Below are 114,288 nucleotides of genomic sequence, written 5' to 3'. Positions count from 1 at the left end.
CAGCCATTGCCAGATCGCTGCCCGCTTGTTGAAGACGTGCAACCAGATCGCGCGGGAAAAAAGGCGTGTCTGCCGCCACAGTTACGATATGGCTGGCGCCCTGTCCGGCTGCCCAGTCCATCCCGGCGAGCACACCGGCAAGTGGTCCCGCATACCCCGTCACACTGTCCGCCTGCACCGGCAGGCCCAAGCCTTCAAAACGGTCGGGATCACCGTTGGCATTCAAAATCACCGTGTTGAGCTGGCGCTGCAACCGCACACGCACACGGCCAAGCAGAGACACGCCATTCAGCGTGATCAATCCCTTGTCGCCGCCGCCCATGCGGGTCGCCTGACCGCCGGCCAATATAACCCCGACCGGCTCATTCATGGTCAGACCTCCGTTTGCCTTTGTCGTCTGTCACATGATCAGGATCGGCATCCCAGATCATCCGGTCCGCCCCGCTGAGGCACATGAAACGTTTACCGCGCATCCGCCCGATCAGCGTCAAGCCAACCTGCTGTGCAATTTCCACACCCCAAGCAGTAAAGCCGGACCGGGACACCAGAACAGGGATTCCCATCAACGCGCATTTGATAACCATTTCCGATGTCAGTCGCCCTGTCGTGTACATGATCTTGTCGCCGCCATCGACCTGTTCGGACAGCATCCAACCGGCGATCTTGTCCACAGCATTATGCCGCCCCACGTCTTCCATATATACCAGCGGGCGGTCTTTCTGACACAAAACCGTCCCGTGAATCGCCCCTGCCGCAAGATACAGGCTCGGCGTCTGGTTAATCTTACGCGCCAATGTGTAAAGCCAGCTTGTCCGCAGTTCCGCCTTTGGCAGTTCTACCTGATCAAGCCCTTCCATCATGTCACCGAAAACGGTGCCAACCGCGCAACCGCTGGTGCGGGTCTTCTTTTTCAGTTTCTCTTCGTAGATCGTGCTTCCATCGGTGCGCACAACCACGGTTTCCAGTTCATCGTCGTAGTCAACGCCAAGCACAGTCTCCCCCGCTGCAAGCATCCCCTGATTGCGCAGAAATCCGAGCGCGAGATAAGCCGGATGGTCACCAATGGTCATTGCCGTAACAATTTCCTGTCCGTTCAGGAAAATCGTCAGCGGGCGTTCTTCTACCACTGGTATCTCCTGCATCGCCCCCCTATGGTCACGGCCAGAGACCACGCGCGTCAACCCATCACCCGTATTGTTGGGCGGGATCACATAATTTGAACTGTTTTCAATCATCTAGCATTTGCCACTTGGAAGAAACTCACATACTCGTTGCACAGTAACATCATGACTTCAGAACAAACCATATCCAAATCCGCCTTCTGGGAAGGCTATCGCGACTGCGCCCCGTTTATTTTGGTTGCAGCGCCCTTCGGGCTTATGTTCGGAGTGGCCGCAACCGAACTTGGCCTGTCCCTGATCCAGACAATGACGATGACCGTTCTGGTGATCGCAGGGGCTGCGCAGTTTACCGCTTTGATCCTGATAGAAGAACACGCGCCGACCCTGATCATTCTGGCCACCGCACTGGCGGTGAACCTGCGTATGGCGATGTATTCTGCCGCTCTTGTCCCCTATCTGGGCAAGGCAAGGGGAAGGACGAAACTATTGCTGGCCTATTTCAACGTGGACCAGACCTTCGGCGTGGCCAGCGTCCGGCTTCCTCTTGAAACGCAATGGACTGTTGCGCAACGCTCTGCCTATTTCATCGGTGGTGGCCTTGCGATTACACCCTTCTGGATTTTATCCACTTATCTGGGCGCTGCTTTCGGGGCAGCGATTCCGCCGGAATTTTCGCTCGATTTTGCGATGCCGATCTGTTTCATCGCCATTATCGCCCCTGCCTTGCGCACCCTGCCCCATGTGCTGGCGGCTGTGACATCGGTGGTTGCGGCACTGGCCCTTAGCTGGATACCCTTTTCCCTTGGTCTATTGATCGCCGCGGCCATCGCGATGGTAGTGGGCGCGCAAGCCGAACTCTGGCTGGAGCGGCGCAAGTCATGACCCTTGATCAAACACAAATCTGGATCGTGATCGCGGGTATGGCCTTTGGCACCTTCTTTATCCGCTGGTCGTTTCTCGGACTGCTCGGGGACCGCGAACTGCCCCAGTGGGCACTACGCCACCTGCGCTATACCGCCGTTGCCATCCTGCCCGGACTGATCGCACCGCTGATCCTGTGGCCCTCCGGCACCGGAGGAGAACCTGACCCTGCACGGTTGCTGGCGGCTTTGATGGCCTTTGCCATGGGCATGTGGCGCAAATCCGCGCTCTGGGCAATCTTCAGCGGATTGATCACCCTTTACGCGGTGCAGTACCTGCTGGGCTAAAGCGGTAAGGCCGTGGTTTTGAACACGGTACGCAGGGCAAAACTGGACTGCAACTGCGCCACACCGGGAAGCCGCGCCAGATGCTGGCGGTGTATACGTGCATAGTCATCCGTGTCCGCTGCAACCACCTTCAGCAGATAATCTGCCGTACCCGCCATCAAATGACACTCCAGCACATCGGGCACGCGCGCGACCTCGCGCTCGAACGCGGCAAGTGTCTCGTCCGACTGGCCTTGCAGGGAAATTTCTACAAAGACCGTCGTCCGCCGTCCGACAGCCCGTGGATCAAGCATGGCAACATAGTTGCGGATCACGCCTTCGGATTCCAGCCGCTGCACCCGCCTGTGGCAGGCAGAGGCCGAAAGGTTAATCTTGTCTGCCAGCTCGGAATTGGACATCCGGCCGCTCTTTTGCAGGGCCGTCAGGATTCGACGGTCTATTTCGTCAAGTTTCACAGAGTTCGAAGCTTTCTTGATTTTAGGGACGCTAGGCGGAATATTATTCGAAAAATTGCAATTTGAACACAACAGATTGAATCGCATGTGTTGCAAGAAATGCTTAACAATTGGGCAAATCAGCACCGCACAGAGGAGGATCACCATGCTTATCGGTTGCCCCAAAGAAATCAAAAACCAGGAATATCGTGTGGGGGTCACACCCTCTGCCGCCCTCGAAGCTATTTCGCACGGCCATTCTGTTATCGTCGAAACCAACGCCGGACTCGGCGCCGGTTTTCCGGACGAAGCCTATATCGAAGTCGGCGCGGAAATCGTGGGTACCGCCGCAGAAATCTTCTCCCGCGCAGAAATGGTCGTGAAAGTCAAAGAACCCCAGCCGGTTGAGCGCAAACAATTACGCGAAGGCCAGATTCTCTATACCTACCTGCACCTCGCTCCCGACCCAGCGCAAACGAAAGATCTGCTCGACAGTGGAGTGACCGCTATCGCTTATGAAACCGTGACCGACAATCGGGGCGGATTGCCCCTTCTGGCCCCTATGTCAGAAGTCGCAGGTCGTCTGGCGCCACAGACAGGGTCTTGGGCGTTGCAAAAAGCCAATGGCGGCAGCGGCGTTCTGCTGGGCGGCGTGCCCGGTGTGCGCCCCGCGAATGTTGCGATTATAGGGGGCGGCGTTGTGGGCACGGCTGCGGCCCGCGTAGCCGTGGGAATGGGCGCGAATGTCACTGTGCTTGACCGTTCGGTTCCACGTCTGTCCTATCTGGATGACGTATTCATGGGCCGCCTGACAACACAATATTCCGACCAGGGCGCTATGGCTGAACTGCTGCCGCGCATGGATATGGTGATCGGCGCGGTGCTTATTCCCGGCGCCGCCGCACCAAAACTGATCAGCCGCGAACAGCTTGGCCTGATGAAACCGGGTTCGGTTCTGGTGGATGTGGCGATTGATCAGGGCGGGTGCTTTGAAACCTCTAAGGCGACCACCCACGACGAGCCGATTTATGAAGTGGACGGGATCGTGCATTACTGCGTGGCCAACATGCCCGGTGCTGTAGCACGGACTTCGACCATTGCGCTTGGAAACGCCACTGTGCCCCATATGCTGGCACTGGCTGACAAGGGCTGGCGTCAAGCCTGCGAGGACGACGAGAACCTGATGAACGGGCTGAACACCCATGCAGGCAAACTGACCTATTATGCCGTTGGCAAGGCTTTGGGGATTGATGTGATCTCTCCGAAAGTGGCCATAAAATCATAAACCTGCCCAATAAAAAACCCGCCACACCGGCGGGTTTTTCCGTTTTACGGTCTGGCTAAGGTTACTTGGCCGCCAGAGAATCGCGGATTTCCAGCAAGACCTCCAGTTCGGACGGTCCCGCAGGTGCGGCTTCTTCCGCTGGCATCTCGTCCTTCTTCGCGGCAGCTTCCTTCACTTTATTCACAGTGCGCACAAGCTGAAACACGACGAAGGCGATGATCAGGAAATTGATTACGGCCATCATAAAGGAACCGTAAGCAAAGACGGCCGCTCCGGCCTCGCGCGCTTCGGCGAGACTTTCATATGTGCCGTCACCACTCAGAACGATAAACTGGTTGGTAAAGTCGACACCGCCGGTGAACAACCCGATAAAAGGGTTGATCAAATCGTCCACCATGGACTTTACGATAGCGGTGAAAGCCGCCCCGATAATAATCCCGACAGCCATATCCATGACATTGCCGCGGGCAATAAAGTTTCTGAATTCTTTTAACATACCGTCCCCGTTTGTTTTTTTCGGTGATACCCCAACGCAGGGACACTATCTTCCAAAACCATAAGAAAAGACAAGTATTTCTATCAACAAAAAGCCCGAACACTGGTCCGGGCCTTTCAGAGTACTTTGAAGATGTCGCCGGTTAACCCCGCAGGACACCGCCGGTAGCCTTGCTGACTTTCTCGATAATCTTGGCAGAAACCGCCTCAATATCCTTGTCGGTCAGAGTCGCGTCCTTTGGTTGCAGGCGCACTGTAATCGCAACGGATTTTTTGCCTTCTCCCATTTGTGCCTCTGCCTTTGCACCGCTGAACAAATCGAACACGGAAGCATCGGAAATCAACGCCTTATCCGCACCTTTGGCAGCATTCAGCAGCGTCAGAACCTCTACTTTCTCATCCACAACGAAAGCAAAGTCCCGATCAACGGCCTGCAAATCCGAGAAGCTCAGCGCTGTGCGGGTGGTTCCCTTCTTTTTCGGAAACGGCGGTTTGGCGATATGAACGGCGAAAGCTACCGCCGGACCTTTTACACCCATCGCGTTCAGCACTTTGGGGTGAATTTCTCCGAAACCCGCCAGCACATTTTTCGGGCCAAGTGACAGTTTTCCAGAACGGCCCGGATGCCACCAGTTGTTCGCGCCCCGCAGCACCATCAACTTGTCAGGCGCACTGATAGCAGACAGCACAGCTTCGGCATCGGCCTTGGCATCATATGTATCTACGGCACGGCGGGCACCGAAAGGATCACGCGGGCCGGTGTGCCCAACGAGCAAACCTGTCGCCAGCACTTCCTGCTCTTCCGGCTCACCGCCGTGGAACACAGGTCCGACTTCAAACAAAGCCATATCTGCGATGCCGCGGGCCTGATTACGGGCCGCCGCCGCCAGCAGGCCGGGCAGCAAAGAGGGGCGCATATGGCTGAGATCCGCGCTGATCGGGTTGCCCAGCATCACCGCGTCAGATCCGCCGCCAAACAGCTCGGCACTGGCCTTGTCGATGAAGGAATAGGTCACGCATTCATTATAGCCAAGCGCTGCAACAGTGCGACGCGCCAGTGCTTCGCGCTTTTGCATCGGTGTCAGGATCGGTTTTTGCACCCCGACGGCACGCCGCATCGGTTTCGGCTCCAGTTTGGTCAGAGACGCAATCCGTGCCACTTCCTCCACCAGATCCGCAGAGCCGAGCACATCGGGACGCCATGTTGGCGGCGTCACCTGATCGCCGTTAACCTCAAAGCCGAGCGCCTGCAATGTGGACACCTGGGTTTCAGCAGGAATTTCCATCCCGACCAGAGACTGCACGCGATCCGTGTCGAGCTTGTACTGGCGGGACACATCAGGCACCGCACCTGCAACGATAACGTCAGAGGCTTCCCCGCCGCAGTGGTCGAGGATCATTTTAACCGCATGATCCAGCCCGTCTGGTGTGAAGGCAGGATCAACACCCCGCTCGAACCGGTAACGCGCATCGGAATTGATCTTCAGCTTGCGACCGGCGATGGCGATTTCCGTCGGTGTCCAATAGGCGCTTTCCACAAAGACATTGACCGTATCCTCGGTGCAGCCAGTCTCCGCGCCCCCCATGATACCGGCGATGCTTTCCGGCCCGTTATCATCGGAGATCACCATCATTCCGGCGCTCAGGCTGTATTCCTTGTCATCAAGGGCGGTGATCTTCTCACCGCCAGAAGCGCGGTGCACCCGCAGGTTGCCTGCAACCTTATCCGCATCAAACACGTGCAGCGGCCGGTTATGGTCCATGGTGAAAAAGTTGGTCACATCCACCAGCATGGAAATCGGGCGCAGCCCCACAGCTTTCAGAAGGGATTGCAGCCATGCCGGAGACGGGCCGTTTTTGACACCTTTGATCAGGCGGCCATAAAACACCGGACAGCCCGACAGTGTGTCATCGTCAATGGACACAGACACAGGGCTGGCAAAGCTGCCGTTGATTTCCGGTGTCGGAACCGGCTTGAGCGTGCCGAGCCCCCGCGCCGCCAGATCCCGCGCAATGCCCCGCACACCCAGCGCATCGGGACGGTTAGGAGTAATCGCAATTTCAATTACCGGATCGATTTTTTCCGGCTGGTTCTCCGCCAGCCAGTCAACGAATTTAGAACCGACAGCGGGCTCCCCTGACAGTTCAATGATCCCGTCATGCTCCTCGGACAGCTCCAGCTCCCGCTCGGAGGCCATCATCCCGAAGCTTTCCACGCCACGAATCTTGCCAACGCCAATGGTGGTATCGATCCCCGGCACATACATGCCCGGCTTACACAGAACCACGCGGATACCCGCCCGCGCATTTGGCGCACCACAGATGATCTGTTGCACACCATCGTCGGTTTCCACCTGACAGACCCGCAGCTTGTCCGCGTCCGGATGCTTCTCCGCCTCTTTCACGTAAGCGACGGTAAAATCCTTCAGCTTGTCCAGCGGGTTTACGACATCTTCCACTTCCAATCCCAAATCGGTCAGCGCGTAAAGGATGTCATCCAAAGATGCATCTGTGTCCAAGTGATGCTTTAGCCAAGACAGTGTGAATTTCATCGGTTCGTGTCCATTAACTCGTGTACCGCGTCCGAATATCCCAAAGCCCCTCAAAATAAAAGGCCGAACGTCGTAGGCGACCGCGCAGTGTCGCAATTATGAAACCAAATGGTATTGCAATTTATGAAACCTTTTGGTACTACATTAGAAATAACTCAGGACAGGCACGTGCAAACCCATCAAACCATTAACCCTCAATCCACTTTCCGCGCTTTGGCAGATCCCACAAGACGGGAGATCCTTCTGCTGCTTCGGAGTAAAGACCTGTCTATCGCAGAGGTCGCTGGGAATTTTGATATGACCCGCGCAGCCGTCAAAAAACACCTTCGGGTTCTCCAAGAGGGGAACCTTATTTCAGTCACCCCGCAAGGGCGCGAACGCATCAATCACCTTGAACCGGCTGCATTGAAGGCCGTTTCTGACTGGGTCTCCTTCTTCGATGAACTTTGGGATGCCCGCCTCACCGCGCTTTCAAGCGCAATTGACAAAGAATGGAATTCTAAATGACAACCTTGGAAAAAACAGTGTTCTTCGCCGCGCCCCCTGCTGTGGTCTGGACCTATCTGACAGACGCAAAAAAACTTGGAACATGGTATCATCCGGCAGCCAGTGACCTTGAAGCGGGCAGCGACTACCAACTTTTGACAACAGCAGATGACGGCAGCAAGACACCCCTGATAACCGGCCGCGTGCTAGAAATGGATGCGCCAAACCGCCTTGTGACCACTTTTGTGATCGGCCCGTTCGAGGGGCGTGAAACAACCCTGACTTGGACTCTGAGCGAAACCGCAGGTGGAACAAGGTTGCATTTGGAGCACGCAGGCATCAAGGCAGCCGCGGGCGATGCCGCGTTACCGTTGTTTCAAGCGCTTGATAAAGGATGGGACGAGCATTTCGCCAAGATGCGTGAAATGGCAATCGCCGAGAGTTAGAGACCAATCAAACCAAATGAAGGCCGCGTATCCGGTGGGATACGCGGCCTTCATTATGTCTTAGCGGTTCACGCCAGCATGAATGCTCGGCTGGTCAAGGCAGGAAAACCCGTAGTGGCGCAGCCAGCGCAGATCACTGTCAAAGAAGGCACGCAAGTCCGGAATGCCGTATTTCAGCATCGCCAGACGGTCGATCCCCATGCCAAAGGCAAAGCCCTGCCATTGATCGGGGTCCACCCCCGCAGAGCGCAGCACATGGGGGTGCACCATGCCGGAACCGAGCACTTCCATCCAGCCGTCACCTTCGCCAATGCGCAACTGACCGTCCACCCAGGAACACTGGATGTCCACCTCGGCAGAAGGCTCTGTGAAGGGGAAATGGGACGCACGGAAGCGGGTCTTGATCCCGTCAAGATCAAAGAAAGCGGCAAAGAATTCTTCCAGAACCCATTTCAGGTTCGCCATAGAGATGTCCTTGTCGATCGCCAGACCTTCGATCTGGTGGAACATCGGCGTATGGGTCTGGTCATAGTCCGCACGGTACACACGGCCCGGCGCGATGATGCGACAGGGCACACCGTGCTTCTCCATGTGGCGAATCTGCACAGGGCTGGTGTGCGTACGCAACACATGGGGCGGACGTTCGTCGCTTTCATCGCGGTGCATATAGAACGTATCATGCTCCTGACGGGCAGGATGCTCCGGCGCGATGTTCAGCGCATCAAAGTTATACCAGTCGCTTTCGATCTGCGGCCCTTCGGCCACGGAGAACCCGAGATCGGCAAAAATCGCGGTTATTTCTTCGGTGACTTGGGAAACAGGGTGAATTGTGCCTTCGCGGCGCGGACGGCCCGACAGGGACACATCAATCCATTCAGCTTGCAACCGCTCGTTCAGGGCTGCATCTTCCAGCGCTTCTTTCTTGGCCGCCAGCGCGGAGTTGATTTCATTCTTCAGCGCGTTCAGTGCCGGACCGGCCACCTGCCGCTCTTCCGGAGTCATCTTGCCCAACTCGCGCATTTTCAGGGACACTTCGCCCTTTTTGCCTACAGCAGCCAGACGCAGTTCTTCCAGCGCGGAATCATCCGCAGCCTCTGCTATCCCGCCAAGATATTTCGCCTTAACAGCGTCCAAACCGTCCATCGACTGTATCCTTCAAACATTCGCCGCATGGCTACCATATCGCCGGTTTTTTGCAACCCGACAGGCACCATCCATTTTCTTCAAATATCCCCGCCGGAGGCCCCGAAACAGCCAGCCCTTCAGGGCTGGCGGCAAGAAAAAAGCCCCACACCAGAGGTGCAGGGCTTTTGAATTCTCAAAACCGAATGGCAGCTTAGGCCATTGCACCTTTGGCTTGATCAACAATCGCGTTAAACGCTTCAGGTTCGTGAACGGCCAGATCAGCCAGAACCTTACGGTCAACTTCGATGCCTGCCAGGGACAGACCGTTGATAAACTTCGAGTATGTCAAAGCTTCGTCATGGGCACGAACGGCAGCGTTGATGCGCTGGATCCACAATGCGCGGAAATTCCGTTTCCGGTTTTTCCGGTCGCGGGTCGCGTATTGGTTCGCCTTGTCGACAGCCTGTGTCGCGGTGCGGAACGCTGTGGAACGACGGCCGTAATAGCCTTTTGCCGCTTTGATAACTTTACGATGACGGGCGTGGGACGCTGCGCCCCCTTTTACACGTGACATGGTTCAGATCTCCTTAGCGCGCGTATGGCATGTATGATTTCACGATATTCTCGTCCGCCTTGCACAATGTGGTTGTCCCACGTGCGTTACGGATGAATTTACGCGAACGTTTGATCATGCCGTGGCGTTTGCCAGCCTGAGCAGCCAGAACGCGGCCAGAGGCCGTCACTTTGAAGCGCTTCTTGGCGCTTGATTTGGTCTTCATCTTGGGCATTTCCGTCTCCAGTCTAGAAGTTGGTCGGACACGCGACTCGGCAGCCCTCCGGCCGGACGCGCAGTAGAAGCTGGCTTTTAGGCGCGGCTGCCCCCTATTGCAAGGGCAAAGATCACCGGAATATGCAGGTTTTGCCTATTTCCACTCTGCAATCAGCCGGTACACCGCTGCGGGCAGGTCCGAAGGGTTCATCTCCCACCCCGAAAGCAGCCAGCCCCAGACCAGCAGCCCCACCCCCATCAGAAAGGCAATAATGCCAAACAGGGGTGAACGCCGCTCTACCATCGCATTGGTTATCCCAACAAGGCTGAGAATAACCAGAACCGCACCACCGACGAGTTGGTAATCATAAGGCATTTGGAACGGCTCCGCGTCGTTAGTTAGTCATCTTCGCTACCGAAGATAAGCTTCTCCTGCACCGGCGCAACCCGCAGAATATTGGTAGAGCCAGGCTGGTTGAACGGCACGCCCGCTGTCACCACGATCCTGTCGGTGTCTTTGGCAAAATTATAGTTCCGCGCCGCCCGTGCCGCACTGACCACCGCCATTTTGAAGCGCCCGACTTCGCTCGTTTCAACGCAATGCAATCCCCAGACAAGCGTCAGCTTCCGTGCGGTATTCACCAGCGGGGTAAGGGCAAGGATCGGAACTTGCGGACGTTCGCGCGCAGCCAGCATAGCTGTCGTACCGGAATGGGTGAAGCAACAGATCGCTTTAATATCGGTGGTCTCGGCCACCTCCCGCGCCGCTACGGTAATCGCCTCGGCAACGGAATTCCGCGACGCAGTGCGCGACGCTTCCAGAATCTGGCGGAAGGTCGGATCGACCTCTACTTCCTCGGCCACACTGCTCATGGTGCGGACAGCTTCCACCGGATAGGCGCCGGCAGCGGATTCTGCGGACAACATCACCGCGTCGGCCCCTTCATAGATCGCCGCCGCCACATCCGAGACTTCGGCCCGTGTCGGCAGAGGCGCCTCGATCATGCTTTCCATCATCTGTGTCGCCACAATCACCGGCTTGCCCGCCGTGCGGCAGCGGCGCACCAGACGTTTCTGGATCGGTGGCACCTGACTGACCGGAAGTTCAACCCCGAGATCACCGCGCGCGACCATGATTCCGTCGCTGACTTCTAGAATGGCATCAAAGGACTTTACTGCGGCAGGCTTTTCAATTTTGGAAATCAAAGAAGCCCTTCCGGCAGCCAGTTCCCGCGCCTCCAGAACATCTTCGGGGCGCTGCACAAAGGACAGCGCCAGCCAGTCCACACCTAACTCGCACACGAACTCCAGATCGGCACGGTCTTTTTCCGACAGCGCAGCCAGTGGCAGCACCACATCGGGCACGTTCACCCCTTTGCGGTTGGAAATCTGCCCGCCCACAACCACCTTACAGGTGGCGTGATCCGCGCCGCATTCAGTAACTTCCAGACGGATCTTGCCGTCATTCACCAACAGGGTGGAGCCAACCTCAAGCGCTTCGAAAATCTCTGTATGAGGCAGGCAGACGCGATTTGCATCCCCCGGCGTTTCATCCAGATCAAACCGGAAGGAAGCCCCCTCTTCCAGCATCTCGCCGTCATCGTTTGCAAAGACACCGCAACGCAGCTTCGGACCCTGCAAATCGGCCAGAATGCCGATGGGGCGGCCAAGGTCACGCTCGATATCGCGGATGGTCTGGTGTTTCTCGCGGATTTCCTCATGGGAGCCGTGGCTCATGTTCAGGCGGAATACGTCTGCTCCGGCCTCGAACAATGCCCGGATCATGTCATAAGTCTCTGATGCAGGGCCCAGAGTGGCCACGATTTTTACGCTTCTCATCCGTCGCATTGGTGTATCCTTTTTCTTTGCGCATCTTCTATAGCAGGTTGTCACAGGATGTCTGCCCAAAACCTCATGGCAAATCGAACCCTGTGCTCTGGTTCTTTCTCCCGCTTGCGCGTATTTCTGGCCGTATCTCGGTAACAGGCATCTGTATATGAAATATTTCCCTTTTGTAACAAGCGGCGAAAACCGCCCGGCCAATATAATCATCCTGTGCGATCACGCAGCAAATACAGTTCCCACGGAAATAGCCGGAGGAGATCTCGGGCTGCCCGCCGAAGACATGAACCGCCACATTGCCTATGATATAGGCGCAGCCGGCGTGTCCGAACATCTGGGGCGGATGCTGGATGCACCGGTAATCTGCTCCAATTTCTCCCGTCTGGTGATAGACCCGAACCGCGGCGCGGATGATCCGACCCTATTGATGCGGCTTTATGACGGCACACTGATCCCGGCAAACCGCTATGCGGATGCAGAGGAACTGGAAAAGCGTATGGCCCTATGCCACCGCCCCTATCACTCCGAAGTTGCCCGTCTGGTCCGCCAGAAGGACCGTCCGGTGCTGATCTCGGTCCACAGTTTCACGCCACAACTGCGCGGGCGCCCGCCCCGCCCGTGGGAAATTGGCGTGCTCTCCAACGATGACCGCCGCCTGTCCGAGCATCTGCTGGCAGAACTCGCCCGAGACACCAGCGTCACCACCGGTGACAATGTTCCCTATACCGGCTATCTGACGGGGGATACGATGGACCAGCACGCCTTACAAAACGGCCTGTTCCACACTCTGCTGGAACTGCGGCAGGATCTCATCGCCACGCCGGAAGGGCAGGAAAAATGGGCAAGCTACCTTGTTCCCCACCTGCAAGCCGCCATATCCCGACTGTAACAACCAAAGGACTTGTGAAATGGACGCCCAAACCAAGATCGAACTTGAAGCCGCCGCTTTCCGCCGCCTGCAACAGCACCTGATGCAGGACCGTACCGACGTGCAAAACATCGACATGATGAATCTTGCCGGTTTCTGCCGCAACTGCCTGTCCCGCTGGTATCAGGAAGCTGCAAACGAAAAGGGCATCGAGATGGACAAGGCCCAAGCCCGCGAAACCTTTTACGGCATGCCCTTTGAAGACTGGAAAGACAAGTACCAGACAGAAGCCAGCGATCAGCAGAAAGCTGCTTTCAAAGACAGCCACGGCTGAAACGGAAACGAGCGCCTGACATTCAGGCGCTCGTCCGGTCGGGGCTTCAATGTTCCCCAAATACTCAGGAGCCGGCGGTGGTGATCAGATCGCCCGCTTGCGGCTCTCGTCCACATAGATTTCCCGCAGCCGTTTGGATACAGAACCCGGCTTGCCATCCCCGATCACAGCACCGTCCACCTTGACAACCGGCATCACAAAAGTAGAGGCCGAGGAGATAAACGCCTCATCCGCATCGCGGGCCTCGTCCGGTGTAAAGTTGCGCTCTTCGATTTCCATCTGCGCTTCGGCGGCATATTTCAGAAGCGACGCGCGGGTGATCCCGTGCAGGATGTCATTGGACAGCCCCCGTGTGATGATCTTGTTGCCTTTGACGATATAGGCATTATTCGAAGATCCTTCGGTCACGAAACCGTCTTCCACCAGCCACGCATCATCAGCACCAGCCGCTTTCGCCATCATCTTGCACATGGACGGATACAACAGTTGCACCGTCTTGATATCGCGGCGGCCCCAGCGGATGTCATCGGCAAAGATCACCGAAATCCCGTTTTCCGCAGCAGGCGTATCGAGCAGCGGTTTGGACTGTGTGAACAGAACCAGCGTCGGCTTTGCGTCTTTGGGGAAAACGAAATCCCGATCCGCCGCACCGCGGGTGATTTGCAGGTAGACGCCGCCCTGTTCCACATTATTCCGCTTTACCAGTTCGCGGTGAATGTCCAGCAGGTCGTCAAAACCTTCCGGCTTGTCCATGTCCAGCTCTGACAAAGACCGCTCCAGCCGCTTCAGGTGGCCTTCAAATTCCAGAAGCTTGCCATCCAGAACGGACGTAACTTCATACACACCGTCGGCCATCAGAAAGCCACGGTCAAATACCGAGACTTTAGCCTCTTCTTCCGGCAGATATTCCCCGTTCAGGTAAACAATACGGCTCATGGTCTTTCTATCCCCATAGTGCGGCTGAAGGTGGATAGACCCCAGCCTCGTCAAATTTCAAAGGTTCCTCGCGGTCTTGCGCCAGAAGCAGGGGACCGTCAAGATCAGTTACCGCCGCGCCCTGCGCTACGATTGTCGCTGGCGCCATCGCAAGGGACGATCCGACCATACAGCCCACCATCACCTTATAGCCCGCCGCAAGGGATGCTTCGCGCAGGCGCAATGCTTCAGTCAGACCACCGGTTTTATCCAGCTTGATATTCGCCATGTCATATTTCCCAGCCAGATGGGACAGGGACGCGCTGTCATGACAGCTTTCATCCGCACAAACAGGCAGGACACGTTGCAGTTCCAGCAAAGCATCGTCTTCACCGGCGGGCAGCGGTTGTTCCACCATTTCCACACCAAGACGCACCAGAACAGGGGCAAGCGTCTTATAAAGGTCGGGCGTCCAGCCTTCGTTTGCATCCACAATAATACGGGCGTCCTTGGCACCGCGACGCACCGCTTCGATGCGGGCCACGTCTTCCTCGCCGCCGCCCAGTTTGGTTTTCAGCAACGGGCGGAACGCATTCTCTGCCGCCTGCTTCTCCATTTCTGCAGGGCTGGCAAGCGACAGGGTATAGGCGGTGATTTCCGGTTTCGGCGCGGGCAGTCCGGCCAGTTCCCAGACCCGTTTTCCGGCGGTCTTGGCCTCCAGATCCCAAAGCGCACAGTCTACTGCGTTCCGCGCAGCACCGGCTGGTAGCATGTCAAGCAGGCCTTCGCGGTCGATTTCACCGGACAGGCTGTTGATCTGGTCGGTCACAGACTCCAGCGTTTCGCCGTAGCGGGCATAGGGCACACATTCGCCCCAGCCTGTCACCCCGTCCTGCGTCACCCGCACTGTCAGCACTTTGGCCTCGGTCCGGGAGCCCCGCGCGATGGTAAACACCTGCGCGAGTTTGAAGACATCGGGGGTAACTGTAATTTGCACGGAGTCGTCCTTTCGTACCGGTTCCGAACATTGCCCGGAACCGTTTCGGATAGTGTTGCAACAGGCCCGGCACAAATGGACGGACCGTCAGAATTCGGCTTTAAACTGCGTCCAGCGCATCCACCAGACGACCGGCACCATGGCGGAAAGGATCAACCGTTGGCAAGCCCATCTCGGCTTCGACCTGTTGCAGGTAGGCATTGGCTTCGTCTTCGGACATATGCTGCGTGTTGACCGAAATGCCGACAACCTTACAGGCAGGATTGGCCACTTGCGCCAGCGGCAGGGCTGTGTCGCGCAGGGTTGACAGGCTCGGCTGTTGATATTCCGGCAGACCGCGCATGTGGGTGCGGGTCGGTTCGTGGCACAGAATCAGCGCATCAGGCTGGCCGCCATGCACCAGCGCCATGGTCACACCGGAATAGGACACATGGAACAGCGAACCCTGTCCTTCAATCAGATCCCAGTGATCGTCATCGTTGTCAGGGGTCAGATATTCCACCGAACCGGCCATGAAATCGGCAATTACAGCGTCCAGTGGTACACCGCTGCCTGTGATCAGGATGCCAGTCTGGCCGGTCGCACGGAAGGTGGCTTTCATGCCACGCTCCAGCATTTCCCGCTCCATCGCGATGCCTGTGTACATTTTGCCAACCGAACAGTCTGTCCCGACAGCCAGAACCCGCTTACCGCTGCGCTTCTTGCCGTTTGCGATCGGGTATTGCACAGACGGAATCCGCACATCGTGCAGGGTCCGGCCATTGGCCTTGGCCGCGGCTACCAGATCAGGTTCGTCCCGCAGCAGATTGTGCAGACCGCTGGCAATATCCATGCCTTTGTTCAGCGCCTCTACCAGTACTTCCTTCCATGCGGCAGAGATCACCCCGCCACGGTTCGCCACGCCGATCACCAGCGTTTTACAACCGGCGGCGACAGCCTCGTCAATGGTCATGTCCGGCATGCCCATGTCGGCTTTGCAGCCTTCCATACGATACTGGCCGAGCGACGCATCGGGACGCCAGTCCTTGATACCTTGTGCAACCTTCGCAGCAAGACCATCGGGCGCATCGCCCAGGAACAACAAATACGGCGTCTCAATCATAGCGGTTTCCTTCGAATCTATAGGGCAGTGTTTAACCGGAACTTAACCGAGGGCTGGAGGAATTACTTTGACCATTGCACCACCGACGTCGCGTCTTTTGGGATATTATTCGATTTATTTTGACTAGAGCCGAAGAATATTCGAAGTGTTCGCATTCACGCGCGGCATTGTCATGGTAGAAACAACAAAACAGAGCAATCCGGAGCGGCGTGGGGTTTCACCCGTCTCCGCGGGGCAACCAGACACGAAAAGCCGCGCCTTTTTCCGAATTTTCAACCAGTTCCAGTTTGCCGCCGTGCCCTGCCACCAGTTCTTCAGAGATGGCAAGACCCAAGCCAGTACCACCCTTGCGCACATTACCCTCAAACGGCTTGAAGATATTGTCGAGCGCCTTTTCCGGAAGGCCCGGACCAGTATCGCGCACGTGGATTTCCCAGCCGTCCGGCTGCTCCCGTCCTTCAATCTCAATCCGCCCGCCAGAGGCCGTTTCCATCGCCTGACGGGCATTGCGTACAAGGTTGCTGACCACGCGGTAGATCTGTTCTTCGTCCGCGATCACCTCCATCCCGAGAGCAGGCAGGGCGACGATCTCAACTGTCCCGTTCCCGATCGCCAGTGTCTCGGCTTCGACCACGTCTTCCAGCAGATGATCCATCGCAAAGGGACGCCGGTTCGGCGCAACTTCCTGCGCCTTGCCATAGGTCAGCGTGCTTTCACAGAGGTTCACCGCGCGGGAAAGACTGTTCAGCAGCTTCGGCGCGATCTTCTGAACTCCGGGATCCTGGCTGTTCTCCATCCGGTCAGCCAGAAGCTGTGTCGTCGTCAGGATATTCCGCAGGTCATGGCTGATTTTGGAAACCGCGCCGCCCAGCGCGGCGAGCCTTTCTTTCTGGCGCAGCGACTGGCTGAGCTGGATTTCCATCCCCTGCAGCGCTGTTTCCGCTTCAAAAAGTTCGGCTACGGTCGCTTTGGGTTGGATAATGCGGCGGCTGTCTTCGGGCGCATCCCCATAATTCTTGATCTGTCGCACCAGACGCTCCATCGGACGCACCATAAAGCGGCGCACTGCAAGAAACAAAAGCCCGGCAGTCACAATTGAAATCACCGCTGAAAGCAGCAATATCCGGCGTCCGTAATCCCATAGCGCGGCCCGCAACGGGGCTTCATCCATCGCTGCTTCGATCAAAAGGCCAGCGCCTTTCACTGGCGCCCCCATCACGCGGATGACACGCTCTTCCGGCTCCAGCATGGTGGCAAAAGCATCGCGGATCAGGGTCAGTGCAGTGGCGTCCCGCAGATCATAGGTCTCGTCCACCATCGCCGTCATGGGCGAACTAAGGATCAGTTCGCGCATCTGGTTACGGCGTAGAACAATGTTTAATACGCCAGCATTTTCCAGCAATTCCGCTTCCAGTTCCGGCTCCACCATATCATTGGCCGTTGCCAGCAAGGACAATGATGCGATCTGGGAGCGTTCAAGACGCTCTTGCAAGTAGTCCACACGAAATCGCGCAACAGAGGGTACAAAGATCAGCACTTCGGCCAGCATGACGAATATAATCGTCAGCAGAAGAAATCGTCCGGAGAGTGATCTTAGGAACATCCTGACCCCTGAACATGTATCTGGAAAACAGACCCGCCGTATAAGATACGCACGTCGCCTTTTACCAGATCAAAAACGCTGTACAAAGCGGACAAAGCGTTTCACCCAGATATTGTCAAAGAGTCGCGGGGTGAAATAGGCACCAGCCGCCCTTTTGTTCACTTCTCCCAGTGTCGGATAGGGGGAAACCATCGCGGCCACGGCCCCCATCTTCAGCTTGTTTGCAATGGCAAGCGCCCATATCTGGATCAGCTCACCGGCTTGCGCACCGGCAATAGAAGCGCCGACGGGGCGCCCCTTTACAACCATAACCTTCACCAGCCCGCGTGTTTTCAGCTCGGCCCTTGCACGATCGTTCTCGGCGAAATCGAACCGGACCACCTCAAGCTTGTCACCATGTTCCTTGCGCGCCTGTGCCTCTGTCAGGCCGACCTGTGCCAGCTCCGGATCGGTATAGGTAGCCCAGGGGATGTGGCCGGTTTTGGCTTTGGATGGCAGACCGAACAGCGCCGAGCGGATGATTACACCGGCGTGGTAATTGGCAACATGGGTAAACTGCAGCCCTCCTGCGACATCGCCGATCGCATAAATGCGTTTGTTCGTTGTCTTCAGACTTTCATCTACCTTTACCCCACCCTTGGCAGGCTCCACACCCGCCGCTTCCAGATTAAGCCGGTCCACGTTGGGTTTCCGCCCTACTGCCATCAAAAGATGCGAACCTGTAAACTGTTTCCCATCGCCGGTTTGGACGGTAATTGTCCCATCTGCACTGCTGATCTTCTCGGCTTGGGCACCTTCGATCACCTCAACCCCTTCAGCGCGAATATTCTCCAGTACAATCGCGGCCATCTCCGGGTCATCCTTGCCCAGCGCCTTGTCGCCCTCGATCACAGTCACCGCACAGCCAAGCCGCCGGTGCGCCTGCGCCAGTTCCATTCCGATCGGGCCACCGCCGATAATGATCAGATGCTCTGGTTTATCCCGTAGATCAAAAATGGTTTCATTGGAGAAATAAGGCACATCCTCCAATCCCGGAATCGGTGGAACCAACGGCGACGAACCGGTCGCAATGACAAAGCGGCGCGCTTTGATGAGCGTATCACCAGCCCGCAGCTCTGTCTCTGAAACAAAACTCCCGTACTCTTTGATAACAGTCACGCCCAATCGCTCGAACCGCTCCACACTGTCATGTGGTTCTATCCCTGCGATCACACGGTGTACGTGATCCTTGGCCGCAGCAAAATCGACCTTTGCTTCGGCCACACCCACACCAAACGGGGCACCGGTGTTAAAAGCATGCGCATGTTTGCCAGCGGCAATCAGCGCTTTGGAGGGTACGCAGCCATAATTCAGACAGTCACCGCCCATCTTGTGCCCTTCAACCAGCACAACATCCGCGCCCATTTGCACAGCACCTGCCGCCACGGACAATCCGCCGGAACCACCGCCAATGACGCATAGATCGACTTCTATTCGTGTCTCTTTTGTTCCAACGGGTGCCATCACGCTACATCCTTCTTCTTAACAAATCGTTTCAGCACAATCGGCAAGGCCGCCAGTGCGCAAAGCCCCAGAATCGGCCCGAGAATATGCGGCTCAAAGACAATCCCCAGATCAGGCGAGTCGCCCCTTGCGAATACAGCACCTAGGCCGGAACCGACGGAAGTATAGACAACGGATCCCGGCATGATCCCGAAAAACGTTGTTACAATAAAGTTTCGCAGTCCCACCCCAAGAAACGCCGGCGCAAGATTCGCAAGAAAGAACGGGATGACCGGCACCAGCCTCATCAACAGCAGATAACTGACTTCGTTCTCACGTAATCCTGCTTCCATGCGGTTGATCAGCCCGGGGCGATCCTGCAACCGCGCATGCAGCGCATCACCCAGCCCTGTTTTAGCTGCCAGAAAAATTGCCGTCGCCCCGAGTGTGGCACCGATCACACAAAACAATGCACCCGGGAATATACCAAAAAGAAACCCGCCCGTCAGCGTCATCACTGCCGCCCCCGGGAGGGAGAAAGCCACCACGGCCACGTAAACCGCAATAAAACCGAGCGCCGCGAGCAGATAGTTCGCATCGCGCCACGCCAGCAAAGTCTCGCGGTGGTCCCGCAACGCATCAAAACTGAGCACATCGCGCAGGGTAAAGAACCCCACCAGTGCCACCAGCGCGATTCCGACAAGTGGCCAAATCCGCCCTGTGGTAACAGTTCTTTCACTCATTTCCTGTAAACTTTCCGACTTGAGACACACGGGCAGATTTGCCCTTTGCATCCTATCTGCTGTACTGCGTCGTCCAAAGATACCCCGCTCACAGGTCGTTGATCACTCGTTAACAAATGTTTCAGTTTTCTGGACCTTCGCGTGGCAATGCTGTAAATTGTTACCTGTGGCACACGTCGACGAAAGCACGCCGGACAAGCGCTACCGAATACTGCGAAGAAAATAATGCAGATTTTTTCTGCTCTTGCGAATTGACTTACCAATCCCCACGCCCTAGAAGCCAACTCTCGAATAGACTGGCCCTCGAATCTCTATGGATTTGGGCTACCCGATCAGGAGAACCGAAATGAAACGCACATACCAGCCGAGCAATCTCGTTCGCAAACGGCGCCACGGCTTCCGCTCGCGCATGGCCACAAAAGCAGGCCGCAAAATCCTGAACCGTCGTCGGGCACAGGGCCGCAAAGACCTGTCCGCATAAGACAGCCGGTTCTTAAGTTTTGACACCGCCGGAGGCGCCACAGGGCAACCGCAAGGATGCCGGTGAAACGCTACCGGCGGTTTCCGTTTGCGCGGATTCCCGATCTGTGTCGGTGATGAAGACGCGCAAACAGTATCTGGCCTGCAATAACAAGCGGCGACAGGGCACTCCTGCCTTCCTGTTGCAAGCGCGCAATCGCAACGATGGCGACTCCACGATTAATGTCGGGTTCACCTGCTCCAAAAAAGTGGGCAACGCCGTCGCGCGCAACCGTGCCAAACGCCGCCTGAGAGAGGTCGCGCGTCTGATTCTACCCGAACACGGACTTGCCGGATGGGACTATGTGCTGATCGGGCGCAAGGACGTCACCGCCACGCGGGAATTCAGCAAGCTGCTGGCGGACCTCAAATACGCCCTGAACAAGGTTGCTCCCTGAGCCGCTCTTTTTGGTTGAAATATCCAATCCGGCGACCGCCACATGCCACAGCATCTCTGGCGGGATGGTCCGCCGCGTGCTACGCCTCCCCCATGACACCCTTTGCCCGAATACTGTCCCTGCCAGTGCACGCCTACCGCAAGACGTTTTCCTCTTACGTCGGGTTCAGCTGCCGCTACCAGCCGACCTGTTCTGCCTATGCACTGGAAGCACTGGAAAAACACGGTGGCCTCAAAGGCAGCTGGCTTGCATTGCGACGCATCGGGCGGTGTCATCCGCTGGGCGGCTCCGGCATCGACAATGTGCCGGATTGAACGTTTCCCGCACGACCCGCTAAAAAGTCTTTTGCAATAACGTCAGGCTTTGCTATGCCACGAGTAAGGGCGATGGCGTCGTCCCACACGCGACAGCGTGCTTCTCAAACCTGTTCTGAACGCCGGAACAAGTTGCAGGAGCAAAATAGCGGCTCCTGTCAAAGGAGACTCAGATGAACCAGCACACCACCCCGACCCGTCCGGAATTTTTCACCTTCGCCAATGGCGAAAAGGCCCCGTTGCCCTTCGCGCAATCCGAATACGATGCCCGCCTTGCAGGGCTACGCCGTATCATGGCTGAAATGGAACTAGATGCGGTTATCCTTACGTCAATGCACGGAATAGCCTATTACTCCGGCTTCCTTTATTGCGCATTCGGCCGGCCCTACGCCTGTGTTGTGACGCAAAACTCTGCCACAACCGTTTCTGCCAATATCGACGGCGGGCAGCCCGCCCGCCGTTCGGCCTGTGACAACCTTGTCTATACAGACTGGAAACGGGACAATTACTGGCGCGCGGTGAAATCTTGTGCGCAGGGTGCAAAACGTATCGGCATTGAAGGCGATCACCTGACTCTGGCGCAGACAGACAAGCTGCGGTCCTTCTTCGAGGTAGATCACATGGCGGATATCGCGCCCGCATCCATGGCACAGCGGATGATCAAATCGCCCGCCGAAATTGCCCTGATTCGCGAAGGCGCTCGCGTTGCAGACCATGGCGGCTTTGCGATCCGCGATGCCATCAAGCTCGGTGCGTCCGAAATTGAAATCGCGATGGCAGGCCGGGACGCTATGGAACTGGAAATCGCGCGGTCCTTTCCGGATTCCGAAATCCGCGACACATGGGTGTGGTTCCAGTCCGGTCTGAACACGGACGGCGCCCATAACCCTGTGACCACGCGGCAGTTACAAAAAGGCGATATCCTGTCCCTGAACACCTTTCCGATGATCAGCGCCTATTACACCGCGCTGGAACGCACCCTGTTCATCGGAGAGCCGGATGACGCATCCCTGAAACTGTGGCAGGCCAATGTGGACGCCCATGAACTGGGCCTGTCCCTGATCAAGCCCGGTGCGACCTGTTCAGGCATCTGCGCCGAGATCAACGAACTCTTTGCGTCGCGCGATTTATTGCAATACCGCTCTTTCGGGTATGGCCATTCCTTTGGCGTGCTGTCCCATTATTATGGGCGCGAAGCCGGACTGGAACTTCGCGAGGATATCGACACCGTGCTGACTGAAGGCATGGTTGTGTCGATGGAACCGATGCTGACCATTCCCGAAGGCACTCCGGGGGCCGGTGGCTACCGTGAACACGATATTCTTGTGGTCGGGGCGGATGGCTCGGAAAACATTACGAAATTCCCTTACGGACCAGAGCACAACATCATCGCTGCCTAAACGCGTTTCCCACCCCTGACAGCGGCCTAGTCTTTCAGCTTGGGCCGCTGTTTTATTTTTGCTGCGATCATTTCAAAGATCATGAATAGCATTATAAGTGCCGGCAGGATCGACACTCCGGAAAACCCTTTGGCATCCGGTCCGAAATCCTTCTGGATTTCCTTCACCAGCGTGCCGAGCCCTTGGGGCGCCTTTCGCAGTTCCTTGAACCGGCGCGCCGAGGTATCAACAAGTATCTTGAGGTTCTTTTCAGGATCTTTCCCCGCCAGTTTCGCGGCCTTCTCCAGATTGACCGCCAGCTTCAGAAGCTGGCCCATCACGCCGTCCATCCAGTCCACATAGGCCTGACTCTGCGGGTTCAGCTTGCCATAAACCGCAGAGCCCTGAAGTTGCGTCAGGGCGGAGTATTTCCCCATAAAGGCCGTAACTTTCTTTCGGGCCGACAGGATCTTTGCCTTGTCGAGTTTTTCCAGCTTAACGTCAAAAGCCGCTGGCGACACTTCTTTCGCCAGATTCCGAAGCGCCTTGTCAGCCTCCATCACTGCTTTGCGCACTTTCATATCAACTGCTGAAACATCACCCATGATCCGGTCTCCTGTTCTGGAACCAGCATATGGTCAATTCCCGCTCAGCGCGGTGATTTTTGACACGGTTTTAGAAAAGACGGAGAAGCGGGCTCGGACAAATGCCCGAACCCCCAAGCGAAAACCGGATCCGACAGGATGCCCCCTACAACGTTGACACCCCGATTACCGGATACTGGTGGCGCGGCCTGATCAAAGACCTGTGGCCGCAGACCCTTCGCATTCAACTTCCCAGGCACCCCACCCACAGGAGCACCTGCAAACAATACGCGGTACAGGGCAAAATGGTTCACCGCTTGTTTTTATTTTTTTCTAAGGGTATCTCCGCGACATGCTAGATACACCCACAGACATCCATCCTTTGTTTTATGGCGCTCCGTCCACGACGGAGTATAAAAAGCTGCGCAAGCGGATCATTCGCCAAACCCGCGAAGCGGTTGAGGATTTCGGGATGGTGGAACGGGGCGCAAAATGGCTGGTCTGTCTGTCCGGTGGCAAGGACAGTTATACCTTGCTGGCCGCGCTGACAGAACTGAAATGGCGCGGGATGCTGCCTGTAGAAATCCTCGCCTGTAATCTGGATCAGGGCCAGCCGAATTTTCCGGCCACCGTCCTGCCGGAATTTCTGGAAAAGATGGGCGTGCCCCACCGGATCGAATATCAGGACACCTATTCCATCGTGAAGGACAAGGTCCCTGCCGGGCGCACCTATTGTGCCATGTGCTCGCGGTTGCGGCGTGGCAATCTCTACCGGATTGCACGGGAAGAAGGCTGCTCGGCTGTGGTGCTCGGCCATCACCGCGACGATATCCTTGAAACTTTCATGATGAACCTGTTCCACGGCGGACGTCTGGCAACCATGCCGCCCAAGCTGCTGAACGAGGAAGGCGATCTCTTTGTGTATCGTCCGCTTGCCTATGTTGCGGAAGAGGATTGCGAGAAATTTTCCCGCGCGATGAACTATCCGATCATCCCCTGCGACCTGTGCGGTTCTCAGGACGGATTGCAACGCCAGCAGGTGAAACAAATCCTCGACGGTTGGGAGAAAAACAGCCCCGGCCGTCGTCAGGTGATGTTCCGCAGCCTGATGAATGCCCGCCCCAGCCACTTGTTGGACCCGAAACTGTTTGATTTCGTGGGACTGTCACGGAGCGGCGACGGGGCCGACGAAGCACAGGACACACAGGGCAAAGCAGGCGATACACCGCCGATCCTTTCATAATCACAACTTGCAGCGGCACCGCTGTTTGATAACCTGTGACTATGAAAATATCCCTGAGACACCTCGCCTACTTCCGTGCATTGTGCACCCACGGCCATTTCGGCCATGCTGCTGATGCGGCAAATGTCTCACAGCCTGCGCTGTCGGTAAAAATTCAGGAGCTTGAGGAAATACTTCAGGCCCCTTTGATCGACCGGACTGTCCGCCCGTTCCGCCCCACGCCATACGGCCATCGCATACTGGAGCAGGCCAACCGTATCCTTCTGGAAGTGGAGGCGCTGGAAGATTCAGCCCGCCAGCAACGCGGAGTGGAGGGGCCGTTCACGCTCGGCATTATTCCCACCGTTGCCCCCTACCTGCTGCCCGCAGCCATTCCGCTGATCCACGCCCGTCTGCCCGCGCTCGATCTGCAAATCCGCGAGGGCACAACGGATGAGGTGCTTGAAGAACTGGATCAGGGAAAGCTGGACGCCTGCATCATCGCAACCGAAGTCCAATCCCCCCAGTGGCATCAAAGCGAACTGTTTGCAGACCGCTTTCTTCTGGCGATCGAAGCCGGACAGGCCGCCGAACTGGGACTAAAGGACGGACAGATCGCCCTGTCCGACATTGCCCCGTTAAAGCTGTTGTTGCTGTCGGAAGGCCATTGCCTGCGGGATCAGGCCAAGAGCTTTTGTCAATATGCTACGCAAGAAACACTGAACCAGATCGGCGCCAGCAGCCTCCAAACGCTCGCCGGACTGGCCGCAGCGGGCTATGGCGCAACGCTGATCCCAGAAATCGCCTTTGAAGACACGCGGGCCAAAGGTCCGCTGGCCGTGTTGCGCATTGCCACCCCCGAACCGGAACGGACCATTTCCTTCGTCAGCAAGAGTCATATGGAAAAGACGATGGACAGTAGCGCGCTTGAACAAATATTTGCAGAAGCAGGCCGGCAGAAAACAAAAGAAACCCGTGAAATTCTGGCCAGCAGGTAATCTTTGTCGCGGGGCGAATCCCTGCGCTTTGCCTTTCAAGCTGACTTTGATCCTGCTTTAACGCGCGGCTTTGATCCCGCCCCGTTTATTGAAAGACCCCACCACTTCCCTGCCCTAAGCTGCTCTTTCGTCAACACATTCGGCCCCCGCTAACGCCTTGTGCATCAGACAGTCTGCGCCCAAACGCAGCAATACAGCCCTTATCCCTTGACCTTTGCCTGTCAAATCTATTGAACCGCCTCAAACATTTCCAAACGTTTTCAAGGCAGATCATGGACGATCAAAACAAGAATCTTCTCCTTGCAACCGGTCTGAGCATGCTCGTGATCCTCGGGTGGTTCGCCCTGTTCCCACCGCAAGAGCCGGTTCCGGTAGAGCCGACAAGCACAGAGACCACGGCGCAAGGCATTGCGACCGCACCGAACGCAGAGGTCGCAACCGGCGTTCCGACAGTGGATGGACAGCCCGCAGACAGCCGCACCGCAGCGCTGGGCAAGACCGCCCGCGTCCAGATCAAAACCAGCCGCGTCGAAGGGTCTTTGTCCCTGATCGGCGGTCGTTTTGATGATCTGCGCTTGCTGGATTACAACGTTGAACTGAACGACCCGTCCGAGAAAGTGACCCTGCTGTCCCCTGCCGGCGGCCCGAACGCCTATTATGCGCTTTACGGTTGGGCCCCTGCGGGCGGACTGGACTTCGCCGATGTACCGGGGGCCAACACCCCGTGGGAAGTGGAATCCGGCGATGTGCTGACCACACAATCCCCTGTCACCCTGAAGTGGGACAACGGCAAGGGACTGATCTTCCGCCGCACCATCTCGATCGACCAGGACTATATGTTCTCGGTCAAACAGGGCGTGGAAAACACTACTGGTGCAGATGTCCGGATGCAGCCCTACGGCATTGTTGCCCGTGAAGGAGAGCCGGAAACCATCGGTTTCTACATCCTGCACGAAGGCGTTGTACGTGCTTCTGACGGCGAAATTCAGGAAATCGACTATGACGACATGCCCGATCTGGATGCAGACGGCTCTGAGGGTGGTAATGTTGACAAGGTCAAAGTCGCCAGCGACGGCTGGATCGGTTTCACCGACAAATACTGGATGACGACGCTGGTGCCTGCACCGGGTTCGCCCTTCACCTCTGTTGCGAAATACACGCCGTCAAATGACGTCTATCAAACCGATATGCGCCAGCCCACCATGACCATTGCCGCCGGAACAACTGCGGAAACGACATCCTCGATGTTTGCGGGTGCGAAGGAATGGGCGACGATCAAGAAATATCAGGACGAGCAAGGCGTCAAACAGTTCGTGGATTCCATCGACTGGGGCATGTTCTTCTTCCTGACCAAACCGATTTTCCAAGTACTGCACTGGCTGAACGCCCAGATCGGCAATATGGGCTGGGCCATCATCGGTCTGACCCTTGTGATTAAGGCGATCCTCTTCCCGCTGGCTTATAAATCCTATGCCTCTATGGCGCGGATGAAAGAGCTTCAGCCGGAAATGGAAAAGCTGAAAGAACGCGCCGGCGACGACCGCCAGAAGATGCAGCAAGAGATGATGAAGCTCTACAAAGAGAAGAAGGTAAACCCCGCTGCGGGCTGTCTGCCGATCCTCTTGCAGATCCCGATCTTCTTCTCGCTGTATAAGGTGATCTTTGTGACCATCGAACTGCGCCACGCGCCGTTCATCGGCTGGATCGAAGACCTCTCCGCTCCGGACTCGACCTCTATCCTGAACCTCTTCGGCCTGCTGCCTTGGTCCGCACCTGACCCCGCATCCTTCTTTGCGATCTTCTCCATCGGTGTCTTCCCGATCCTGATGGGCGTGACCATGTGGCTGCAACAAAAGCTGAATCCGGCCCCAACTGACAAGACACAGGCGCAGATCTTTGCGTGGATGCCTTGGGTGTTCATGTTCATGCTCGGCCAGTTTGCCAGCGGTCTGGTGGTCTACTGGGTTGCCAACAACACGATCACCTTTATCCAGCAATACTCCATCATGCGTCTGCAAGGGGTGAAGCCGGATATCTTCGGTAACATCATTGGCGGTTTCAAACGCAAGAAAGCGCAGGAAAAATGATCACGGTCACAGAGCTTTACCGCCACCCCGTGAAAGCGCACGGACGGGAAGCTCTGTGTGCTGTGACCCTGCACGCTGGCAAAACCATGCCAATGGATCGTGTCTGGGCCGTGGCCCACGAGATGAGCAAATTCAACGATGCGGCCCCGGAGTGGGCCCATTGTGTTAACTTCTCCCGCGGGGCCAAAGCCCCCGAACTGATGGCCGTTTCGGTAAAAACCGACGAGGCCACCAACACCCTGACGTTCAGCCACCCCGACCTGCCAGATCTGTCGATCAATCCTGACATTCCCGCGCAGGCCGCCCGACTGGTGGAATGGACCAAACCGATCATGCCGGCCGACCGCGCCGCGTCCGACAGGATCGTGCGGGCACCGGATCGGGGAATGACCGACACCGCCTTCCCGTCTATTTCGATCAATTCGCGGGCCTCCCTGCGGGCTGTTTCCGAAAAGGCCGGACGGGATGTTTCCCCGCTGCGCTGGCGCGGGAATATCTGGATCGACGGACTGGAACCTTGGGCCGAATTTGACTGGATCGGGCGCGAAGTTCAGATCGGCACCACCCGTCTGGCCATCCGCGAACGTATCACCCGCTGCCCTGCCACTTCCGCCAATCCGCAAACCGGAGAGCGCGATCTGGACACGCTGACGATCCTGACCGAAGGATGGGGTCACAAAGACTTCGGCATATACGGCGAAGTAATCGAAACCGGCGACGTAAAACTCGGCGACAAGCTGGAACTGCTCTGATGGATATGCAATTCACACTGGCCGAAAGACCCGATGCGGAGGCTCTGGAAAAGGGCCGTCTGCTTTTTGCGGGCAACACCGATTTCCTTAAAGGCGTGGTCGCCATGTCCGGCCTGCCAGATCCCGACCGGATCGAGGTCTGCTTTGCAGGCCGTTCAAACGTGGGGAAATCCTCGCTGATCAATGCGCTGACCGGACGCAAGGCGCTGGCCCGCACATCGAACACGCCGGGGCGCACGCAGGAAATCAACTTTTTCACAATGGGGCCGGAACACTATCTTGTTGACGTGCCGGGCTATGGTTTCGCCAACGCGCCTGTGGCAGTGGTTGAGAAATGGCAACGCCTGCTGAAATCCTACCTCTCGGGGCGCCCGTCCCTGCGCCGCGTTTTCCTACTGATCGATTCGCGCCACGGACCCAAGAAGGTTGATCTCGAAATCATGGATCTGCTGTCCAAATCCGCTGTTACCTTTCAGGTTGTCATGACCAAATGCGACAAGCTGCGCGCCGAGGAACTGGACAAGGTGATCGACCGTACGATCGAGGCGATCCGCAAATACCCCGCCGCCTATCCCGAACTGGTGAAAACCAGCTCTGCCAAGGGGGAAGGCGTGGAAACCCTGCGCGCGATTGTCGCCGGGATCGTTTGATTGTGGCGACAGCCACCCACACACTTTACATGTCCGAACTGCGCCGTGTCTGGGCCGGTCAGAAGGACTCCGCCCATGATCTGGCCCATGTAAAGCGGGTCTGGCACAACTGCCAGACCATTGCGCAGGCCGAAGGCGCCGATCTGCGGGTGTTACATCCGGCTGCGCTGTTTCACGACATCATCAATCCGCCGAAATCCTCCCCGAAACGGGCGGAGGCGTCTTATCTTTCAGCAAATTACGCCGCACAATATCTCAAGACCACCCGTTATCCTGCTGCATTGCTGGAGAATGTGCACCATTCGATTCACGCACACAGCTATTCCGCCAACATCCGCCCCAAAACGCTGGAAGCACAGGTGCTTCAGGATGCGGACAGGCTCGACGCGTTGGGTGCCATCGGTATCGCGCGCTGCTTTGCGGTATCGGGCCAGTTGGGACGCACGCTGTTTCATCCGACCGATCCGATGGCCAAACAACGGGAACTTGACGAAAGCACCTATGCGCTCGACCATTTCCAGACCAAACTGTTCGGAATCGCTGAAACCCTGTGCACCCCGACGGCCCGCGCAATGGCAGCAGAGCGGGTGAATTTCATGCAGTCGTTTTGCGCTACCCTGACCGGCGAAGCCTGCTAGAGCGCAGCGTTTCGGGGGCCGAAACCACAAATAATTTGCACCTCCCCCCCGAAACATGGCACCCATCCGTTAAGGAACAGGGTGGAATATGGCACAATCGACACTGGTAATCGGCGCGGGCATTATCGGCAGCGCCATGGCATGGCAACTGGCAGAGTCCGGTTGCACGGTCACACTTGTTGATCCTTCCGATACCGGCGGCGCAGCCAGCGGCATGTCGCTCGGCTGGACCAACGCAACTTACGAAAATCCGCGGTTTTACTATGAATTACGCCGGTTTTCGATGGAGCGGTGGGATGCGCTGAAGGCCACCTACCCCGACCTGCCCTACCGGCAGAACGGAACGCTTTACACCAGCTTTTACGGTACCCCGCTGCAAACCGTATACGACGAACACACGCCTTGGGGCTATCCGATGACTTGGGTCAGCGCAGCGCAGATGGCAGAGCTGGAACCCCATCTTGCCGTCCGCCCCGAACGGGGATTGGTTTGCCCTGTAGAGGGCCATGTCGCCCCCCATGAGGCGGCTATCTTCTTTCGTGGGCTGGCGCTTGGCGCCGGAGCGCAGTTCAAAAAGACCCGCGCCCTATCAGTTCTGCGCGAGGGAGACAAAATTATCGGGGTCCGTACAGAAAACGAGAATCTGCTGGCAGATACCACGGTGTTGGCGGCAGGCCGACACGCGGACACGCTTGCACGGACGGTTGATGTAGAACTCCCCATGACGGCCCCGCCCGGTCTGCTGATCCATACAAAGCCCGCGCCTTCGCTGATCAACCGGACGATCCTGACAGAAGACCTTCATATGGCGCAATGGCCGGACGGAACGATCACCGCAGGCGGGGATTTTGGCGGCGGTGCGGTCAACGATGATCCGGACACCGGTGCGCAAATCCTGTTCGAGCGTTTGCAAAAGGCACTCAGCAACGGCGCAGCGCTGCAATATTCACACCATACTGTTGGCTTGCGCCCGACGCCGCAAGACGGCTTTCCCGTAATAGGCAGTCCGCTGCAAGGGCTTTACCTGACCGTTATGCATTCCGGCGCAACACTGGCACCTGCTGTCGGGGCGCTGGCCACAGATGAAATCACGACAGGGCAGCGCCATGCCCTGCTCGATCCGTTTCACCCGAACCGCTTTGCAAACACATGGAACGTAGAATGCGTCTGAACAACAAAATCGCCCTTATCTTCGGCGGTGGACAAGCCCCTTCCGACAGTCCGACTGCGCCGATGGGCAATGGACGCGCTACCGCGCTCACCTTTGCGCGGGAAGGCGCAAAAGTGATGGTTGCTGATCGTTCTATCGAAGCGGCCCGCGCCGTGGCAGAAGAGATCACCGCCGCAGGAGGCACCGCACAGGCAATTGCCTGCGATGTGCTGGAAGAAGCCCAGATAAAGGACACGATTGCCCGGACTGTCGCGCTGTGGGGCAGGCTCGACATTCTTCACAACAACGTCGGTCTGTCGATTGAAGCAGGCGATGCCCCGATTACCGAAATTGACGCCGACGCTTTTGACCACATCATGCGGTTGAACCTGCGGGCCATGGTGCTGGCTGCCAAACACGCCCTGCCTGTGATGCGCAGCCAGAATAGCGGCGTAATCATTAATATTTCCTCAATCGCGGCAACGGAAACCTACCCTTGGGTCGGTTATAAGGCCTCCAAAGCGGCAATTCTTGCGCTGACCGAACAGCAGGCGATCCAGAATGCGGAATATGGCATCCGCGCCGTTGCCATCCAGCCCGGCATGATCGACACAGTTATGGCGGTGGACGCCCGTGCCAAAGCTTGGGATCGCAGCCGCGCCGATGTGGCGGCAGAACGGGCTGCCCGCGTGCCGATGAAACGTCAGGGGACCGCGCAGGACGTGGCCAATGCCGCGCTGTTTCTGGCCTCTGACGAAGCGGGGTTTGTTTCGGGAATAAGCTTGCGGGTAGACGGGGCGTCCGGCTGCCGGATCGGGTAGGTTCGACTAGTCAAGTGTAACCCGAACCCCTTGGGAAACTCCTGTCGCATCGATAACCGATAGCAACAGAAACCCCGCGCCGGGCGCGTCCAGGACCACCTGCCGCTCGAAATGCCCGACAGCCACAGGCACACCGTTTGCAAGCCAGGTAAACGGCGGCACTCCCCTATCCACTTTGGCGACAAGCTCGGGGTCCGCGCCAAGTGTCAGCCGCGCTCCGTCGGGCGGGAACGTAATTCTCGGCCCTGCATGCCTTCCGATCTGCCCACGCGGGCGAAAGCTTTGCAGGGTTTGGGGCAAGGCTTCTGTCGTCACCGTCAGTGCGGCAGCAGGCGGAGGTGGCAACGGATCAGCCGCAGGCTTCACAGCCGAAAAAACGTCAAACAGAAGAGGTGCTGCCAGTCCGGCGCCCAGCTCGCCCGGCATGGCAGCCCCGTCGGCCCGTCCAAGCCAGATTCCCACGGTGTGGCGCCCGTCAAAACCGATCGCCCAGACGTCACGATGCCCGTAGGACGTCCCCGTCTTATATGCAATTTCACCCTGCCGCGCCGAAACCGGCGCCGGCACACCGCGTAAAATATCCCCGACATACCAGGCTGCCACCTTGCCCAGCACCAAGGGACGCGCCGCCGAACCAGTATCGCCCCCTGCCCGCCACGTCAGGTCTACAGGTGCTCCGCCCCGAGCGATTGAACCGAAAATGGCCACCAGATCCTGCAAGCGCAATCCAACCCCGCCAAGCCCGACCGCGAGCCCTGCAGGGCGTCCGTTCGGTAGAACCGGTTTCGCCCCCGCACGGCGCATCCGCGCCATCAGCACCCCCGGGCCCACCGCTTCCAGCAGGCTGACGGCGGGAATGTTCAGGGACATCTGTAACGCTTTGCGGACCCGCAGTTCTCCATGAAACTGTTTGTCGAAATTCTGCGGTGCATAGCTGCCAAACCGCACCGGCCTATCCGCGATGACGGTTTCGGGGTGGGCCACCCCCTGCTCGAAGGCCAGTCCGTAGATCAGCGGCTTTAAGGTGGACCCGGGGGAGCGGACTGCAAGCGTCATATCGACAAATCCCTGACGTCTGGCATCCAGATAATCAGGGGAGCCCACGGAAGCGATCACCTCGCCGCTTTGATGGTTGAGGACCATAATCGCACCGGACAATGCACTGTGTCGCCCCTGTACCCGTGCGCGCAACAACGCTTCCGCTTTGAGTTGGACATCGCGCTCCAGCGTCAGCCGGTGCCGCCTGCGATCGGGTGCCTGTGCAACCATCCGCTCTGCCAGATGGGGGGCGAGCGCCTCGAACCGGTACCTTTGCTTCGGGACCGGCTCCCGCAGGGCGGCAGACACCGTATCCGGATCAAGTACTCCGGCCGAAAGCCCCCGCGCAAGGACCCTGTCACGGGCCGAAACCGCGTTGGCGATATGGCGGTCCGGTCTGCGCCGTTCGGGGGATTGGGGCAAAGCGACCAGAAGAGCCGCCTCTGCTTCGGTCAGGCGGATTGGTTCCTTGCGGAAGTAGCTGAGCGAAGCGGCCCGCACGCCTTCCAGATTGCCACCAAACGGAGCGAGATGCAGATAGAGTTGCAGGATGTCGTCTTTGCCCAGCTTTTCTTCAAGCGCCCATGCCAGACGTATCTGGCGCAGTTTGCCGCGCCATGATCCGGTTCCGCTTTCCTCAAGAAGACGGGCCACCTGCATGGTGAGTGTTGATCCGCCGGAAACAACACCTCCGCTGGTGATGGCTTGTCCGATTGCGCGCAGGGCCGCCAGTGTATCCACACCGTTATGCTTGTAAAACCGTTTGTCTTCAAAGGCGACCAACTGGTTCAGATAGTTAGGCGATACTTCCCCAAGCTCTACCGGCATCCGCCACCTTCCGTCATCAACGGTAAAGGCGCGGAGCAAACGACCTTGCCGGTCCTCCACGACCACGGAAACTTCCGGTGCAAGAGTGGGCAGCTCTGTTCTCGCCACCCAAACCGCGAGCCCCCTCTGGGCGCCAAGCACGAGGACCGCGAGCACACCAAGGCAGACAAACAGGCGGCGCAAGCGCATCTACCGGCCCGCCACAGTCACACGTCCTGTTGCAGTGCGGGCGCGAAAATCGGGACGATACATATCCTCTACCAGTGCGGCGGGGTGGTGAAAGCTGCCTGGTGAGACAGCCCGCACCATATAGGCAAGCTGGAACGGCTGGCGTCCGGACCAATCCACAGCGCCAATGAAACGATCCGTCCGGAACTCTGCAAAACGCGTATCTGCATTCAGGTCCAGCCAGTCCAGCGCCTTGATATCCCCGCCCGAAATCAGGTTCGGGTTGTCAATCTCCAGCCCTGCCGGCAGGGGATCATCGACGATCAATCGCGCCTCCTGATCCCGAAGGGGTGTGATCCGCAACACGGCGACGAAACGGTCGTTCTGGCGAACCTGATCCAGTGAAACCGGCTCCCCTTCTGCCGTGAAATACATCCGCTCGATTTTATAACCGTTGCCGCCAGCGGGTTCCGGTTCAGAGGGCACGCCAAACACGGTTACGACCGCAAGCGTATCCTGCGCCCCCCCATTTTCCAGCCGGACCCCCGCCTGTAAATCAGTGCCCGACAGGCTGCGGACAAGGGGCGCGGACATCGGTGCATCGTTCAGCAGCAGCCCGTCGGCGCTGCCGTCCTCTACCAGCGCACGCACCGCCATCAAAGACCACATATTCTCCTGCGTTGATTGGCGGGCCACAGGCGCGCGGCTGATCGTTTCCGCCAGAGCCGTTCGGTCCAGCGCATCGGAATTTGCATCAATTGCAAGAGTCAGGACCGCAGCTGAATCCCGCAGTACCGATCCGTAATCCACGCGATAGCCGTCGCCGGTTTCCTGTTGCGCCAGACGTGCTCCGGCGCGGCGGAACATGGCATCTGCACGGCTCTGATCCCCGTACGATGCAAGCGCTGCTCCCAGTTGGGCTTGTGCCAGAGGGGTGGCGAATGCCCCTGCACGGGTATCCGCATAATAGCGTAAATCCCCGATGGCCGCGTATCCTTCGCGGGCCAGAACCATCAGCGCATAGGCGACATCCTCGCCACCCTGTTCAAAATCCGCAGCGTAATTGACACGGTTGCGCAGGTTGTCGAGCGCTTGTTCGAAGGCCAGATCAGGGACCGCATAGCCCTGCAAGCGTGCGCGGCTCAGAAAATCGGTAACGTAACTGTCGAGCCAGAGATCCCCTGATGCCGGACGCCACATCCCGAACGCACCGTTGCTGCCCTGATTGCTCAGCACATTCGCGATGGCTTGGTTGATCCGCTCTGTCACCTGTTGCTTGCCGCCAAGGCCGAGCGCTTCTGACAATTGATCGAAATAAAGCAGCGGCATAGCTTTGGAAGTGATCTGTTCGGTGCAGCCGTAGGGATACCGGTCCAATGCCGTCAACAATCCGGGCGCATCGAACCGCGCCAACGGCCCTACAGCAAGTGTTGCGTGAACCGTGTCTGCGTGCAATCCGGCAAGCGTATTACTGTCCAGCGTCAACGCACGGGAAGATTGCAAGTTGATACGGGTCTGGCGCGCGATCGGGGGATCATTCCATTGCACCCCCATCGTGATCGCCTTGCGCAACGTCTTGCCGTCCGGCGTGTTTAGTGTGACCTCAATCTCGGATGTGCCCGTCCCTTGCGCAGAAAGCGGAATATTCAGGCTGGTTTTCTGTCCTTCCTCAAGCGTAACAACCTGCTTCAGCGGCCCGCCGAGCGCCAGTGCAGCACCGCTGTTCAAAGCCAACTCGAATCGACCGGCGGGGCCGGACGCATGGGTTAGTTCCAGCCGCGCGCGGCTAAGGTCGCCCGGCGTCAGAAAGCGGGGCGCATGGAGGGTAAGGACCACCGGATCCCGCACCAGAACATCCTGCTCTGCATGGCCGACAGCCGTTTGCGACCAAGCTACAGCCATCAATCGCACGGTTCCGTTAAAATCAGGTAAATCGAAGCGGTGCCGCACCATGCCATCAGAATCCGCAGTCAAAGCACCGGAAAACTGCGCCAGCACTGCCTCGGCGGGTGGCGGGCCCTGAAGCCCCGCCTGCGCCTGATTATCCCCGCCGGAACGCAAACGCCCTGCTGCTCCGGTTCCTGAAATCAGGCGGCCGTAAACATCCCGCAGCTCCACCCCCAGCTTGCGCTGGCCAAAGTAATGATCATCCGGTGCCGGAGAGGTAAATCCGGTCAGGTTCAGAACTCCAACGTCGACAGCAGCTATGGTGACATACCCGGTTTCTCCGGCTGGCAGACCGTCCAGTTGCAAGGCTACATCCAATGGTCCGCGCGGATCAGCTTCAGGCGAACTGACGAATTGCGCCTTCAACAGCCTTTGTGCCGGATCAACCGGTGCATAGGCCAGACCGAGTGCTCTGGACGGGGTTTGCCCCTCTTCCATCGGACGCAGCACCGATGCGGTGACATAAGCCCCCGCACCCCAGTCTTCGGTCACATCAAAAGCGATCTCGTTCTCTCCTTTTGAAACCGGAACCGCACGGGTTTCAATCAGACGGTCCGTTAGCACGGAAACTTGCGCCACACCGTCAAAGCGGGCGTTCATACGCAGCGTGGCTGTTTCGCCAACGGCGTATTTCGATCGATCCATCGCCACATCCAGAAGATCCGGAGTGTCATCACTGTTGCCACTGGCATACCATCCGGCATTGAACCGCAGGGAACTCGCTGCGTATGGGGCGGCTTTATGGGTGACTTTCAACTCGTAAGCCCCCCACTCCACACCGGCAGCAATCTGTGCGCCGCCATCTGACGGAATATCAACGGTTCCCACCGCGATTCGTTCCCGTCTGGTAATCGGTTCGTAGTTCCAGCTGCCGTATTGTTGGTACCACTGATAACGGGTGTGAAGCCGGTTCAACTCCCAGCTTACAGACTCCATTCCGGTCGCAGTGCCATCTGCCCCGACAGCCACAAGCTGAAAACCGGCCTCGGCCCCTTCGCCAAGCGTCCCGTCAAACAGGGGTTTAATTCCGAGCATCGCCCGTCCTGGCAGCACAGGCGCCGACACTCTCCGCTCTACAGGGCGGCCGGAGCCGTCCCGCAGCCGGATATGGGCGGTCATTTCCAGCGGCTTTGCCACATCATCCACAGCAGGCAGGTTAAGCGTCAGACTCCGCTTGCCTGTTGCGTCCGTTTGCCCTGCACCGCTGATGGTTTCGTATCGTGTGCTGAACACGTCATCCACAGATCCGAACACAAAGCCCGGAAACCCGTCCAGACTCCGCGCGGCAGAGAGTTTCACCTCCCCTTCGATATCCAGCCCTGCCCCGACAGCACCAAACAGGTAGCGCGCATCAATGCTTAGTTCGGGGCGGTCTGTCACAAGGTACGGACCGGCGCCCAGCGCCAGATCGAAATCAATTTTCTCGGGGACAAAGTCTTCAACAAGAATACGCTGTTCCAGCAGGGCTGGGGCATCCCGATCGGTAAAGGCCTGCAATTTCCAACTGCCCCGCGCTGCATTCGCGGGCAGATCGAAAGATGTAACAGCCCCGCCAGCGCCCGCAGCACGTGCAAGTTTGCGGCTGTGGCGCACGCCGTCAGGGCGGATCAGATCCAGTGTGACCGGCACGCCGTTCAGCGCCTCTACTTTGTGATTGCGCGCCAGAAGCGTGGTATGAACCACGGCTCCGGGACGGTAGGCACCACGGTCTGTGGCCAGGAATACGTCAATCGGAGGGGGTGCCGGCCGGCCCTCAACCCCGCGATCGGACAGGTCGTATTCTGCTGCCGCCTGATCCAGAAAGGCATAATCCCCCTCCGGCGTTTCGACCGTCACCAGCGCAGGGGCGCTTCCGCCTGTACCCAGCGCAAGCCCGCTGTCAAAACGGGCATGACCTGCACCATCTGTTGTTGTCTCGGCCAGAACCACATTGGCCTTGCTGACCAGCCGAACCGTGGCACCGCCAATCGGTTCCGCGCTGTTCAGTGATCGGGCAAACACATGCAGCCCGACATTTCCCTTCAACGAAGAAATACCAATGTCCGAGACGATAAACCACTGCGCTGCAACGGTATCCTCATCTTCGCGCAAGGCCCCTGGCACCCGCGCCGTCATTGTGTAGACGCCCGGCTCGAAATCGCCAAGCGCGTCGCCTATGGGCAGGGCTGTGACCACTTCGCGGTTCAATTCCGGCGTGATATCCGCAGACCCGCTCCAGACTTCCTGCCCCAGTTCATTGGCAACAAAATCCAGATCCCAACGTGAAACCGGCTTGGAGAACATGCCTTCCTGCAGGCTTCGCAGAAGATTCCGGTCGCCGACGCGGTAAATTTTGACGTCGACCTTTTCAAGGTTGACCGTTGTGAGCGGCACACTGGCTCCGTCACGTTTGGGCAGCAGATAGCTGCGCCCTGCGAACCGCGCAACCGGATCGCGGTCCTGAACATAAACGTTCATTTCGACTGTTTTTTGCAAAACCTCGCCGTTTGCCGCCGGCAGCCCCTGCCGGAAGGCAATACGGTGGGTCTGGCCATGGCTGACACCTTCGATACACAATTGATGTCCGTCCGCTTCGGCCACCAGTCCTTGCGCATCGGTGCGTATAAAATCGGAATATTCGACAGTGCCTTTCACCAGTTCTTCAGAAAATTCTGCACAGACACGCGGCGCAGCGGCGTTGTGATCTACCGTGTGATCCAGAATGCGAAAGCCATACAGATTGATCGCACGGTCAAGCGCCTCTTCCGTTTCCTGTCGCGGCGAGATGGATTGGGCGAGACGCAAAACCGGAATCATCTGGCGCCCTTGCCCGTCCGCTTCCAAACCATGGGCCAGCTCTTGCAGCGCGTTGACCTGTTGGGGCGCTTCGCGCGCGCGCAGGAAACCGTTGATCGCGCCTGCGGTCCGGATTTCACCAATCAATCTGCGCTGGTTACCTGTGTTCGCCTTGGCCTGATTGGCAAGTCGCGCAGCTTCTATCCATACTTCTGCGCGATCTGCGTCATTCGCGGCAGCAAGAGAAAGCTCCAAGGCGCGGACCAGACGGCCCTCTGCTTCGACCTTGCGGGCCTCAGCAACGAGCGCATCATATGACCAGCCATTCGTCGGGTACCACGTTCCGTTGCGCCCCGCGATGTTGCTTGCGTTTTTAAGGTAGGATTCCGGTAAGAATTCGAGTTTCTGCGCCTGAGCGTCGGCGAATTGCAAACCATCCGTCGCAACCTCGTGCACCTCAGCCGAAGTTGCGCCTTCAAACACGCTTTTCTCTCCAATGGCAGATTTGGGGAAGCAGGCGGATGAGGTCCGGTTATAGGTAAAGGCCTTACAATTGGGATCGGCAAGACAGGCAGCAACACAGTCTTTGAATGTAACATCGAAGATGTTGCGAATATCAGAACCGTAAAAATCGGTCTTTTCCGAAAGCTCGATCCGACGTTCGGGAATCGCGTGCCCCACAGTTTGCGCTGGCGCTGCTAGGGGGGTGACAATCCCCGACAGAATAGCCCAAACCCAAAGCCCTTTAGCCTTTTGAAATGCCATTGCACCGCTCCAAATACATAAAATCTGATTAAATCATGACAGAGCCTGCCGTTTTTCGCAAATCACACTGGCAATTGTTATCAAGTATTTTTGCGTTCCCGATTCCGGTCAGACATCCGCATCCCAAAAAGCGGCACCACGATCAAACAAGCCCACGGAACGGGCTTGATTCACCCTGCGCCGGCAGTTTCAGGCAATCTCCGTGTGAGGGTAAGGCGGTTCTTCTCTCCCGCCCGTTCGAATGCCACCTCATCTGTAAGGGACCGTATCAGGTTCCAGCCGAAACCGCCTTCGGGTAGTTCTTCGAACGCGAATTTCTCAACATCCATTTTCGTTTCCGGCGGTGGGCCATCGAATTTGCGCCCCCCATCCGTGATCTGTACCTGTAGCTTGCCCGGACGCAGGGACACAAGAATGCGGATTTCACCATCTTCTGCGTAGAGATAGGCGTGTTCAACAACATTGTTCAGCGCCTCTGCAGTGACAAGCTCCACCTCCTCCACAAAATTGCGATTGATTTTATGCGTCCCGAGCCAATCGGTGATGCGGCCCAGAACGGGAGACACTTCTGACTGGACACTTCGAATGGCGACTTGCAGACTCAACTCGTGAACTCTGGCAACCCGTCGACCTGTCTCTGGCGAACCGGTCATCCCGCCACTTTCCTGCAAGAGCAAAGCGCGGCATCGACTGTATCATGCAAGCGAAAGATTTTATCCATCCGCGTCAGGGCAAATACCTTCGCAACGATCGGGGTCAAACCGGCCAGCTCCAGCGATTTTGCCTGCCCCATTTGTTTCAGTACAGTTACGATTGCCCCCAATCCGGAGCTGTCCATGAAGCTGATTTTCGACATATCAAGCAAGATATGATCCGCGCCCTTATCGGAAATATCCCTTAACGCTTCTTTAAAGCGGACCGATTGCGCGGCATCAAGCCGGGGCCCGCACAGCCGCACCACGGTTATTCCATCCACGTTCCGGACTTCAACTTCCATATGTTTTCCAATCTCAAGAGCGGTTTCCGGCGCCGTAGCGCTGTACTTTGGATTGAACATTCCAGAAAAATCCTACCAAAACCTTTCAGAGCTAAACCGCATTTAGAAAACTGTTATCATTTTTAGCTAAACCCCCGGCACATCGCCCCCTGTCACGCAAATTCCAGCCCGCCAGCCTTTGCAAGACAGGATACATGACCATCTGGTCAATTTTCTCTTGAACCAAAGCGCGAGCGGTGAAACACTAGGACATGAAAACACACTTCCCTGCATGGCCCGACGTCGCCCCCCAACTCATTGCTACCGCTGCCGGACGTGAACCGGCGGATACGGTTATCAAGGGCGGTATCTGGGTTAACGTCCACACCCGCGAACTTTTGCCCGATCATGACATTGCGATCCGCGACGGGCGCATCGCGTTTTGCGGGCCGGATGCCAGCCACTGCATCGGGGAGTCGACAAAGATTATCGAAGCCAACGGCCGTTATATCATGCCGGGCCTGTGCGACGGGCATATGCATATCGAAAGCGGTATGCTGACAGTTTCCCGCTTTACCGAGGCGGTGATTCCCCACGGCACAACAACCATGTTTGTAGATCCGCACGAAGTTGCCAACGTGCTCGGCATGGATGGCGTGCGGCATATGCACGACGAGGCACTGGCCCAGCCGATCAACGTTTTCGTACAAATGCCGTCCTGCGCGCCATCCGCACCCGGCCTTGAAACCACAGGTACCGAACTCGGGCCCGAAGATGTGGCCGAAGCGATGAGCTGGCCGAATATTATCGGTCTGGGCGAAATGATGAACTTTCCCGGTGTGATCCACGGTGATCCCAAGATGCTGGGCGAAATTGCTGCCACACAACGGGCAGGGAAAACCGTGGGCGGGCATTATGCGTCCCCCGATCTCGGGCCGGATTTCGCGGCTTATGTGGCGGGCGGCCCTGCAGATGATCACGAAGGCACCTGCGAGGCGGACGCCATTGCCCGTGTCCGTCAGGGCATGCGCTCCATGATGCGGCTCGGTTCGGCATGGTATGACGTGGAAACGCAAATTACGGCAGTGACGGAAAAGGGACTCGACCCGCGCAACTTTATTCTGTGCACCGATGACAGCCACTCCGGTACTTTGGTGAATGACGGCCACATGAACCGCGTTGTGCGCCATGCCATCGAATGCGGCTGTGATCCCGTGGTCGCATTGCAAATGGCCACAATCAACACGGCCACCCATTTCGGGCTGGAACGGGATATCGGCTCTGTCACGCCGGGGCGGCGGGCGGATATTATCCTGACCTCGGACCTGAAAACCCTGCCGATCGAACTGGTCATGGCCCGCGGTGAAATCGTGGCAGAGAATGGCGAAAATATCGTCGATCCAACGGCCTACGCCTGGCCGGCGGACACGCGGCAAACGGTGCATCTGGGCAAATCCCTTGGCGCGGACGATTTCAGCATTTCAGGTCCGGAGGGAGCGAATACTGTCACGGCAAGAGTCATCGGCGTTGTGGAAAATCAGGCTCCGACAAAGGCACTGACAACAGAGCTTGCCGTTGATGACGGCAGGGTTAACGGTGACCCCGCACAGGATGTCTGCCAGATCGCACTGGTAGAACGGCACCGCGCAACAGGGGGCGTTACCAACGGTTTCGTGTCGGGTTTCAACTATACCGGCAAGATGGCTATGGCCTCGACCGTGGCCCATGACAGCCACCATATGATTGTTGTTGGCACGGACCGCGAGAATATGGCGCTTGCAGCCAACCGTCTGGGTGAAGTGGGCGGCGGCATCTGTGTCTTCAAGGATGGCGTCGAAATCGCAATGGTCGAACTGCCCATCGCCGGCCTGATGTCGGACCGCCCCGCACAAGAAGTGGCCAAAGCGGCCGACCGGATGGTTGCTGCGATGGCGGAATGTGGCTGCACTGTGAACAATGCCTATATGCAGCACTCTCTTCTGGCGCTGGTGGTGATACCGGAATTGCGGATTTCGGATCTGGGGCTGGTTGATGTCGTCAAATTCGAGATGACGCCACTATTTGTCGAATAACGCCGCACTCCAGTGGCAAATGCCCGCCTGAACAAAGAATAACAAGAAACGAGACGAGCTGAATATGCATAGTAAAACACCGATACTGACCAACCTGATTATACCGGAAACCCCCAAAGCCGAGACCTTTACCTCGGCCGCAGAGGCCGTTGCCGCGATTGAACGGCTTTACACGATTGCGACGGATTTTCTGTGTGCGCAGTTCTCGGAGTATCACGCGGGCACCCCGCCCAAAGGCCATTATCGCGCTTATTACCCGCAGCTTTCCATCACTACATCCACATACACCCAAGTAGACAGTCGCCTGTCGTTTGGTCATGTAGGGGAGCCCGGAACCTATACAACCACACTGACGCGACCCAAACTGTTCGGCAATTACCTGCGCCAGCAGATCGAGCTTTTGCTGGAAAACCACGAAGTTCCGGTCACAGTGTCCGTTTCGGATGTGCCAATTCCGCTGCACTTTGCCCTGACCGAAGAATTGCGTCTGGCCGAAGGTCAGGTTCGCGCCGACGCCCGCCCGCTGCGGGATATTTTTGATGTACCGGATTTGAAGACAACCAATGACGACATCGCCAACGGGGATGCGGAACCGGATGCAGATGGTATCCGGCCACTGGCTACATTTACAGCGCAACGGATCGACTATTCCCTTGCCCGTCTGGCCCATTACACCGCCACCGACCCCGAGCATTTCCAGAACCACATCCTGTTTACCAACTACGGGTTTTACATGGATGAGTTCGTCACCTTCGGGATGCAGGCCATTCAGGATCCCGACAGCGGCTACACCGAATTTGTGGCCTCGGGAAACTCCATCGCAACAGCGGAAAATCCCCATGTGGATTCCGCGTTCCGCCAGCCGCAGATGCCCACTTACCACCTGAAACGGGCGGACGGGTCCGGCATTACACTGGTAAATATCGGCGTCGGGCCGTCCAATGCAAAAACTGCGACTGATCATATCGCCGTTTTAAGGCCCCACGCATGGGTGATGCTTGGCCATTGCGCCGGACTGAGAAACTCCCAAAGCCTCGGGGATTATGTGCTTGCCCATGCCTATGTGCGAGAGGATAGCGTTCTGGACAACGACCTGCCAATCTGGGTGCCGGTGCCGGCTCTGGCGGAAATCCAGATCGCATTGGAACAGGCTGTTGCAGATGTCACGGAACTGGAAGGCTACGCCCTGAAACGGGTGATGCGGACCGGCACTGTGGCCAGCGTTGACAACCGCAACTGGGAGTTGAGAGAGCAATCCGGCCCCGTGCAAAGACTGTCCCAATCCCGGGCTATTGCCCTTGATATGGAGAGCGCCACAATCGCGGCAAACGGCTTCCGCTTCCGCGTCCCCTACGGCACTTTGCTGTGCGTATCGGACAAGCCCCTGCACGGAGAGCTCAAACTTCCGGGCATGGCATCCGAATTCTATCGCACACAGGTCACACGCCATCTGCTCATCGGAATCCGCGCCATGGAGTCACTTCGCGACATGCCGCTGGAACGCCTGCATTCGCGCAAATTACGCAGCTTTGACGAGACAGCCTTCCTCTAACAACCGTTGAACCGTGTTGGTTTTATATCAGAAATGCCCGCCGTTTAGCCGACGACCGGCGGGCACCGGCCAAAATGGGGGCTAATTCGCGAAAAACCCATAAAAATAGGCGTTTTTCAGCCTTTTCGTCGGTCTCTATCATTGTGTTGAACCGCAATATCTTGTTAAATGCCGCAGGACACCCACTACGGGGCCCGACGCCGGGCATGTCGTAAGATCAATGAGGAGCAGTCACGTGACGCAAAAACCTATGACCAAAACACAGCTCGTTGCCGCACTGGCCGAAGCAACAGATTCTGACAAGAAAACAGCAAACGAATTTCTCGAGGCGCTGGCTTCCGTCATCACCAAAGAAGTTGCAGCCGGTGGCGCCGCAACCATCCCAGGTCTTGGCAAATTCGCTTGTCGTGCCCGTCCGGAGCGCATGGTTCGCAACCCTGCCACTGGCGAGCAAATGAAGAAAGACGCTGACCGCGTGGCAAAAGTGACCATTGCAAAAGCTCTGAAAGACGTAATCAACGCCTGATTGCGAAGACAGTTTGAAATTGGGCCGTCTGTTCGCAGTCGGCCTTTTTTCTTGCCCGACTGATGTGATGATATAAGCTGACATCTCTCAAATTGACTATTTGAAAGAATATTATGGCTGTCGGCGATTACGGATACCACTACCTGAATGGAAAAGAGATCGCGGCTGATCCTGATCAACCGCAGATCACGTTGCCGGCAAGCCGTGAAAACGACTTTGGCATTACCAGCTACATCTACAGCTACATGGAACGACCCATTCTTGAAGTCACTGGTGGCGACAAGGCGGACCGGTTTACCGGTGACACTGCAAACATCTATGGCGGACGCGGCGGCGATACATTCCTCAGCAGCGGCACGGGCTTTGACGAAACTTACAGTCGCGCAAATGTCCTGAAAGGTCAGGGCGGCGCGGATATATTCTATGACACCTATGGTTCCACCGATTACTATGGCGGCGCGCAGGGAGATTCTTTTACCAATGCCCGCCTGCTGACGAACAGCGATGAAGGAGATGTGGACCGCGTGTTTATGGGGCGCGGTGCGGATCAGGCCGAAATAACCTTTGGTGATACATACGGCCCAGACGGACACCATTGGGAGGACCGCAGCCTGCATTTGGACGGGGGCAAGGGGCAGGACCGCCTGTTTCTGAACACCATTCAGGTCAGTCTTCAGCTGACCAACGCGAAAACACTGGATTTTCGCGAAGTGAACGCCGGTACCATGACCATTGCCAATGCGAGCTTCACCGATTTTGAAGCTTTTACCCTTAACATCGGCGCACGCTCTGTCACCAAAATGCACGGCGCGCGGCTGGACGATTCACTTATCTGGCTTGATAGCAGCAAGAGCCGCGATCAGGATTTGACCATTCACGGCCATAACGGTGATGATTTTATCGTGGGCAGCTATCAGAACGAAGACGACTTCATCTTCGGTGGCAAGGGGGACGACGTTATCACAGGGGCCGGCGGTCAGGGGCGCGGTTGGACGGACCATCTGTTCGGCGGTTCAGGGAATGACACGATCTTTTCCGCCGGTATTGGAGTGCTCGGGGCTGGCAGCATAGTCTCCACCGGCGGAGGCGGGGCGGATATCTTTGCAGTGTCCCACGGTCAGAACATCGAATATTTCACGCGGATCACCGATTTCAAGCAAGGTACGGACAGTATCGGACTCGATTTTACCGGCTCCTATGTGCTGAACAGCGATGATCCCCGTGCAGCAGTAAAAGCCCTGTCCGACACCAAAGTTGTGGTGGAAAAAGACGACGCCGAAGCCCTGCGATTTACACTGGAATTCCTGTCGATCTACGACACGGTTGAAACCGAAGAGTTTTCCTACCTGCATAAAACGGGGGTGCTGCGGTTCTACAACGGTTCCGGCTGGGAAAAAGTCGCGGTGATCGAAGGTGCGCCCGAATTGACACTGGATGATTTTGCCTATTTCGACTGGGCATAAATCGCCCGTTACGGCATTTCAAATCTGCCCTTCCCTTTCGCTCCACCTTCGGGCAAGCCTTTGGCACGACAGCATGAAGGACGGTTGAGTGGACATTAAAGCTATTGTTATGGGGCTCGTGTTCGCCCTGATCTGGTCGAGCGCCTTCACGTCAGCCCGGATTATCGTCCTGCAAGCTCCCCCCCTTACCATCTCGGCGCTTCGCTTTTTGCTGGCAGGACTGCTCTGCATGGGGATTGCCTATCTTATGGGGCAGCGCATCCGGCTGGACCGCCGCAATTGGGGCGCCGTTGCGATCTTTGGCATCTGCCAGAACGCGCTTTATCTGGGGCTGTTTTTCATGGCCATGCAACGGATCGAAGCTTCGCTTGCTTCGATCATCGCCTCTGCCGTTCCGCTGATCGTCGGTCTTGTCTCTGCCTTGCAAGGCGAACGGGTCGGCTGGCTTGGCTGGGCGGGACTGTTCACGGGATTTGCCGGAGTCGCTCTCATCATGGGGGCGAGGCTTTCGGGAGGTGTTGATCTTTTTGGTATTCTACTGTGCCTGATCGGCGTGACAGCCCTTGCCATCGCGACACTGGCAGTGCGGGCGACCTCTTCCAAGGGGAACGTTCTGATGGTGGTCGGAGTCCAGATGATGATCGGCAGTGCAGCACTGGCCATTCCGGCCCTGTTGCTGGAACAGCAGAGCTTCACGTGGACCGGTTCGTTGGCGGGGGCCTTTGCCTATACAGTCGTGATGCCCGGCATTGTGGCGACGATCATCTGGTTCCTGCTGGTGGAACGTATCGGTGCAACGCGGGCCAGCACGTTCCACTTTCTCAATCCGTTTTTCGGTGTTCTGATTGCAGCGCTGATCCTGAACGAAACCCTAAGCCGTACAGATGTTATTGGCGTTGTGATCGTCATGGCCGGCATTCTGGCTGTCCAGTCGTCGCGCGCCGGGGCCCGCCCTGCCGGTTGATCAGACTTTTCTGAAAATCGACATCTGGTCCAGCGGCATTGGTGCCTTGATGTCGGTGTATTCGACCATGTGCAGTTTCAGCCGATCGTCTGCCGGAGTCGCGTAATAGGTCACCTCGCAAGAAGCACAGGCATTGTCGTTGATATCATAGAACTGTTTTTCAAGCGAGATACTGATGCCGTCTGCCTGATGACGGTGCGCGCTGATCTGTCGGGTATCCGTGCGCACAATGCCTGCCAGTTCAAGCGTAGAACGGTATTCGGCAAGCAGCACGCGAAAGGCTTCTTCGGTTTTTATCACCGAGACCCTGTCCTTTACGAAGATCGGCAGGGGAAAGACGAAGTTGCGGGATACAAGGGCATCGTGGCCATCCAAATGACGGTTCGCCATATATTTGAAAAAAGAAGTGTACCCCATGGCAGGCAACAACCTCCAAGTTGAAAGGTGATAATAAAAAGGTGGTGATGTAGCCAAACGGCTACGCGTATGGCTAAAGCCTGAAAGGCAGGCAGTGGCTGGCGTGTGTTGCGGGGTACATAAGCCAGTTTTCTCATGACGCAATGGGAAATTTGGACCAGATGGTAAATTTCCCCGTCAGGATCGCCATTATATCTCTTTTTAGTTGTATTGTGTTGCAAAAATTCAACTACACCAACGGGAGACGACTAGCCGATCGCGCCGCGGTTCTCCCCGATTTGCCCGCGATGCAGCAGAACATGGTCCAGAATCACACAGGCCATCATTGCTTCGCCAACAGGAACCGCCCTGATGCCCACGCACGGGTCATGGCGTCCCTTGGTGATGATTTCTGCCGGTTGCCCCGATTTGGTAATGGTCTGGCGCGGTTTCAGAATCGAAGAGGTCGGCTTCACCGCGAAACGGCACACCAGATCCTGCCCTGTCGAGATGCCGCCAAGAACACCTCCCGCATGGTTTGAAGAATAGACAGGCTTACCGTCGTTCCCCATGAAAATCTCGTCCGCATTGTCTTCGCCAGTCAGTTCGGCTGCCGCCATGCCCGCACCGATTTCAACGCCTTTCACAGCGTTGATCGACATCATCGCAGTGGCAATATCCGTATCGATCTTGCCGTAGACCGGCGCGCCCAATCCGGCTGGTGCTCCTTTGGCAATCACCTCGATCACGGCGCCTACAGAGTTTCCGGATTTGCGCAATTCGTCGAGATAGGCAGCCCAATCCTCCGCGGCCCGCGCATCAGGCGTCCAGAAGGGATTTTGCGAAATCTGGTCCCAATCCCATGACTCACGGTCAATTTTATGGGGGCCCATCTGTACCATACAGCCAGTGATTTCCAAATCCGGAACCAGCATCTTCAACGCTTCGCGCGCAACGCCGCCCGCGGCAACCCGCGCTGCGGTTTCCCGTGCGCTGGACCGTCCGCCGCCGCGATAGTCGCGGATGCCGTATTTCTGCCAGTACGTAATATCTGCATGGCCCGGACGGAATTTCTCCATAATGTCGGAGTAATCCTTGCTGCGCTGGTCCTTGTTACGGATCATCAGCTGGATCGGTGTTCCCGTTGTCTGCCCTTCAAATACCCCGGAGAGGATTTCCACCGCGTCCGGTTCCCGCCGTTGGGTGGTGTATTTGTTTTGCCCCGGTTTGCGCAGATCAAGCCAGTGCTGCAACATTTCAGCGGTAAGCGGGACGCCCGGAGGGCAACCGTCAACCGTCGCCCCGAGTGCAGGGCCGTGGCTTTCACCCCAGGTGGTTACAGTGAACAAACGTCCGAAGGAATTGATCGACATAGGCTTTCTCCTTGTGAAAACCTGATAGTTGAACCCCGCTCCCTAGAAAACCCCTTTGTGTCCGACCAGCAGGTTTAATCACAATCTCCATAGTAAAACAGGCCGCGCCGGACAGCGGGCCTGTTACGAATTTTAACATCTGTCGCCAGAGCCGGATTCAGGCCAGCACTTGGGAAATCAACAGGATACCAGCGCCCGAGAACAGCAGGCCTGCCAGAATACCCATAGCCGGCGTGTTCATCTGCCCGAGCAGGAAAGAGCGCGGGCGGGTGGGTTTCAAAGCCGGAGTTTCGGTGGTTTTTTCTGCCTGCATCTCCTGACGAACTTCAAGCACCCGCACCCGCCGCTCTTTAGCGGATTTGCGCGGGCGACGCATTTGCACATTGATCGGCCCATCGGCTTTGGCCGCGACACGAGCCAAAGCCGTCATCTCTGCATCCATTTCCAGAGAAATTTCCATCTGTTCGGCATCAACCTCCAGATTTTTTGCGACAGAGACCTCTTCCAGATCGAATTCGGTTTCGACCTCGGGTGTCCAATTTCCGGTTCCTGTCTCTTTCTCCTGTGCGCCGACAGCTTCTCCCGTGTCAAACGCCGATGAAATAATCTTGAAACGTGTATCGTCAGCTTCCGGTGTTTCCAGTTTGAAATGCTCCGGAGTTTCATCCTTTGGTTCCGCGGTTTCCACAGGAATCGCATCTTCGATCACTGTCCGCAGAATGCCGAGATCGAAAACAGCGTCTTCGGGTTCGTCTGCTGCGGCCTCAACTTCATCGTTGTCGCTTTCGTCCTCGATCGCGAACTGCTGTAACTTGAGAATGCCTTCATCGACCGTCTCAACATCATCATCCATTTCCGGATCGGTGTGCGCTTCTGTGGCTTCATCCAGACCGGCATCAAAGCCGTCCTCATCGCCGTCGCCTTCATGCACAGCGATTGTGTCGTTCATCCAGTGCAGCACAACAAAAGCCCCGTCCGGCGCAATGCCTTCGTCGTAATTCTTGTCGACAGAGGGCTGCGCAAGCACATCATCCGTGTCGAGTTCCGCGCTGCTATAGGTTTTCTCAATCCCGTCGGTTACGCGCACCAGAAAAACTGCATGAGCTTCCTTGTCTTCGAACAGGGTGCCTTCCACTTTCAATTCGTCTTCTTCAAACTCGAATCCGGCCGTGCGGAAGATACCTCGCACTCGCGTGTCGGCAGATCGCAGCGCGGTGACCGTCAGCGGGCTTCGGAAGCGCGCCACCTTGTTTTCCATTTTGCGGTCCAGATCCGTCAGCATCTCCTGCATAACCGGGCCGGATGGCGCTTTATCAGAGTTGATCGTAAAAACATCAAATTCGTAATTCAGTGCCATTGCCTGCGTTCCTCATGCTCAAATACGCTACTTAACTTTCGCTAAAGCTAGCCGCACATTTGGTCAGAACTTTGTCTCAAATTTGATTTTGTAGGGACTATCCACAGGCGAAACCGCAGCGCGCCACCGATCCGCTTGCTTTTTGGCCCTGCGCTGTTACACCTGAAGCAACCTCGGGGGGGCCGTTTACCCGGCCTGAGATACGCAATCGCGTGACCCGTTGAACCTGAACCGGATCATACCGGCGGAGGGAAGGTGCGGTGAATTTCCCTGATCCTGCCAACCGTCTGTAGCTTGAAAGGATTTAAGAAATGTTTTCTCCTCTACGCGCTGCATTTATCGGCTGCATCACATCAATCGGCCTGTCTGCAACTCTTGCTGGCATCGCGCACGCACAGGACAAGCCTGTCCTGACCGTTTACACCTACGACAGCTTTGTCACGGATTGGGGACCGGGGCCCCAAGTTGAAAAAGCCTTCGAGGCAACTTGTGATTGCGACTTGCAACTAATCAATGCCGGCGATGGCGCAGCCCTTTTGTCCCGCCTGCAACTGGAAGGCGCGCGCAGTGATGCTGACGTGGTTCTCGGGCTCGACACCAATCTTACGGCACGCGCCAAAGCTACCGGTCTCTTCGCGAAACTTTCGCCTGCGCCATCCGGTCTTGACCTGCCTGTAGAGTGGAGCGACGACACGTTTGCACCTTACGATTGGGGCTATTTCGCCTTTGTTTATGACAATACCAAACTGAAAGACGTGCCCGGCAGTTTCAAAGAACTGATCGAAGCAGACGAAAACCTGAAGATCGTCATTCAGGACCCCCGATCCTCCACTCCGGGCTTGGGGCTTTTGATGTGGGTCCAAGCGGCCTACCCGAACAAATCCGCACACATTTGGGAATCTCTTGCACCGCGCATCCTTACCGTCACCAAGGGCTGGTCCGAAGCCTATGGCATGTTTCTGGAAGGAGAAGCGGATATGGTGCTAAGCTACACCACCTCCCCAGCCTACCACATCATCGCAGAAGAAGATCACACCAAATCAGCAGCTTCTTTTGAAGAGGGCCATTACATGCAGATCGAAGTGGCCGGAAAGCTTGCAGCGACAGACCAACCGGAACTGGCCGACCAGTTCCTGAACTTCATGACGACCGATGCCTTCCAGTCGATCATTCCGACAACAAACTGGATGTATCCTGCAAAATTTCCTGACGCCGGCCTGCCCGAGGGATTTGAACAGTTGATCACCCCCGAAGACAGCCTGATCTTCAGCGATGCCGAAGTGGAAGCAATCAGAGAGGACGCATTGGCCGAATGGCTGACCGCGCTCAGCCAGTAGTTCCGGGCCGCAAGGGGCTTCTGTCCCGCCCGTCCCTGTTCAAAACGCTTGCAGGCAGCGCCGCCCTACTGGTGGTGCTGCTTTTGACGATTGGAACCGTGGTTGCCGTAGCTTCACAGGCAACTGCGGGGCGCGGCTTCACTCTGGCGGATTGGGCTGCAATCCGTTTTACCGTAATTCAGGCTCTTCTTTCGGCAACGTTAAGCGTCGCCCTTGCCATTCCCACCGCACGCGCTCTGGCAAGGCGCAGGTTTTGGGGCCGTCAGGTCATGGTGGCCCTGCTCGGTGCACCCTTCATTCTGCCGGCCATTGTAGCGGTTCTCGGGATTGTTTCGATCTGGGGACGCTCCGGCCTGATTTCCGGCGGATTGACAGCACTGGGGCTGGCGCCGCTCAATATTTACGGGTTCAGCGGCGTTGTTCTGGCCCATGTATTCTTCAACCTGCCCCTTGCAACCCGACTGATCCTGCAAGGTTGGATGACGATACCCGCAGAACATTTCCGGCTTGCGGCAGAGCTCGGTTTTACCAGCAGGGACGTGAACCGCCAGTTGGAGCGCCCGATGCTGCGCGCCGCTGTGCCAGGTGCCTTTCTGCTGGTCTTCCTGCTGTGCCTGACCAGTTTTGCTGTGGCCCTGTCCCTCGGCGGCGGCCCGCGCGCAACGACGATTGAACTTGCCATCTATCAGGCGCTACGGTTTGACTTCGACCTGTCCAAGGCAGCACTTCTGTCCATCCTGCAATTCGCGCTCTGTACTGCCACAGCCGGAGCGACGCTGGCGCTGGCAAAGCCCACAGCCTTCTCCATCGGGCTGGACCACCCGCCAGCGCGCTGGGATGGCACCGAACCCGGAACGCGGGTTTTTGATACGGTTCTCCTGCTGACGGTTGCGCTGTTCCTTTTCGCACCGCTCGGATCGGTTGTCCTGCGCGGACTGCCCCCGATGTTCTCTCTTCCGCCACAGATCTGGCCTGCCCTGTTGAACTCCTTGCTGATCACCATCCCCGCCGCACTGCTGGCCACCGTGCTGGCGCTGGCGCTGGCAGCACTGATCACCGATATGGCCCGCCGCAGCAAAGCTGCCGCCCTGCTGGAAGCTATCGGCTTTCTCGCTCTGGCCGCATCGCCATTTGTCATCGGCACGGGACTGTTCGTTCTGCTCAACCCAGTAATCGACCCGTTTAAGCTCGCCCTGCCGATCACCATTGCAGTCAATGCCACCATGTCGCTGCCCTTTGCCCTGCGCATCCTTTTGCCCGCGCTGCAACGGGCAGAGGATCACTACGGGCGGCTGGGTGCTTCTCTGGGCATGACCGGTCTTACCCTGTTCCGTATCGCCATCTGGCCACGGATCAAACGGGCCGCAGGCTTTGCAGCCGGACTGTCGGCGGCACTCTCTATGGGGGATCTCGGCGTGATCGCGCTGTTTGCCCCGCCGGATTTTGCCACATTGCCCCTGACCATGTACCGTCTTATGGCAGCCTATCAGATGGAAGCCGCAGCCGGTGCTGCACTGCTGCTCGTAGGCACATCTCTCGCCCTGTTCTGGGCCTTTGATCGCGGAGGTCGCCTTGACCATCACATTCGATAAGCTGCGCCTGACGCAGGGGGAGTTTACCCTCAGCGCCGATCTTGAGATTGAAGAAGGGCATAAAATTGCCCTGCTCGGACCGTCAGGCGGAGGGAAATCCACCCTGCTATCTGCTCTGGCCGGTTTCAAAACACCCGAAACCGGTCGTATTCTGTGGCGGGGTGAAGACATCACCGGCACCCACCCGGCCCAGCGGCCTGTCACCCTGCTGTTTCAGGACCACAACCTGTTTCCCCATCTGTCAGTCGCGCAGAACATCGGTCTCGGATTGCGCCCCGATCTCAGGCTTTCAGAGGCGGAACACACAACGGTTGAACGGGCGCTGGCACGGGTCGGACTGGAAGCGCAGGGTGCCAAACGGCCTGCGGAACTCTCTGGTGGACAACAGCAAAGGGTCGCCATCGCCCGTGCGCTGCTGCGGGACAAGCCGGTTCTCATGCTGGACGAGCCTTTCGCAGCCCTTGGCCCCGCGCTCAAGCTGGAGATGCTCGAACTCGTCGCCGAGATCACAGAGGCAGCCAGAGCAACACTGCTCATGGTTACACACCAGCCCGAGGACGCGATTCACATCAGCGACCAGACCTTGCTTATCGCAGAGGGCGAGGCCCACCCACCTGTTGACACGAAGACCCTGATGGCCAACCCGCCCGAGGTTCTGCAACGCTATCTCGGCCGTCCGCCCTCTTGACAGGACCAGCGCCGCAGGATTTTAGAGACAGACCTGATCCATTCTGCAAGGCCGTCCCGAGATGACACATAAAAGGCCGCTCATCGGCATCCTGACCGAAGGGCGCACCGACGTAGAAGCGGTGGAAAACTACTACGACGATTACTACAGCACCCCTGCCCTTTACGTTGATGCCGTGCGTCGCGCGGGCGGGATCGCAATGCTGCTGCCCTCTGGCGAACCCCATTACGCGGACTGGTTGCGTGTTCTGGACGGAGTCATCTTTACCGGCGGCACCGATATGGACCCTAAATATTACAAAGGGAATCCGGAGCATCCGAACCAGCTTAAAGCATCAACGGAACGGGATGAAACCGAACTGGCCCTTCTGAAAGTCATACAGACGCGAAAGGACATACCGGTCCTTTTCATCTGTCGGGGGATGCAAGTGCTGAACGTTGCGCTTGGCGGGGATCTTCTCCAGCATATTCCCGACCTTCATCCCGGCGACATTCACCGCAACGCAGATGGCGGGTGGACCCGCCAACCGGTCGCCGTTGATCCGGACTCGAAACTGGCACAAGTGATGGATTGCACCGAGGTCGACACGTTTTCCGGCCACCATCAGGCGATCAACCGCGTGGCCCCTGCGCTACGCGCTGTGGCCCACGCACCGGATGGTATTGTCGAAGGGCTGGAAGATCCGAACCACCCGTTCTTTCTTGCTGTGCAGTGGCATCCCGAACTTTCGGCAGAAACAGATAAGAGCCAGCAAAACCTGTTTGACGCCCTAATCCGCGCCGCAACAAAACCCTGAACGCAACCAATGCTCTTTTTGGGGCAAATATCCTCGGGGGTCCGGGGGCAGAATGCCCCCGTGCGCCAAAGGGTTAATGCGGAACGGAAGACGAAAACAGATTGATCACCAGCACGCCGCAGACAATCAAGGAAATCCCGACAAAACCGGCTGTGTCGATCCTGTCCCCGAACAAAAGCGCACCCGCTACTGTCACGACCGCAACACCGGCACCGGACCAGACCGCATAGGCCAGCCCGACCGGAAAACTCCGCAGGACGATTGCAAGAAAATAGAAAGAGACCGCGTATCCCACCGCTGTCAGACCCACAAAAGGCAGTTTGCTCAACCCGTCAGAGGCTTTCAGGGACACAGTACCAATCACTTCGGCGCCGATGGCCAGCAGCAGATAAACCCAAGTCATGGCATATTCCTTTTGTTCATTTGTCTTAATGCTTCACTGACAGCCATTCCCGCGCTCATTGCCACGTTCAGGCTGCGTGCCTGCCCTGTCATCGGCAGTTTCACCCGCGCCTGTGCAAAATCATGCACGTCCTGCGGCACGCCCGCACTTTCCCGCCCCATCAGGATCGTATCGCCCGGTTGAAAAGAAAATTCCCAAAGCGACTGTTCCGCCCGTGTCGTCATCAACACAATCCGCCCGTCCCGCGGGGCCTTTGCAAAGCTGTCCCAACTGTCGTGGCGGGTCAGATCGGCAATATCCGCATAATCCATCGCAGAGCGTTTCAAGGCCTTGATCGACAGGGGAAAACCGCAGGGTTCGATAATATCCAGTGGCACGCCGAAACAGGCCGACAGGCGGATCATGGCGCCCAGATTGGGGGCGATATCGGGTTGGTAAGCGGCAAGTCTCATGGTTCTGCGATAGGGTAAATCCGCAATGAAGGGAATAGGGCGATTTACGGCGCGAATTGTTTAACCCCGCAGCGCCTTTCGGGTCAGGTAAATTTGCGGAACAGTTTGGTCTGGTCGAACATATCCTCCAGCCGTTCGGTCCGGTCTTTGGTCTGCGCCCAGTTCTGGTCCTGAATGGCAGCAATCACCGTTTCAACCAACAGCAGAGTTGTCGCCGCAGAATCCCATGCAGAGGGAACTACGATTCGACTGCTGAAACAGATATCGGCCAGATGATGCACCGGAGAGCGCCACTGGTCGGTAAAAAGGATAATCTTGGCACCTTTCGTATGAGCCATCTCTGCGAGTTTCAGCGTGTTGTTTTCATAGCGGCGGTTGTCAAAGATCACAAAAACATCGCCCTCTTTCACGTCCAGCAGGTAGTGGGGCCATGTATTGGATGTGGACTGGATATGTGTCACCGCTGCGCGGATCACCTGTGCATGCAGGAACAGATACTCCGCCATTGTATGGGTAATCCGCCCGCCAACGATATAAAGGGCGCGGTCCGGATCTCCGATCAACCCGCAGGCCGCATCAAAATCATCCGGGTCGATCTGTCCAAGCGTGTGGCGGATATTATCGATCACCGCATCGGTAAAACGGTTCAGCACATGCCCCGATGGCGCGCCTTCTGCCCAAGTATCATGCTTGGCAATCGGGTTCTTTGCCTTGGCTTTCAACTCCTCGCGCAGCTCGGTCTGGAACTCCGGATAGCCCTTGAACCCCAGTTTCTGCACCATGCGCGCCACGGTTGGCGCCGAGACATTGGCGTCCTTGGCCAGTGTCGCCAGCGGGCCAAGCCCCGAGGCCGGATAGTTTTCCAGAATCGAATGGGCCAACTGGCGCTCGGCTCGGGTCAGCCTGTCCAGCTCCCGTTGGATGCGGTCGGAAATAGTAGGCTGGTTTTCTGGCATGGGGTCTCGTTTGACGACTAAAATTACAACGTTGCGGCTTCTGTTCTTTTTGTAACACAATTCTGTTGACATATTCCCCGATGCGCAAGAAGTTTAACCGGAACAGGGAAAATAGTTTCAATGACTGCCACCAATGCAGAAGACGTTGTAGAGGTTCTGAACCCCGCGGGCGCATCGCCTGTCGTGTTGGTTTGCGAACACGCATCATCTTTTATTCCGCCCGAGTTGCAGGATCTCGGACTCGCGAAAGCTGACCGGCTCAGCCATGCGGCATGGGATCCGGGCGCACTGGCTGTTGCAAGGCGGATGGCAGAAAGGCTCGATGCAAAACTGGTGGCCAGCAAGGTGTCCCGCCTTGTTTACGATTGCAACCGCCCTCCCAGCGCACCGGACGCAATGCCGGCCCGCAGCGAACTGGTGGTGGTTCCCGGTAACGCCGAACTGGATGATGCGGCCCGTCAGGCACGCGCAGACACCTACTACCACCCCTTCCGAAAGGCACTTGCCGACACTATCAAGACAACAGCTGCGAGCGGTGCGACGCCGGTTATCGTGACGGTTCACAGCTTTACGCCGGTTTATCACGGGAACCCGCGCACCGTTGAAATCGGCATTCTACATGACAGCGACACGCGACTGGCGGACGGTATGCTGGATGCTGCGCAAGGCAGCGCTTTTGTCGTCCAGCGCAACGAACCCTACGGCCCTGAAAACGGTGTGACACACACTCTGAAAGAACACGGCCTGCCACACGGTTACGCCAATGTGATGCTGGAGGTCCGGAATGATCTGATAGTGTCGGAACATCAGCAACGGGACATGGGCGACACGATCTGCGACTGGCTGTTCGCCGCCATGATCGCCCTGGCAGAAGAAGGGCAGGCTTAATGCGCGGGTTAGCTTACGGATATATTCGCGCTGTTGACGCTGTAAACTATCGTATCGGCCGCTTTATGATGTACGGCATTTTTGTGCTGATGGGCATCCTGCTGTGGTCCTCGATCAGCAAAACCTTCTTTCTGCCCTCGCTCTGGACGCTGGAAATGGCCCAGTTCTGCATGGTGGCCTATTACATTCTGGGCGGGCCCTATTCGATCCAACTGGGATCGAACGTGCGGATGGACCTGCTTTATGGTGAATGGTCGTTGCGACGAAAGGCATGGACCGATCTGATTACCGTATTGTTCCTGATCTTCTATCTCGCCGTCATGATCTATGGCGCGGTCAGTTCGACCGCCTATTCCCTTGGGTATTGGGGCAGCGAGCCGTTCTCCTTCCTTGCCGGTCTTGCCACCGGAGCCGAAGAAGTGGGCCGCGCGGAACGCTCTTCCTCGGCATGGCGTCCCTACCTTTGGCCGATAAAATCCATCATGATTGCCGGCCTGACTCTTATGCTCCTGCAATGCATCTCCGAGCTGTTGAAAGACGTGCTGCGACTTAAAGGCGAAGAAATCTAATGTCCTATGAATTAATCGCCACTTTGATGTTCTCCTCGATGATGCTAATGCTGCTGACCGGTCAGCGGGTGTTCGGGGCCATCGGGTTTATCGCTGTTGTCGCGGCCCTGCTGCTCTGGGGGGACAAGGGCGGATTTGATATTGGCTTTTCTGCCGCCATGAAGCTGATGAAATGGTATCCGCTGCTGACGCTGCCGATGTTCATTTTCATGGGCTATGTGCTGTCGGAATCCAAAATTGCCGATGATCTTTATAAGATGTTCCACGTCTGGATGGGCGGCCTGCGCGGCGGGCTGGCGATCGGGACGATCGGGCTGATGGTGCTGATTTCCGCCATGAACGGCCTGTCGGTGGCTGGCATGGCGATCGGTTCCACCATTGCCCTGCCCGAACTGTTAAAGCGGGGGTATGACAAAAGGATGGTCACGGGGGTGATCCAGGCGGGGTCTTCCCTTGGTATTCTTGTGCCGCCTTCTGTTGTGCTGGTGCTTTACGCCATGATCGCGCGGCAGCCTGTGGGCCAGTTGTGGCTGGCTGGTGTGGTGCCGGGCCTGATGATGGCGGGGATGTTCATTGCCTATATCGTGATCCGCTGCCGGATGAATCCGGTTCTGGGTCCGGTTCTTGATGCTTCCGAACGGGATATTCCCCGCGCCGAGAAAATGCGCCTGCTGCGGGCCGGCATCCTGCCTATTGTGATCTTCGCCGTGATGATGGTGCCTTTTGTGAACGGCTGGACCTCTCTGGTGGAAAGCTCTGCCATCGGGGCGCTGGCAGCCTTTGTCGCGGCGGTTCTGAAAGGCCGTATGACCCGCGAAGTGTTTGAAAACTCCGTGCGCAACACCCTTGGCATTACCTGCATGTTTATGTGGATCATTCTCGCCGCTCTTGCGTTTGGCGCGGTGTTTGACGGTCTGGGAGCAGTCAAGGCAATCGAAAGCGTCTTTACAGAGAAACTGAACCTCAGCCCGTGGATGATCCTGATCCTGATGCAGCTCAGCTTTATCCTGATGGGAACGTTTCTGGACGATACCGCCATGCTGGTGATTGTTGCGCCGTTATATGTGCCGCTGGTTGGTGCGCTTGGCTTTGACCTGATCTGGTATGGTATTCTTTATACGATCACGACTCAGATCGCCTATATGACACCGCCATTCGGCTATAACCTGTTTCTGATGCGCGCTATGGCACCGCCAGAGATCGGACTGCGGGACATCTATGCGTCGATCACGCCTTTTGTGCTGGTCATGCTGCTGGCGTTGATCATGGTAATGGTATTCCCCGGCATCGCCACCTGGCTGCCCGATTACATTTACAACAAACCCTAGAAGCCGGACCAACCGGCCCCAATCAAAACAAGGAGAAAGACTATGACAACCAGACGTAAGTTTATTCAGGGCGCTGCCGTAGCTCCGGCTGCTGCTCTCGCGTCCCCTGCACTGGCGCAAAGCACCATCAAATGGCGGATGCAGACCTATGCAGGTGCTGCACTGGCAGAACATGTAATTGTGCCTGCCGTTGAAATGTTCAACAAGATCGCAGGCGACCGCATGCAGATCGAACTATTCTTCGCGGATCAGCTTGTCCCGACCGGCGAACTGTTTCAGGCGATGCAGCGTGGCACCATCGACGCTGTGCAATCCGATGATGACTCTATGGCCTCCCCGACCGAAGTGACCGTGTTTGGTGGGTATTTCCCGTTTGCATCGCGCTACTCGCTCGACGTGCCTGTGCTGTTCAACAAATACGGCCTGAACGAGATCTGGGACGAAGAGTATTCAAAAGTCGGCGTGAAACACATTTCTGCCGGTGCATGGGATCCGTGCCATTTTGCCACCAAAGATCCGATCCGCAGCCTTGAAGACCTCAAGGGCAAACGCATCTTTACCTTCCCGACAGCGGGCCGCTTTATGTCCCAGTTCGGCGTTGTACCTGTAAACCTGCCTTGGGAAGACATCGAAGTCGCAGTGCAAACCGGTGAACTCGACGGGATCGCATGGTCCGGCATCACCGAGGATTACACCGTCGGTTGGGCCGATGTGACCAACTACTTCCTGACCAACAACATTTCCGGCGCCTGGGCCGGTTCCTTCTTTGCCAATATGGAACGCTGGAACGAACTGCCCGAAGACCTGCAAGCACTGTTCCGTGTATGCTGTGACCAGTCTCACTACTACCGTCAGTGGTGGTACTGGGGTGGCGAGGCCGACCTGCGTGTCAACGGCCCGAAAATGGAACTGACCTCCATTCCGGACGAAGAATGGGCGACAGTGGAAACCGCTGCGCAGGAATTCTGGGAAGAAATCGCTGCAGAATCCGAAACAAAACGCCGCGTGGTGGACATCATCAAGAAGTACAACGCCGACATGCTGAAAGCAGGTCGTCCGTACCGCTACACCTGAAGCCGGTCTTTGAAATGACATTCCAAGGGCGGCGTTCTGCCGCCCTTGGTCCGATTAGAAAGTGGAATCACCATGCCTGCCAATCTTAGTTTTGATGATCTGAAGTCCCGCGTGTCCGATGGATCAATCGACACCGTTCTTGTCTGTTTTGTGGATATGCAAGGCCGCCTGATGGGCAAACGCTTCCACGCTGTTAACTTTGTAGAGACCTCCTACAAAGAGACACACTGCTGTAATTATCTGCTGGCCACCGATCTGGAAATGGCCACCCCTGACGGCTATGCCTCGACCAGTTGGGAAACCGGCTATGGCGATTACGTCATGAAGCCCGATCTTGACACCATCCGCCCTGTGCCCTGGCTGGAAGGCACCGCAATGGTGCTGTGTGATATTCTGGATCACCACACCCACGAACCGATCCCCCATTCCCCCCGCGCCATGCTGAAAAAGCAGATCGCCCGCCTGAAAGAACTGGGCTTTGACGCGATGATGGCGACCGAACTGGAATTCTTCCTGTTTGAAAAGACACTGGACGAGTTGCGCCGCGACGGGTTCCGCGATCTGCAACCGATCAGCGGCTATAACGAAGATTACCACATCTTCCAGACAACCAAGGAAGAAGGCATCATGCGCCCGATCCGCAACCATCTGTATGCGGCGGGCCTGCCCATTGAAAACTCCAAGGGTGAAGCGGAATCCGGTCAGGAAGAGTTAAACATCCGCTATTCCGCAGCGCTCGACTGCGCTGATTATCACTCCATTGCCAAACACGCGATTAAGGAAATCGCATGGCAGAACGGCCATGCCGCGACCTTCCTGCCGAAATGGCACAAGGATCGGGTGGGATCGTCCTCTCATGTGCATCAGTCCCTGTGGAAAGACGGAGAGCCTGCCTTCTTTGACAAGGACCGTGATCTGGGCATGTCCGAGATGATGGGCCACTATATGGCCGGTCTGATCGCCTATGCGCCGGATTACACCTATTTCCTAGCGCCTTATGTGAACAGCTACAAACGCTTTGCGAAAGGCACTTTCGCGCCGACCAAAACCGTCTGGTCCGTAGACAACCGCACCGCCGGTTTCCGTCTCTGCGGCGACGGCACCAAAGGCATCCGCGTGGAGTGCCGCATCGGCGGGTCCGATCTGAACCCCTACCTTGCACAGGCCGCGATGCTGGCCGCTGGGATCAAGGGGATCGAAGAGAAAATGGAACTCTCTGCCCCGACCAAAGGCGATGTCTACGAGGATGCCAAGGCTGGCGACATTCCCCAGACCCTGCGTGCGGCAACCGAACTGCTGCGCAATTCGAAATTCCTGCGCGAGGTGATGGGCGACGATGTGATCGACCACTACACCCGCGCAGCAGAATGGGAACAAGAAGAATTCGACCGTGTTGTAACCGATTGGGAAATCGCACGGGGCTTTGAAAGGGCTTAATCCATGACGATCAAATGTATCTCCCCCATAGACGGGTCGGTTTATGCCGAACGTCCCACCCTGACCCGCGCCGAGGCGGATGCTGCTGTGACGCGGGCCAAGGCTGCACAGGCAGACTGGGCTGCAAAACCGCTTGCCGACCGGATCGCACTGGTTGAGGCCGGCGTTGCCGCAGTGGGCGCGATGAACGACGAAATCGTTCCCGAAATCGCGTGGCAAATGGGGCGTCCCGTGCGCTATGGCGGCGAATTTGGCGGGTTTAACGAACGTGCCAGCTATATGGCCAGCATCGCGCAAGAGGCGCTCGCTCCGATCGAAGTTGAGGATTCCGACGCCTTCCGCCGCGTGATCAAACGGGTGCCCCACGGTTTGGTTCTTGTGGTTGCCCCCTGGAACTATCCCTATATGACCGCGATCAACACCGTGGCCCCTGCCCTGATCGCAGGCAATGCGGTGATGCTGAAACACGCCTCGCAAACCCCGCTGGTGGGCGAACGTATGGCAAAGGCTTTCCATTCGGTTGGTATTCCCGAAGATGTGTTCCAGAATGTGTTCCTCGACCATCAGACCACATCCGATCTGATTGCGGACCGCGCCTTCGGCTTTGTGAACTTCACCGGCTCTGTCAGCGGCGGCAAGGCAATGGAACAGGCCGCGGCTGGCACATTCACCGGCATCGGATTGGAACTGGGCGGTAAAGACCCCGGCTATGTGATGGAAGACGCCAATCTGGACGCAGCTGTTGATACGCTGATTGACGGTGCGATGTTCAACTCGGGCCAGTGCTGCTGTGGCATTGAACGGATTTACGTCCACGAGTCCCTGTTCGACGCTTTTGTCGAAAAGGCCGTGGCGATTGTGAAGGGCTACAAGCTGGGCAATCCGCTGGAGCAGGACACCACCATCGGCCCGATGGCCCATGTACGCTTCGCGGACGAGGTCCGCGCCCAGACAGCCGAAGCCATTGCCGCCGGTGCAAAGGCCCACATCGACCCTGCGGATTTCCCCGAAGACGGCGGTGCCTATCTGATGCCGCAAATCCTGACCGATGTGACCCATGACATGCGCGTTATGCGCGAAGAAAGCTTCGGACCGGTTGTGGGGATCATGCCCGTCAAGAATGACGAAGAGGCGATTGCCCTGATGAACGACAGCGATTTTGGCCTGACGGCATCGCTCTGGACACAGGACGCCGCCCGCGCCGAAGCGATTGCGGACCGGATCGAAACTGGAACCGTCTTTATGAACCGCGCCGACTATCTCGATCCCGGCTTGTGCTGGACCGGCTGCAAGGATACAGGGCGCGGCGGTGGCCTGTCCGTGATCGGCTATCACAACCTCACCCGTCCAAAATCCTACCACCTGAAAAAGGGCTGACCCGATGTCTTTGACTGCAAACTGGTCCTATCCGACCGCTATCCGTTTCGGCGCAGGCCGAATCTCCGAACTCGCCGATGCTTGCGCCGCAGCGGGAATCAAGAAACCGCTTCTGGTCACAGACAAAGGCCTGTCCTACCTGCCGATCACACAATCCACACTGGATCTGATGGAAGCCGCCGGACTTGGCCGTGCGATGTTCTCGGATGTGGACCCGAACCCGACCGAAATGAACGCGGAAGCCGGTATCAAAATGTTCCGCGAAGGCGGCCATGACGGTGTGATCGCCTTTGGCGGCGGCTCCGGTCTTGATCTCGGAAAGCTCGTTGCCTTCATGTCCGGACAAACCAGACCGATCTGGGATTTTGAAGATATAGGGGACTGGTGGACCCGCGCCGATCCGGATGGAATAGCCCCGATCGTGGCCGTACCGACCACTGCCGGCACCGGTTCAGAAGTGGGCCGTGCATCAGTGATCACCAACAGCGAAACCCACGAAAAGAAGATCATCTTCCATCCAAAGTTCCTGCCGTCCGTCGTGATCTGCGATCCCGAACTTACTGTTGGCATGCCACCAATGATCACCGCAGGCACCGGCATGGATGCTTTTGCCCATTGTCTGGAAGCTTTCTGCTCCCCCCATTACCACCCCATGTCCCAAGGCATGGCGCTGGAAGGGATGCGGCTGGTCAAGGAATACCTGCCCCGCGCTTATAACGATGGAACAGATATCGAAGCCCGCGCCCATATGATGTCTGCCGCTGCCATGGGGGCCACGGCGTTTCAGAAGGGGCTTGGCGCGATCCATGCAATGTCCCACCCGATCGGCGCAGTCCACCACACCCACCACGGCACCACCAACGCGGTCGTGATGCAGGCAGTTCTAAAGTTGAACCGCCCCGAAGTGGAAGAGCGCCTGACACAGGCAGCGGCTTATTTAGGCATTGAAGGCGGGTTTGACGGATTCTACAATTTTGTGGGTGCGTTGAATGCTTCGCTCGGGATTCCGGCGACCCTGACAGAACTGGGCGTGACAGATCCCGACATTGATGCATTGGTCGCATCTGCCCTTACAGACCCAAGCTGTGGCGGCAATCCGGTCAAGCTGACCAAAGAAAACGTTACGGCGCTTTTCAAAGCCTGCCTGTAACACCGATCTGTTGCTCTGACGCGCCACACTGGTGCGCCAGAGCAACGCACTTGTAAAATTCCTCTCCCACCCCCAGATCGACTCGCCCGGAAATCACGCATCTTGCTGTGTTTTTCGGCAAACCGGCCCGAAACCAAGGGCCAAGGCCATTGTGCCCCGTCAAAATCCCTGAAAAAATGTTGCCACATCCGACACAGCGCCCAAGAGTCGCGCGCTGCGGCCTAAAGTCCGCTAGACGAGCGCTAAAGCTATGTGTAATACCCGCCGTGACTGTCTGGAATCCCTTTTGGACAGACCCAGTTAACAAGCCCGCCGGACAGTCGGGCCTGGCAAGGAGAAAAGCACGTGTCTCATGCTGATGAACCCGCAGGCACTCGCCGCGATTTTCTGTATGTTGCAACGGCAACAACAGGCGCGGTCACCGTTGGTGCCGCGGTTTGGCCGTTGATCAATCAAATGAACCCAAGCGCGGATGTACAAGCACTCGCGTCGATCGAAGTTGATGTAGCCGATGTTGAACCCGGCACTCAGCTTACGGTCAAATGGCGCGGTAAACCGGTGTTTATCCGCCGGCGTACCCCCGAAGAAATCGAAGCGGCCCGCGCTGTGGATGTTTCCGAACTTCCTGACACACAGGACCGGAATGCAAACAACCCCGGTCTGGATGCTGCGGATGAAAACCGCACTTTGGACGAAGCTGGCGAATGGCTGGTGATGATGGGTGTCTGTACCCACCTTGGTTGTGTGCCTCTGGGGGATGCTGGTGACTTTGGCGGCTGGTTCTGCCCCTGCCACGGCTCCCACTACGACACTGCCGGCCGCATCCGCAAAGGTCCGGCACCTGAAAACCTCCCTGTGCCCACTGCCGTTCTGAACGGCACGACGCTGAAGCTCGGTTAAGGAGAAAAGATCATGGCTGGAATTCCACACGATCACTACGAGCCGAAAACCGGCATCGAAAAATGGGTTCACAAGCGGCTGCCAGTAGTTGGCCTGCTGTATGATACACTGATGATCCCGACCCCGAAGAACCTCAACTGGATGTGGATCTGGGGCATCATCCTGACATTCTGTCTGGCATTGCAAATCGTTACCGGCATCGTTCTGGTGATGCACTACACCCCGCACGTTGACCTGGCGTTTGATAGTGTTGAACACATCATGCGCAATGTGAACGGCGGCTGGGCGCTGCGTTACATGCACGCAAACGGCGCGTCCCTGTTCTTTATCGCGGTTTATGCCCACATTTTCCGTGGTCTTTACTACGGTTCCTACAAGGCGCCGCGTGAAATCACATGGATCGTCGGTATGCTGATCTACCTGCTGATGATGGCGACTGGTTTCCTTGGCTACGTTCTGCCTTGGGGTCAGATGTCCTTCTGGGGTGCAACCGTGATTACCGGCCTGTTCGGCGCGATCCCCGGCATCGGTGAGATCCTGCAAACATGGCTGCTGGGCGGGCCGTCGGTGGATAACGCCACGCTGAACCGCTTCTTCTCGCTGCACTACCTGCTGCCGTTTGTTATTGCCGGTCTGGTTATCGTCCACATCTGGGCCTTCCACACCACAGGCAACAACAACCCGACAGGTGTTGAAGTGCGCCGCACCTCTAAAGCAGACGCCGAGAAAGACACTGTTCCGTTCTGGCCTTACTTTGTGATCAAAGACCTGTTCGCACTGGTTGTGATCCTTGCGATCTTCATGGCCGTTGTCGGCTTCATGCCAAACTACCTTGGCCACCCGGACAACTACATCGAGGCAAACCCGCTGGTTACTCCGGCCCACATCGTGCCCGAATGGTACTACCTGCCGTTCTATGCGATCCTGCGCGCCATTACCTTTGACGTACTGTTCCTTGATGCGAAGTTCCTTGGCGTTCTGGCCATGTTCGGCTCTATCGCAGTGATGGCTCTGGCCCCCTGGACCGATACATCTTCGGTCCGCTCCGGCCGCTACCGTCCATCCTTCAAGTGGTGGTTCTGGGTACTGGCTCTGGATTTCATGGTCCTGATGTGGTGTGGCTCCCAGCCTGCCGAAGGCCTGATCCCGACCATCTCGCTGATCGGTGCGATCTACTGGTTCGCCTATTTCCTTGTCATCCTGCCGCTGCTGGGTGTTCTGGAAAAACCGCTGCCACAACCTGAAACCATCGAAGCTGACTTCGATGCCCATTATCCGCCAAAAGACGCCAAAGCGTCTGCGGCCGAATAAGAGAGCTAAGGAGAGACAAAATGAAAAAGATACTTCTTTCCATCGCTGTCGCATTTGGCCTGTCCGGCGGCGCAGCCTATGCCGCTGGCGATGCGGGTCATATCGAGAACATCCCGTTCTCCTTTGACGGTCCGTTCGGGTCTTTCGACCAGAACCAGCTGCAACGGGGCCTTCAGGTCTACACCGAAGTCTGCGCAGCCTGTCACGGCCTGCGTCAGGTAGCCTTCCGCACACTGGCGGATGAGGGTGGTCCACACTACTCTGAAGATCAGGTGAAAGCCTACGCAGCCAACTACGATGTGTACGACCCTGAACTGGACGACACCCGCCCTGCCGTTCCGGCTGACAAGTTCCCTGCAAACACCGCTGTTGGTGCGCCAGACCTGTCTCTGATGGCCAAGGCGCGTGCCGGTTTCCACGGACCTTCGGGTCTGGGGATCAACCAGCTGCTCTACGGGATCGGTGGTCCTGAATACATCGTAGCCATCCTGACAGGCTACACCGGCGAAGAGAAAACCCAAGCGGGTGTGACGCTCTATGAAAACACTGCCTTCCCGGGCGGCTGGATTTCCATGGCGCCACCTCTGGCGGACGAGCAGCTGGAATATGCTGACGGCCACCAGAACGATGTGCACCACATGTCCGAAGACGTTGCAGCCTTCCTGATGTGGGCCGCAGAGCCTAAGATGATGGCGCGGAAATGGCTCGGATTTGTGTCCCTGTTCTTCCTCGGCCTGCTGGCGGTACTGCTGTACCTGACCAATAAAAAGATCTGGGCACCGATCAAGCGCAAAGAAAAAGCAGCCTGATCAGGCAAGCCATAAAAAGAAAAGGGCGGGGATTTCCCCGCCTTTTTTTTGTTCAAAGGTCCAACTTCCCCTAGGCGTCTTTCGGCATCGTTTCGACCATCGCCTCGCGCTTGGAAAATTCTGCTTCCCATGCGGCCAGCCCGTCGCGGCCGGTCCGCCAGTCCCGTCCACCGTGGCGGAAATCCAGATAGGCCAGCGCAGAGCCGACAGCGATCTGGGCCGCGTCGAGCGGACCGGAAAGATGGCTCATCCAACGGGCTTCAATCGCATCCAGAGATCGTTCTATCTTGGCCCATTGCGCCTCGACCCAGTCAGGGAACCGCAACTCTTCGGGGCGTACGCGGCCCTCGTAAATCATCAGAACGGCGGCTTCCATAATCCCGTCGGCGGTGGCTTCCAGTGTCAGCACCTCCCACAGGCGCGCCGCGGGGTAAAGCGATCCGTTGCCTTGCGCGTTAATGTATTGCGTGATGACACGGCTGTCGTACAGTGCCGGTCCATCCACCCGCTCCAATGCGGGGATCTTGCCCAACGGGTTTTGTTCAAGTGGCATGTTGTCGGTCATCAAAGGCGTGCCACCCCTTGTAACCAGTTCCAGTTCGACGCCTGTCTCTTTCGCGCAAACGAGGCATTTGCGGGCGAAGGGACTGGCCGGAGCCCAATGCAATTTCATGTCAGAGTTCTTTCTTCTGGTGCGACGGGGCATAGCCCGCACACAGGTTGATCACGCAGGGCGCTGCCTGCTCGGGATAAACCTTGCGCAGTGCGGTGTTTGCGTCAACCGTTCTTCGGAAGCGGGGCTAGCAGGGCGGGTCTTTCATAAGGCCGGCCAGCGTCCCGATCTCTTGACCGATGCCGTGTTCTGCGACCTGACCGGAAGCCGTGATGCGCACCGCTTCCGGCTTGTTCTGGCCCAACTTCCACGTTCCGTCCACCTGCGTCACATCCATTGCGACGGGGGCAATCATCCGCATCATCCGCTCTGCGATGCCTCCGCCCATTTTGTCCATCGCCCAAACAGGTTTTGGAGCCAGACGCATCTCCATCGCTGCCGAGAGGCGGTTCAGGATGCCTTCCAGTTCCTGCTGCGGCAGGGCGTGTAACCTGCCTCGCAGATGCACCGCCACATAGTTCCAAGTGGGCACCTGATCATCCAACCCGTACCAATCCGGCGAGATGTAACTGTCTGCTCCGCCAACGGCCACCACGGCCTGTTGTGGCCCGTCCTGCTGCAGCAGACGCCATAAGGGGTTGGAGCGCACCAGATGGGCCTCCAGCCGGCGACCATCCTCAGAGAGTTGAAACGGTATATGTGCAAGCAACGGCCCCTCCGGCCCGTTCACAGCAAGTGCGCCAAAGGCACGCTGCCGTGCGAAGGCCAGATTTGCGTCCTGGTTTGCCTTACGAAAAGCCGGATTGGGATGCATTGGTAAGACCTTTCAGGTCAGGAAGCAGGGAATAACGTTTCCGCGTCCCCTTCCTTCCATTTCGGATATTTCGTCATGATAGACTGGAAGCGGTCGCTATTGATAAAGGCGTCCAGCCAGCGGATCAGGTTCGGCCAGTCCTGCGCGTCAAACCAAGCGCGATCCGTATTGGCAAACTGGCGCACAAACGGGGCGATGCCGATATCTGCAAAGCCGATCCGGTCCCCGAATAAATAGGCCTGTCCGTCCAGCCGTTGATCCAGTTCCCGCAAATAGGTGGAGGCCAGTTTGCGTTCCGCTTCGGGGTCCACATCTTCATATCGCACCGCGTATTTGAAACGATCGAGATGGCCTTTGAACTCTGCCTCGCAGCGCACAATCAACTTCCGCGCCTGCGACCCTGCATAAAGCAGGTCCTCAGGGTCGCTTTGGCCCAGCGCCCATTCCATCACATCAAGGGATTCCTCGATCACCTGATCGCCGTCCACCACCACGGGCACCGTCCCCTTGGGCGAAGCCGCAAGAAAGGCAGGTGCCTTGTCACGCAATAGGATTTCGCGCAGCTCCACCTGCAAACCACTGGCTGCAATCGAAAGCCGTGCCCGCATGGCATAGGGGCAGCGGCGGAAGGAATATAGGATCGGTCGTGTCATGGGGGTAATCAAGCGCCCGCGACCGGCAGGGTCAAGGCCGTTCGGCCCCGTCCCTAGCCGACAAGCAGGGATTTCTCTGTATGGCCGGTAATTTTAGCGGACACGATCTGGCCTTCGGGCTGATCGCTGGCAAAGGCCACCTCGGTAAAGCCTTCGGTCCGTCCCATGCGCGGGTTTTCCATCAGGATGGAATGGGTTTTGCCCAGTTGCGCCGCCAGATGGTCCTGCACCCGCTGTGTTCCTGCCTCGCGCAGCCGTTTGGCCCGAGCCTTGATCACGCTTTTCTCAAGCTGGGGCATCCGCGCTGCCGGCGTGCCCTGACGGGGAGAGAACGGAAAGACGTGCAGCCAAGTCAGTCCGCAGTCTTCCACCAGTTTAAGAGAGTTCTCGAACATCTCTTCAGTCTCGGTGGGAAAGCCTGCGATTATGTCAGCGCCATAAACAATGTCGGGCCGCGCTTTGCGCATATCGCTGCAAAAAGCGATGGCATCGTCGCGCAAGTGGCGGCGTTTCATCCGTTTCAGAATCATATTGTCCCCGGCCTGCAAGGACAGATGCAGATGGGGCATCAGACGGTGTTCATCGGCAATGGCATCTACAAGCGCGTTGTCTGCTTCAACGGAATCAATGCTGGAAATCCGCAAGCGCGGCAGGTCCGGCACCAGCTTTAATATGCGCTGCACCAAATCGCCGAGCGGCGGATTACCCGGAAGGTCATCGCCCCAACTGGTAATATCCACGCCCGTCAAAACCACCTCGTTATAGCCGCTGGCGACAAGGCGTTTGATCTGCTCCACAACCACTCCCGCAGGTACCGAGCGGGAGTTCCCGCGGCCATAGGGGATGATGCAGAAGGTGCAGCGGTGGTCGCAACCGTTTTGCACCTGCACATAGGCGCGGCTGCGGCTGCCAAACCCGTCAATCAGATGTCCCGCGGTTTGTTTCACCGACATAATGTCATCCACCAGAACACCTTCGGTTTCCCCGATGAAATCCGCGCCCTTGCCCAGCTTCATCCAGGTGTCCGCTTGCATCTTTTCGGTGTTGCCCATCACCAGATCCACCTCATCCATTGCGGAATAGGTGTCCGGTTCGGTCTGGGCGGCACAGCCTGTCACGATAATACGGGCTTCGGGGTGTTCGCGGCGCAGCTTGCGGATGGATTGTTTGGACTGGCGCACGGCTTCGGCGGTGACAGCGCAGGTGTTCACCACCACAGCGTTTTCCAGACCGCCCGCAGCGGTCAGTTCTTTCATGGCCTCGGTTTCATAGGTGTTCAACCGGCACCCGAAAGTGGCGAACACTGGTGGCTTGCTCATTGTATCTTGTCCAGAAAATCTGTGGAGAGAACGCCGGAAAATACCAGTTGGGTGGGTCCGGTCATCCAGACACCGTCGTCCCGCCAGTCGATTTCCAAGTCACCGCCGTCCAGCTTGATAGTCACCCTGCGTTCGGTTAGCCCTTTGCGGTGGGCTACGACCGCACTGGCACAGGCGCCTGATCCGCAGGCGTAAGTGATCATGCCACCCCGTTCCCAGACACGCATCCGTATCGTGTTACGGTCCATGATTTGCAGAAACTCTACATTGGTGCGTTCGGGGAAGAGTTCATGGTGTTCGTAAACGGGGCCAAGTTTTGCCAGATCAAGCGATTCGACATCGTCGACGACAAAGACGCAGTGAGGATTACCCATTCCCGCAGCACCCGGCGCGCCATCAATCGGCAATTCCACAAGATCCACGTCACGTGCCAGCGGTACATCCTGCCAGTCAAGCTGTGGTTGACCCATGTTCACACTGACCAGACCATCACCTGCTTCCTTTGCAGACAAAAGTCCCCGTTCTGTACGCAGGGTCAGTTCGGATTTTCCGGTTTCGTCCAGAATGATCCTTGCAACACAACGGGTTGCATTGCCGCAAGCACCAGCAGTCGAGCCGTCGGTATTCCAGAAGGTAATATCCACATCCGCATCATCGCTGTTGCCCAATACGACAAGCTGGTCAAAGCCCACACCAAAATAGCGGTGCCCGATGGCCTGCGCCACCGCCGCTGTCATGGGTACATCCGCCCTGCGCGCGTCCAGTATGACGAAGTCATTCCCCAGACCGTGCATCTTCAGAAACGGCAGCCCGCCATCAAGTGTATCGAGTGTTTTCATCCCCGCCATATAGCCCTTCGTCCACAATCATTCCAGTCGTGTCATTATTTCGGAATTTCTCTCTTGACCATACCCGCCAGCCCCCTTAAGACGCCCCCACAGCACGGTGAGGGCCCTTAGCTCAGCTGGTAGAGCAACTGACTTTTAATCAGTAGGTCGATGGTTCGAACCCATCAGGGCTCACCAAAATTCCAAAAGGTCTGGCAATTTGCCAGACCTTTTTGGTTTTACCCCTGAAAAACCGAAATGCGGCACGGACCGTCACCCGAATGGCAGGGGCGATTCTCTCTGCTTCTGCCCAAATCGTGCTTAACATCCGAAAACCCCTACGAATTTAGACAAATTTGTGGCTTTTTGGTGTTGCATAATTGCAAAAGCTGAAAAACAACCTGAGGGAGATTTTTAAAAAAACTTTCTATTATAATGCGTTATCGCCTTATAGTTGTATTGCACCCGAACCGGCGGGCCGGGACATAGTCTCACCAATATTAACCGGCACCATTGAGGAGTGAATAAAGAAATTCGGCGTTAGCTAATTCAATTTAAGACCAATATCCGACTGACCCGAATGAGAGTAAGTGAAGGGAAACAGGATGAAACATACTTTCAAATTCATTAGCATTGCAGCAGCCGGCTTGGCTCTTTCGACAGCTCCGGTTGTCTCCGCGACGAAAACGGCCGTTCTCTCGGTTTCTGCCACGGTCGACGATACGTGCATTATCGCAGCCGCCCCCGGACTGGCCTTTGGCACTGTCGATGGTGCGGCAGTAACCAACGAAACAGTTGCCGGTGAGATCACTGTATCCTGCACCACAGCCAAAACCGGTCTTACATTGACCATGGGCGGCAGCACCAACAAGAGCGGCACCCAACGGCGCATGTTCAACGGTCTGACCGGATATCTGCCCTACTCGATCCACTCCGACAGCGGCCACACAACTGAAGTGGGTATCGACGAGCAGTTCGGCGACGCATTTGCCGTGACGGCGGGTGCCCCGCAGACTTTCAGTGTGTACGGTCAGGTGCCCGCAGGTGACTACGTCCAGGGCGTTTACGCAGACACCATTACCGTCACATTAACATATTAAAGCCGGATTAACCGGCTCAAAAAATGAGCAGAAAAATGATAAAATCAAACCTATTTCTGGCGGGAGCGCTGTTCGCGCTTCTGCCGGGGGGCGCCGAAGCGCAAGCGCTTTCGGTCTCCCCCACCAAACTGGAAGCCGCCAACGGTGCTCGCCAGACCACCCTGACCGTAAAAGCCAAAGGCAGCGGCACATCGATCGTGCAGATGCGCGTCATGGCATGGAAGGAAGGCAGTGATCCGTCAAAGCTCAAGGCAACCCGTGATGTGGTAATCAGCCCACCTGCGGCCAAACTCGGGCCCCGACAGGAACTGACAGTTCGCATAGTTCGCACCAAAAAACGGGCTGTGCGCAAACGGGAATGCTACCGGGTTCTGGTAGACCGTCTTCCTGACCGCCGGACCAAAGGGCAAATGGTCAAGCTGCAAGTACGGCACTCGCTACCTCTGTGTTTTACTTCTTAGGATAAAACTCCTGCGGTTTGTCACCTCAAGACAGGATGGCTCTTACCACGACATGCGACTTTTGCATAAATTCTTTCTGGCTTCCACGGCTCTGGGTTTCACGGGCAGTTTTGCGTTGGACCAGACAATATCGGCAGATCTCGAAATCACTGCGGAGATCGACGGTTCAGGAGCGCCGTTTGAACTGGTGCCCCCGCCGCAGGATACTCCCCTGTTCCTAGAGGTGTTTGTGAACAGTAAACCGACCCAACTGGTTGCAGAGTTTACACACCACACCGACAACCGGTTCTCGTCTCCCCGTTCCGAACTTGAGGAGGTGGGCATCCGCCCGCCCCTCGGTGTCTCCAAAAACGTTTATCTAGACAGTATCGAAGGCCTGACTTTCCGCTATAATATGGAAGCGCAGGCCATTTATGTAAGCGCGCCTTACAAATCCCTGTTGCCCACGGTTTCTTCCGCACGCCGGACACCCGAGATGATTGCTCCCGAACGCAGCTACGGTGCGGTGGTGAACTATGCCCTGACTGCAAATCTGGGACCGAATTCCGGCAGCTCGGGTCTGCATTTCAGAGGCTATTCCGGTTCTCTGAGCGGTTGGGTCTTTGCCCCGTTCGGCGCCCTCTCCAGTTCCGGCTTTTTCAACTCTCCGGGCGGCTCCTTAAGCACGCCGGATTTCATCCGGCAGGAAACGAAGCTTGAATTCAACAACGTCAAACACGCGCTCAGCCTTTCATTTGGCGATTTCCAAAGCTCCTCCGTGTCATGGAGCCGCCCGATCCGCATGGGAGGAGTACAGTTCCGCCGTGATTTCAGTTTGCGCTCCGATATTGTCACCGAGCAGCTTTTTTCTTTTGAGGGTGCCGCCGCGGTGCCATCCACAGTTGATGTGTTTATCGAAAACAACCGTGCCTATTCGGGGTCAGTCGGTCAGGGGCGCTTCCGGTTGGAAGATGTGCCCTTCTTTACAGGGTCTGGTGATGCCGTTGTGGTGATCCGTGATTCAAACGGTAACGAACGATTACAGGAAGTCTCATTCTTCGCGGCGCAGAATCTCGTCAAGGCGGGAACATTTGATTTTTCCCTCGAAGCGGGGAAACCAAGAGAGGCCTACGGCCTGAAAAGTAATGAATATTCGTCCGACACTGCTTATTCGGGAAGCCTCAAGTACGGCTGGAATGAAAAGCTGACACTGGAAGCCCATCTGGAAGGCAAAAGCGATCTGGCGATGGGGGGGATCGGGTTTACCACTGTTCCTTTTGATAAAGCCGAGTTCAGCCTTTCCGCAGGGATGAGCCGTTATAAAGGCGACACCGCAGCCTTTGCCCAGACCAGCCTGCGTACGAAGATCCGAAATGTGGACATTCAATTTAACGTTCTGCGCTCCGAGCCCGGGTTTGCCGATCTGGCTTATGCAACGGGCGTGGATTATCTGGGGGAAAGTACCATTGCTTCCGGGGCCTCCCTTCTGGAATTCCCGATCGCACGCGAGGTGTTGTCACTTGGCGTGCCTCTGTTCAACTCTGAACAGGATGTCGGCCTCAGCCTCGTGCGCTCGAAAAGGGCAAGCTCCGAAGATGTTATCTTGTCAGCCTCCTACGCCCGCAGTTTGGATTTTAACGACAGTTCCATCAGCTTGTTCGGCTCTCATAATATCAAGAACGATAATACCCGCCTTGCCATTAACTTTGCCATGCCCCTGAACAAGAAGAACCAGCTGCGCACCTCTGCCGCCACTGATGCCGATGGCGACCTTCATACAGCCGTGTCTCTTTCCCGTCCGCTGGGCGACGGAGTGGGCGATTACGGTTATCAGGCCCAGATCGACAACAATAGCAAAAACCGTTTCGCCAATGTGCGCGGGTCTTACAGAACACGTTTTGCCAAGCTTAGCGGAGAGGTGTTCCGCTCCGGTTCTTCCACATTCGCACGCGTAAGCGCCGAAGGCTCTGTGGTGCTGGCCGGAGGCAAACTGGCCGCTGGCAATATCATTAATGACAGTTTCGCCATTGTCGATGTTGGCGCCCCGAATGTAGATGTGAACCTGCAAAACCGCCCGGTCACGAAAACCGGCCGGTTCGGACGGGCACTGGTCACCGGACTGGCATCATACCGGCGCAACCGTGTATCCATCGATACGGACCAACTGCCCGAAGATGTGGTGCTGAACGCCTCTGCCATGGAAGTGATACCGGCACGGCAATCCGGCACACTTGTCAGTTTTGCCAGCGGCGGGGGAGATGCTGCCCTGCTTACGCTGGTCGATACGTCCGGTGCCCCTGTCCCGGCCGGATCTGCTGCCTATCTGAATGGAACGAAAGCCGAATATTATGTCGGTTACGACGGGCTTGTCTGGGTGGAAAACGTAAAATCAAACAACGAAGTACGTGTGACGACCGAAGGAAACGACTGCATTGTGACCTTTGCCTACCGCCCCACCGACGAGATTCAACAGTCCCTTGGTCCTTTGACGTGCAGATGATGACATACTCCCCCTTAAAAACCCTCGCCCTTTTAATCGGGCTGCTGATCCAAACGACCCATGTCGAGGCAGCGACCTGTAGCGCTTCAATCTCGGACATAAATTTCGGATCAATCTCTGTACGCGCTGGCGCTGTTAACGAAACATCAGGAACGGTTAACGTCACTTGCAGCGGCGTGGTCGGCGCATTGATCGGTATTTGTATCAGGATCGGTCCAGGCGGGGGTGGTGCCGCCCCGAGCAACTCTCCCCGCTATATGCGAAACAGTTCCGGCGGGGCATTAAACTACGAATTACGCCCGATCGGAAACAGTGCGGTCAATGGCACTTGGAACGAAGTTTATGTCAATATACCCGTTGTGCTTGGCAGTGCGTCGGCCAATATTCCGGTCTACGCAAGCATCACATCCAACAGTGTTGCTGTAGATACAGGGGCCTATACTTCTGTTTTTTCCGGTGTGTCGGACGCTTCTATCACATATGGCCTTCTGTCTTGCGGTCTGCTTGGGACAGAAGTGGGCATTCCGGAATTTGCGGTCTCTGCGGAAGTCGTGCCAAGTTGCGAACTGGATGTGACGGCTATGGATTTCGGCAGCCTGCAAACGCCCATTGCCAGCCCCGTAGATGAAACAGCCACGGTAAATGTGCGCTGTACCAATGCCACGGACTACTCGGTTACACTGGATCAGGGGCTCGGCGGAGGCACCGGGCCTACGGACCGGCGTATGAAGAACGGCAGTTACGAACTGAGCTACGGGCTATACCGCGATATAGCCAGATCGGCTCCTTGGGGATCTCTGGCCAGCAATGATGTGGATTCGACAGGTATCGGAGCAAACCAGTCCTTCACGATCTATGGACGCATCCCTGCGGGACAACCGGCCTACTACGGCACCTATACTGACAGTGTGGTCGTCACGGTAAACTACTAGCCCGCTGGCCGGTTCATCCCTGATAGTCCCTTGGACGCAGCCCGTAACGGGCCAGCCTGTCATACAGCGTCTTTCGCGGCAGCCCGAGCTGCTTGGCGGCTTCTGCGGCTTTACCGTGAACACTGCGCAGGGTGTTTTCCAGAACCAGCCTCTCGTGTGTTTCCATCTGCTCGGCAAGCGTCGGGTTCCCCGCAGCATCGCCTTGCGGGTCTGCCATGAACCGGTTCGCATAATCCCGCAGCTCTGCCAAATTCCCCGGCCAGTCGCGCGACTCGATCTCGGCCAGCGTAGCTGCCGGAATATCGGGCATTTCGGCATTGGCGTAGCGCACCGCATGGCGCAAGAGCACCTCGAAGATCACGCCGAGATCGCTGCGCCGCGCTGCCAGATCGGGCACCGCCACCGTGATGCAGTTCAAACGATCCGCCACTTCGGGCACTGAATGTTCGGCCGAGCCGATAAACCGCAGTTCGGGACGCTGTTCTACCTGTGAGATCACGCAATCCAACTGGCTGTAAGAGGCAAGATGCACACGCTTCACGGACAGATCAACCGCACCGTCCTCGATTTTGAAACCGGCAGGATCAATCTCCGGCGTCCGCACCAACACAAAAGAATCGCGCCCCTCGGACATGGCGAAAATCGTGTGGGCGGCCAGTTTCTTGCCCGCCCCCTCCGGCCCGACCAGAAGGATGTGACGACCGCTGTCCGCCGCACGGCGCAGGGCCTCTCGGAAATCACGGCTGGCGGGGCTGTCGCCGGGAAAATGGACCGAAGCCGGATCGCTCCGAAGCATCTTCTGCTCCATCCGCCTTGTGTGCAATACCAGTTCGCGGTGGGCAAGTGCACGGTTCAGCACACCGACAAGATGGGAGGTTTCACAAGGTTTCTCCAGAAAGTCATAAGCCCCTTCCTTCATCGCGCGAATGGCCATCGGCACGTCGCCTTCACCGGTCAGCATGACCACTGGCAGATCCGCGTCGATACTCTGGGCCAGCGCAAGGATTTCGAACCCGTCCTTATCCGGCATCCGGATATCTGTCAGAACGACTCCGGCGAAATTGGCCCGCAGGGTGCGACGCGCCTGAACGAAATGGGCGGTCGAGATCACATCTATCCCCTCCAGATCCAGCGTCTGCGCCAAAGAGGCCCGCAAAGCATCGTCGTCCTCGATCAACAAAACCTGACGTTTCATTCCGCACCTCCGGCCTTTTTCAATTCCACACAAAACTCCGCCCCGCCTTCGGGACGGTTCCGACAGCTCAGCTTGCCACCAAAAGTACCTATAATTCCGTAAGAGATCGACAGGCCGAGCCCCAGCCCCTTGCTCGCGCCCACATCTTTGGTGGTGTAAAAGGGTTCAAATACGCGGTCCGGTTCAATGAGCCCGCTGCCTGTATCGCTGACCCGCAGCCGCACCCTGCTGCCGTCGCCCGAGTGCTCTATCGTCAGGGACAGGCGTTTGACAGGTTGGTCGCGCATCGCATCCATCGCGTTACCCATCAGGTTGACAATGACCTGCTGCAAGCGCACTGGCCCGCCCGAAACCATTACCGGAGACTGCGGCAGGGCAGTTTCCACCGTAATACCCTCTTCTCGCAACCGCCGTTCTGCCAGCCGCAGGGCGTCATGGACCACTGCGACCAGATCAACAGGCTCCACACGTTCGGATTCATTACGGGCAAAGCCGCGCAGGTTCTTTATGATCCGGTTGATCCGGTCCACCTGCACAGTGATCTGGTCCAGATTGTCCTGTGCCTCGGCAATACGGTCCCGCTCTATCAGCTTGATCCCGTTGGAAGCAAAGTTGCGGATCGCGGCAAGGGGCTGGTTCACTTCATGGCTGATGCCCGCAGACATCTGACCAAGCGCCGTCAGCTTGCCTGCTTGCACCAGTTGGTCCTGTGCCTGCCGCAACTGGGCAGTCCGTTCGTCCACACGCGCTTCCAGCCGCGCGTTGGCGGCAGCCTCAACAACCAGCCGCTCAGACAGCCTCCGCCGCCGCTGGCCAAGAGCGACCAGTCCGGCCCCTATAAGCCCCATAATTGCAAGCGCCAGATACCCGAGCACACGGGCGTTCTGGGCGGCATCCTTCACGTTCAGATAAACCCGCGTGGTCAGATCCAGACGGGGCAAAAACTCTGACAGCACCATGGCCTGTTCGGGCATCACCCCCGTTGCGCCAAAACGCTGCAACCTGTGACCGAACCAGTTGCTTTCCTTATACTCATAGAAGGGCTGCACCACAGAACGGGGGTAGATGCGGGCAGCCGATGGCGGAAACTCTCCGAGCCCGTCACGACGTAACACCAGTTCAACACGGTTGGATAAAAAGACCACGTTGAACGCATCGAGAAACGCGACAACAGTCTCGTCGACTTCCCATTCAAACTCCAACTGCTCGACATCCGCACGCACCACAACGACGCCGCTGGGTGGTGCCACCCCGTTAATAATTCCACGGGCAAAGAAAAAGTCGCGCCCGCCGTCTTTGGGCTCGAATGCATGGTCGACGCCAAGCCCGCCCGTCAGCGCACGCCGCACATGGGCCGTTTGCCCCAGATCATCCCCGACCCGCGCGCCGTTTTCTTCCAGATCGGAAGCGGCGAGCACCCGACCCGTCCGGTCCAGCACAAGGATTTCCTCAGCCCCGACTGTCAGGGCTGTGGTCTCCAGAAAGTCATGGGCCCGCGCCGGATCGGTCTCTCCTGTCAAAACGCCGATAACAACCGGATGGCGGGCCAGAAGGTTGGGCAATTGCTGGAACCGTGCCAGTTGCGCCAGTACGCGGTCCGACGCCTGATCAAGCTGCACCGCGCCCGTGCGCGACAGTTGGTTCAGGTTCGCCCGATAGGCCAGCGCGAACACGCCAGCCGCCACAAGGACCGCGACACCACAAAATGCCAGCACAGGGAATAGTCGTCTCAAAGCGGACCCCTCAGGTTGCCATCCACAGGCAGGTGAATCGCCCGCCCCGACGCGCCGCCCGTTGGAACCGCTACGGCGCGAAGCTGTCCGAGATTTCGCACAAATCACCGAAAGGGCAAAGTGCTAAATCTTAACCCCCGAAAATCAAACCGTTTTTCCGAAAGCTAAAAAACCCTTTGCGCAAACATCCGCTGATCGTTTCCCTACAGTTGGCCGGATTACGGTCCGACAGATATCCATTGGGAGGAAACCATGAAGACTTTCTTGAAAGCGGCCTGCGTTGCAGCCGTTGCTCTTGTGCCATCCATCGCCGCTGCTGCCTGCGAAGAAGGCGAAGTGGTCGTAAAATTCGCACACGTAACAAACACTGACAAGCACCCCAAAGGGATCGCTGCATCCCTCCTCGAAAAACGCGTGAACGAGGAAATGAACGGCAAGATGTGTATGGAGGTCTTCCCGAACTCCACACTCTATGATGATAACAAGGTTCTCGAAGCCATGCTTCAGGGCGATGTGCAACTGGCTGCACCTTCCCTGTCTAAGTTCGAGAAATTCACCAAACAGTTCCGCATTTTCGATCTGCCGTTCATGTTTAATGACATGAAAGCCGTGAACGCCTATCAGGCTTCTGATGCGGGTCAGGCCATGCTGGATTCCATGCAAAAGCGCGGCCTGCAAGGGCTGGCCTACTGGCACAACGGCATGAAGCAAATGTCCGCCAGCAAACCGCTGCTGCTGCCCACAGATGCAAACGGTCTGAAGTTCCGTGTACAATCTTCCGACGTGCTTGTTGCGCAAATGGAAGCCATCGGTGGTTCCCCGCAGAAGATGAAATTTGCCGAAGTTTATGGTGCGCTGCAAACCGGCGTTGTAGACGGTCAGGAAAACACTTGGTCCAACATCTACGGCAAAAAGTTCTTCGAGGTTCAGGACGGTATCACCGAAACCAACCACGGCATCATCGACTATCTGCTGGTAGCCTCTGTTGACTGGCTGGACGGTCTGGACGCTGAAGTGCGCGACCAGTTCCTCACCATCGTTGGCGAAGTAACCGAAGCCCGCAACTCCGAAGCTTATGCCGTGAACCAGGCCGCCAAACAGTCCGTGATCGATGCCGGTGGCACCGTGCGCGAACTGACAGCCGAACAACGCGCAGCATGGGTTGAAGCGATGAAGCCGGTTTGGGCGAAGTTCGAAGGCGATGTCGGTGCGGATAACATCGAAGCAGCCCAGAAGATCAACATGTCCATGACAAACTAAGACCTGTTGCGGGGCGGGCCTGTGTTGGCCCGCCCCTTTTTTGTCCTAAAATCTCGGGAGGATTTGCACATGTCACAGAAAGCTCAAAGCTGGACGGACCGTTTGGAAGAAACGCTGATCGCGTCTATCCTTGGCCTAATGACAGTGGTGACATTTGCAAATGTTGTCGCGCGCTACGGGTTCAACTCGAATATTCTCTGGGCGGTAGAATTCACCGTCTTCCTGTTCGGCTGGATGGTGCTGCTCGGCGCGTCCTATGCTGTCAAAATCAATGCCCATCTGGGCGTGGATGCAATTCTGAACATTGTGCCACCGAAGGCGCGCAAAACACTCGGGATGATCTCGGTAACCGTCTGCATCATCTTCTCCTTCCTGCTGTTAAAAGGCGCCTGGGACTATTGGGCCAATTTCGCCAACCTTCCCGCCACGACCGGCCGCTGGTTTCCCACCGGATTTGAAGAAAAATTCCGCGGCAAAGGCTGGTACGAAACCGACGATGTGCCAATGCCTGCCATTCTGGGTTTCATGGAAAACCTGTTCAACGATGGCGACGAATACGAAAAACTGCCCCGTCTGCTGCCCTATATGGTGCTGCCGATTTCTATGGCCCTGCTGCTGTTCCGCTTTTGTCAGGCGGGCGTGAAACTGTGGCGGGGAGAAATCTCCATGCTGATCGTCAGCCATGAAGCCGAAGACTCTGTCGAAGACGCCGCCCAATACGTGAAGGACAATTAATCATGGAAGTCATTCTTCTCTTTGCCATGGTGATTGGCCTGTTGCTGATCGGCGTGCCTATTGCCGTGTCTCTCGGCTTTTCTTCGGTGCTGTTCCTGCTGTGGTTCTCTGACAGTTCACTCGCATCTGTCGCCCAGACCCTGTTCAACGCCTTTGAAGGGCATTACACGCTGCTGGCCATTCCCTTCTTCATCCTTGCGTCCTCTTTCATGTCCACGGGTGGCGTGGCGCGACGGATCATCCGGTTTTCCATCGCTTGTGTCGGGCATTTCCACGGTGGTCTGGCGATTGCGGGTGTTTTCGCCTGTATGATGTTTGCCGCTCTCTCCGGTTCCTCCCCTGCCACTGTAGTCGCCATCGGCTCCATCGTGATCGCAGGGATGCGGCAGGTGGGTTACACCAAGGAATTTGCCGCCGGTGTGATCTGTAACGCCGGCACGCTTGGCATTCTGATTCCGCCGTCCATCGTGATGGTGGTCTACGCCGCGGCGGTAGAGGTTTCGGTCGGTCGCATGTTCCTTGCCGGTGTGTTTCCCGGATTGCTCGCCGGTATCATGCTGATGATCGGCATTTACGTGATGGCCCGCGTCAAAGGTCTGCCCAAGGGCGAGCGCGCCGCTTGGTCCGAACGCTTAGCCGCCGCCCGAGAGGCCGGTTGGGGCCTGTTCCTGATCGTCATCATCCTCGGCGGCATCTACGGCGGTATCTTCACACCGACCGAAGCCGCAGCAGTTGCTGCGATCTACGCATGGTTCATCGCCAGTTTTGTCTACCGCGACATGGGTCCACTGGCCACGGCAGAGGGGCAAAACAACACCTCGCTGCTGAAAAAGCCACAAGCGCTGTTCACGGCGATCTGGCACAGGGATACGGTGGACACCCTGTTTGAAGCGGGCAAGCTGACTGTGACGCTGCTGTTTGTGATCGCCTGTGCGCTGATCCTGAAGCATGTTCTAACCGACGAACAAATCCCCCAGCAGATCACCAAGGCGATGCTGGCCGCCGGACTTGGCCCTGTCGCCTTCCTGATCGTGGTTAACGTGATCCTACTCATCGGTGGCCAGTTCATGGAACCCTCCGGCCTGCTGGTGATTGTGGCACCGCTGGTGTTCCCGATCGCCATCGAACTTGGCATCGACCCGATCCACCTTGGCATCATCATGGTGGTGAACATGGAAATCGGTATGATCACGCCGCCTGTAGGGCTCAACCTGTTTGTGACCTCCGGCGTGGCCGGAATGCCGATGATGGCGGTGGTGCGTGCGGCACTTCCTTTCCTTGCCATCCTCTTTGTGTTCCTGATCATGATCACCTACATCCCGATCATTTCGACCTTCCTGCCAAATCTGGTGATGGGTCCGGAAATGATCACCAAATAGCTGCCGCGACGGCAAGCTTGCCCAAACGCGCCCTGCGCGGCTAAGCCTCCGGCCACCCAACCGGAGGCTTTTTCATGTCCGCAGTCCTGCAGGAGTTCCTCGACCACCTGTCCCCCCGCGTCACCGGCACCCTGCAAGGCAGTGCCAAACTGGTGATACGCGACCATGGCAGCGTCCACCTGACAGATCAGGGCGCGACCCTTTCGGATGCCCAAGCAGACGTCACACTGACCGCAACGGAACAGACCTTCCGCAATATTCTGGACGGCAGCCAGAACCCCGCGATGGCCTTTATGTCGGGCAAGCTGAAAGTGGATGGTTCCAACATGCGCGCTTTGAAGGTCTCCGAAATCCTCACCAAAGCCTGATCCGCAACGGCTCCATTTTCGGCAAATATCCCCGCGCGGAGCGCATTTCTGCACCCCGCACCGAAAACTTGTCCATTTGGTCAGGAAAAACGAAAAAAAAACTAGAGATGCAGCAACAAACCCGCTAGCGTTGCTCTTTATCTTCGATCCAACAGGGACAAAGCCCAAATAAATGATCCTGAATTTCGGCTCTATAAACCTCGATCTGGTCTACCGAGTGCCCCACCTTCCGGCAGCCGGAGAGACACTCGCCTCCAGCTCGTTTGAGAAATATCTCGGCGGCAAGGGCATCAACCAGTCCATTGCGGCGCACCGCTCCGGCGCGCAGACGCTGCACCTCGGGTGCCTTGGTCCGGACGGGGACTGGCTGCGCGAACAGATTGACGGTTTCGGTTTGTCCACTGACGGACTGCGCACTGTTGCCACCCCCACAGGCCATGCGGTGATCTTTGTGGATGACAAGGCGGAAAACCAGATCGTCCTGTTTGGCGGCTCCAACCAAGCCTTTACCACAGACCAGTTCGAAGCAGCGCTGGCACAGGCCGATCCCGCCAAAGACTGGATCTTGTGCCAGAACGAAACAAACGCGGTGCCGGAAATGGCCCGCATGGCCAAGGCGAAGGGCCTGCGGGTTGTCTATTCCGCTGCACCTTTTGATGCGGATCACGCGATCCCGATGCTTGACCATATTCACCTTCTGGCGGTGAACGAAGGCGAAGCCGCAGCCCTGCAAACCGCCCTTGGCACAGACCTCCAGTCTGTCGGCCTACCCTATCTGCTGATCACCAAAGGCTCCAAGGGCGCGACCCTTTATGCGGACGGCCGGCAATTCGACCAGAACAGCTTCGCTGTAACTCCGACAGACACCACAGGCGCAGGTGATACGTTTCTGGGCGCTTTCGTGGCAGAGCTGTCGGCCACTGACGATCCCGCCAAAGCCCTGCAATTCGCCGCGGCCGCGGCCGCGGTTCAGGTGACACGCGCAGGGGCCGCCCCTGCGATCCCGACCCGCGAAGACACCCTGTCCTTCCTGAAAGCCAACACATGACACATAAGATCCTTATCGACACCGACCCCGGCATCGACGATGCAATGGCGATCTTCTATGCCGCCCTGCACCCGGAAATCGAGATTGTCGGCATGACCAGTGTTTTTGGCAATGTCACAACGGAAATCGCCGCACGGAATGCCATCGTGCTCGCAGAACGGGCCGGGCAGGAAATTCCGGTGGCCGTCGGCGCGGGCAAACCGTTGGTGCAGACGCCAAACCCTGTGTCGGATTATGTGCACGGGGCCGAAGGCTTTGGCGACATGCCCGCCCAAGAAATTACCGCGCGTCCGGTTGACGAACCGGCCCATGAATTCATCTGTCGCCTGATCAACGAAAATCCGGGCGAGATTACGCTCTGCCCGATTGGTCCGCTCACAAACATCGCGCTCGCCTTGCGCCACGACCCGACCATCGCGGAGAAGGTCAAATCCGTCGTGATCATGGGCGGCGGGCTGGAGCGGGGCAATGTATCCGCCTATGCCGAGGCCAATATCTGGAACGACCCCCACGCCGCGGATGAGGTCTTTGCCGCCCACTGGCCGCTGACCATGGTCGGGCTTGATGTCACGACACAGGTTGTCTGTGACAAGCCGGATTTCGCCGCAATCGCTCAGGCCAGCCCGAAACTTGGCGGTTTCCTGAACGAAGCGGTCCAGTATTACGTGAATTTTTACGAGACCCACCACGGGATTTCAGGCTCGCAAATGCATGACCCTACGGCAGTCATTGCCATCACAGACCCCCAGTATTTTACCATTGAAAACCACGCGCTAGAAGTTATCGTGGAAGGTGATCGCATAGGCCAGACAATACGTTCTACCGATCCGTCCCGACCAAAACACAAGGTGCCCATGGGCGTGGATATTGATGGTGTGAAACGCCGGTTTCTAACAATGCTACAAACCGGCTCTTAAAACAGGAGAACTCCCATGACAGAATTCGCCGTACTCGCCGTCAGCCCGTCCGATCCGGACGCACCGGAAAAATTCGCCAAATCCCTGCGCGAAACCGGTTTTGCGGTGATCAAGGACCACGACATCGACATGTCCGAAATCGAAGCCATGTATGATGTCTGGCCGGATTATTTCGCCAGCGACGACAAGCTGAAAGACGCCACCGATATGGGCGATCCTTCTGGCTATTTCGGTTATAAATCCGAGAACGCCAAAGGCGCGGCCCAAAAAGACCTGAAGGAATTCTATCACGTCTACCAGAAGAACGACCTGCCCGAAGGCGTCTCCGAGGTGACAAAGAACTTCCACAACAAGATGGTCGGCATGGGCAAGATGCTGCTCGGCTGGCTGGATCAGGTCACACCGTATGACGTCAAGCAACAGCTTTCCATGCCGTTTCAGGATATGATCAAGGACAGTGAAAGCCACCTTCTGCGGGTTCTGCACTATCCGCCCCTTCCTGATGACGTTCAGCCGGGCGAAGTGCGCGCAGCAGCCCACGGCGATATCAACCTGATCACCCTGCTGGTGACAGGATCGGAGCCCGGCCTTCAGGCACAGGACGTGAACGGCAACTGGCACGACATTCCCTGCGGCACCGGCTATATTAACGTCAATGCAGGCGACATGCTGGAGCGGGCGTCTCGCAACTATTACCCGTCGACCATCCACCGTGTGGTAAACCCGCCAAAACAGGAAAACAAATCCCGTTATTCCCTGCCGCTGTTCATGCACCCGCGCCCTGATGTGCAGCTGGATCACCAGACAGCCGGAGAATTTCTGGAAGAAAGACTGAAAGAGATCGGCCAGCGCAGCTAATCCTACGCCCAAGGCCGTTACAAACCCAAAGGCACCCCTGCGGTGCCGCCAACAAGGAGACTTCAATGAAAAAAGTACTTACAACGGTACTGGCTGGTGCATTTACAGCCGTATCCTCTTTCGCAGTGGCCGAGAGCCACGGCGATTTCAAACCCGCCGTTATCTACGATATGGGCGGCAAATTCGACAAATCCTTCAATGAAGGCGTTTATGCCGGCATTAAAAAGTTTCAGGATGAAACCGGCGTTGAGGTGATGGAATTCGAAGTCACCAACGAAGCACAGCGCCAGCAAGCCATGGAGAAAATGGTTCAACGCGGTGCGACTGTTGTTCTGGGCGTAGGTTTTGCACAGGCTGACGCGATTTCGGCTGTGGCTGCGGCCAACCCCGATGTGAACTTCTCTATTATCGACGTGTCGTGGCTGGATCACCCGAACCTGCGCCAGTATGCGTTCAAAGAAGAAGAAGGCTCTTATCTGGTCGGTGTTGCAGCAGCTATGGCTTCTGAAACCGGCACGGTCGGCTTTGTCGGCGGTATGGACATTCCTTTGATCCGCGCTTTTGCCTGCGGGTATGAACAAGGCGTTAAGGCCACTAAAGACGACGCGAAAGTGTTGCAGAACATGACCGGTACAACTCCGGCTGCATGGAACGACCCGACCAAAGGGTCCGAACTGACGCAAGCCCAGATCGACCGCGGCGCGGATGTTGTCTTTCAAGCTGCCGGCGGGACCGGTGTTGGCGTAATTCAGGCCGCAGCGGATGCGGGCAAACTGGCCATCGGCGTGGATTCCAACCAGAACTACATGGCTCCTGGTAACGTGCTGACGTCCATGCTGAAGCGTGTGGATGTGGCTGCCTACGAGACCATGAAAGACGCCATGTCAGGTGATTTCGAGACAGGCGTTCGCCTGCTTGGTGTTGCCGAAGGTGGCGTTGGCTGGGCGCTGGACGAATACAACGCCGATCTGATTACACCGGAAATGAAATCCGCGATCGATCAGGCCGCAGCTAAGATCACTGCGGGCGAAATCAAAGTGCACGACTATCGTTCCGACAACACCTGCAAAATGTAATCCAACAACAATAACGGGGCGGCCCAAGGGCCGTCCCGTCCCCGCCCCGAATTTCGTTTACGCTCTTGACCAAGAGCCTAAACGCAAGCCGGGCAAGGCAACGATCCGGATCAACAACAGGCCTTCAACAGGGTGAGGGACAGATATGAATACTGCGCTGGAGCTGAAAAACGTCAGCAAGTCATTCGGCTTGGTAAAAGCCAACAAGAACATCAATCTTGCTGTCGAGGCCGGTTCCATCCACGGTATTATCGGGGAAAACGGCGCTGGCAAGTCCACCCTGATGAATATCATCTACGGGATGCACCGTGCAGACAGTGGCGAAATTCACTTTGGCGGGCAGCATGTGGATGTGCGTTCCTCTGCGGATGCCATCGAACACGGTATCGGAATGGTCCATCAGCACTTTATGCTGGTCCCGACATTTACCGTCCTTGAAAACGTTATGCTGGGCACCGAAGGCGGTTTGATGCTGCGCGACGGTCGCGGCGCGGCACTGGAACGGCTGCTGCACCTGTCCGAAACCTATAATCTCAAGGTGGACCCTCATGCGCTGGTGTCCGATCTGAACGTGGGTCAGCGCCAGCGGGTAGAGATCATCAAGGCGCTGAAAGGCGGCGCAAAGGTGCTCATCCTCGATGAACCCACAGGCGTTCTTACCCCACAGGAAGCAGACCAGCTTTTTGAAATTCTCAAGGTTCTGCGTGATGACGGAGTGTCCGTCCTGCTGATTACCCATAAACTGTCCGAGATCATGGACATCACCGACACCGTGTCGATCATGCGTCAGGGCGAAATGGTCGGCCACCGCAAGACATCCGAAACTTCACCGCAGGAACTCGCCGAACTGATGGTCGGCCGGGAAGTGCTGCTGGAAGTGGACCGCAAACCGGCCAAACCCGGCGAAGTGCGGTTTTCGGCCAAAAACCTCGGCTACACCAATGCACAGGGCGTGGTGGAACTGGAAGACATCAACTTTGAAGTGCGATCCGGCGAAATCCTCGGGGTGGCTGGAGTATCCGGCAACGGCCAGACGCAACTGATGGAAACCCTTGCCGGTATGCGCCACCTGACCAGCGGCAGCCTAAACATCCTTGGCACAGAAGTCACAGCAGCCGACCAGACAGACCCGCGCATCATCCGTGATCTCGGCGTCGGCCATATCCCCGAAGACCGCCACACCCACGGGCTGGTGCTGAACTTCGAAGCGCGCGAAAACATGATCCTCGGCTTTCAGGACACCGGACTTGCAGGGGATGGCAAACTGTTTGATTACACAGCGATCCAGAAAAACTGCGAAGACAAAATGGCCCATTATGATGTGCGCCCGCCGAACCCGCGTCTGAATGCCAAGAACTTTTCAGGTGGCAACCAACAGAAAATTGTCATCGCACGGGAATTTTCCGCCAACCCCGGCGTGCTACTGGTAGGCCAGCCGACCCGCGGCGTCGACGTAGGCGCGATCGAGTTCATTCACAAACAGCTGCTGGAACTCCGCGACGCGGGATGTGCGATCCTCCTGGTCTCGGTCGAACTGGACGAGATCATGTCCCTGTCGGACCGCATCATGGTGCTGTGTGACGGGCAGAACGTTGGCATCATCGACAGCGCCAAAGCAGACAGACAAACCCTTGGCCTGATGATGGCCGGTCAAAGACAAGAGGCCGCCGCATGAGCACGCCAACTCCCCCCCTTCCCCGCTGGGCAGACCTGATCCTGCTTCCGATCATTAACCTCTTCGCCGCGTTTTTCATCTGCGGGCTGATTGTGCTCGCCATCGGGGAAAACCCGATCGAAGCACTGGGCGTGATGATAAAGGGCGCATTCGTCTATTCTGGCGGTTTGGGCTACACGCTGTTTTACACCACGAATTATATCTTCACCGGATTGGCCGTCGCGCTGGCCTTCCACTGCATGATGTTCAATATCGGCGGTGAGGGACAGGCCCTGATCGGCGGTCTTGGCGCTGCGCTCGCCTCTTTCGGTCTCGGAGTATACCTGCCCGCACCACTGGCGATTCCGCTGGCTGTGCTGGGCGCCTTCATCGCAGGCGGCATCTGGGGCGTTATTCCGGGGTATCTACAGGCCAAACGGGGCAGCCATATCGTGATCACCACGATTATGTTCAACTTTCTGGCGGCATCCCTGATGGTCTATCTTCTGGCCGGACCGATGCTCGAAGCGGGTCAGCAATCCCCGCAAACGGCCCGATTGGCTGAAAGTACGCTGCTGCCGAAGATGGCAGATATGCTGCGGCCACTGGGGATCAATATTACCAGTTCACCTTTGAATGCGTCCTTTCTGATCGCCCTTGGCGCCATGGCGGTGTTTTATGTGCTGGTCTGGCACACACGACTTGGCTTCAATATCCGCTCGGTGGGGCAAAATCAGGAAGCTGCCCACTACGCAGGGATCAATGTGGCGCGCACCATTATCATTACGATGGCCATTTCCGGTGGCTTCGCCGGATTGCTTGCCACCAATGAAATCCTCGGGTTCAATCACAAGGTGGTGCTGAACTTTACCGCCGGATACGGCTTTACCGGAATTGCTGTGGCCCTGATGGGACGCAACCACCCCATCGGTATCTTCCTCGCAGCCCTTTTGTTCGGGGCGCTAACACAGGGCGGCGGCGAGCTGGACTTTGAATTTCAATCCATCACCCGCGAAATGGTGCTGCTGATACAGGGGATGATCATCCTCTTCTCCGGTGCGCTGGCCTATATGTTCAACCCGCCACTGGCGCGGATGATTGCGAAATTTGTTGCACCGAAGGATCCTGCGAATGGCTGATTTCCTCTACCAACTGCTGCTGTCTTTTGATGCAACACTGCGGATTGCAACGCCTTTGATGCTGTGCGCTATGGCAGGTATCTTCTCGGAACGCTCCGGCATCGTAGACATTTCGCTGGAAGGTAAACTGCTGTCCGGTGCCTTTGTCGCCGCCACTGTGGCCGCGCTGACAGGCTCGGCCTGGCTCGGCCTTGGCTGTGCAATGCTGGCGGGGATATTTATGTCCCTGATCCACGGCTTCGCCTGTATCACCCACAAAGGCGATCAGGTTGTCTCCGGCGTGGCGATCAACATTCTGGCCAGCGGGCTGACCATCGTACTTGGCATTGCATTATTCAAACGGGGCGGGCAAACGCCATCGCTGCCGCGGGAAGACCGTTTCACCCCGATAGAATGGTGGGGCGTGGATATGATGGACAGCGTGCCGGTCCTTGGCACCATCTACCGCCAGCTTATCTCGGGCCACAACATGCTGGTCTATGTGGCGCTGCTCGCCGTGCCACTGACGGCTTTTATCCTTTACCGCTCCCGCTTTGGTCTGCGCCTGCGTGCCGTGGGTGAAGTACCCGAAGCTGTAGATTCCGCCGGTATCTCTGTCACATGGCTGCGCTACCGCGCATTGATCGTGGGTGGCGCCCTCTGCGGGATCGCTGGTGCATATCTGTCCATCGCACAGGGCGGCAACTTTGTGCGCGAGATGTCCGCCGGCAAGGGCTATATCGCTCTGGCTGCAGTGATCTTTGGCAACTGGAAACCGCTCAGCGCCTTTATGGCCTGTCTGATGTTCGGCTTCCTTGAAGCGGCCACCACCCGTCTCGAAGGCGTGGCCCTGCCCCTGATCGGAGAGGTGCCAACGCAACTGATGCTGGCCATGCCCTATGTGCTGACAGTTCTGCTGCTGGCAGGTTTCATCGGCAAACCGCGCCCACCCGCAGCTATCGGAAAACCCTATCACAAATAGGGCAGGCCACCGGCCTACCCTTTCATCCGTGCACGGGTCTTTTCATCAAGCATGGGCCGCAACTCCTGCAACAACGGATGGCCCTCCATGTATTGCTGCCCGTAATCCAGATTGAACCCGTAGTCGAAATCCGCCGGATTTTGCCCCTGCGTGTGCTGGAGAATGGTCTCCAACTTGTCGAGCCCTTTTATCAGGCGGGCTTCGGGGCTGGCGGCATTTTCATATTCGTCCCAAAGCTCCAGCAAGCCATCAGCCTGCGCAGACGACAACCCTTCCAGCAGGCTGGCAAAATCCGCCCGCTCTTGGGCGCTCTTATCGCCTGCCTGTTCTGTTGCGGGTATGTCCCCCGAAACGGCTTCCCCCAGATCATGCAGCACTGCCAGCTTTAACAGGCGGGCAATGTCGAGCCCGCCGCACTGGTCCTCGAACAGCACGACCCACAGACACAAGCGCCAAGTGTGGGCCGCTGTGCTCTCCGGCCGCCCCTCCCCCGTAAAACCCGAGCGGAACACATCCTTCAACGCCTCCGCCCGCTCCAGAACTGCAAGCCGCGCCGCAGCCTCAGACCGCTCCACAATGCGCCCCAGTTTCAATGTTCCCCAAATACTCAAACATGCCGGACATTCGGATCAATCGGCCCTTTGGGCAGGTTCAAAGCCCGCTCCAGCGCCAGCCCGACCTGCAAGACCAAAGCATCCCCTTTCGGCGGTCCAACCAGTTGAATACCAATCGGCATGCCGGTTTTTGTAAAGCCCGCAGGCAGCGCCAGCGCAGGCAGTGCGGCCGTCGTAGCAAGGAAGGAAAAGCGCAGCCACTCCACGTAATCGCTCAGTTCCTGACCGTCCACAACGGTCGGATATTCCTGCTCCACCAAAGTCGGCTCCAGCCCAACAACAGGGATCGCCAGCACGTCGTGGTCCGACAGAAACTCCCGCATCTGGTGATAGACTTCGGTGCGCCCGCGCTGAGCGAGATAGATGTCATGGCTCGACTGGTTGACCCCCACGTCGATATTCTCCCGCAAGGTGCGTTTGAAATGCTTCTTCACCTCATCCGGAACGAAGTTGTTCACAGCGCCATAGTGCATCCCGCGCAAGGCAACATAAGTATCATAGAGGGCAGGCATCTCGGGACAGGCTTCTTCCACCCGCATACCGGCGCCCTCGGCGGTTTTCATTGCGCTCTCCAGAATGTCTCGGATTTCCCGTTCCACTGGCGCAAAGCCGCCCTGATCGGGGCTGAAGGCAATGCGGATATCCTTCTTTTCCTGCTTCAGGGAGTCCTGAAACGAAACTTCCGGTGCGTGCAGGCTGAGCGGCATCCGCGGATCAAAGCCCGTCATTGCATCCAGAAACAGGGCCACATCTTCTACATCTCGCGCCATCGGCCCGTTTATTCCCTCGTTCAAAAAAGCCGCCGGACCGGGACCACCCCCCGCACGCCCCGGTGTCGGGCGGAACCCGCAAACCCCGCAGTAGCCTGCGGGCGTGCGCAGTGATCCGGCCAGATCGGAACCGGAACTCAGCCATGTTTCCCCCGCCGCCAGAGAGGCCGCCGCCCCGCCCGAAGAACCACCGGCATTCTTACGGGTGTCCCAAGGGTTACGCGTGTACCCGAAAACCGCATTGAAAGTATTTCCGCCTGCACCGAATTCAGGCGTATTGGTCTTACCTGTAATCACCGCGCCGCGGTTTTCCATCATCTCTACAAACGGGCTGCTGGCGGGTGAAACATAATCCTTCATACCCAGCGTCCCCATTGTGGTGACGACACCTCCCACTTCGTTCAGATCCTTGATCCCGACAGGCAGACCGCCCAGCCAGCCCGGATCGCTCTGATCCGCGTTTCCGGCAGTTTCTGCCTGCGCATAGGCCCGTTCGCGGCACTGGGTCACTGTGGCGTTGATGGCCGGTCCAACCGCATCAATCCGCGCATAAGCAGCATCAAGCAGTTCTTTTGGGGACACCTCCTTGCGCTTCAACATTCCCACCACCTCGCGTGCGGATTTCGCGCAAAGTTCCGGTCCGGTGAATTCAGCCATTGTCTTACCCTCCTGATATTTCGGCTAACTGTGCAAAGCCTGACAAACTCTGTCCACCGCAAAAACATCCCTGCCGTGCCGGATGACCCCACGCGTAAATTCTGCATTCGATTGCATTATTCTTTTGCGCTCGGGGGCCACCCCGCTCTAGGCTCGTCAAAGCAGCAGCCGCCGCCGGCCGACAGGGGAGTGTCACCGGTGTGCGAGGGAGGAGGAACCGTTGCGACAGACCCCGAAATCCATGTGGTCTCTGGAAACGCTGGGCCGTACCCGGCTGTCGCGCTATTTTTTCCTGCGCGATTTCATGCATTCCGAAATCAGCGCCTTTTACGGTATTCCCAACATTCCCGAAAACCCCGACGCTGTCATAGCGGCTGGCAAGGCGCTGGCGACGAAGCTGCTTGATCCGCTGGTGGAAACCTTCGGTCCGGTTGCAATCCGCTCCGGCTATCGAGCGCCCGCGCTGAACAAATTCGGTAATGACAACAAGCTGAATTGCTCACGCAATGAAGTTAACGCAGCCTCGCGGATCTGGGACAGGCGCGACAGCGAAGGCCGAATGGGGGCTTGCGCAACCATCGTGATTCCGTGGTTTGCAGACCAATATGATCAGGGCCGCGACTGGCGCGATCTGGCCTATTGGATTCACGATCACCTCCCCTATCACGAACAGTATTTCTTCCCCAAACTCGCCGCGCTGAACCTGACATGGCGGGAAAATCCCGAACGCCGGATACTCAGCTACATTGCCCCTAAAGGCACTCTGGTTCCTGCCGGTAAAGCGCCTGACGAACCTCCGGCACAGCGCCGGAAGAGATATGCCGATTTTCCGCCGTTTCGCGGCATCACTTACCCGCCCCTGACAGCGCCCGATCGCTGGCAGCGGAAGTCAATTAATGAATAAGGATCAAACCATGCCCCTACCCCGCACCCCGAGTTTCCGTCTGGATGGTAAGCGCGCCCTTGTGACCGGAGGCACATCCGGCATCGGATTGGGATGCGCGGTAGCACTGGCCGAACACGGGGCGCATGTCACCATCGCGGCTCGCAATGCAGAGCGGATGGAAGATGCGGCACAGGATATGCGCGCCGAAGGCTGGCAGGTGGACACTCTGGCGCTGGACGTAGCGGATGTGGCGGCGACGCAGGCGCAAGTGGCACAAAACGGACCTTTTGACATTCTGGTCAACTCCGCCGGTTTCGCCCGCCACGCCCCTGCGCTTGAAACAACCGAAGCGGACTTTGACGCAATGACCGACCTGAACGCGAAGGGTGCCTATTTTCTGGCGCAAGCCGTCGCAAAAGGATTGATCGCAGCGGGCAAACCCGGCTCCATTATCCAGATTTCATCGCAAATGGCCCATGTGGGCGGACAGGAACGGGCAGTCTATTGCGGCTCCAAACACGCGGTCGAAGGGTACACCAAGGCCCAAGCGATCGAATGGGGCCCACATGGTATCCGTGTCAACACAATCTGCCCGACCTTCATTCGCACCCCCCTGACCGAACAGACCTTCAAGCGCCCCGAACTGGTGGCCTGGATTGAAGACAAGATCAAACTCGGGCGTATCGGCGAAGTGGAAGACATCATGGGGGCCACAGTCTTCCTCGCCTCGGACGCCTCCGCCCTGATCACCGGCAGCTCCCTGCTGATCGACGGGGGGTGGACCGCAGACTGACCCACGCTTCAATGTTCCCGAAATACTCATAAAGAGGCAAGCGCATGCCAAACGACAAGATCACATCCCTCGACGTTGCCAAACGTGCAGGTGTGTCACAATCCGCCGTCAGCCGCGTGTTTACCAAAGGGGCTTCGGCGAGCCAGAAAACCATCGACAAAGTCCGAAAGGCGGCAAAGGAACTGGGCTACCGGCCCAATGTTCTGGCCCGCTCGCTCATCACGGGGCGCTCGCGTATTGTTGGATTGGTCGTGGCTTATCTCGACAATTATTTTTACCCTGTTGCCCTTCAAAAACTGTCAAATGCGCTGAAAGAGGAAGGCTATCACGTGATGGTTTTTATGGCGTCGGACACCACGAAGGATATTGAACGGGTGGTGGACGAAATGCTGGATTATCAGGTGGATGCCATTGTGGCCGCTTCTGTCCCATTGTCATCCGATCTGGCAGGACGCTGCCGTGACGAAGGGATTCCGCTGGTGTTTTTCAACCGCTCGCAGGACGGCGAGAACCTGACCAGTGTCACCGCAGACAATTATGCAGGCGGTAAGGAGATCGCACGGTTTCTTGCAGCACACCATCCCGAACGGATCGGGTATATTGCAGGGTTTGAAGGCGCATCAACACAGCGGGATCGCGAAGCAGGCTTCCTTGACGGTTTAAAAGCCGCCGGACGGGAGGTATCGAGCCGCACCGTCGGGAATTTCAACACGGAAGAAACCCGCGCCGCCGCGCTCGCCATGTTCTCAGCCCCGCGCCACCCGGATGCTGTCTTTGTTGCCAACGATCACATGGCTTTCACCGTGATGGACGTGCTGCGAAGCGACCTGCACCTGACAGTTCCGGGTGATGTGATTCTTGTCGGCTACGACGATGTGCCGCCTGCGGTCTGGGCCGGATACAGCCTGACAACCGTGCGCCAGCGCACCGGCCGGATGGTGGAAGAAACCGTGAAGGTTCTGATGAATGCGATCACTACCGGAGAGGCTCCGGTGGTGAATTTAAAGATTGCCGGCCCGCTGATCGTGCGCGGCTCAGCTCCTGCCCCAAAGGGCTGGACCGGTTAGCGCAACGCAACAAGGTCTATTTCCGGCAATTCCTGCAAAAGGATGATGTCTGCTATTCCAGCGTCACGTTATTCCGGAAACCCAAGAACCTTTCCAAAACCTTAATCCTGAAGCTTCATATAAGAAGCTTCATATTTGCAGGGTCATGGTTTTCTTACGTTACATTTCAATACTTTAAGATCTGCCCCTTCAAATCCCACAACTCCACATACAAAAAAAGCGCCCCGAACATGTCGGAACGCTTTGTCATTTCACCCCCTAAACAGGGCCGTCACAACACGGGATCAGTTCGGGGAACCGGCCAGTGGCGTGTTCAGATACGGGAACACATTCTGCAATTCGGCTGCACTGATCGGAGCACCATCGGTGAACGGCGCATTGCCAACCGGCGCATCTTCCGGATCACACAAACCCAGATTGATCAGATCGCTCTCTTCGTCCTCGACAGCGCCTTCAACACCCAATTCCGCACCCAGCGGCACCGGATGGCACAACGCACCCATCATCACACGCAGCGCAATATCCACCACATCATCGCCGGGGCGACGACCATTCGGGAAGCCGGCCAGATCTTCGGCAACCACACCATAAGGGTGCTGGCGGTTCCGCCATGTCGGGTCTACGGCTGTGTTGAGACGCATCATTTCGGATCCGACCACACCTGCGGGCTGGTTAAACCCCGGAAAGCCGGTCAGGAAGGCCGTTACTAGATCCTGACGGGGGAAGTTCGACGGTGCGATATCATCTTTAGCTCCGACCGCATCGCGGAACAGGGCATCCAGCAGGAATGGCAGTGTCGGGTTGGTCACATATTTCGCAAACTGCTTGTCATGTTTAGGTTCTGAGCCGTTGAATTTGTCCTTATCCGGAAGGCCAATAACAACCTCGTTCACCAGCGGGTTGGACAGACGGGACACCTGCTGCATTTTCGCAGGGGTACCTTCGGTTGCCGGTCCGGAAACGCTTGCAGTGGTCCATGCGCCGATCACCGGCTCGTCATCCTTGGTGATACATTGCGTAGGCACTTCGATCGCCAGAGAGGTCACATTCGCCTTACCAACCAGATCATCGTTTTCACGCGATTGCATGATACCACCGGGGAAGGACTCTCCATCCAGTGGCACAAGATTCACCAGATCGAAAATCTCGCCCAGATTGACAGCAAAGGCTTCGGCCCGTTGTCCGGCAAAGACACGACCGTCTTTCTTGCAGCCCGGAATTTTGAAATCGTAGATATAGCTGTTCGCATAGGCTTCATAATCGGGGATGGTCTTGTTCCCAACATTATCAAGCGGTTTGGTAAACTCTGTCATCCCCGAAGCAGAGCGCAGGGATCTGGTCTTTCCACCTGATCTGTGCCCCCGCTTCAGCGTCAGCGAATAGGCTTCATGCTCGCCCAGATTTGCGGTGTTGGCCGCAGAGACCGGACCCACAGCGCGCAACGGTACAGCCAGTTTCTTGTCCCCCACGGGCACACGGATATGACGGCCGTTCTTGACCAGGGTATTGGTAAACCGGAACTGGAATGTCAGATCTTCCTTGGCATCCCCGTCATTGTCGATATGGATTTCATAAACTGCGTTTTCATCCATAGTGAAATAGTTGGGACCGCCATAGGGGGCCTGCAGCGGTTGGTAGTTTGCAATGAAGGTGACATAATCCTTCCGGCCTCTTTCATAGGAGCGGAACATATAAAAATCTGTTGCGTCCACTTTCGGCATTTTGGCAATCATTGGCGCTTCGCGATGTGATGCGCCATGCGCAACCATTCCCACGGACAATGCCAGTGCCGATGCGGCCAGCCCTCTGGCTAAAAAATATCGTTTCATTTTCATAGGTACCCTCCCAATAAGTGCCTCTCCGGAAGTGGAAAGGCGACGGGGTGACGAGATAACCTTACGTCAACCGCGTAGAAGGGTTACGGGGGCTGGGCCATTCCGGATCATAAGTTATTCCATCACGTAACCGTGAGCCTGTGAACCAAACGCCGTTGCTATGGTGATTATCAACCCAGACGATGGCTGCAGGGATCACAAAAACCTTTTGTGCCAGTTACTTAGCCATAAAAATAGCGTGTCTCACGGCGATAAAATGAAACCCGCGCCTGCTGAAATTATTCTTAGGGAAAGGCAGCATTCACCGCCTTTCCCTTTCGTTTTCTGTCGAAATCGGGCCTATGCCGCGCCGTATCCACCCGGTGTCGGCGTGGTCACGATAACAGCCTCGCCCGGTTTCAGAACGGTTTGATCACAGCCGTTCAGCACCTCGATGCTGCCGTCCTGACGGCGCACTTCGGTTTTGCCGCTTAGCCCGTCCTCACCGCCCTTGATCCCTTTGGGACGGTTCTGCCGGTTGCCCGAAAGGATCGCCATTTCCATTTCTTCAAGGAAACGCACCGTGCGCCGTGTACCGTTGCCGCCATGCCATTTGCCCTTGCCGCCGGTGCCTTCGCGAATGACAAATTCCTCCAGATGCACCGGAAAGCGGAACTCCAGAATTTCAGGATCGGTCATACGGCTGTTGGTCATATGCACCTGCACCGCATCCGTCCCGTTGAACCCTTCGCCGGCAGGCGCACCGGAACAAATGGTTTCGTAATACTGGTACTTGTCATTCCCAAAGGTCAGGTTGTTCATCGTACCCTGACTGTTGGACATCACGCCAAGGGCGGCCATCAACGTGTTTGTCACCCCTTGCGAGGTTTCCACGTTCCCCGCCACCACCGCTGCGGGATATTTCGGGCGCAGCATGCAATCGTCGGGGATGATGATGTTGATCGGGCGCAGACAGCCCGCGTTCATCGGGATATTGCCCTGTACCATCACGCGGAAGGCATAAAGCACCGCCGCACGGGTCACAGGTTCGGGCGCGTTAAAGTTTGTGCCCTGCTGGGGAGAGGTTCCGGTGAAATCCACCGTGGCCTCGCGCTTTTCCTTGTCCACGGAAATGGCAACCTTGATTACCGCCCCCTGATCGGTACGGGTTTCAAAACTGCTGTCATGCAGTGCGTCGATCACGCGGCGCACGCTTTCCTCGGCATTGTCCTGCACGTGCTTCATATAGGCCTGCACAACGTCCAGCCCGAAGTGCTGCACCATCTTGCGCAATTCCCGCGCGCCCATCTGCTCGGACGCAATCTGCGCCTTCAGGTCGGCCACGTTCTGATAAGGGTTGCGGCAGGGGTATTTGTGATCCGTCAGCAAATGCAGCAAGGCTTCTTCGCGGAATACCCCCTGATCCACGATCAGGAAGTTATCAAACAAAACGCCTTCTTCATCCACACTGGTCGCCAGCGGAGTCATTGACCCCGGCGCAGTGCCGCCCACATCCGCATGGTGCCCGCGCGAGGCTGTGTAGAACAGGATTTCCTCCCTCGCATCGTCAAACACCGGCGTCACTGTGGTGATGTCAGGCAGGTGCGTGCCGCCGTTATAGGGCGCGTTTAGGCAGAACACATCGCCGGGGCGGATCTTGCCCTTGTTCTGTTTGATGATGCTTTCAACCGAGCGATCCATAGACCCCAGATGCACCGGCATATGAGGCGCATTGGCCACCAAAGACCCGTCGGCGGCAAACACCGCGCAGGAAAAATCGAGCCGTTCCTTGATGTTCACCGAATAGGCCGTGTTTTGAAGGGTCAGCCCCATCTGTTCGGCAATGGACATGAACAGGTTGTTGAACACCTCCAGCATCACCGGATCGGCGGTGGTTCCGATGGCATGGGCAGAGGGCAATGCCTCTACCCGCTTCAGAACGATATGGTCGTGGCGGGTGATCCGCCCTTCCCAACCGGGTTCCACAACGATGGTCTGGTGCGGCTCCACAATCAGCGCTGGACCGGGAATAACCTGTCCGGGCGTCAGCGCGGCGCGGTCCTTATAAACGCCCGCATCATGCCAGTCGGTGCCGGAAAACAGCCGTGTCTGGCCACTCGCCTCGGCTTGTGCCTCTGTTTCTTGCTGCGCAGGTTCGTCAATCGCCGCCCCGCCTCCAGCACTTTCCACCTCAATCGCCTCAACGACGATTTGCTTGTCAGGATAGACAAACCCGAACTGGGATTTATGGGCGGCCTCGAATTCCGCCTTCATGGATTCCACATCCCCCAGCAGCGCCTGCAAGGGCGTGTCCGTCCCGTCATAACGCAGATGAACCCGCTTCACCGTCTCGGGCGCATCCACGCCCTGATCGCGCAGTTCCGCCTCTGTCGCTGTGGCCAGTGCATCGGCTTCGGCCTGCACCGCTTCCAGATTTTCCGCCAGCATCGGCTTCACGATAGAGGCCGTGCGCGTGCTGCGAATATCCGCCAGCCCCATGCCATAAGCGCTAAGGATACCGGAATGGGGGTGTACATGTACCGTCGTCATGCCCAGCGCATCCGCCACCGAACAGGCGTGTTGCCCGCCTGCGCCGCCAAAGCAGGTCAGCGCATACGGGGTCACGTCATAGCCGCGCTGCACCGAAATCTTCTTGATCGCATTGGCCATGTTTTCCACTGCAATCGCCAGAAATCCTGCGGCGACTTCCTCGGCGCTGCGGCCGTCACCGATTTCTTCGGTCAGGGCTTCGAACTTTGCCTTCACAACATCCACATCCAGCGGCTGGTCCTGATCGGGGCCAAAGATCGCAGGGAAATTCTGCGCCTGCAGCTTGCCGACCATCACGTTCGCATCCGTCACCGTCAGCGGCCCGCCACGGCGGTAACAGGCCGGACCGGGGTTTGCGCCCGCGCTGTCCGGTCCAACAACATAGCGGTTGTTTTCATAGTGCAGGATAGACCCGCCCCCCGCTGCAACCGTATGAATCCGCATCATCGGAGCGCGCATCCGCACGCCTGCGACTTCGGTATCAAAGGCCCGTTCCAGATCGCCCGCGTAATGGGACACATCTGTCGAGGTGCCGCCCATGTCAAAGCCGATGATTTCGTTAAAACCGGCAAGACGCGAGGTTTCGACCGCGCCGACCACGCCGCCCGCAGGTCCGGACAGGATCGCATCCTTGCCCTGAAACCGGTCCGCTGCCGTTAGCCCGCCCGACGACATCATGAACATCAGACGTGTTTCGCTGTTCTCATCCAGCCCCAGTTCATCCGCCACCTGCTGCACATAACGGCGCAGGATGGGCGACAGATAGGCATCAACCACAGTGGTATCGCCGCGCCCGACAAATTTCATCAGGGGGGAAACCTCGTGGCTGGTCGAAACCTGCGTAAAGCCGACATCCCGCGCGATTTTTGCCGCCTGCTCTTCATGCTGGGGATAGGCATAAGCGTGCATGAACACAATCGCCACAGCGCGGATGCCGCTGTCATAGATCTTCTGCAGGGCGGCGCGAATATCATCATCCTGTGCAGCGGTTTCCACTGTACCGTCTGCGCGAATACGCTCGTTCACCTCTTCCACCTGCGTATAAAGCAGTTCGGGTTTGATGATGTTCTGGGCGAAAATATCCTTGCGGCCCTGATCGCCAATAGCCAGCGCATCACGAAAGCCTTTGGTCGTCAGCAGGCCCGTTGCATCGCCTTTGCGTTCCAGGAGGGCGTTGGTCGCAACGGTTGTGCCCATCTTGACCGTGTTGATCTTTTCATTGGGGATACGCTCCCCCTGGGACACACCCAAAAAGTCGCGAATGCCCTGAATCGCCGCATCGCGGTAGGCTTCGGGGTTTTCCGACAACAGTTTGTGCGTAGAGATTTTCCCGTCCGGATCCCGCGCCACCAGATCGGTAAATGTGCCGCCGCGATCAATCCAGAAATCCCACTTGCCTTGTGTCATCCCAAAACCCCTTTTCGATTCTGCAAAATTCAAACTTGCAAAACATCAACATTTTGTTGATAATTTGTCAACGTTATTTGAGAGTGTCCGCATGTCCAACCTCGGCCCCGTCGTATCCTCTGCCCATCTGGCCCAAGGCAGCTTTCCCGAACTTTCAGAGCTGGAGTTCGGCTTGACCATCGCGAGCAATGCCTTCCAGCGCTGGACCGTGCGGGGGATGGCCGCTGCGGGGACACCGGACCTGTCACCGTTAGAAGTGCAGGTACTGCACTCCGTCCACCACCGCGATCGGCCTAAAACACTGGCCGATATTTGTCTGGTGCTGAATATCGAAGACACCCATACGGTGAATTACGCCATCAAAAAGCTGGCGAAGGCAGGGCTGGTCCGCTCCGGTCGGCAGGGCAAGGAGAAAACCGTGGAGGCCACAGAAACAGGGGCAGAGGCCTGCCGCCAATACGCCGAGACCCGCGAAAAACTGCTGCTGACCGCCCTGCAGGATTTGGGCATAGAGCCAGATCAAATCAGTCGTCTGGCGGCCCTGCTGCGCTTGATGTCGGGCCACTACGACCAAGCCGCCCGCGCTGCTGCCGCCTATTAGCCTGCGTCAGCCAACCCCAATATATGCACGCAGGTATCGCCGTATGTCCGCATGTCATACTGCTCAAAACCCTCTGGTGTAGGTTGCGGAGCGTTTTCCTCCCAGACGATCAGAGCTTCGGGTGCAATCCAGCCCCCGTCCCGCGCCGCTGACAAGGCCTTTTGCCCCATCGCCTTGCCATAGGGCGGGTCAAGGAACACCAGATCAAAGGGCGCACCCTCTACCGGACCCAGCTTGCGGGCGTCGCGGCGATAGAGTTTCGTTTCGGATTGCACCCGCAACAGGTTGATATTGTCGCGGATCAAGCGCTGTGCCTTGGCGCCATCATCGACAAATTGCACGAACTCCGCACCACGGGAAAGCGCCTCCAGCCCCAGCGCACCGGTGCCTGCGAACAGGTCGAGCACCCGAGCGCCGCGCACCGGATCGCCATACCCGCCATTGACCAACAGGTTAAAGATGCTCTCGCGCACGCGGTCCGTGGTGGGGCGCAGATGCGCCCCGGCATCCCCTTTACCCACCGAAGTCAGTGCCGTGCCTTTGAACCGGCCCGAAACAATCCTCATCGCAGCAGGGTTTTCAGCTCTACGCCGGTATCTGCCACCAGCTCCCTGGCCGGAGACTTGCCAGCTTCGATCAACCGTTTCCCCACCATAAAGGCGCGGGGTTCATTGGCGGCATCCACGGCCAGCAGTTCGTCGCCCTTGTAATACCAGTAGGAGGCATCGCCTGCCTTGTCGCCAGCACGGGTGATCACACTGTCATAGCCCAGATTCAGCCCCGCGATCTGGAGCTTCACATCATACTGATCGGACCAGAACCACGGCTTTGCCACGTATGCCTTCTGCGCGCCCATGATGTTTTCGGCCACCAGTTCCGACTGATCAATGGCGTTCGGGACGCTTTCAAGCCGGATGCGCCCGCCGCGATAGGGAAAGGATGCGCAATCCCCTGCGGCCCAGATTCCGTCCACACTGGTACGGCCCTGTGCATCTGTGCTGATGCCGTTGTCGATGGCACATCCCGCCATTTCGGCCAGTTCCGTCGCGGGCGTAATCCCGACCCCGACGATGGCAAAATCCACGTCAATCTCGCGCCCGTCCGTCAGAACCGCACCACTGACGCGTCCTTCGCCTTTCAGACGGTCCAGCCCGACACCTTCAACAATCTCGACGCCATGGGACTGGTGCAGGTTGCGGAAGAAATCGGATGTCTCGGGACAGGCGACCCGTTGCAGAATGCGGTCTGCCATTTCCACGAGCGTGACCTGCAATCCCTTTTTGGCCGCAACCGCCGCTGCCTCAAGACCTATATAACCGCCGCCGATAATCAGCACGCGTTTCCCTTCGGCGAACTCGGGCGCCATACTGTCCACGTCCGTCAAGGTGCGCACCACGTAAACCCCGTCAAGATCGCCGCCGACACTGGCAGGCAAACGCCGCGGGTGGGAGCCGGTTGTCAGAACGAGTTCGTCGTACTCCAGTGCACTGCCATCCACCGTGACGGTCTTTCCTGCCGGATCAACCGCATCAACAGTCGCACCAAGCCTTATGTCTATGGTCTGGTCCTCATAAAAAGACAAAGGTCGCAGGTACAGCCGATCCAGTTCCATTTCACCCAGCAGATAGGCTTTGGACAGGGGCGGACGTTGATAGGGTGGCGCGGTTTCGGAACCGATCAATGTGATCTTGCCGTCAAAGCCTGAATTCCGCAACTTGGCGACACAGGAGCTGCCTGCCTGCCCCGCACCCACAACCACCACATGCCCCATGACAAATCTCCAAATCATGCTGGCACCTTGGCGCCACCGCTCTATAGTCAGGCCCAAGATAAACAGAACTGGAAAGGAAACTGCAATGGCTATCGGACCCGGAGATACACTTCCCGAAGCAAAACTGGCCAAGATGGGCGCGGACGGACCCGAGGTGGTTGACCTGAACGAAATGGGCAAGGGAAAGAAACTGGCGATCTTTGCTCTGCCAGGTGCGTTTACAGGCACCTGTTCTACAGCCCACGTCCCAAGCTTCATCCGCACGATCGACGACCTGAAAGCCAAAGGCGTCGACGAAGTGATCTGCGTTTCGGTCAATGACGTGTTCGTCATGCAGGCTTGGGGCGAGCAGACAGGTGCGACCGAAGCAGGCATCCAGATGCTCGCAGATGGCGACGGCTCTTTCACAAAGGCAATGGGGCGCGATTTCTCTGCTCCGCCGGTAGGGTTGATCGACCGCTCCAAACGCTATGCTATGGTCGTTGAAGACGGCAAGATCGTCACCCTGCAGGAAGAAGAAAATCCGGGCGTCTGTGACGTATCCGGAGGCGAGGCGATACTGGAAACGCTGTAACCCTCTACCGTTTTAAATCCTTTAAGATCGAAAAGGCCCCCTCCTGACGGACGGGGCCTTTTTCGGTTTAGGGCCTCCGGCGGGAGTATTTGAGGAACATTGAAATTCCTTAGGGACTGTCCTGCCTGTGGTAACAAGGGAGGGGAACAGACGTTGCCGTCAAGCCGGATCGTTGGCAACGTCTGTTCTCTCTGACGGAACCGAGAGGGGGATAGTCCCGTCAGTGCGCACGCAAGGGGCCGACGCCTTCGGGCGAAACGGCCCCTGCGCGGACCTGTCAGGAACGGGCAGGCCGTTCCGGTTCGTTTTCCTTAAGCACCCTGTCGACCATTCTCTCAGTGACAGAGGCATTCTCTGACTTCAGGCAACTGGCAATGGCAGCGGCATCAGGGCGGGACGGGCGCGCGCCTTTTGCAGGACGGGGCATACATCTTTCCAGAGCCGAGGAAGAGACATCCAAAGCAGATGCCATTTTGGCGATAGGTGGACCTTGGGGCGCGCCGCTTTGGGCGAAAACCGGCATCGGTGCAGTAAGGGCTGCGGCGATCCCGCAGAAAAGCACACGTTTCACGGTTGGAACTGTCATATTCACCTCTTCAGTATGTCGACCCAAAAATCGGGAACTGAGGTTTATACGGTGCGGTGAAAAACTTCCGTCGCTGAAAATTTTATTAAACGGAAAAAAAGTGCGAATTGCCGCCAAAGGCAAATGTGCCATTGGCACAAGAAACCGCCCCCCGCTTCAGGGGACGGTCGAATTGTTTTTAGCAGTGGCTTGCGTCAGTCGTTCACTTGAACAATCGTTCTTGTCGGGAATGGAATATCGATACCGGCTTCGTCAAAGGCATCCTTCGCCTTGCGTGTAAGATCGAATTTCACGTTCCAGTACTCAGCGGCATCCGTCCAGACGCGAATGGTAAAATCTACAGAACTGTCACCCAGATTTGTCACTTTAACAAAAGGCGCGGGCAGATCGTTGATCCGATCGTCCTCTTCCACCAGCCCCTTGAGGATCGTTTCCGCCTTCTTCAGATCGGTGCTGTAAGACACCCCGAGCACCAGATCGACGCGCCGCGTATCATGGAAAGAGTAGTTTTTGATTGCCGTACCGAAGACTTCTCCGTTGGGCAGAATAATCTGCACATTGTCTGTTGTAGCCAGTTCTGTTGTGAAAAGGCTGACATCCACCACGGTGCCGGAAAACCCGCCGATCTCAACGAAATCCCCGATCTTGAATGGCCGGAATACAACCAGCATCACCCCCGCAGCAAGGTTGGCCAGCGTGCCTTGCAGCGCCAGACCGATTGCAAGACCGGCGGCACCGATAACTGCAACCAGAGATGCTGTCTGGATTCCGAAACGCGCCAGAACAAAAATGACAGCAAAGGCCAGCAGCGCATATCGGGCAAGGCTGCCAAGAAAGGAGAACAACATGTCGTCGATCTTCTCGTGTTTCTTGGCGTAGCTGGCGATATAGCGCTGGAGCACTCCGCCAAGCCAGATAGCTGCTGCCAGAATGAGCCCTGCGTAGAGCACGTTAAGCAGCAGTGCGACAATCCATTCCATAATCTTACCCTTTTCCTATTCGCCTGCGAGGGCGTTCATCTTCCGTGCGAGCTTTACATCCAGATCAGACAGGCCGTCCACATCATGTGTCGTTAATGTTACCTCAACGCGATTATAAACATTGAACCATTCCGGATGGTGGTTCCATTTCTCGGCCCAGATGGCAGCGCGGGTCATGAAGCCGAAAGCCTCGATAAAATTCTTGAACTTGAAGGTTTTCTGAATTGCCCCGCGGGCGTCATCCTTGGCCCAACCTGTATCAAACAGCTCCGCCAGCGGTTCGTCGTTCTGCAACTTCTCAGCCATTGTATTCTCCTTTTTCCTTTCGAAACGGGCCATAGGCCGTCATCACTTCGATCTCTTCATCAACGGCATCCCGCTCTGCATCCAGATAGCGCGCCACGGCGTCCCTGAAGCCCTGATCGGCAATCCAGTGCAGCGAATGGACCTGCGTCGGGAGATACCCCCGCGCCAGCTTGTGGGGGCCCTGCGCCCCTGCCTCGACCCGCACCAGTTCATGTTCGATGGCATAGTCGATGGCGCGGTAATAGCACACCTCGAAATGCAGACAGGGATGATCCTCAAGGCAGCCCCAGTAGCGGCCATAAAGCGTGTCCCGCCCGATAAAATTCAGCGCACCAGCCACCCAACGCCCGTCCCGCTCGCACATCACCAGCAGAATATCGTCCCGCAACTGTTCATGGGCGAGGTCGAAAAACGCACGTGTCAGATAGGGCGTGCCCCATTTGCGCATACCTGTGTCCTGATAAAACAGCCAGAAGGCATCCCAATGCTCGGGCTGTATCTGATCGCCGGTGAAACTGTGGATGGTTCCGCCAAAATCTTGCGCGGTCCGACGCTCCTTGCGGATATTCTTGCGCTTGCGGGAAGACAATGCCGACAGGAATGCATCGAAATCAGCATAGCCGTCGTTATACCAGTGAAACTGCTGCCCTGTGCGGCGCAACAGCCCCATTTGCTCGCCTGCAAGGGCCTCTTCTTCGGTGCAGAAAGTGACGTGTAAGGACGACAGTTCATTCTGCGCGGCCAGTTGCACTGCCCCCTGAACAAGAGCGCCCGTCGCGAGTTCATCCAGACCGGAGGCCGTCAGGAAGCGGCGTCCGGTTACAGGGGTAAAAGGCACAGCCGATTGAAGTTTTGGATAATAGGCCCCGCCAGCGTTTTCATAGGCATGAGCCCAGTTGTAATCGAATATATATTCACCCTGACTGTGGGTCTTGGCATAGGCTGGCATCACCCCGACCAGCCGCCCGTCCTGCCTTGCAACAAGATGCCGGGGCATCCAGCCGCTGTCAGCTCCGACCGACCCGCTTTGCTCCAGCGCAGACAGAAAACGATAGGTGGTAAACGGATCAAACGGACGCTGGCCTGCCCCGTCAGGGCAAGCACAACTGTCCCACTCCTGCGCTGTGATCTGGTCAAGACCACTGATAACGCTGATCTCTACCGGCGCGGAGCCTGTGGTTGTCTCTGGGGGTGATTGTTCGTCCATGTCAGCATCCACATGGGTGCCAGAGCCGACAGGTCAAGCCAGATACCCCTCAAAGGTGATGTTCTGCGCCACTTTGCGCGCCTCTTTTTCTTGCGCGGGGGATCTGACAGTCCAGCAAAACACCGTAGCACCCTGTGCGATCAGACCTTTCAGGGCCGCGCTGTGAAGGTCTTTCACCTGATGAGATACAAAACTGGCCCCGACCCGCGCGTAATCGGGGATCATGGCAAGCTCTGCACAACGCTCTTTCGGCACCTCCGGCCAATCTGCCGGATCGAAGGGATCTGTCACCAGTCCGCGGGGAATGTCCGGCGCAAACTTCGCGCATTTGGCCACCGAATGGGGGTTGAATGACATCAGCGCCACCGGCCCCTGATAGCCTTGCAGGATATCGCAAACCAGCCGTTCTATATCGCCGGTGTCCGGTCCGAGCGCGCCGTCCTGATCCTTGATCTCGATCAGCAGGGGCACCTGTCCTGCAACCAATTCCAGAAACTGTTCCAGCGTGGGAATCGGTTCGTCCCCGTGGGTCAGGCGCATGGCGCCCAACTCGCTCGCGGTGTGTTCGCGTAGCGCCCCGAAATGGCGCGTCAGACGTTGCAGGTGGTCGTCATGAAACACCATAGGAACGCCATCAGACGACAGTTGCAGATCAATCTCGATCCCGTATCCCGCCGCAATCGCAGCGCGCGCACCGGCAAGCGAGTTCTCGGGCCGGCCCGCGCGCACGTCATGTAAGGTGCGGTGGGCCAGCGGAGCTTTCAAAAAGGCGTCCAGCATCAGGAAATCTGGAAGATGCCTTCAATCTCTACCGCAACGTTGAACGGCAAAGAAGAAGTGCCCACAGCCGCCCGTGCATGGGCTCCGGCTTCACCGAAGACCGCGCCCATAAAATCGGATGCGCCGTTGATAACAGCAGGGTGATCTTCAAAGTCGGGCGTGCAATTTACAAAACCGCCCAGCTTTACCACCCGTGTTACACGGTCAAGATCACCGTCGCAGGCCGCTTTCAACTGGGCGATCAGATTCAGCGCACAGGTTTTCGCCGCTTCCTGCCCCGCCGAAACATCCAAATCCGCGCCCAGTTTGCCACAGATCAGCCCGTCGGCACCTTTGGCAATCTGGCCAGAAACATAAACCATGTCGCCGACAACGACATAAGGCACGTAATTGGCTGCCGGGGCCGGTGCTTCTGGCAGGGTCTCGCCAAGGTCTGCCAGAACCGCGTCAATTTTTCCAACCATCTCAATCTCCATAACAGGTTGCTGCCAAGCTACCTGACAGGTTCGCCCCCGCAACAGGAAAGATGCGCAATCCGCTTCAATGTTCCGAAAATACTCGGTCGCGCGGCCGGTTTATTCCCGGAACGCACGGTTGAAATAGTCGGTAAACGGTTTGGTCAGATAGCTGATCGGGGACCGCTCTTCGGTTTTGATGAAGGCCTCCACCGGCATACCCGGCAACAGTTCTACATCCCCCAGCCGCTCCATCTCTCCGTCATTCGGAACAATTTCTGCCGAATAGTAGGACATGCCGGTCGTTTCATCCTGAAACACATCGGCAGAGACTTTGGCCACAGTGCCAAAAATTTCCGGCGTTGTGCGCTGGTCGAAAGTAGAGAACCGCAGGCTCGCGTCCTGTCCGACATGCACCTGATCTACGTTGATTGCGGAAATGCGCGTGGTAATGACCAGAGGGCTATCTGTGGGCACAACATAAAGGATTGCATCGGCCGGACGTACCACAGAGCGGATTGCATGGACTGTCAGACCGTGGATGACACCCGACATGGGCGCGCGCACATCCATGCGACTCAGAGTTTCCTGAAGGCTCAGTTTACGTTCCAGCATCTCGATTTCCGAATAGCTGAGATCGCGAAGGGTAGAAATCGCTTCTTCACGGCGCTGGTTGCTCAGTTGTAGGATCTGGATATCCGTCTCGACAATTTGCGCACCGCCCCGGGCCGCCGAACTTTCCAGCTCCCCGATGGTTCCTTTAAGCCGAGCTGCTTCCCGTTCGAGTGACAGCACGCGGCTGGCCTGTGCAAGCCCCTTGGCCAACAGCCCCTGCTGGTCAATCAGTTCTTTGGTAATCAGTTCCACTTGCAGTTTCGAGGATTCCAGCTGCGCTTCCACTCCTCGGATCTGAAGTTTGATCTGCTGCTTGCGCTCGTTCAACTGCTCCACCTGTTTGTCGAGCGACTCGCGGCGCGCCTCGAAAAGGCGGGCTTGTCCCTCAATCAGGGCCTTCACATCCGGTGAGGTTTTAGCGAGTTCGAGCAATTCGGGATCAAAGCTTAGTGTTTCGGCATCGTCCCGTTCTGCAATAAGACGGGCACGACGGGACAGGATTTCGTTCAGCTGCCCGTTCACCGTCGACAGTTCGGAACGCAGCAACGTGTCGTCAAAGCGGATCAGGACATCACCTGCTTCTACGCGGTCACCTTCTTTTACCAGAATCTCGCCGACGACGCCGCCTTGGGGGTGCTGCACCACCTGACGCAGGCTCTCTACTTGAATCATGCCGCTGGAAATTACCGCGCCTGAAATCGTTGCGAAACTTCCCCAGATACCAAGGACACCGACCAGCACCGCAACCGCAAGCATCCCCATAAACAGGGGCTTTTTCGCGGACCAGCGGGATTGCACCGGTGCAGGAGTTACGCCGCCGGGCATTCCGGCCATAGACAATTGCTGCACGCTCATGACGCCCGTCCTTTTTGCAATGCATCTGTTATTTGCGCCACATTGCGCACTTGTTCCTTCAGCACTTCATCGCGCGGGCCAAAGGCCTTGCGCATACCGTTTTCAAGGACCAGCAGGTTTTCACATTCCGCAATCGCCGCGGGGCGGTGCGCCATGATGATGACCGACTTGCCTTCGGATTTCATCGTCCGGATCGCATCATTCAGCGCATTGGAGCCGACGGAATCCAGATTGGAGTTCGGTTCGTCAAGCACGAGAATCAGGGGATCGCCGTAAAGCGCACGAGCCAGACCGAGCCGCTGCCGCTGTCCGCCGGAAAGACGCCCGCCGAAATTGCCTATGGGCGTGTCATATCCTTCGGGTTGTTCGAGGATCATCTCATGGGCCCCCGCCTTCTTTGCCGCAGCCACCACGGCTGCTGCATCGGGGGTTTCCGACATGCGGGCAATGTTTTCCGCGATGGTGGCATCAAACAGCGTTACTGTTTGCGGCAGATAGCCGATGTACTGACCCAGCACATCGGGATCGTAGTTGTCCAGCGACGCGCCATCAAGACGGATACGCCCCGAAGCCGGTTTCCAAATCCCACAGATCACCCGCGCAAGGGAAGATTTTCCGGCCGCGCTCGGACCGATCACACCAAGAGCCGTACCCGGTTTCACTTCAAAGCTGACCATTTTCAGGCTCGCCTGAGATTCGCCCGGAGGAACGGCTGTCAGGTTTTGCGCGCTCAGATGGGCCTTGGGACGGGGCAGCGCAGTGCGGGGAGTCTCGTCAGGCACGATCTCAAGCAGTTTGGACAGGTTGAACCAGCCGCTGCTGGCCCGTTGCACCAGCGGCCACTGGCCAATTGCCATCTCGATCGGCGCAAGTGCGCGCCCCATCAGGATAGACCCTGCAATCATCGCACCCGGTGTCAGTTCGTTCTGCAACACCAGATAGGCGCCCAGCGCCAGCATCGCGGATTGCAGGAAAAGGCGGAACGCTTTGGTGAAAGAGGAAAACGCGCCGGTTACATCGCTGGACTGCATATTCGATTCCAGCGACTTGTTCCGTGTCTTGCGCCAGCGCGACATGACCGCGCCGCGCATCCCGAGCCCTTGGACAACTTCACGGTCGTCACGCACGTTTTCAGCAAAACTGTCGGCTCTTGTGCTTTGGATCTGGGCGTCGATTACACCTTTTTTAGAGACTTTCTGGTTGATGATCGTTGTCACAATCAGCAAAGCCCCGCCCGCAATCGCAAGATAACCGAGCATCGGGTGGAACATAAAAATGGCGCAGGCAAAGATCGGGGTCCACGGCATGTCGCAGATCGCAAACAGCGCCGGAGAGGTCATCAGCTTCTGCACTGATTCGAGATCCCGCAAACCGCTTTGGACTTTATCGCCGCGTCCGGGCTGGGAAGGCACCTTCAATAGTGCCTTGAAGACCCGTTCGTCCAGATCGGACTGGAACTGTGCACCAGCCCTGGCCAGAACACGGCCCCGCGCCCAGTCAAGGACGCCAAACAGAATATAAAGCAGGGCCACAAGCACAGAAAGCGCGACCAGTGTTGCCTCGGACCGGCTGCCGAGCACGCGGTCGTAGACCTGCAACATGAACAGCGGCCCTGTCAGCATAAGCAAGTTTACGAAAATACTGAAGAATCCTACGGACAGAAACAATCCACGGCTGCGGCTGCGCACGTCGCGCAATTCCGCCAGCCCGACAGGATAGTGCATTTTTTCGCCGGCCATTGCTCAATTCCAATCTTTTTATGCCAATCAATTATCCAAATACTTATAAACGCCTTATGATTAAAAAAAACATCAAAGCAGGTGTTGATCGCATAATCTTTGATGTAAATATGTGCCAATTGACACATGTTGTTTAGAGACTAAGTGCTCAAAAAGCACAAACACGCCGATTTTACACGCCTTTGGTCGACAGTCCGGAGGGATAGCCGTACAAGACCCACTCGACTGAATGACCCTTAACTTGTTGATAAATTCGATATGAAAATCCGTATGTCCCACAGCCTCCTTCCCCTGATTGGCGCTGTTGCCCTAACAGCCTGCACGGCAGGGCCGCCGGATCAGGAAATTTACGATCCGGACGAGGCTGCAAACCGTAAGGTTCACGCCTTCAACAAAGCGCTCGACAGAAACCTCGTGGCCCCCGTTGCTCGGGTGTACGGCAAGACCGTTCCTGTGCGGGCCGACAACGCTATCAGCAACCTTGCCACCCACCTCGCTATTCCGGGTGAAATCGTAAACAGCACGCTGCAACTGAACTTTGAAGATGTGGTGATCAACACGATCCGGTTTGCGACAAATACAGTCTTCGGGCTGGGTGGCCTGTTCGATTTCGCTACGGCTGCGGGCATGGATGAGGACGTGGATACCGATTTCGGCAAGACGCTTGCCGTCTATGGCTTCCCCGAAGGCCGTTACCTCGAGGTGCCTGTCTTTGGCCCGCGTACCGAACGGGAAACCTACGGTATTGTTGTGGACTACCTGCTTGATCCGCTCGGCAGTTTCCTGCCGGCAAGTGCGCAGAAAGTCACCTACCCGCTCTATGTGGTGGACAAGCTTGGCGACCGTAACGAATATGACGATGCAATCAGTGGTGTGCTGTATGAATCCGAAGACAGCTACGCCACGGCACGCTCCATCTACCTGCAAAACCGCAGATTTGATATCGGCGGCTCCGTAAATCTGGACGATCTGGAGGATCCCTATGCGAATTAAATCCCTACTCTCCCGTCGCAGCCTTCTCGGCTTGATCGTGGGTCTGTTCCTGGCCGGCCCTGCTGCGGCCCTGTCCCAGGCACAAGCTGAAAAACTGATCGGCGCACTGACAAACGACATTTTCCGCTCGATCAACTCGGGCAAGTCCGAAGCAGCGCTTTTCCGTGACTTTGAGAAAATTTTTGCGAAATACGCTGACGTTCCGACAATCGCCAGTTCCTCACTGGGTGTGGCCCGGCGCAGTGCGACTCCCGCACAGATGAGCGCTTATACAAAAGCGTTTCAAGGTTATGTATCGCGCAAATATGGCAAGCGCTTCCGCGAATTCATCGGCGCAACGATCGACGTAACAGGCGCGCGCCAGACCAAGCGCGGCTATCTGGTCAGCAGTAATGTGACCTTTAAGGGACAAAAGCCTTTTATTGTGGAATGGCAGGTGTCTGATGCTTCCGGTCGGGACAAAATGTTCGACATCATCATTGAAGGCATCTCCATGCTGCGTCTGGAGCGCGAGGAAATCGGCTCCATGCTGGACCGTCGCGGTGGTAACATCGACAAACTCATCGCCCATCTGAAAACGGCGTCCTGATCCACAGCACGCCGGTCCGACAGGGCCTGAAACCAAAAAGGCACCGGATGATGATCCGGTGCCTTTTTTTATGCGATTGAGAGCGGCGCGTACTGACAGCGCGATACGGCAGGTGGTTAGTTCTTCCCGCCGAAAATTCCGGTTATCACCTTCTTCAGCACGTTTTCTGCCTCTTGATCGAGCCGCTTCACGTCTCTCTCAATCTGCTCTGCCAGATCCCGCAGGGTATCATTGCCCCGACGCTGCTGCTGGTTCTGATTGTTTTCCTTGGCCACCTTAGGGGCCACCGGCTGTTTGGCAGGTACATCCATCGGAAGAGGTGCCGGCACCTTGCCGTCCAGAACCCGAACCATAGTTTCGCGCCAGATTTCGGCTGGCAGCCCGCCCCCGGTAACGCCTGTCAGTTTGGAGTTGTCGTCATACCCCATCCAGACACCGATAACATAATCAGAGTTAAAGCCGATATACCACGCATCCCGCGCCCCCTGAGTCGTGCCGGTCTTGCCTGCATTTTCGATACCTTCGATGCGGGCCCGTCCGCCGGTGCCGCCTTCAACCACCTGATTCATCATATAGATCAACTGGCGTGCCGCTTTTTGCGAAATCACCTGTTCCGGTGTTTCGTCAGTTTTTACGAACAGGGGCTTGCTGTCGCCCTGAAGGGTCAGTTCCTCAATGCCGTAGGGTTCTACAGCAGCACCCTGATTGAGAATACCTGCGTAAGCGCCGGTCATTTCCAGCAGGGTAGATTCAGACGCCCCCAACGCCATGGCCGGTCCGTTGGACAGTTCGTTCTTGATCCCGAACCCGCGGGCTGTTTCGCGCACCCGTTCCAGCCCTACAGCCACGGCAATTTTGACCGCCACTGTGTTGATGGACTTGGCAAGCGCCGTGGTCAGTGAAATCTCTCCAAGGAAATCCTTGGTGTAGTTTTTCGGTGTATATGGCCCCGAACCGGGCACGTTTATGGTAAACCTCTCGTCCACCACGCGGGTATCCCAGCGCCAGCCATCCTGCAGGGCAGTTGCATAAACGAAAGGCTTGAAGGAAGAGCCGGTCTGCCGGATCGCCTGTGTGGCGCGGTTGAACTCGCCTGCGTTGCCGGATTTTTTACCCCCCACAATGGCCCGCACTGCCCCGTCGGGCGACAGAACAACAATCGCAGCCTGCGCCTTGGAGCCTTCGCGCACCTTGGTTTCAAACACTGAGGTCAGCGCATCTTCGGCTGCTTTTTGCACCCGTTTGTCAAAGGTGGTCCGGATCACCAGATCTTCGGTGCTGTCCTTGAGTATGAACTCCGGCCCGCTTTCCATGATCCAGTCCGCAAAATATCCGCCCGCCCGCGCCTTGGCCACATCCGAGAGCTGCGCCGGATTGGCATGGGCCTCTGCGGCCTGTTGTTCTGTCAGATACCCCTGATCCTTCATCAGATCGATGATCAGATCGGCACGATCCTGTGCCCGACCGATGTTACGGGTCGGCGCGTTGGCCGAAGGTGCTTTCAAAAGCCCTGCAAGCATGGCGGCTTCCGGCACGCTGACCTCTGCTGCGGACTTGCTGAAATAGCGCTGG

109 protein-coding genes, 1 tRNA gene and 1 riboswitch (2 of these 111 cut by a window edge) are annotated in these 114,288 nt (G+C 57.2%); of the genes, 61 read left to right on the top strand and 49 right to left on the bottom strand.

Annotation, left to right across the window (positions count from 1 at the left end; all coding sequences use genetic code 11):
* A protein-coding gene (gene mobA / locus C0U40_RS02925; protein ID WP_101654240.1) for a molybdenum cofactor guanylyltransferase MobA crosses the window boundary here: on the bottom strand, window positions 1–370 show its 5' portion. It extends 242 nt beyond the left edge of the window; 370 of the gene's 612 nt are visible here — the first part of the coding sequence; the start codon lies at window positions 368–370; its stop codon lies beyond the left edge, outside the window.
* Window positions 363–1,235: a formate dehydrogenase accessory sulfurtransferase FdhD gene (locus C0U40_RS02920; protein WP_101654239.1), complete on the bottom strand. Its 873-nt coding sequence runs from the start codon at window positions 1,233–1,235 to the stop codon at window positions 363–365. The genes mobA and C0U40_RS02920 overlap by 8 nt, the downstream gene beginning before the upstream one ends.
* A gap of 51 nt (window positions 1,236–1,286) precedes the next feature.
* Here C0U40_RS02920 and C0U40_RS02915 point away from each other — a divergent pair, with 51 nt between their 5' ends.
* Window positions 1,287–2,003 carry an AzlC family ABC transporter permease gene (locus C0U40_RS02915; protein WP_101654238.1) on the top strand — a complete coding sequence of 239 codons (717 nt, stop codon included), beginning with the start codon at window positions 1,287–1,289 and terminating at the stop codon, window positions 2,001–2,003.
* Window positions 2,000–2,329 (top strand): AzlD domain-containing protein, encoded by a 330-nt coding sequence (locus tag C0U40_RS02910; RefSeq protein ID WP_101654237.1) that lies wholly within the window; start codon window positions 2,000–2,002, stop codon window positions 2,327–2,329. The genes C0U40_RS02915 and C0U40_RS02910 overlap by 4 nt, the downstream gene beginning before the upstream one ends.
* Here the strand turns inward: C0U40_RS02910 and C0U40_RS02905 are convergent.
* On the bottom strand, window positions 2,326–2,784 hold the full coding sequence (locus tag C0U40_RS02905; protein ID WP_101654236.1) for an Lrp/AsnC family transcriptional regulator: 459 nt from the start codon (window positions 2,782–2,784) through the stop codon (window positions 2,326–2,328). The two genes, C0U40_RS02910 and C0U40_RS02905, sit on opposite strands and share 4 nt — an antisense overlap.
* Before the next feature lie 145 nt (window positions 2,785–2,929).
* Here C0U40_RS02905 and ald point away from each other — a divergent pair, with 145 nt between their 5' ends.
* A complete protein-coding gene (ald, locus tag C0U40_RS02900; protein ID WP_101654235.1) occupies window positions 2,930–4,048 on the top strand; it encodes an alanine dehydrogenase in 1,119 nt (372 codons plus the stop codon).
* A gap of 61 nt (window positions 4,049–4,109) precedes the next feature.
* Here ald and mscL read toward each other — a convergent pair whose 3' ends face one another.
* Together mscL and pheT are read right to left on the bottom strand one after the other, a co-directional pair.
* Entirely contained in the window at window positions 4,110–4,544 is a 435-nt protein-coding gene (mscL, locus tag C0U40_RS02895) for a large conductance mechanosensitive channel protein MscL (RefSeq protein WP_101654234.1), read from the bottom strand.
* Between the two features lie 142 nt (window positions 4,545–4,686).
* Entirely contained in the window at window positions 4,687–7,095 is a 2,409-nt protein-coding gene (gene pheT / locus C0U40_RS02890; RefSeq protein WP_101654233.1) for a phenylalanine--tRNA ligase subunit beta, read from the bottom strand.
* 123 nt (window positions 7,096–7,218) lie between these two features.
* Here pheT and C0U40_RS02885 point away from each other — a divergent pair, with 123 nt between their 5' ends.
* Window positions 7,219–7,602: an ArsR/SmtB family transcription factor gene (locus tag C0U40_RS02885; protein WP_101654789.1), complete on the top strand. Its 384-nt coding sequence runs from the start codon at window positions 7,219–7,221 to the stop codon at window positions 7,600–7,602.
* On the top strand, window positions 7,599–8,027 hold the full coding sequence (locus C0U40_RS02880; protein ID WP_101654232.1) for an SRPBCC family protein: 429 nt from the start codon (window positions 7,599–7,601) through the stop codon (window positions 8,025–8,027). Before C0U40_RS02885 ends, C0U40_RS02880 begins: the two co-directional genes overlap by 4 nt.
* A gap of 60 nt (window positions 8,028–8,087) precedes the next feature.
* Here C0U40_RS02880 and pheS read toward each other — a convergent pair whose 3' ends face one another.
* The 5 genes from pheS to pyk form a co-directional block, all read right to left on the bottom strand.
* Entirely contained in the window at window positions 8,088–9,161 is a 1,074-nt protein-coding gene (gene pheS, locus C0U40_RS02875; protein WP_101654788.1) for a phenylalanine--tRNA ligase subunit alpha, read from the bottom strand.
* A 202-nt stretch (window positions 9,162–9,363) separates the two neighbouring features.
* Window positions 9,364–9,726, bottom strand: coding sequence for a 50S ribosomal protein L20 (gene rplT, locus C0U40_RS02870; protein WP_069298745.1), 363 nt, complete (start codon window positions 9,724–9,726; stop codon window positions 9,364–9,366).
* Between the two features lie 13 nt (window positions 9,727–9,739).
* Complete coding sequence (rpmI, locus tag C0U40_RS02865; protein ID WP_101654231.1) at window positions 9,740–9,940, bottom strand: 50S ribosomal protein L35; 201 nt, start codon at window positions 9,938–9,940, stop codon at window positions 9,740–9,742.
* A gap of 135 nt (window positions 9,941–10,075) precedes the next feature.
* Window positions 10,076–10,297, bottom strand: a complete 222-nt coding sequence (locus tag C0U40_RS02860) for a hypothetical protein (protein WP_101654230.1) — start codon at window positions 10,295–10,297, stop codon at window positions 10,076–10,078.
* Window positions 10,298–10,320: 23 nt separating this feature from the next.
* Window positions 10,321–11,769, bottom strand: coding sequence for a pyruvate kinase (pyk, locus tag C0U40_RS02855; RefSeq protein ID WP_101654229.1), 1,449 nt, complete (start codon window positions 11,767–11,769; stop codon window positions 10,321–10,323).
* Between the two features lie 148 nt (window positions 11,770–11,917).
* Here pyk and C0U40_RS02850 point away from each other — a divergent pair, with 148 nt between their 5' ends.
* On the top strand, window positions 11,918–12,652 hold the full coding sequence (locus C0U40_RS02850) for an N-formylglutamate amidohydrolase (protein WP_101654228.1): 735 nt from the start codon (window positions 11,918–11,920) through the stop codon (window positions 12,650–12,652).
* Between the two features lie 19 nt (window positions 12,653–12,671).
* Window positions 12,672–12,965 carry a DUF1244 domain-containing protein gene (locus tag C0U40_RS02845; protein ID WP_101654227.1) on the top strand — a complete coding sequence of 98 codons (294 nt, stop codon included), beginning with the start codon at window positions 12,672–12,674 and terminating at the stop codon, window positions 12,963–12,965.
* 84 nt (window positions 12,966–13,049) lie between these two features.
* Here the strand turns inward: C0U40_RS02845 and C0U40_RS02840 are convergent, their stop codons facing one another.
* The 6 genes from C0U40_RS02840 to C0U40_RS02815 form a co-directional block, all read right to left on the bottom strand.
* Window positions 13,050–13,901 carry a D-amino-acid transaminase gene (locus C0U40_RS02840; protein WP_101654226.1) on the bottom strand — a complete coding sequence of 284 codons (852 nt, stop codon included), beginning with the start codon at window positions 13,899–13,901 and terminating at the stop codon, window positions 13,050–13,052.
* 7 nt (window positions 13,902–13,908) lie between these two features.
* The gene (gene dgcA, locus C0U40_RS02835; RefSeq protein WP_101654225.1) at window positions 13,909–14,877 is read right to left on the bottom strand and encodes an N-acetyl-D-Glu racemase DgcA; all 969 of its coding nucleotides are present in this window, start codon (window positions 14,875–14,877) and stop codon (window positions 13,909–13,911) included.
* Between the two features lie 100 nt (window positions 14,878–14,977).
* Complete coding sequence (gene dgcN, locus C0U40_RS02830) at window positions 14,978–15,979, bottom strand: N-acetyltransferase DgcN (RefSeq protein WP_101654224.1); 1,002 nt, start codon at window positions 15,977–15,979, stop codon at window positions 14,978–14,980.
* 217 nt (window positions 15,980–16,196) lie between these two features.
* The gene (locus C0U40_RS02825; RefSeq protein ID WP_101654223.1) at window positions 16,197–17,582 is read right to left on the bottom strand and encodes a sensor histidine kinase; all 1,386 of its coding nucleotides are present in this window, start codon (window positions 17,580–17,582) and stop codon (window positions 16,197–16,199) included.
* Window positions 17,583–17,651: 69 nt separating this feature from the next.
* Complete coding sequence (locus C0U40_RS02820) at window positions 17,652–19,085, bottom strand: dihydrolipoyl dehydrogenase family protein (protein ID WP_101654222.1); 1,434 nt, start codon at window positions 19,083–19,085, stop codon at window positions 17,652–17,654.
* Window positions 19,085–19,807: a TVP38/TMEM64 family protein gene (locus C0U40_RS02815; protein ID WP_101654221.1), complete on the bottom strand. Its 723-nt coding sequence runs from the start codon at window positions 19,805–19,807 to the stop codon at window positions 19,085–19,087. Before C0U40_RS02815 ends, C0U40_RS02820 begins: the two co-directional genes overlap by 1 nt.
* Window positions 19,808–20,153: 346 nt before the next feature.
* Between C0U40_RS02815 and rpmH the strand changes: the two genes are divergently transcribed.
* The 4 genes from rpmH to C0U40_RS02795 all read left to right on the top strand — a co-directional run bounded on the left by rpmH (window position 20,154) and on the right by C0U40_RS02795 (window position 22,438).
* A complete protein-coding gene (rpmH, locus tag C0U40_RS02810) occupies window positions 20,154–20,288 on the top strand; it encodes a 50S ribosomal protein L34 (RefSeq protein ID WP_069298733.1) in 135 nt (44 codons plus the stop codon).
* Window positions 20,289–20,307: 19 nt separating this feature from the next.
* Window positions 20,308–20,724, top strand: coding sequence for a ribonuclease P protein component (gene rnpA, locus C0U40_RS02805; RefSeq protein WP_101654220.1), 417 nt, complete (start codon window positions 20,308–20,310; stop codon window positions 20,722–20,724).
* 92 nt (window positions 20,725–20,816) lie between these two features.
* Window positions 20,817–21,038: a membrane protein insertion efficiency factor YidD gene (yidD, locus tag C0U40_RS02800; protein ID WP_101654219.1), complete on the top strand. Its 222-nt coding sequence runs from the start codon at window positions 20,817–20,819 to the stop codon at window positions 21,036–21,038.
* A 173-nt stretch (window positions 21,039–21,211) separates the two neighbouring features.
* Window positions 21,212–22,438 carry an aminopeptidase P family protein gene (locus tag C0U40_RS02795; RefSeq protein WP_101654218.1) on the top strand — a complete coding sequence of 409 codons (1,227 nt, stop codon included), beginning with the start codon at window positions 21,212–21,214 and terminating at the stop codon, window positions 22,436–22,438.
* Window positions 22,439–22,464: 26 nt separating this feature from the next.
* Here the strand turns inward: C0U40_RS02795 and C0U40_RS02790 are convergent, their stop codons facing one another.
* The gene (locus C0U40_RS02790; protein WP_101654217.1) at window positions 22,465–23,022 is read right to left on the bottom strand and encodes a hypothetical protein; all 558 of its coding nucleotides are present in this window, start codon (window positions 23,020–23,022) and stop codon (window positions 22,465–22,467) included.
* A gap of 331 nt (window positions 23,023–23,353) precedes the next feature.
* Here C0U40_RS02790 and ttcA point away from each other — a divergent pair, with 331 nt between their 5' ends.
* From ttcA to C0U40_RS02745, 8 genes are all read left to right on the top strand, one after another.
* Complete coding sequence (gene ttcA, locus C0U40_RS02780) at window positions 23,354–24,244, top strand: tRNA 2-thiocytidine(32) synthetase TtcA (RefSeq protein WP_101654215.1); 891 nt, start codon at window positions 23,354–23,356, stop codon at window positions 24,242–24,244.
* A 41-nt stretch (window positions 24,245–24,285) separates the two neighbouring features.
* Window positions 24,286–25,221, top strand: coding sequence for a LysR substrate-binding domain-containing protein (locus tag C0U40_RS02775; protein WP_101654214.1), 936 nt, complete (start codon window positions 24,286–24,288; stop codon window positions 25,219–25,221).
* 272 nt (window positions 25,222–25,493) lie between these two features.
* The gene (yidC, locus tag C0U40_RS02770; protein ID WP_101654213.1) at window positions 25,494–27,308 is read left to right on the top strand and encodes a membrane protein insertase YidC; all 1,815 of its coding nucleotides are present in this window, start codon (window positions 25,494–25,496) and stop codon (window positions 27,306–27,308) included.
* Window positions 27,305–28,060, top strand: coding sequence for an MOSC domain-containing protein (locus tag C0U40_RS02765; RefSeq protein WP_101654212.1), 756 nt, complete (start codon window positions 27,305–27,307; stop codon window positions 28,058–28,060). The genes yidC and C0U40_RS02765 overlap by 4 nt, the downstream gene beginning before the upstream one ends.
* Window positions 28,060–28,710: a ribosome biogenesis GTP-binding protein YihA/YsxC gene (yihA, locus tag C0U40_RS02760; protein WP_101654211.1), complete on the top strand. Its 651-nt coding sequence runs from the start codon at window positions 28,060–28,062 to the stop codon at window positions 28,708–28,710. The genes C0U40_RS02765 and yihA overlap by 1 nt, the downstream gene beginning before the upstream one ends.
* Window positions 28,711–28,712: 2 nt before the next feature.
* Complete coding sequence (locus C0U40_RS02755; protein WP_219619763.1) at window positions 28,713–29,348, top strand: HD domain-containing protein; 636 nt, start codon at window positions 28,713–28,715, stop codon at window positions 29,346–29,348.
* A gap of 88 nt (window positions 29,349–29,436) precedes the next feature.
* Window positions 29,437–30,519 carry an NAD(P)/FAD-dependent oxidoreductase gene (locus tag C0U40_RS02750; RefSeq protein WP_101654210.1) on the top strand — a complete coding sequence of 361 codons (1,083 nt, stop codon included), beginning with the start codon at window positions 29,437–29,439 and terminating at the stop codon, window positions 30,517–30,519.
* The gene (locus tag C0U40_RS02745) at window positions 30,510–31,319 is read left to right on the top strand and encodes an SDR family NAD(P)-dependent oxidoreductase (protein ID WP_101654209.1); all 810 of its coding nucleotides are present in this window, start codon (window positions 30,510–30,512) and stop codon (window positions 31,317–31,319) included. The genes C0U40_RS02750 and C0U40_RS02745 overlap by 10 nt, the downstream gene beginning before the upstream one ends.
* Window positions 31,320–31,325: 6 nt before the next feature.
* Here C0U40_RS02745 and pbpC read toward each other — a convergent pair whose 3' ends face one another.
* From pbpC to C0U40_RS02725, 4 genes are all read right to left on the bottom strand, one after another.
* Entirely contained in the window at window positions 31,326–33,374 is a 2,049-nt protein-coding gene (gene pbpC / locus C0U40_RS02740; RefSeq protein ID WP_101654208.1) for a penicillin-binding protein 1C, read from the bottom strand.
* Window positions 33,375–38,840, bottom strand: coding sequence for an alpha-2-macroglobulin family protein (locus C0U40_RS02735; RefSeq protein WP_101654207.1), 5,466 nt, complete (start codon window positions 38,838–38,840; stop codon window positions 33,375–33,377).
* A gap of 170 nt (window positions 38,841–39,010) precedes the next feature.
* A complete protein-coding gene (locus C0U40_RS02730; RefSeq protein WP_101654206.1) occupies window positions 39,011–39,493 on the bottom strand; it encodes an ATP-binding protein in 483 nt (160 codons plus the stop codon).
* Window positions 39,490–39,897 carry an STAS domain-containing protein gene (locus C0U40_RS02725; RefSeq protein ID WP_286134742.1) on the bottom strand — a complete coding sequence of 136 codons (408 nt, stop codon included), beginning with the start codon at window positions 39,895–39,897 and terminating at the stop codon, window positions 39,490–39,492. Before C0U40_RS02725 ends, C0U40_RS02730 begins: the two co-directional genes overlap by 4 nt.
* A 191-nt stretch (window positions 39,898–40,088) precedes the next feature.
* On the opposite strand from C0U40_RS02725, the gene ade reads away from it, so the two are divergent.
* From ade to C0U40_RS02700, 5 genes are all read left to right on the top strand, one after another.
* Window positions 40,089–41,888 (top strand): adenine deaminase, encoded by a 1,800-nt coding sequence (ade, locus tag C0U40_RS02720; RefSeq protein ID WP_101654205.1) that lies wholly within the window; start codon window positions 40,089–40,091, stop codon window positions 41,886–41,888.
* Window positions 41,889–41,952: 64 nt separating this feature from the next.
* Window positions 41,953–43,440, top strand: a complete 1,488-nt coding sequence (locus C0U40_RS02715; RefSeq protein ID WP_101654204.1) for an AMP nucleosidase — start codon at window positions 41,953–41,955, stop codon at window positions 43,438–43,440.
* Window positions 43,441–43,660: 220 nt separating this feature from the next.
* Window positions 43,661–43,966: an HU family DNA-binding protein gene (locus tag C0U40_RS02710; protein ID WP_083225465.1), complete on the top strand. Its 306-nt coding sequence runs from the start codon at window positions 43,661–43,663 to the stop codon at window positions 43,964–43,966.
* Between the two features lie 113 nt (window positions 43,967–44,079).
* Window positions 44,080–45,429 carry a calcium-binding protein gene (locus C0U40_RS02705; RefSeq protein WP_101654203.1) on the top strand — a complete coding sequence of 450 codons (1,350 nt, stop codon included), beginning with the start codon at window positions 44,080–44,082 and terminating at the stop codon, window positions 45,427–45,429.
* A gap of 88 nt (window positions 45,430–45,517) precedes the next feature.
* Window positions 45,518–46,393, top strand: coding sequence for a DMT family transporter (locus C0U40_RS02700; RefSeq protein ID WP_101654202.1), 876 nt, complete (start codon window positions 45,518–45,520; stop codon window positions 46,391–46,393).
* On the opposite strand, the gene C0U40_RS02695 is transcribed toward C0U40_RS02700, so the two are convergent.
* From C0U40_RS02695 to C0U40_RS02685, 3 genes are all read right to left on the bottom strand, one after another.
* Complete coding sequence (locus tag C0U40_RS02695; protein ID WP_101654201.1) at window positions 46,394–46,810, bottom strand: hypothetical protein; 417 nt, start codon at window positions 46,808–46,810, stop codon at window positions 46,394–46,396.
* Between the two features lie 248 nt (window positions 46,811–47,058).
* Window positions 47,059–48,162 carry a chorismate synthase gene (aroC, locus tag C0U40_RS02690; RefSeq protein WP_101654200.1) on the bottom strand — a complete coding sequence of 368 codons (1,104 nt, stop codon included), beginning with the start codon at window positions 48,160–48,162 and terminating at the stop codon, window positions 47,059–47,061.
* Window positions 48,163–48,319: 157 nt separating this feature from the next.
* Entirely contained in the window at window positions 48,320–49,519 is a 1,200-nt protein-coding gene (locus C0U40_RS02685; protein ID WP_101654199.1) for a hypothetical protein, read from the bottom strand.
* A 165-nt stretch (window positions 49,520–49,684) separates the two neighbouring features.
* Window positions 49,685–49,789, top strand: a riboswitch (TPP riboswitch).
* 41 nt (window positions 49,790–49,830) lie between these two features.
* On the opposite strand from C0U40_RS02685, the gene thiB reads away from it, so the two are divergent.
* The 4 genes from thiB (at window position 49,831) to C0U40_RS02665 (ending at window position 53,932) form a co-directional block, all read left to right on the top strand.
* Entirely contained in the window at window positions 49,831–50,856 is a 1,026-nt protein-coding gene (gene thiB, locus C0U40_RS02680) for a thiamine ABC transporter substrate binding subunit (RefSeq protein ID WP_101654198.1), read from the top strand.
* Window positions 50,832–52,448, top strand: a complete 1,617-nt coding sequence (locus C0U40_RS02675; protein ID WP_286134741.1) for a thiamine/thiamine pyrophosphate ABC transporter permease ThiP — start codon at window positions 50,832–50,834, stop codon at window positions 52,446–52,448. The genes thiB and C0U40_RS02675 overlap by 25 nt, the downstream gene beginning before the upstream one ends.
* Window positions 52,429–53,136 carry a thiamine ABC transporter ATP-binding protein gene (locus C0U40_RS02670; protein ID WP_101654197.1) on the top strand — a complete coding sequence of 236 codons (708 nt, stop codon included), beginning with the start codon at window positions 52,429–52,431 and terminating at the stop codon, window positions 53,134–53,136. Before C0U40_RS02675 ends, C0U40_RS02670 begins: the two co-directional genes overlap by 20 nt.
* A gap of 61 nt (window positions 53,137–53,197) precedes the next feature.
* Window positions 53,198–53,932: a gamma-glutamyl-gamma-aminobutyrate hydrolase family protein gene (locus C0U40_RS02665; protein ID WP_101654196.1), complete on the top strand. Its 735-nt coding sequence runs from the start codon at window positions 53,198–53,200 to the stop codon at window positions 53,930–53,932.
* A 73-nt stretch (window positions 53,933–54,005) separates the two neighbouring features.
* On the opposite strand, the gene C0U40_RS02660 is transcribed toward C0U40_RS02665, so the two are convergent.
* The 3 genes from C0U40_RS02660 to C0U40_RS02650 all read right to left on the bottom strand — a co-directional run bounded on the left by C0U40_RS02660 (window position 54,006) and on the right by C0U40_RS02650 (window position 55,743).
* Window positions 54,006–54,335 (bottom strand): DMT family transporter, encoded by a 330-nt coding sequence (locus tag C0U40_RS02660; protein WP_101654195.1) that lies wholly within the window; start codon window positions 54,333–54,335, stop codon window positions 54,006–54,008.
* Window positions 54,332–54,787, bottom strand: coding sequence for a tRNA (cytidine(34)-2'-O)-methyltransferase (locus C0U40_RS02655; RefSeq protein WP_101654194.1), 456 nt, complete (start codon window positions 54,785–54,787; stop codon window positions 54,332–54,334). Before C0U40_RS02655 ends, C0U40_RS02660 begins: the two co-directional genes overlap by 4 nt.
* Window positions 54,788–54,870: 83 nt before the next feature.
* Window positions 54,871–55,743 carry a MurR/RpiR family transcriptional regulator gene (locus tag C0U40_RS02650; protein WP_101654193.1) on the bottom strand — a complete coding sequence of 291 codons (873 nt, stop codon included), beginning with the start codon at window positions 55,741–55,743 and terminating at the stop codon, window positions 54,871–54,873.
* Between the two features lie 120 nt (window positions 55,744–55,863).
* Between C0U40_RS02650 and C0U40_RS02645 the strand changes: the two genes are divergently transcribed.
* The 10 genes from C0U40_RS02645 to C0U40_RS02600 all read left to right on the top strand — a co-directional run bounded on the left by C0U40_RS02645 (window position 55,864) and on the right by C0U40_RS02600 (window position 66,586).
* Window positions 55,864–56,631: an N-formylglutamate amidohydrolase gene (locus C0U40_RS02645; protein WP_101654192.1), complete on the top strand. Its 768-nt coding sequence runs from the start codon at window positions 55,864–55,866 to the stop codon at window positions 56,629–56,631.
* Entirely contained in the window at window positions 56,631–57,200 is a 570-nt protein-coding gene (locus C0U40_RS02640) for a TRAP transporter small permease subunit (protein WP_101654191.1), read from the top strand. The genes C0U40_RS02645 and C0U40_RS02640 overlap by 1 nt, the downstream gene beginning before the upstream one ends.
* A complete protein-coding gene (locus C0U40_RS02635; RefSeq protein WP_101654190.1) occupies window positions 57,200–58,528 on the top strand; it encodes a TRAP transporter large permease in 1,329 nt (442 codons plus the stop codon). Before C0U40_RS02640 ends, C0U40_RS02635 begins: the two co-directional genes overlap by 1 nt.
* 42 nt (window positions 58,529–58,570) lie before the next feature.
* Window positions 58,571–59,602, top strand: a complete 1,032-nt coding sequence (locus C0U40_RS02630; RefSeq protein WP_101654189.1) for a TRAP transporter substrate-binding protein — start codon at window positions 58,571–58,573, stop codon at window positions 59,600–59,602.
* A 72-nt stretch (window positions 59,603–59,674) separates the two neighbouring features.
* Window positions 59,675–61,039 carry a glutamine synthetase family protein gene (locus C0U40_RS02625; RefSeq protein ID WP_101654188.1) on the top strand — a complete coding sequence of 455 codons (1,365 nt, stop codon included), beginning with the start codon at window positions 59,675–59,677 and terminating at the stop codon, window positions 61,037–61,039.
* Between the two features lie 3 nt (window positions 61,040–61,042).
* Window positions 61,043–62,416: an aldehyde dehydrogenase family protein gene (locus C0U40_RS02620; protein WP_101654187.1), complete on the top strand. Its 1,374-nt coding sequence runs from the start codon at window positions 61,043–61,045 to the stop codon at window positions 62,414–62,416.
* Between the two features lie 4 nt (window positions 62,417–62,420).
* A complete protein-coding gene (locus C0U40_RS02615; RefSeq protein ID WP_101654186.1) occupies window positions 62,421–63,566 on the top strand; it encodes an iron-containing alcohol dehydrogenase in 1,146 nt (381 codons plus the stop codon).
* Window positions 63,567–63,911: 345 nt separating this feature from the next.
* Window positions 63,912–64,466: a ubiquinol-cytochrome c reductase iron-sulfur subunit gene (petA, locus tag C0U40_RS02610; protein ID WP_101654185.1), complete on the top strand. Its 555-nt coding sequence runs from the start codon at window positions 63,912–63,914 to the stop codon at window positions 64,464–64,466.
* 12 nt (window positions 64,467–64,478) lie between these two features.
* Window positions 64,479–65,777 carry a cytochrome b gene (locus C0U40_RS02605; protein WP_101654184.1) on the top strand — a complete coding sequence of 433 codons (1,299 nt, stop codon included), beginning with the start codon at window positions 64,479–64,481 and terminating at the stop codon, window positions 65,775–65,777.
* A 20-nt stretch (window positions 65,778–65,797) separates the two neighbouring features.
* Window positions 65,798–66,586 (top strand): cytochrome c1, encoded by a 789-nt coding sequence (locus tag C0U40_RS02600; RefSeq protein WP_101654183.1) that lies wholly within the window; start codon window positions 65,798–65,800, stop codon window positions 66,584–66,586.
* Between the two features lie 70 nt (window positions 66,587–66,656).
* Here the strand turns inward: C0U40_RS02600 and C0U40_RS02595 are convergent, their stop codons facing one another.
* The 5 genes from C0U40_RS02595 to dapF form a co-directional block, all read right to left on the bottom strand.
* Window positions 66,657–67,259, bottom strand: a complete 603-nt coding sequence (locus C0U40_RS02595; protein WP_101654182.1) for a glutathione S-transferase family protein — start codon at window positions 67,257–67,259, stop codon at window positions 66,657–66,659.
* A 127-nt stretch (window positions 67,260–67,386) separates the two neighbouring features.
* Window positions 67,387–68,013 carry an FMN-binding negative transcriptional regulator gene (locus C0U40_RS02590; RefSeq protein WP_101654181.1) on the bottom strand — a complete coding sequence of 209 codons (627 nt, stop codon included), beginning with the start codon at window positions 68,011–68,013 and terminating at the stop codon, window positions 67,387–67,389.
* A gap of 17 nt (window positions 68,014–68,030) precedes the next feature.
* Window positions 68,031–68,666 (bottom strand): glutathione S-transferase, encoded by a 636-nt coding sequence (locus C0U40_RS02585; RefSeq protein WP_101654180.1) that lies wholly within the window; start codon window positions 68,664–68,666, stop codon window positions 68,031–68,033.
* A 53-nt stretch (window positions 68,667–68,719) separates the two neighbouring features.
* The gene (gene mtaB / locus C0U40_RS02580; RefSeq protein ID WP_101654179.1) at window positions 68,720–69,985 is read right to left on the bottom strand and encodes a tRNA (N(6)-L-threonylcarbamoyladenosine(37)-C(2))-methylthiotransferase MtaB; all 1,266 of its coding nucleotides are present in this window, start codon (window positions 69,983–69,985) and stop codon (window positions 68,720–68,722) included.
* On the bottom strand, window positions 69,982–70,824 hold the full coding sequence (gene dapF / locus C0U40_RS02575; RefSeq protein WP_435673785.1) for a diaminopimelate epimerase: 843 nt from the start codon (window positions 70,822–70,824) through the stop codon (window positions 69,982–69,984). The genes mtaB and dapF overlap by 4 nt, the downstream gene beginning before the upstream one ends.
* 110 nt (window positions 70,825–70,934) lie before the next feature.
* On the opposite strand from dapF, the gene C0U40_RS02570 reads away from it, so the two are divergent.
* From C0U40_RS02570 to C0U40_RS02550, 5 genes are all read left to right on the top strand, one after another.
* Window positions 70,935–71,010 (top strand) — tRNA-Lys (locus C0U40_RS02570).
* 407 nt (window positions 71,011–71,417) lie between these two features.
* Window positions 71,418–71,912, top strand: a complete 495-nt coding sequence (locus C0U40_RS02565; protein WP_101654177.1) for a Csu type fimbrial protein — start codon at window positions 71,418–71,420, stop codon at window positions 71,910–71,912.
* Window positions 71,913–71,947: 35 nt separating this feature from the next.
* On the top strand, window positions 71,948–72,373 hold the full coding sequence (locus C0U40_RS02560) for a fimbrial biogenesis chaperone (RefSeq protein WP_180957599.1): 426 nt from the start codon (window positions 71,948–71,950) through the stop codon (window positions 72,371–72,373).
* 52 nt (window positions 72,374–72,425) lie between these two features.
* On the top strand, window positions 72,426–74,852 hold the full coding sequence (locus C0U40_RS02555) for a fimbria/pilus outer membrane usher protein (RefSeq protein ID WP_101654175.1): 2,427 nt from the start codon (window positions 72,426–72,428) through the stop codon (window positions 74,850–74,852).
* Window positions 74,852–75,784 (top strand): Csu type fimbrial protein, encoded by a 933-nt coding sequence (locus C0U40_RS02550; protein WP_180957598.1) that lies wholly within the window; start codon window positions 74,852–74,854, stop codon window positions 75,782–75,784. The genes C0U40_RS02555 and C0U40_RS02550 overlap by 1 nt, the downstream gene beginning before the upstream one ends.
* A gap of 13 nt (window positions 75,785–75,797) precedes the next feature.
* Here C0U40_RS02550 and C0U40_RS02545 read toward each other — a convergent pair whose 3' ends face one another.
* Window positions 75,798–76,979 (bottom strand): sigma-54-dependent transcriptional regulator, encoded by a 1,182-nt coding sequence (locus C0U40_RS02545; protein ID WP_101654173.1) that lies wholly within the window; start codon window positions 76,977–76,979, stop codon window positions 75,798–75,800.
* Window positions 76,976–78,712: a sensor histidine kinase gene (locus tag C0U40_RS02540; protein WP_145991878.1), complete on the bottom strand. Its 1,737-nt coding sequence runs from the start codon at window positions 78,710–78,712 to the stop codon at window positions 76,976–76,978. Before C0U40_RS02540 ends, C0U40_RS02545 begins: the two co-directional genes overlap by 4 nt.
* 252 nt (window positions 78,713–78,964) lie before the next feature.
* Between C0U40_RS02540 and C0U40_RS02535 the strand changes: the two genes are divergently transcribed.
* The 11 genes from C0U40_RS02535 (at window position 78,965) to C0U40_RS02485 (ending at window position 90,107) form a co-directional block, all read left to right on the top strand.
* Entirely contained in the window at window positions 78,965–79,972 is a 1,008-nt protein-coding gene (locus tag C0U40_RS02535) for a DctP family TRAP transporter solute-binding subunit (protein WP_101654171.1), read from the top strand.
* Between the two features lie 69 nt (window positions 79,973–80,041).
* Window positions 80,042–80,707: a TRAP transporter small permease gene (locus tag C0U40_RS02530; RefSeq protein ID WP_101654170.1), complete on the top strand. Its 666-nt coding sequence runs from the start codon at window positions 80,042–80,044 to the stop codon at window positions 80,705–80,707.
* 2 nt (window positions 80,708–80,709) lie between these two features.
* Window positions 80,710–82,086: a TRAP transporter large permease gene (locus tag C0U40_RS02525; protein WP_101654169.1), complete on the top strand. Its 1,377-nt coding sequence runs from the start codon at window positions 80,710–80,712 to the stop codon at window positions 82,084–82,086.
* Between the two features lie 74 nt (window positions 82,087–82,160).
* On the top strand, window positions 82,161–82,454 hold the full coding sequence (locus C0U40_RS02520; protein WP_101654168.1) for an SCP2 sterol-binding domain-containing protein: 294 nt from the start codon (window positions 82,161–82,163) through the stop codon (window positions 82,452–82,454).
* A 172-nt stretch (window positions 82,455–82,626) separates the two neighbouring features.
* Window positions 82,627–83,502, top strand: a complete 876-nt coding sequence (locus C0U40_RS02515; protein WP_101654167.1) for a ribokinase — start codon at window positions 82,627–82,629, stop codon at window positions 83,500–83,502.
* Window positions 83,499–84,419 (top strand): nucleoside hydrolase, encoded by a 921-nt coding sequence (locus C0U40_RS02510; protein WP_101654166.1) that lies wholly within the window; start codon window positions 83,499–83,501, stop codon window positions 84,417–84,419. The genes C0U40_RS02515 and C0U40_RS02510 overlap by 4 nt, the downstream gene beginning before the upstream one ends.
* Window positions 84,420–84,434: 15 nt before the next feature.
* On the top strand, window positions 84,435–85,277 hold the full coding sequence (locus tag C0U40_RS02505) for an isopenicillin N synthase family dioxygenase (protein ID WP_101654165.1): 843 nt from the start codon (window positions 84,435–84,437) through the stop codon (window positions 85,275–85,277).
* A gap of 65 nt (window positions 85,278–85,342) precedes the next feature.
* Entirely contained in the window at window positions 85,343–86,353 is a 1,011-nt protein-coding gene (locus tag C0U40_RS02500) for a BMP family lipoprotein (protein ID WP_101654164.1), read from the top strand.
* Between the two features lie 145 nt (window positions 86,354–86,498).
* Window positions 86,499–88,028 carry an ABC transporter ATP-binding protein gene (locus tag C0U40_RS02495; protein WP_101654163.1) on the top strand — a complete coding sequence of 510 codons (1,530 nt, stop codon included), beginning with the start codon at window positions 86,499–86,501 and terminating at the stop codon, window positions 88,026–88,028.
* Window positions 88,025–89,146, top strand: coding sequence for an ABC transporter permease (locus C0U40_RS02490; protein ID WP_101654162.1), 1,122 nt, complete (start codon window positions 88,025–88,027; stop codon window positions 89,144–89,146). Before C0U40_RS02495 ends, C0U40_RS02490 begins: the two co-directional genes overlap by 4 nt.
* Window positions 89,139–90,107, top strand: coding sequence for an ABC transporter permease (locus tag C0U40_RS02485; RefSeq protein WP_101654161.1), 969 nt, complete (start codon window positions 89,139–89,141; stop codon window positions 90,105–90,107). The genes C0U40_RS02490 and C0U40_RS02485 overlap by 8 nt, the downstream gene beginning before the upstream one ends.
* 14 nt (window positions 90,108–90,121) lie before the next feature.
* Here C0U40_RS02485 and C0U40_RS02480 read toward each other — a convergent pair whose 3' ends face one another.
* Complete coding sequence (locus C0U40_RS02480) at window positions 90,122–90,682, bottom strand: HD domain-containing protein (RefSeq protein ID WP_101654784.1); 561 nt, start codon at window positions 90,680–90,682, stop codon at window positions 90,122–90,124.
* 32 nt (window positions 90,683–90,714) lie between these two features.
* Window positions 90,715–92,148, bottom strand: a complete 1,434-nt coding sequence (locus tag C0U40_RS02475) for an amidase (RefSeq protein WP_101654160.1) — start codon at window positions 92,146–92,148, stop codon at window positions 90,715–90,717.
* 241 nt (window positions 92,149–92,389) lie between these two features.
* On the opposite strand from C0U40_RS02475, the gene C0U40_RS02470 reads away from it, so the two are divergent.
* Genes C0U40_RS02470 through C0U40_RS02460 form a run of 3 tightly spaced genes read left to right on the top strand, consistent with a single transcriptional unit; the run spans window position 92,390 to window position 94,894 of the window.
* Entirely contained in the window at window positions 92,390–93,052 is a 663-nt protein-coding gene (locus C0U40_RS02470) for a hypothetical protein (protein ID WP_101654159.1), read from the top strand.
* A gap of 10 nt (window positions 93,053–93,062) precedes the next feature.
* On the top strand, window positions 93,063–93,827 hold the full coding sequence (locus C0U40_RS02465) for an SDR family NAD(P)-dependent oxidoreductase (RefSeq protein ID WP_101654158.1): 765 nt from the start codon (window positions 93,063–93,065) through the stop codon (window positions 93,825–93,827).
* Window positions 93,828–93,871: 44 nt separating this feature from the next.
* On the top strand, window positions 93,872–94,894 hold the full coding sequence (locus tag C0U40_RS02460) for a LacI family DNA-binding transcriptional regulator (protein ID WP_101654157.1): 1,023 nt from the start codon (window positions 93,872–93,874) through the stop codon (window positions 94,892–94,894).
* Between the two features lie 284 nt (window positions 94,895–95,178).
* On the opposite strand, the gene C0U40_RS02455 is transcribed toward C0U40_RS02460, so the two are convergent.
* Both C0U40_RS02455 and C0U40_RS02450 read right to left on the bottom strand, forming a co-directional pair.
* Window positions 95,179–96,729: a DUF4331 domain-containing protein gene (locus C0U40_RS02455; protein ID WP_101654156.1), complete on the bottom strand. Its 1,551-nt coding sequence runs from the start codon at window positions 96,727–96,729 to the stop codon at window positions 95,179–95,181.
* Between the two features lie 339 nt (window positions 96,730–97,068).
* On the bottom strand, window positions 97,069–100,665 hold the full coding sequence (locus C0U40_RS02450; protein ID WP_101654155.1) for a hydantoinase B/oxoprolinase family protein: 3,597 nt from the start codon (window positions 100,663–100,665) through the stop codon (window positions 97,069–97,071).
* Window positions 100,666–100,756: 91 nt separating this feature from the next.
* On the opposite strand from C0U40_RS02450, the gene C0U40_RS02445 reads away from it, so the two are divergent.
* Window positions 100,757–101,266, top strand: coding sequence for a winged helix DNA-binding protein (locus C0U40_RS02445; RefSeq protein WP_101654154.1), 510 nt, complete (start codon window positions 100,757–100,759; stop codon window positions 101,264–101,266).
* Here C0U40_RS02445 and rsmD read toward each other — a convergent pair.
* The gene (gene rsmD, locus C0U40_RS02440) at window positions 101,263–101,832 is read right to left on the bottom strand and encodes a 16S rRNA (guanine(966)-N(2))-methyltransferase RsmD (protein WP_101654153.1); all 570 of its coding nucleotides are present in this window, start codon (window positions 101,830–101,832) and stop codon (window positions 101,263–101,265) included. The genes C0U40_RS02445 and rsmD overlap by 4 nt on opposite strands.
* Window positions 101,829–103,037, bottom strand: a complete 1,209-nt coding sequence (locus tag C0U40_RS02435; protein WP_101654152.1) for an NAD(P)/FAD-dependent oxidoreductase — start codon at window positions 103,035–103,037, stop codon at window positions 101,829–101,831. Before C0U40_RS02435 ends, rsmD begins: the two co-directional genes overlap by 4 nt.
* Before the next feature lie 85 nt (window positions 103,038–103,122).
* Between C0U40_RS02435 and C0U40_RS02430 the strand changes: the two genes are divergently transcribed.
* Window positions 103,123–103,611, top strand: a complete 489-nt coding sequence (locus C0U40_RS02430; protein WP_101654151.1) for a peroxiredoxin — start codon at window positions 103,123–103,125, stop codon at window positions 103,609–103,611.
* Window positions 103,612–103,888: 277 nt separating this feature from the next.
* Here C0U40_RS02430 and C0U40_RS02425 read toward each other — a convergent pair whose 3' ends face one another.
* The 8 genes from C0U40_RS02425 to C0U40_RS02390 all read right to left on the bottom strand — a co-directional run bounded on the left by C0U40_RS02425 (window position 103,889) and on the right by C0U40_RS02390 (window position 111,134).
* The gene (locus C0U40_RS02425) at window positions 103,889–104,197 is read right to left on the bottom strand and encodes a hypothetical protein (RefSeq protein ID WP_101654150.1); all 309 of its coding nucleotides are present in this window, start codon (window positions 104,195–104,197) and stop codon (window positions 103,889–103,891) included.
* A 194-nt stretch (window positions 104,198–104,391) separates the two neighbouring features.
* The gene (locus C0U40_RS02420; RefSeq protein ID WP_101654149.1) at window positions 104,392–105,177 is read right to left on the bottom strand and encodes a mechanosensitive ion channel family protein; all 786 of its coding nucleotides are present in this window, start codon (window positions 105,175–105,177) and stop codon (window positions 104,392–104,394) included.
* 15 nt (window positions 105,178–105,192) lie between these two features.
* The gene (locus C0U40_RS02415) at window positions 105,193–105,483 is read right to left on the bottom strand and encodes a 4a-hydroxytetrahydrobiopterin dehydratase (protein WP_101654148.1); all 291 of its coding nucleotides are present in this window, start codon (window positions 105,481–105,483) and stop codon (window positions 105,193–105,195) included.
* Window positions 105,476–106,690 carry a GNAT family N-acetyltransferase gene (locus C0U40_RS02410; protein ID WP_101654147.1) on the bottom strand — a complete coding sequence of 405 codons (1,215 nt, stop codon included), beginning with the start codon at window positions 106,688–106,690 and terminating at the stop codon, window positions 105,476–105,478. The genes C0U40_RS02415 and C0U40_RS02410 overlap by 8 nt, the downstream gene beginning before the upstream one ends.
* A 33-nt stretch (window positions 106,691–106,723) precedes the next feature.
* Window positions 106,724–107,470, bottom strand: coding sequence for a glycerophosphodiester phosphodiesterase family protein (locus C0U40_RS02405; RefSeq protein ID WP_101654146.1), 747 nt, complete (start codon window positions 107,468–107,470; stop codon window positions 106,724–106,726).
* Entirely contained in the window at window positions 107,470–107,934 is a 465-nt protein-coding gene (locus C0U40_RS02400; protein ID WP_101654783.1) for a RidA family protein, read from the bottom strand. Before C0U40_RS02400 ends, C0U40_RS02405 begins: the two co-directional genes overlap by 1 nt.
* A 111-nt stretch (window positions 107,935–108,045) precedes the next feature.
* Window positions 108,046–109,395 carry an HlyD family type I secretion periplasmic adaptor subunit gene (locus C0U40_RS02395; RefSeq protein ID WP_286134739.1) on the bottom strand — a complete coding sequence of 450 codons (1,350 nt, stop codon included), beginning with the start codon at window positions 109,393–109,395 and terminating at the stop codon, window positions 108,046–108,048.
* The gene (locus C0U40_RS02390; RefSeq protein ID WP_101654145.1) at window positions 109,392–111,134 is read right to left on the bottom strand and encodes a type I secretion system permease/ATPase; all 1,743 of its coding nucleotides are present in this window, start codon (window positions 111,132–111,134) and stop codon (window positions 109,392–109,394) included. Before C0U40_RS02390 ends, C0U40_RS02395 begins: the two co-directional genes overlap by 4 nt.
* A 270-nt stretch (window positions 111,135–111,404) precedes the next feature.
* Here C0U40_RS02390 and C0U40_RS02385 point away from each other — a divergent pair, with 270 nt between their 5' ends.
* Both C0U40_RS02385 and C0U40_RS02380 read left to right on the top strand, forming a co-directional pair.
* Window positions 111,405–112,127 carry an MlaA family lipoprotein gene (locus C0U40_RS02385; protein ID WP_180957597.1) on the top strand — a complete coding sequence of 241 codons (723 nt, stop codon included), beginning with the start codon at window positions 111,405–111,407 and terminating at the stop codon, window positions 112,125–112,127.
* Window positions 112,117–112,716: an MlaC/ttg2D family ABC transporter substrate-binding protein gene (locus C0U40_RS02380; protein ID WP_101654143.1), complete on the top strand. Its 600-nt coding sequence runs from the start codon at window positions 112,117–112,119 to the stop codon at window positions 112,714–112,716. Before C0U40_RS02385 ends, C0U40_RS02380 begins: the two co-directional genes overlap by 11 nt.
* Before the next feature lie 116 nt (window positions 112,717–112,832).
* Here C0U40_RS02380 and C0U40_RS02375 read toward each other — a convergent pair whose 3' ends face one another.
* Window positions 112,833–114,288, bottom strand: the 3' portion of a protein-coding gene (locus C0U40_RS02375; protein WP_101654142.1) for a transglycosylase domain-containing protein. The gene runs 770 nt beyond the window's last position; the window shows 1,456 of its 2,226 coding nt (coding positions 771–2,226); its start codon lies beyond the right edge, outside the window — the gene reads right to left on this strand; the stop codon is at window positions 112,833–112,835.

Origin of the sequence: Neptunicoccus cionae (assembly GCF_002860325.1) — a bacterium.
Lineage (GTDB): Bacteria > Pseudomonadota > Alphaproteobacteria > Rhodobacterales > Rhodobacteraceae > Amylibacter > Amylibacter lutimaris.
Note: the sequence above shows the minus strand (reverse complement) of the source record. Positions and strands in the feature narration are given on the sequence as shown.

Bases quoted from the DNA above. Each gene is read 5' to 3' on its own strand.
- aroC (WP_101654200.1), bottom strand. From the start codon at position 48,162: ATGTCGATCAATTCCTTCGGACGTTTGTTCACTGTAACCACCTGGGGT.
- C0U40_RS02380 (WP_101654143.1), top strand. From the start codon at position 112,117: ATGCGAATTAAATCCCTACTCTCCCGTCGCAGCCTTCTCGGCTTGATC.
- rplT (WP_069298745.1), bottom strand. From the start codon at position 9,726: ATGTCACGTGTAAAAGGGGGCGCAGCGTCCCACGCCCGTCATCGTAAA.
- C0U40_RS02585 (WP_101654180.1), bottom strand. From the start codon at position 68,666: ATGACACGACCGATCCTATATTCCTTCCGCCGCTGCCCCTATGCCATG.
- C0U40_RS02920 (WP_101654239.1), bottom strand. From the start codon at position 1,235: ATGATTGAAAACAGTTCAAATTATGTGATCCCGCCCAACAATACGGGT.
- C0U40_RS02555 (WP_101654175.1), top strand. From the start codon at position 72,426: ATGCGACTTTTGCATAAATTCTTTCTGGCTTCCACGGCTCTGGGTTTC.
- C0U40_RS02685 (WP_101654199.1), bottom strand. From the start codon at position 49,519: ATGGCACTGAATTACGAATTTGATGTTTTTACGATCAACTCTGATAAA.
- C0U40_RS02470 (WP_101654159.1), top strand. From the start codon at position 92,390: ATGTGGTCTCTGGAAACGCTGGGCCGTACCCGGCTGTCGCGCTATTTT.
- C0U40_RS02885 (WP_101654789.1), top strand. From the start codon at position 7,219: ATGAAACCTTTTGGTACTACATTAGAAATAACTCAGGACAGGCACGTG.
- C0U40_RS02635 (WP_101654190.1), top strand. From the start codon at position 57,200: ATGTCCTATGAATTAATCGCCACTTTGATGTTCTCCTCGATGATGCTA.
- C0U40_RS02455 (WP_101654156.1), bottom strand. From the start codon at position 96,729: ATGAAAATGAAACGATATTTTTTAGCCAGAGGGCTGGCCGCATCGGCA.
- C0U40_RS02860 (WP_101654230.1), bottom strand. From the start codon at position 10,297: ATGCCTTATGATTACCAACTCGTCGGTGGTGCGGTTCTGGTTATTCTC.
- C0U40_RS02695 (WP_101654201.1), bottom strand. From the start codon at position 46,810: ATGGGGTACACTTCTTTTTTCAAATATATGGCGAACCGTCATTTGGAT.
- C0U40_RS02660 (WP_101654195.1), bottom strand. From the start codon at position 54,335: ATGACTTGGGTTTATCTGCTGCTGGCCATCGGCGCCGAAGTGATTGGT.
- C0U40_RS02400 (WP_101654783.1), bottom strand. From the start codon at position 107,934: ATGGTTGGAAAAATTGACGCGGTTCTGGCAGACCTTGGCGAGACCCTG.
- C0U40_RS02425 (WP_101654150.1), bottom strand. From the start codon at position 104,197: ATGACAGTTCCAACCGTGAAACGTGTGCTTTTCTGCGGGATCGCCGCA.
- C0U40_RS02520 (WP_101654168.1), top strand. From the start codon at position 82,161: ATGTCCGCAGTCCTGCAGGAGTTCCTCGACCACCTGTCCCCCCGCGTC.
- rpmH (WP_069298733.1), top strand. From the start codon at position 20,154: ATGAAACGCACATACCAGCCGAGCAATCTCGTTCGCAAACGGCGCCAC.
- C0U40_RS02775 (WP_101654214.1), top strand. From the start codon at position 24,286: ATGAAAATATCCCTGAGACACCTCGCCTACTTCCGTGCATTGTGCACC.
- thiB (WP_101654198.1), top strand. From the start codon at position 49,831: ATGTTTTCTCCTCTACGCGCTGCATTTATCGGCTGCATCACATCAATC.
- ald (WP_101654235.1), top strand. From the start codon at position 2,930: ATGCTTATCGGTTGCCCCAAAGAAATCAAAAACCAGGAATATCGTGTG.
- C0U40_RS02845 (WP_101654227.1), top strand. From the start codon at position 12,672: ATGGACGCCCAAACCAAGATCGAACTTGAAGCCGCCGCTTTCCGCCGC.
- ttcA (WP_101654215.1), top strand. From the start codon at position 23,354: ATGCTAGATACACCCACAGACATCCATCCTTTGTTTTATGGCGCTCCG.
- C0U40_RS02910 (WP_101654237.1), top strand. From the start codon at position 2,000: ATGACCCTTGATCAAACACAAATCTGGATCGTGATCGCGGGTATGGCC.
- C0U40_RS02595 (WP_101654182.1), bottom strand. From the start codon at position 67,259: ATGAAATTGCATTGGGCTCCGGCCAGTCCCTTCGCCCGCAAATGCCTC.
- C0U40_RS02915 (WP_101654238.1), top strand. From the start codon at position 1,287: ATGACTTCAGAACAAACCATATCCAAATCCGCCTTCTGGGAAGGCTAT.
- C0U40_RS02840 (WP_101654226.1), bottom strand. From the start codon at position 13,901: ATGAGCCGTATTGTTTACCTGAACGGGGAATATCTGCCGGAAGAAGAG.
- C0U40_RS02460 (WP_101654157.1), top strand. From the start codon at position 93,872: ATGCCAAACGACAAGATCACATCCCTCGACGTTGCCAAACGTGCAGGT.
- C0U40_RS02420 (WP_101654149.1), bottom strand. From the start codon at position 105,177: ATGGAATGGATTGTCGCACTGCTGCTTAACGTGCTCTACGCAGGGCTC.
- C0U40_RS02790 (WP_101654217.1), bottom strand. From the start codon at position 23,022: ATGGGTGATGTTTCAGCAGTTGATATGAAAGTGCGCAAAGCAGTGATG.
- C0U40_RS02565 (WP_101654177.1), top strand. From the start codon at position 71,418: ATGAAACATACTTTCAAATTCATTAGCATTGCAGCAGCCGGCTTGGCT.
- C0U40_RS02515 (WP_101654167.1), top strand. From the start codon at position 82,627: ATGATCCTGAATTTCGGCTCTATAAACCTCGATCTGGTCTACCGAGTG.
- C0U40_RS02745 (WP_101654209.1), top strand. From the start codon at position 30,510: ATGCGTCTGAACAACAAAATCGCCCTTATCTTCGGCGGTGGACAAGCC.
- C0U40_RS02385 (WP_180957597.1), top strand. From the start codon at position 111,405: ATGTCCCACAGCCTCCTTCCCCTGATTGGCGCTGTTGCCCTAACAGCC.
- C0U40_RS02735 (WP_101654207.1), bottom strand. From the start codon at position 38,840: ATGGCATTTCAAAAGGCTAAAGGGCTTTGGGTTTGGGCTATTCTGTCG.
- C0U40_RS02490 (WP_101654162.1), top strand. From the start codon at position 88,025: ATGAGCACGCCAACTCCCCCCCTTCCCCGCTGGGCAGACCTGATCCTG.
- C0U40_RS02550 (WP_180957598.1), top strand. From the start codon at position 74,852: ATGACATACTCCCCCTTAAAAACCCTCGCCCTTTTAATCGGGCTGCTG.
- C0U40_RS02485 (WP_101654161.1), top strand. From the start codon at position 89,139: ATGGCTGATTTCCTCTACCAACTGCTGCTGTCTTTTGATGCAACACTG.
- C0U40_RS02445 (WP_101654154.1), top strand. From the start codon at position 100,757: ATGTCCAACCTCGGCCCCGTCGTATCCTCTGCCCATCTGGCCCAAGGC.
- C0U40_RS02530 (WP_101654170.1), top strand. From the start codon at position 80,042: ATGTCACAGAAAGCTCAAAGCTGGACGGACCGTTTGGAAGAAACGCTG.
- C0U40_RS02510 (WP_101654166.1), top strand. From the start codon at position 83,499: ATGACACATAAGATCCTTATCGACACCGACCCCGGCATCGACGATGCA.
- C0U40_RS02705 (WP_101654203.1), top strand. From the start codon at position 44,080: ATGGCTGTCGGCGATTACGGATACCACTACCTGAATGGAAAAGAGATC.
- C0U40_RS02730 (WP_101654206.1), bottom strand. From the start codon at position 39,493: ATGACCGGTTCGCCAGAGACAGGTCGACGGGTTGCCAGAGTTCACGAG.
- C0U40_RS02880 (WP_101654232.1), top strand. From the start codon at position 7,599: ATGACAACCTTGGAAAAAACAGTGTTCTTCGCCGCGCCCCCTGCTGTG.
- C0U40_RS02715 (WP_101654204.1), top strand. From the start codon at position 41,953: ATGCATAGTAAAACACCGATACTGACCAACCTGATTATACCGGAAACC.
- ade (WP_101654205.1), top strand. From the start codon at position 40,089: ATGAAAACACACTTCCCTGCATGGCCCGACGTCGCCCCCCAACTCATT.
- C0U40_RS02815 (WP_101654221.1), bottom strand. From the start codon at position 19,807: ATGAGTGAAAGAACTGTTACCACAGGGCGGATTTGGCCACTTGTCGGA.
- C0U40_RS02525 (WP_101654169.1), top strand. From the start codon at position 80,710: ATGGAAGTCATTCTTCTCTTTGCCATGGTGATTGGCCTGTTGCTGATC.
- mscL (WP_101654234.1), bottom strand. From the start codon at position 4,544: ATGTTAAAAGAATTCAGAAACTTTATTGCCCGCGGCAATGTCATGGAT.
- C0U40_RS02505 (WP_101654165.1), top strand. From the start codon at position 84,435: ATGACAGAATTCGCCGTACTCGCCGTCAGCCCGTCCGATCCGGACGCA.
- pyk (WP_101654229.1), bottom strand. From the start codon at position 11,769: ATGCGACGGATGAGAAGCGTAAAAATCGTGGCCACTCTGGGCCCTGCA.
- C0U40_RS02640 (WP_101654191.1), top strand. From the start codon at position 56,631: ATGCGCGGGTTAGCTTACGGATATATTCGCGCTGTTGACGCTGTAAAC.
- C0U40_RS02675 (WP_286134741.1), top strand. From the start codon at position 50,832: ATGGCTGACCGCGCTCAGCCAGTAGTTCCGGGCCGCAAGGGGCTTCTG.
- C0U40_RS02665 (WP_101654196.1), top strand. From the start codon at position 53,198: ATGACACATAAAAGGCCGCTCATCGGCATCCTGACCGAAGGGCGCACC.
- C0U40_RS02415 (WP_101654148.1), bottom strand. From the start codon at position 105,483: ATGGCTGAGAAGTTGCAGAACGACGAACCGCTGGCGGAGCTGTTTGAT.
- C0U40_RS02545 (WP_101654173.1), bottom strand. From the start codon at position 76,979: ATGAAACGTCAGGTTTTGTTGATCGAGGACGACGATGCTTTGCGGGCC.
- C0U40_RS02725 (WP_286134742.1), bottom strand. From the start codon at position 39,897: ATGTTCAATCCAAAGTACAGCGCTACGGCGCCGGAAACCGCTCTTGAG.
- C0U40_RS02430 (WP_101654151.1), top strand. From the start codon at position 103,123: ATGGCTATCGGACCCGGAGATACACTTCCCGAAGCAAAACTGGCCAAG.
- C0U40_RS02625 (WP_101654188.1), top strand. From the start codon at position 59,675: ATGCCTGCCAATCTTAGTTTTGATGATCTGAAGTCCCGCGTGTCCGAT.
- C0U40_RS02615 (WP_101654186.1), top strand. From the start codon at position 62,421: ATGTCTTTGACTGCAAACTGGTCCTATCCGACCGCTATCCGTTTCGGC.
- C0U40_RS02820 (WP_101654222.1), bottom strand. From the start codon at position 19,085: ATGGCACCCGTTGGAACAAAAGAGACACGAATAGAAGTCGATCTATGC.
- C0U40_RS02655 (WP_101654194.1), bottom strand. From the start codon at position 54,787: ATGAGACTTGCCGCTTACCAACCCGATATCGCCCCCAATCTGGGCGCC.
- C0U40_RS02465 (WP_101654158.1), top strand. From the start codon at position 93,063: ATGCCCCTACCCCGCACCCCGAGTTTCCGTCTGGATGGTAAGCGCGCC.
- C0U40_RS02535 (WP_101654171.1), top strand. From the start codon at position 78,965: ATGAAGACTTTCTTGAAAGCGGCCTGCGTTGCAGCCGTTGCTCTTGTG.
- C0U40_RS02620 (WP_101654187.1), top strand. From the start codon at position 61,043: ATGACGATCAAATGTATCTCCCCCATAGACGGGTCGGTTTATGCCGAA.
- yidD (WP_101654219.1), top strand. From the start codon at position 20,817: ATGACACCCTTTGCCCGAATACTGTCCCTGCCAGTGCACGCCTACCGC.
- C0U40_RS02710 (WP_083225465.1), top strand. From the start codon at position 43,661: ATGAGGAGCAGTCACGTGACGCAAAAACCTATGACCAAAACACAGCTC.
- C0U40_RS02395 (WP_286134739.1), bottom strand. From the start codon at position 109,395: ATGAGCGTGCAGCAATTGTCTATGGCCGGAATGCCCGGCGGCGTAACT.
- mtaB (WP_101654179.1), bottom strand. From the start codon at position 69,985: ATGAGCAAGCCACCAGTGTTCGCCACTTTCGGGTGCCGGTTGAACACC.
- C0U40_RS02495 (WP_101654163.1), top strand. From the start codon at position 86,499: ATGAATACTGCGCTGGAGCTGAAAAACGTCAGCAAGTCATTCGGCTTG.
- rsmD (WP_101654153.1), bottom strand. From the start codon at position 101,832: ATGAGGATTGTTTCGGGCCGGTTCAAAGGCACGGCACTGACTTCGGTG.
- C0U40_RS02650 (WP_101654193.1), bottom strand. From the start codon at position 55,743: ATGCCAGAAAACCAGCCTACTATTTCCGACCGCATCCAACGGGAGCTG.
- C0U40_RS02765 (WP_101654212.1), top strand. From the start codon at position 27,305: ATGATCACGGTCACAGAGCTTTACCGCCACCCCGTGAAAGCGCACGGA.
- C0U40_RS02500 (WP_101654164.1), top strand. From the start codon at position 85,343: ATGAAAAAAGTACTTACAACGGTACTGGCTGGTGCATTTACAGCCGTA.
- C0U40_RS02795 (WP_101654218.1), top strand. From the start codon at position 21,212: ATGAACCAGCACACCACCCCGACCCGTCCGGAATTTTTCACCTTCGCC.
- C0U40_RS02600 (WP_101654183.1), top strand. From the start codon at position 65,798: ATGAAAAAGATACTTCTTTCCATCGCTGTCGCATTTGGCCTGTCCGGC.
- yidC (WP_101654213.1), top strand. From the start codon at position 25,494: ATGGACGATCAAAACAAGAATCTTCTCCTTGCAACCGGTCTGAGCATG.
- dgcN (WP_101654224.1), bottom strand. From the start codon at position 15,979: ATGATTGAGACGCCGTATTTGTTGTTCCTGGGCGATGCGCCCGATGGT.
- C0U40_RS02750 (WP_101654210.1), top strand. From the start codon at position 29,437: ATGGCACAATCGACACTGGTAATCGGCGCGGGCATTATCGGCAGCGCC.
- yihA (WP_101654211.1), top strand. From the start codon at position 28,060: ATGGATATGCAATTCACACTGGCCGAAAGACCCGATGCGGAGGCTCTG.
- C0U40_RS02390 (WP_101654145.1), bottom strand. From the start codon at position 111,134: ATGGCCGGCGAAAAAATGCACTATCCTGTCGGGCTGGCGGAATTGCGC.
- C0U40_RS02560 (WP_180957599.1), top strand. From the start codon at position 71,948: ATGATAAAATCAAACCTATTTCTGGCGGGAGCGCTGTTCGCGCTTCTG.
- pbpC (WP_101654208.1), bottom strand. From the start codon at position 33,374: ATGCGCTTGCGCCGCCTGTTTGTCTGCCTTGGTGTGCTCGCGGTCCTC.
- C0U40_RS02410 (WP_101654147.1), bottom strand. From the start codon at position 106,690: ATGGACGAACAATCACCCCCAGAGACAACCACAGGCTCCGCGCCGGTA.
- dapF (WP_435673785.1), bottom strand. From the start codon at position 70,824: ATGAAAACACTCGATACACTTGATGGCGGGCTGCCGTTTCTGAAGATG.
- C0U40_RS02605 (WP_101654184.1), top strand. From the start codon at position 64,479: ATGGCTGGAATTCCACACGATCACTACGAGCCGAAAACCGGCATCGAA.
- rpmI (WP_101654231.1), bottom strand. From the start codon at position 9,940: ATGCCCAAGATGAAGACCAAATCAAGCGCCAAGAAGCGCTTCAAAGTG.
- pheT (WP_101654233.1), bottom strand. From the start codon at position 7,095: ATGAAATTCACACTGTCTTGGCTAAAGCATCACTTGGACACAGATGCA.
- C0U40_RS02405 (WP_101654146.1), bottom strand. From the start codon at position 107,470: ATGCTGGACGCCTTTTTGAAAGCTCCGCTGGCCCACCGCACCTTACAT.
- C0U40_RS02590 (WP_101654181.1), bottom strand. From the start codon at position 68,013: ATGCATCCCAATCCGGCTTTTCGTAAGGCAAACCAGGACGCAAATCTG.
- C0U40_RS02850 (WP_101654228.1), top strand. From the start codon at position 11,918: ATGAAATATTTCCCTTTTGTAACAAGCGGCGAAAACCGCCCGGCCAAT.
- C0U40_RS02435 (WP_101654152.1), bottom strand. From the start codon at position 103,037: ATGGGGCATGTGGTGGTTGTGGGTGCGGGGCAGGCAGGCAGCTCCTGT.
- C0U40_RS02825 (WP_101654223.1), bottom strand. From the start codon at position 17,582: ATGTTCCTAAGATCACTCTCCGGACGATTTCTTCTGCTGACGATTATA.
- C0U40_RS02630 (WP_101654189.1), top strand. From the start codon at position 58,571: ATGACAACCAGACGTAAGTTTATTCAGGGCGCTGCCGTAGCTCCGGCT.
- C0U40_RS02475 (WP_101654160.1), bottom strand. From the start codon at position 92,148: ATGGCTGAATTCACCGGACCGGAACTTTGCGCGAAATCCGCACGCGAG.
- C0U40_RS02645 (WP_101654192.1), top strand. From the start codon at position 55,864: ATGACTGCCACCAATGCAGAAGACGTTGTAGAGGTTCTGAACCCCGCG.
- C0U40_RS02450 (WP_101654155.1), bottom strand. From the start codon at position 100,665: ATGACACAAGGCAAGTGGGATTTCTGGATTGATCGCGGCGGCACATTT.